Genomic DNA, 115,343 nt, shown 5'->3' with positions numbered 1-115,343 from the left:
AGGGTGAAGCGGGCGAGTTTCTGCACACCGTGCGCGGCCGAGGCGTGCGGCCACCGGGTGACGGACCGCGGCTACGCACCGGCCCGCCCACAGGACCGCCCGTGACCGCCCGTGGCCTCCGCCCCTCGACTCGCCCCCCGACCCGCTCCTTGAGCCGTCCCTTCCCCCTCGCCCTGGCCGCCGCCACCGCCCTCCTCCTCACCTCCTGCGCCGCCCACCCGGCCCCGCGGCCCACCCCGCCGTCGGACGCGCCGGCGGCGAGGGCGACGGCGCCCTCGGCCCCCCGGCCGTCCGGCGACGAGCAGGCCGGCGTCCGCTCGGGGGGGCCGGGTTCCGATGGGAGCCGGGGCGGTTCCAGGGTGCCGGGCGCTGGTCCGGGCGAAGCCTCCGGCCCCGGCGCCCCCGCCGCCCGGCCGCCCGGCCGGACCACCCAAGGGCCCCGTCGCCACGCCCGGCCACCCGCGTACCGTCGCTGGGGGCTCGCCGCCCCGCTCGCCCGTGCCCCCGAGAACCCCGACCGGCCACCCGCGCCCCGAGCCGTACGCCCCGGCCTTCCTCCCGTCGTCGACCGTGTCGCGACCCGCGACAAGGTGGTGTTCCTGACGTACGACGACGGGGCGGAGAAAGACCCGCGGTTCGTGCGGATGGTGCGGGAGCTGCGGTTGCCGGTCAGCATGTTCCTCACGGACAGCGTCGTCGGCCCGGGCTACGGCCACTTCGCCCGGCTCCGCGCGGTCGGCGCCACCGTGCAGAACCACACCCTCGACCACATCGCCCTGCGCGGCCTGCCGTACGCCGGGCAGCGGGCCGAGATCTGCGGTCAGCAGGACAAGCTGAAGCAGCGCTTCGGAATCCGCCCCACCCTGTTCCGCCCGCCGTACGGCGTCTACGACACCACCACACTCCGCGCCGCCGCCGACTGCGGCATCGCGGCCGTCGTCCTGTGGCGCGTGTCCGCGCAGCACACCGGTCTCCGCCACGCCGCCGGCGAGCGCCTCCGCCCCGGCGACATCGTCCACGCCCACTTCACGGGCCCGGACCCGCGCAACGGCACCACCCTCACCGGGATGACCACGGGGCTCCTGCGCCGTATCCAGGAACAAGGCCTGACGGTGGGTCGTTTGGAGGATTACCTGCCAGGGGCGGAACCTCGCGGCAACCCGGGGTCCCGCACCACGCCACGCGGTCGCAATTAGCAGTCCGCTTGACCGAGTGCTAACCGCGGTCATAGTCTCAGGTCTGGCACTCCCCCCTGGAGAGTGCCAACTACGCGACGGGCAGGTCCGGCACCCGCGACGACGGATCCACCTGGTCGCCACCTCAGACAGTTAACCCCGTGAGATCTCCGAAGGGGGAGGTCGGATCGTGACGACCACCAGCTCCAAGGTTGCCATCAAGCCGCTCGAGGACCGCATCGTGGTCCAGCCGCTCGACGCCGAGCAGACCACCGCCTCTGGCCTGGTCATCCCGGACACCGCCAAGGAGAAGCCCCAGGAGGGCGTCGTCCTGGCCGTCGGCCCGGGCCGCTTCGAGAACGGCGAGCGCCTGCCGCTCGACGTCAAGACCGGCGACATCGTGCTGTACAGCAAGTACGGCGGCACCGAGGTGAAGTACAACGGCGAGGAGTACCTCGTCCTCTCGGCTCGCGACGTGCTCGCGATCATCGAGAAGTAGTTCACCTCTCGCGAGGCAGCCCCGCCGCCCACAGCGGCGCGTCACTTCGCGAACACATTGCTTTGAGCTGCGCCCCTGGCCCCCGCGACCACTAAAAAGCCGGGCGCCCGGGGCGCAGCCTGCATTCACCCGAGATTTCCGAGAGGGCTCCCGCTGCCATGGCGAAGATCCTGAAGTTCGACGAGGACGCCCGTCGCGCCCTCGAGCGCGGCGTCAACAAGCTTGCCGACACGGTCAAGGTGACGATCGGCCCCAAGGGCCGCAACGTCGTCATCGACAAGAAGTTCGGCGCCCCCACCATCACCAACGACGGTGTGACCATCGCCCGCGAGGTCGAGATCGAGGACCCGTACGAGAACCTCGGCGCGCAGCTCGTGAAGGAGGTGGCGACCAAGACCAACGACATCGCTGGTGACGGCACCACCACCGCCACCGTGCTCGCCCAGGCGCTGGTGCGCGAGGGCCTGAAGAACGTCGCCGCGGGTGCCTCCCCGGCCGCCCTGAAGAAGGGCATCGACGCCGCCGTCGCCGCGGTCTCCGAGGACCTGCTCGCGTCGGCCCGCCCGATCGACGAGAAGTCCGACATCGCCGCCGTCGCCGCGCTGTCCGCCCAGGACCAGCAGGTCGGCGAGCTGATCGCCGAGGCGATGGACAAGGTCGGCAAGGACGGTGTCATCACCGTCGAGGAGTCCAACACCTTCGGTCTGGAGCTGGACTTCACCGAGGGCATGGCCTTCGACAAGGGCTACCTGTCGCCGTACTTCGTCACGGACCAGGAGCGCATGGAGGCCGTCCTCGACGAGCCGTACATCCTCATCCACCAGGGCAAGATCGGCGCCATCGCCGACCTGCTGCCGCTGCTGGAGAAGATCATCCAGACCAACGCCTCGAAGCCGCTGCTGATCATCGCCGAGGACGTCGAGGGCGAGGCCCTCTCCACCCTCGTCGTCAACAAGATCCGCGGCACGTTCAACGCCGTGGCCGTCAAGGCCCCCGGCTTCGGCGACCGCCGCAAGGCGATGCTGCAGGACATGGCCGTCCTCACCGGCGCCACCGTCATCTCCGAGGAGGTCGGCCTCAAGCTCGACCAGGTCGGCATCGACGTGCTCGGCACCGCCCGCCGCGTCACCGTCACCAAGGACGACACCACGATCGTCGACGGCGCCGGCAACTCCGAGGACGTCCAGGGCCGCGTCGCCCAGATCAAGTCCGAGATCGAGAACACCGACTCCGACTGGGACCGCGAGAAGCTCCAGGAGCGCCTCGCGAAGCTGGCCGGCGGCGTGTGCGTGATCAAGGTCGGCGCCGCCACCGAGGTGGAGCTGAAGGAGAAGAAGCACCGTCTGGAGGACGCCATCTCCGCGACCCGCGCCGCGGTCGAGGAGGGCATCGTCTCCGGTGGTGGCTCCGCGCTCGTCCACGCCGTGAAGGTCCTCGAGGGCAACCTCGGCAAGGAGGGCGACGAGGCCACCGGTGTCTCCGTCGTCCGCAAGGCCGCCGTCGAGCCGCTGCGCTGGATCGCCGAGAACGCCGGCCTGGAGGGCTACGTCATCGTCTCCAAGGTCGCCGAGCTGGAGAAGGGCAGCGGTTACAACGCCGCCACCGGCGAGTACGGCGACCTGGTCAAGGCCGGCGTCATCGACCCGGTCAAGGTCACCCGCTCCGCCCTGGAGAACGCCGCCTCCATCGCCTCCCTCCTCCTGACGACCGAGACCCTGGTCGTCGAGAAGAAGGAAGAGGAGCCGGCCGACGCGGGCCACGGCCACGGTCACGGCCACTCCCACTGAGGCAGCGCCGCCCCTCGGGGCGGACACCGCCCACCGAGGCGGACGCCTGAGAGAAGCCCCCGTTCCGCCCGCCGGAACGGGGGCTTCTCCCGTGCACGGTGCACATGTGCCCTATCGGTCTCCCCCGACGCTCCCGGCAGCCGCCCGGTCTACCGCTCCAGTCCCTCCAGAGCCCCCAGCTGCGCCATCAGCGCGAGCCGGTCGTACTGCCACCACCCCTCGGCGAGCTTCCCGTCCGGCGAGCAGCGATGGATGGTCGTCCCGGTCATGGAGACCTTCCTCCCGGTGGGCGCGATACCGAGGAACTCGCCCTTGTGCGTGGCGTTCCACGTCCACCGCGTGCACACCCGGTCACCCTGGGCCATCTGGTCCTCGATGGTGAACGAGAAGTCGAAGCCCGCCCGCCACATCTCGAACTCACGCCGGGCCGCGTCCATGCCGATCACGTCCTGCGGGTTGGCCGGGTCGTGGTCGTGATAGTCCTCCACCAGCAGATCGTTCATCGCCGGCAGCTCCCCCCGCGTGCCCAGCGTCCCGAAGAACCTCCGCGCGGTGTCCGCGTTCAGCTGCTCGTCCCGCACCACGTCCAGATCCGTGAAGGTCGGCATCTCGTCGCAGAGCGCCACCATCTCGTTGAAGATCCGGTCCGTCTCCGGCAGCTGGGAGTTCCGCATGGCCTCCTCGTACGACGGGAACTCCACGATCTCGACGAAGTGCCCCTCGTCGGACCGGTCCTTCCCGATCATGCTGTGCGTCGCCGTCCGCTTTCCCCTGGTCTGCTCGACCCACCTGTCCATCAGCCGGTCCATCTCCTCGAACCGGCTCGTCCTGCAGTCGATGAGCTGCACAAACGTCACAAGACCACCTCCGGCCCCCCTGGCTCCGGTCGGACGCCTCCATTCTCCTCCCGCACCGCCTGCCTCTCACCCGCTGCACGGGAGCCGCCCCGGACGCCCCGTTCCGCGAGGACGCCGCAGGGCGTGAGCCCGGCCCCGTTACCGCGGTCCGTACTTCCGCCCCGTCTTCGAGCTGACCCCGCCCAGCAGTCCCCGCGGCAGTACCTTCACCACGCCCATCAGGGTCTTGTAGCGAGGGTCGGGGATCGAGACCGTCCTGCCGCGGGACAGGTCGGCCAGGGCCGCCGAGACCAGCTTGTCGGCGTCGAGCCACATCCAGCCCGGAATGCTGTCCGTGCCCATGCCCGCCCGCTCGTGGAACTCGGTGCGGACGAAGCCCGGGCACAGCGCCATCAGACGGACGCCGCTGCCGGCCAGGTCCCGCGCCGCGCCCTGGGTGAACTGCACCACCCACGCCTTGGACGCGCCGTAGGTGCCCCGCGGTACGAAGGCCGCGACCGACGCCACGTTGACGACGCCGCCCCGGCCGCGCTCCCGCATGGCCTCGGCCGCCGCGGAGGTCAGCCGGAGGACCGCCTCGCAGTGCACCTTGAGCATCTTCAGCTCGTCGGCCATCGCGACATCGAGATAGCTGCCCTTGTTGCCGAAGCCGGCGTTGTTGACCAGCAGATCGACCGGGTTCTTGCGGTCGGACAACCGCTTCGCCACCGCCTCGATGCCGTCGTCCGTCGCCAGGTCCGCCGTGAGGACCTCCGCCTCGATGCCATGACGGTCGTGCAACTCCGTGGCCTGCTCCCGCAGCCGTTTCGTGTCACGCGCCACCAGCACGAGGTTGTGCCCGTCCGCCGCCAGCCGCCGCGCGAAGGCCGCTCCGATGCCCGCGGTCGATCCCGTAATCAAAGCCGTTGTCATGGCGCAAGGGTAGTGACCCGGACTGCGCTGCTCCGCTTGCCCACTGCGCCGGAACCGCCCCGGTCGCCGCCGGCCCCCGCCCCGGCCGTCCGCGCCGGTGGCGGGACCCCGGCCCGCACCCGTACCACCACCCCGGCCCGCTCACCCGGCGCCGACCGCCCCCGCTCCGCGGACGCCGGGCGCTCCGGCAGAAACCCGCCTCCCCCTGGATTCAGCCCCGGACCGTGTCCGCGAAGTCCGCCCGCCCCGCGACCCGGGCGCCGCGCGCCGACCGGCCCCACCGGTCACGACGTGTCAGGTGCCGTGTCCCGGGGGACGTGGTGCGGAGGCGGTGCTCCCGCCCTGCTGGGCCGCGTACTTCCGGGCCCACTCCAGGATCTCCGGATGGAGCGCCTCGCCCGCGGCCAGCAGCCGGGGCAGCAGCTCGTGCTCGTTCATCGTGGCGCGGAAGGCGAGGGCGACGGTGACGTCGTGGTCCGGGCGGTGGACGATCTCGATCGGGTCGCCCGCCCGGATCTCGCCCGGCCGCACCACCCGCAGATACACCCCCGGCTCACCCTTCCCCGCGAAGCGCTTGACCCAGCCGCGCTCACCGAGGTGCCGCTGGAAGTTGAGGCAGGGGACGCGGCCGGAGGTGATCTCCAGGACGACCTCCGCGCCGATCCGCCAGCGCTCCCCGATGAGCGCGCCGGAGATGTCGAGGCCCTCGGTCGTCAGGTTCTCCCCGAACGACCCGTTGGGCAGGGTCCGGCCGAGCTCGCGCTCCCACGCGTCGAGGTCCTCGCGGGCGAACGCGTAGACCGCCTGGTCGTTTCCCCCGTGGTGCTGCCTGTTGCACACCGCGTCCCCGGCCAGCCCGCTGCCGCCCGCCCCCTTCGGCCCGGGCGCGGCCACCCGCACCGGCCCGGTCGCCGGCCGCTTGTCGATCCCCGTCACGCTCTTCGACTCCTCGGGGACATCGACCGCCGCGGGACGCCCCAGGTTGAGTGACAAAAGCTTCATACGGGCACGCTAGGCGAGCATCGGTCAAAGCGTCGACGCAATATTCGCGGGTCCTCCCAAGCCGCCCTTATGCTCGACCCGTGATCGAGGCCCGTCATCTCCGCGTCCTGCGCGCCGTCGCCGCCACCGGCTCCTTCTCGGCGGCAGGCCGCGAACTCGGCTGCACCCAGCCGGCCGTGAGCCAGCAGATGAAGGCGCTCGAATCGTCCGTCGGCACGCCCCTGCTCGTCCGCAGCGGTCGTGCGATGCGGCTGACCCAGGCGGGCGAGGCACTCGTCCGGCACGCGGCCGGCATCCTCGCCGGTCTCACGGCGGCGGAGGAGGAGGTCGCCGCCATCGCCGGTCTGCGCGCCGGACGGGTCCGGCTGGTCTCCTTCCCCAGCGGCAGTTCCACTCTCGTCCCCACCGCCCTCGCCGCCCTCCGCGCCGCCCACCCCGGCACCCGGGTCTCCCTGGAGGAGGCCGAACCGCCCCGTTCCGTCGAACTGCTCCGCGAGGGCGACTGCGACCTCGCGCTCGCCTTCCGCTACGAGGGCGCGGCGGACGCCGAGGAGTGGGCGGACCTGGTCGTACGCCCGCTGCTCACCGACCGCCTCGTCGGACTCGTCCCCGAGGGGCACCGGCTGGCCCGTACGCGGTCCATCGGTATCGGGGAACTCGCCGGGGAGCCCTGGATCGCCGGCTGTCCCCGCTGCCGGGGTCAGCTGGTGCGGGTCTGCGAGAGCGCGGGCTTCACGCCCCGTATCGACTTCGCCACCGACGACTACCCGGCGGTGGTCGGCCTGGTGGGCGCGGGTCTCGGGGTCGCGGTCCTGCCGGAGCTGGCCATCGAGTCCGTACGGCCCAAGGGCGTGCGGATGATCACCGTGGAGCCGGTGGTGCACCGCGAGATCGTGGCGCTCACCCTGCCGGACCTGGCCCAGGTGCCCACGGTCGCCGCGACGCTGGACCAGCTGGCGAAGGCCGCCGCGCGGTAGAGCCGGGCCGTCTGCCGGAGGAGGGGCCGAGCCGGGCCGTCTGCTGGAGGAGGGGCCGAGCCGGGCCGTCTGCCGGAGGAGGTGCCGCCGACGGGCCGGGGCCGCCTGGCGCGCCCGAGGCCGCGCGTCGGCCGGGGCGGGGCCGAATCGGGGCCCTGCGCGTGTGCCGGTGAGGTGATCGGGCGGCGGGTTCGGGCGGCGGGTGGAGGTGCGAGTGCTTCGTGGCTTGTTGCGCATGCCCCGCGCCCCTTCAGTGAGCCGGGGCCTCCGCGGACGTCGGGCCGTGGAGCGGTCGTACGCGCTGTCGAGGCGTCCGCGCAGGGCGCTTGGTGAAACGTTCCTTCAGTTGTTCGAACCGGTGTTGCCTGCCGGCGCGGACGCCGACACCAGCCGGTGCCGGGCGCGCCCCATGAGCTCCTCGCGCTCGTCCTCGGTCAGCCCGCCCCACACGCCGTACGGCTCACGGACCGCGAGGGCGTGGGCCGCGCACTGGGCGCGTACGGGGCAGCGCATGCAGACTTCCTTGGCCGAGTTCTCACGAGCGCTCCGCGCCGCACCGCGTTCTCCCTCGGGGTGGAAGAACAGCGAGCTGTCCACCCCTCGGCAGGCCGCGAGGAGCTGCCAGTCCCACAGATCAGCGTTCGGTCCGGGAAGGCGGGAGAAATCTGCCATTACGTGTCCCCTTGTTGCCGTTCTGAGAGGAGATGGTGCCCATGACCGTACATGGACTATCTAAGGAGATGAAAATATGACTCATTGCGAATCTAGCCCTAGACGCCAGCAAATAGGAACAAAAACGGCTGAATGGGGCATAGGTTGTGGCGAAACGTTGAGGGTCTGTCGAGCATGTCTGCACCGTGTCCGTGCCCTCACGTAGAGTGCCGAAGGAGGTCAGCCATCCCGTAACTCTTTCGAGTGACCGTCGTTGAGAGGTCGGAGGCGGTTGAAGGAACAAGCGCTCGGGCAGGCGTTCGTGTCCGCTCGTGAGTGTCGACCGCACAGGTGACGATTTCGTACCAGCCTGGAGGCTCAAGGTGACGCGCATCAGCTGCGGAGGACGGCCATGACATCCGTCCTCGTCTGCGACGACTCCCCGCTTGCCCGAGAGGCGCTGCGCCGCGCGGTGGCGACCGTGCCCGGCGTCGAGCGCGTGACCACGGCGGCCAACGGCGAGGAAGTCCTCCGCCGCTGGGGGGCCGACCGCTCGGACCTGATTCTGATGGACGTACGCATGCCCGGTCTGGGCGGCGTCGAGACCGTCCGGCGGCTGCTGTCCGCCGACCCCGGTGCGCGCATCATCATGCTCACCGTCGCCGAGGACCTGGACGGTGTGGCGCTCGCCGTCGCCGCCGGTGCCCGCGGCTATCTGCACAAGGACGCCTCCCGCGCGGAGCTGCGCGCCACGGTGACGCAGGCCCTCGCCGACCCCACCTGGCGGCTCGCCCCGCGCCGGCTGCGGTCCGCCGAGATGGGTGCCGCGCCGACGCTCACCGCACGGGAGATCCAGGTGCTGGAGGGCATGAGCCACGGCCGTTCGAACGCGGAGATCGGGCGCGAGCTGTTCCTCTCCGAGGACACCGTGAAGACCCACGCGCGACGGCTGTTCAAGAAGCTCGGCGCCTCGGACCGCGCGCACGCCGTGGCGCTCGGCTTCCGCTGGGGTCTGGTCCGCTGAGTTGAGCCGTGACGGGGGCAGGAGAATCCCCGCTCACCACGAGGTGGGCGGGGGTGGCCGAGCGGTCCACCGGATGCCCGCTGCTCGTTTCGCCGCGGATGCCGCATCCTTGAGGTGTGGAGTTCCTCGGGGAGCAGTCGAACGAGCGGGAGGGGAGGGCGCAGGAGATGAGTTCCGGCGCGCCTACTCATAACGCTTCGGTGCACAACCATGGACGTGGCGCCACGGACCGGACGGCCGCAAGGCACCATGGACCGATGCGCGACGACGAGACGACGGTGATCGGTGCGCTCGTGCATCGCGCGGTCGACGGGGACGAGCAGGCCACCCATGATCTGCTCGCCCATGTCCACCCCCTGGCCCTGCGCTACTGCCGCACCCGTCTGTCCCGGCTGCCGGGCGACGCACGGCACTTCGTGGAGGACCTGGCGCAGGAGGTCTGCGTCGCCGTCCTCCTCGCGCTGCCGCGCTACAAGGACACCGGGCGGCCGTTCGAAGCCTTTGTCTTCGCCATCGCCGGCCACAAGGTCGCCGACCTCCAGCGCGCCGCCATGCGCCACCCCGGTTCGACGGCCGTCCCATCGGACGAGATGCCCGAGCGCCCCGACGACTCCCTCGGCCCCGAGGAGCGCGCGCTGCTCAGCAGCGACGCCGAATGGGCCAAGAAACTCCTGGCCAACCTGCCCGAGAACCAGCGGGAGCTGTTGCTGCTGCGGATCGCCGTGGGGCTCACGGCCGAGGAGACGGGGCAGATGCTCGGCATGTCGCCCGGCGCGGTCCGGGTGGCACAGCACCGGGCGCTGAGCAGGCTCAGGGCACTGGCCGAGCAGTAGGACCGGCGTTCGACCGCCGCTCGGAGGGCACCCGAAGGCACCCCGTGTGAACAGGCGGGGTGCCTCTTCCGTACGAACATACGAAGCCCGGGATGACTTCGTACCGTGGAATGTGTGCTCCGCGCTTCCCGTTAGCATGGACATCCGCACCGATCAAGGCCATTTGGGGAAGGTGTCATGACTGCCAACGTCGACGGAGTGCCCGACAAATTCGCGACGCTCGGGCTGACCTACGACGACGTGCTGCTGCTGCCGGGCCCGTCGGACATGGCTCCCGACGAGATCGACACCGCCTCGTACGTCTCCAAGAACGTGCGGGTGAACATCCCGCTGCTCTCGGCCGCGATGGACAAGGTCACCGAGTCCCGCATGGCCATCGCCATGGCCCGCCAGGGCGGCGTGGGTGTCCTGCACCGCAACCTGTCCATCGAGGACCAGGCCAACCAGGTCGACCTGGTCAAGCGCTCCGAGTCCGGCATGGTCGCCGACCCGATCACCGTGCACCCGGACGCCACGCTCGCCGAGGCCGACGCGCTGTGCGCCAAGTTCCGTATCAGCGGTGTCCCGGTGACCGACGGCAACAAGAAGCTGCTCGGCATCGTCACCAACCGCGACATGGCCTTCGAGACGGACCGCTCGCGCCAGGTCCGCGAGGTCATGACGCCGATGCCGCTGGTCACCGGCAAGGTCGGCATCTCCGGCGTGGAAGCCATGGAGCTGCTGCGCAAGCACAAGATCGAGAAGCTGCCGCTGGTCGACGACTCGGGCATCCTCAAGGGCCTCATCACGGTCAAGGACTTCGTGAAGGCCGAGAAGTACCCGAACGCCGCGAAGGACGGCGAGGGCCGCCTCCTCGTCGGCGCCGCGGTCGGTGTCGCCGGTGACGCCTTCGAGCGCGCCCAGGCCCTCATCGAGGCGGGCGTCGACTTCATCGTCGTCGACACCGCGCACGGCCACTCCCGCCTGGTCGGCGACATGGTCGCCAAGATCAAGTCGAACTCGGCCGGGGTCGACGTCATCGGCGGCAACATCGCCACCAGGGACGGCGCCCAGGCCCTCATCGACTCCGGCGTGGACGGCATCAAGGTCGGTGTCGGCCCCGGCTCCATCTGCACGACCCGCGTCGTCGCCGGTATCGGCGTCCCGCAGGTCACCGCGATCTACGAGGCGGCCCTCGCCGCCAAGGAGGCCGGCATCCCGGTCATCGGCGACGGCGGCCTGCAGTACTCCGGGGACATCGCCAAGGCCCTGGTCGCGGGCGCCGACACGGTGATGCTCGGCTCGCTGCTCGCGGGCTGCGAGGAGTCGCCGGGCGAGCTGATGTTCATCAACGGCAAGCAGTTCAAGTCGTACCGCGGGATGGGGTCGCTCGGCGCCATGCAGTCCCGCGGCGACCGCAAGTCGTTCTCCAAGGACCGCTACTTCCAGGAGGGCGTCGCCTCCGACGAGCAGCTCGTCCCCGAGGGCATCGAGGGCCAGGTGCCCTACCGCGGCCCGCTCTCCTCGGTCGTCCACCAGCTGGTCGGCGGTCTGCGCCAGTCGATGTTCTACGTCGGCGGCAGGACGGTCCCGGAGCTCCAGGCGAACGGCCGCTTCGTACGGATCACCTCCGCCGGTCTGAAGGAGAGCCACCCGCACGACATCCAGATGACCGTCGAGGCGCCGAACTACAGCCGCAAGTGACACTTCCGGTGACACAGGCGGTCTCCACGCGCGCGTGAGGCACGTCCGAGGGCGGCCCGGGGTTCCGGGACCGCCCTCGACGGCCGTCCGGGGCGGCCGCTCCGGGGCCCGTCGGTGATACTGGAAGGCGCAGAAGCGAAGAGGAAAGGCCACACACGTGACTGAGATCGAGATCGGGCGCGGCAAGCGCGGCCGCCGGGCGTACGCCTTCGACGACATCGCCGTCGTCCCCAGCCGTCGTACGCGCGACCCGAAGGAGGTCTCGATCGCCTGGCAGATCGACGCCTACCGCTTCGAGCTGCCCTTCCTGGCCGCCCCCATGGACTCGGTCGTCTCCCCGGCCACCGCGATCCGCATCGGCGAGATGGGCGGCCTCGGCGTACTGAACCTCGAGGGCCTGTGGACGCGGTACGAGGACCCGCAGCCGCTGCTCGACGAGATCACCGGCCTGCCCGACGAGGCCGCGACCCGCCGCCTCCAGGAGATCTACTCGGCTCCCATCAAGGAGGAGCTGATCGGGCAGCGCCTCAAGGAGGTGCGCGACTCCGGTGTGGTCACCGCGGCGGCGCTCTCCCCGCAGCGCACGGCCCAGTTCTCCAAGGCCGTCGTGGACGCGGGCGTCGACATCTTCGTCATCCGCGGTACGACCGTGTCGGCGGAGCACGTCTCCGGCTCGCACGAGCCGCTGAACCTGAAGCAGTTCATCTACGAGCTGGACGTCCCGGTGATCGTCGGCGGTTGCGCCACCTACACGGCCGCCCTACACCTGATGCGCACGGGCGCGGCCGGTGTCCTCGTCGGCTTCGGCGGCGGCGCCGCCCACACCACGCGGAACGTACTGGGCATCCAGGTCCCGATGGCGACGGCGGTGGCCGACGTGGCCGCGGCCCGCCGCGACTACATGGACGAGTCCGGCGGCCGGTACGTGCACGTCATCGCCGACGGTGGTGTCGGCTGGTCCGGCGACCTCCCCAAGGCGATCGCCTGCGGCGCCGACGCGGTCATGATGGGCTCCCCGCTGGCCCGCGCCACGGACGCCCCCGGCAGGGGTCACCACTGGGGCATGGAGGCGGTGAACGAGGAGCTGCCGCGCGGCAAGAAGGTCGACCTCGGCACGGTCGGCACGCTCGAGGAGGTCCTGACGGGACCGTCGCACACGCCCGACGGTTCCATGAACCTCTTCGGCGCGCTGCGGAGGGCGATGGCCACCACCGGGTACAGCGAGCTGAAGGAGTTCCAGCGCGTCGAGGTGACGGTCGCGGACTCGCAGCACAGGCGGTGAGCTGACACCGCGCTCGATCCGAGCAAGGAAAGGGGTCCGGTTGCCCACGGGGCGACCGGGCCCCTTTGCGTTGTGCGCAGAGGGGCTGGTGGGGGCGTGGGTTGCGGTGGGGGCGCGCGGTTGCGTTCGGGGCGAATGTGGGCCGAATGGGCGAAGCCGGCCGATAGCGTTCGTGATCGGCGCCCCAGTTCTTCCGGGGCCCCCTTCCAAGGACACGGTCCGGACCCCGCCCTCGGGGCCCGGCCCGATTCCGACGGACCGTCCACCGGGCTAATGGGCGGTGTCGTGGAAGGGGGCGCCCGTGGGACGTCACCGCAAGCCCACCCGCTGGGACCGACTCCGTCTTCGGATGGTGCAGTGCCGGAGGAGGTGGATCTTGCGGCTTTTCGGATGGTGAGCGGCCGCCCCCACAAGAACTAGGGGCGGACACTCCGTGAACCATCCAGGAGCCTGCCGCAGCAGCCACTGCGGTGGGCTCCACCTTCTTGCTGAGACGGTGAGCGGCCGCCCCCAAGAGAACTAGGGGCGGACACTCCGTGAACCATCCAGGAGCCTGCCGCAGTGCCCTCTGCGGTGGGCTCCACCTGTTTCTGTACGGTACCGGCGCGGGACCCCGTCTGGCCACCGGCCCCGGAGTCCCGGGCGGCGTCGTGCGCCCCTCTCACAACCTGTGCGCCGCCCCGGTCGGGGTGGCCCCGCGGGTGTCCAGCAGGAGCTGGGCCTTCACCGACAGGGCTTGGAGGTCGTAGGTGCGGTGGTGCTGGAGGAGGATCGTCAGGTCGGCTTCGGCGGTGGCCTCGTAGAGGCAGTCGGCTCGGGGGACCGGGCGGTCGAGGACGCTCCACGCGGGAATGTGCGGGTCGTGGTAGCTCACGTGCGCGCCGAGTTGGAGGAGGCGGCGGGCGATCTCGTCCGCGGGGGTGCCCTGCTGGTCGGGGACGTCGGGCTTGTAGGTGATGCCGAGCAGGAGGACGCGGGCCTCCCGGGCCGACTTGCCGTGCTCGTTGAGGAGGGTGGCGGCCCGCTGGACCACGTACTGCGGCATACGGTTGTTGACCCACTGGGCCAGTTCGACCAGGCGCAGCGATCGGGGGGCCCGGCCCGACAGGTCCTGGGCGAGGGCGTGCCCGCCCACGCCGGGGCCGGGGCGGAACGCCTGGAAGCCGAACGGTTTGGTCTCGGCGCAGCGGATGACGTCCCACAGGTCGACGCCGAGGTCGTGGCAGAGGACGGCCATCTCGTTGACGAGGGCGATGTTGACGTGCCGGTAGTTGGTCTCCAGGAGCTGCACCGTCTCGGCCTCGCGTGGTCCCCGCGCGCGGACCACCTTGTCCGTGAGCCGGCCGTAGAAGGCGGCGGCCGACTCGGTGCAGGCGGGGGTGAGGCCGCCGATCACCTTGGGGGTGTTCGCGGGATCGAAGTCACGGTTGCCCGGATCGACGCGGGCGGGGGAGTAGGCGAGATGGAAGTCGCGGCCCGCGCGCAGGCCCGAGCCCTCTTCGAGGAGCGGGCGCAGGAACTCCTCCGTCGTGCCCGGATGGACCGGCGACTCCAGGACGACCGTGGTGTGCGGGCGCAGGTGGGCGGCCAGGACGCGGGCGGACTCCTCCAGTTGGGTGAGGTCCGGTGCGCCGTCGGCGCCCATGGGTACGGGGGCGCAGATGGCCGCCGTTCGGACCCGGCCCACTTCGGCGGGACTGGTGCTGGGCTTGAAGCCGCGGGCGAGCATGCGGCGCAGCTCGGCGGGGGTGAGGGAGACCCGTTCGGGGCCGGTGCGGTAACCGAGCGTGGGGATGCCGGCGGCGACGGCGGCCCGGGCCAGCGGCAGGCCGAGCTGACCGAGTCCGATGACGGCGAGATCTGCGGGCATGGCGTGAGCCGTCCTTCCCAATAGCCGAAGCGGGACAGACGCGCAAGCCCTGTGGACTGGACGAGCGAGCGCAATGTCAGACTAGGAGTAAATATGACCGATGTGCTGGATTAGGCGGGGTATGTCGCTGTGCGTCCCCGAGAGTTGTCCACAGGCTGGGGGCGGGTGGTGGCCGATGTCGGGCAACACGGTCAGAATTCTGGGCAGGGGGATGTGAGCAGGGCCTTGCTTGACGGGCATCGACGGGTACGGCCGGCGCGACGGACAGCGGGAGGCAGCGGTGAGGACAGCGGCACTGGGACCGGCACAGCGCGCCGAGTCACTGGCGGGTATGGCCGAGCGCGAGCTTGATGTGCTGGTCGTGGGTGGTGGCGTGGTCGGTGCGGGTACGGCCCTGGACGCCGTGACGCGCGGCCTGTCCACGGGCATCGTCGAGGCACGTGACTGGGCGTCGGGTACGTCGAGCAGGTCGAGCAAGCTCATCCACGGCGGGCTGCGCTATCTGGAGATGCTCGACTTCGCCCTCGTAAGGGAGGCGCTGAAGGAGCGCGGGCTGCTGCTGGAGCGCCTCGCACCCCATCTGGTGAAACCCGTGCCGTTCCTCTATCCCTTGCAGCACAAGGGGTGGGAGCGGTTCTACGCGGGATCGGGCGTCGCACTGTACGACGGCATGTCGATGGCCCGGAGCCACGGCAGGGGCCTGCCCCTGCACCGTCATCTGAGCCGCCGCCGCGCCCTGCGCGTCGCGCCCTGCCTCAAGAAGGACGCGCTGGTCGGAGCCCTGCAGTACTACGACGCCCAGATGGACGACGCCCGCTATGTGGCCACCCTGGTGCGCACGGCCGCCTCGTACGGGGCGAAGGCCGCCAACCGCGCGCGGGTGACGGGGTTCCTGCGCGAGGGCGAGCGGGTCGTCGGCGCCAGGGTGCAGGACGTCGAAGGGGGCGGGGAGTACGAGGTCCGCGCCAGGCAGATCGTGAACGCCACCGGGGTGTGGACCGACGACACCCAGGCGATGGTCGGGGAGCGCGGGCAGTTCCACGTGCGGGCGTCCAAGGGCATCCATCTGGTCGTACCGAAGGACCGGATCCACTCCACGACCGGGCTGATCCTGCGGACCGAGAAGTCCGTGCTGTTCGTCATCCCCTGGGGACGCCACTGGATCGTGGGCACCACCGACACCGACTGGGACCTGGACAAGGCGCATCCGGCGGCGTCCAGCGCGGACATCGACTACCTGCTGGAGCATGTGAACTCCGTCCTCGCGGTGCCGCTCACCCGTGACGACGTGCAGGGCGTCTACGCCGGGCTCCGGCCGCTGCTCGCGGGCGAGTCGGAAGCCACCAGCAAGCTCTCCCGCGAACACATCGTCGCCCACCCCGTACCGGGGCTGGTGGTCGTGGCCGGCGGCAAGTACACGACCTACCGGGTCATGGCCAAGGACGCGGTGGACGCCGCCGTGCACGGACTCGACCAGCGGGTCGCCGAATGCGTCACCGAGGACGTGCCGCTGCTCGGCGCCGAGGGCTACCGGGCGCTGTGGAACGCGCGGGCGCGGATCGCGGCGAGCACCGGGCTCCATGTGGTGCGCGTGGAGCACCTGTTGAACCGTTACGGGTCCGCGACCGAGGAGGTGCTCGACCTCATTGCAGGCGACGCCTCCCTGGCCGAACCGCTGCAGGGCGCCGACGACTATCTGCGGGCCGAGGCCGTGTACGCCGCCTCGCACGAGGGCGCGCGCCACCTCGACGACGTACTCACCCGCCGCACCCGCATCTCCATCGAGACCTTCGACCGGGGGACGCGCTGTGCGCGCGAGACGGCGGAGCTGATGGCGCCGGTGCTCGGCTGGGACAAGGACCAGATCGAGCGGGAGGTCCAGCACTACCAGAAGCGGGTGGAGGCCGAGCGGGAGTCGCAGCGCCAGCCGGACGATCTGACGGCCGACGCGGCGCGGCTCGGCGCGCCGGACATCGTGCCGTTGTAGTCGCTACCCGGTGCCGGGGCAGAACTCGGCCGCGAGCAGCGCCGGTTCCGGATCGGGGTTCGGCGGAGCGTCCGTGTTCACGCGGTAGGTGAGGACGTGGCGGCCGCCGACGGTGGCCGCGGTGCGCACATAGCTGCCCCGGATCCGGCCGTTGTGCCCCCACACCGTGGTGCCGCACGGCAGCTTCACGGGGTAGAGGCCCATGCCGTACGAGCCGTGCGCGGTGCCGGTGTCGAGCATCTCGCGGAGCAGGCGCGGAGGCAGGAGGTCGCCGCCGAGCAGGGCCGCGTAGAAGCGGTTCAAGTCGGCCAGTGTGGTGACGAGTTCGCCCGCCGCTCCGGCCACGCGCGGATCGAGGTCGGTGACGTCGGAGCCGTCGGCCGAGTAGGCGCGGCCGTGCGGATCCGGCAGTGAGGAGCGGGCGCCCGGGAAGGACGTGCCCGTCAGACGGAGGGGAGCGATGATGCGGCGCTCTGCCTCGGTGGCGTACGAGTTCCCGGTGACGTGCTGGATGACCAGACCCAGCAGCACGTAGTTGGTGTTCGAGTAGAAGAAGCGGCCGGGGGCGGCCGGGGGGAGGGAGAGAGCGAGGCGGACCGCCTGACGCGGGGTCACGGCGACGGTTCCCCGGGTGGCGGCGGTGAAGTCGGCGAGGCCGCTGGTGTGGGTGAGCAACGCGCGCAGTGTGATGCGGCGGCCGTCGTGGTCCTCGCCGCGGACCAGCCCCGGCAGATGGTCCTCCACGGACTCCGACAGCGACAGCCGGCCCTCGGCGGCCAACTGGAGCACGACGGCTGCGATGAACGTCTTGGTGACGCTGCCGGCGCGGAAGTGGTCGGCGCGGTGGAGGGGCTCGGACAGGTGCCCGAGTTGCTCGGCGTGGGCGTAGCGGGTGCCGGACGCGTCGTCGGCGAGCAGGGCGGCGGCGGGGGCGTGGCCCCGGGTGACCAGGAGGGGGAGGGCGGCGTCCGTGGTCGCGGCGACCTGGGCCCGCGAGGCAGTCGGGGCCAGGGCCAGGAGGAACAGGGCCACGGGGACGGCCAGGTGTGCCGTGGGCTTCCTGGGTCTCATGGGCGTCCTGGTCGGTGGCATCGGTTCTTCCTGTCGGGGCACATCATGCGGGACGGAGAGGGGCGGCGCCCGGGCGGGGTCCGACTCCGGTGGGTGAGGCGGTGTGCCCGGTCGGGCGGTCGGGGCGGTCGGGTTCCGGTGGAGCGTGTCGAGGGGGCATCTCGCCTCCGCTGGCTGGTTTTCGTCGTCCCTGCCCTGCCGTCCAGGCCTCTCTTCCCGGGGTCTGCCCCGGGCCCGCGTCCGTCGCCCAGGAAGCCCTTCCCCGCACGCCGGAAGGGGTGTGGGGCCCGGGCCGTCGGGGCGACCAGGCCCGACCCGGCTCTGAAGTGCGGGCGGGCGGAGTGAGGGTCCGGGGAGATGCGGTGGCTGGTTGAGGGCACCCTGGGCGTGGGGCGCTTGGCGGGTGGGTGACAATGGAGGCTCTGTCAGGGCGGGTTGCATGAGGGGACGCATGTCGGAGGCGGAGCGGGCTGGGGAATCCCGTCAGGACAAGGACGCACGTCTCCTCGCCGGGCGGTACCGGCTGGGAGGGGTGCTCGGTCGAGGCGGCATGGGCACGGTGTGGCGTGCCAAGGACGAGACGCTGGGCCGTACGGTCGCCATCAAGGAGCTGCGGTTCCCGTCGAGCATCGACGAGGACGAGAAGCGGCGGCTGATCACGCGCACACTGCGCGAGGCCAAGGCGATCGCGCGGATCCGCAACAACGGCGCGGTGACGGTGTTCGACGTCGTCCACGAGGACGACCGGCCCTGGATCGTGATGGAACTCGTCGAGGGCAAGTCGCTCGCCGAGGTCATCCGCGAGGACGGGGTGCTCGAACCGAGGCGCGCCGCCGAGGTGGGACTCGCGATCCTCGACGTGCTGCGCGCCGCGCACCGCGAGGGCATCCTGCACCGGGACGTGAAGCCGTCGAACGTGCTGATCGAGAAGCAGGACGGCCGGGTCGTCCTCACCGACTTCGGTATCGCGCAGGTCGAGGGCGACCCGTCCATCACCTCGACCGGCATGCTGGTGGGCGCCCCCTCGTACATCTCGCCGGAGCGGGCACGCGGGCACAAGCCCGGCCCCGCGGCGGACCTGTGGTCGCTCGGCGGTCTGCTGTACGCGGCGGTGGAGGGCGTACCGCCGTACGACAAGGGGTCGGCCATAGCGACGCTGACCGCGGTGATGACCGAGCCGGTCCCGGAGCCCAAGCGTGCCGGGCCGCTGAAGGACGTCATCTTCGGGCTGCTCACCAAGGACCCCGAGAGGCGGCTCGACGACGCGGGTGCGCGGGCGATGCTCAACACCGTGATCCACGCGCCCGACCCGAAGGACGCCGCGCCGCTGGACGCGACGCAACTCGTGCCGCTGCCCGTCGTGCCGGAGGAGCGGCCCAGGAAGGGCGGCTTCGGCGGGCTCGGGGCCAAGCGGGGCGACGAGGCCGGGGAGCGGCCTCGCGCGCCACGTTGGTCCATGCGCAAGGGCGCGTCCGAGGCGGGGCCGGCCGCTGCCGCCACCGCCGCGCCGAGCACGTCCGGCAGTACGGCCGGCGGAGCCTCCCGGGGCACCGCCGGCGGGGAGACGCGGGGGGCGGGCGCCACCGCTCCGACCAAGCCCGTCACGGCTGTCACCGCGAAGTCCGCGTCGGTAGGGCTCGCGTCCGGGGCGGCAACCGGGAGCGCGGCCGGCGCCGCGAAGACCGGGGGCACCTCGGGCCCGACCGCGGCCAAGCCGGTCTCCGGAGCGGTCGGGGCGCGCGGAGGTGACACCGGCCCGGGCGGTTCGACACCCGCGGGCCGGACCTCGGGGTGGCCGCAGGTGCCGCCACCGGACCTGCCGCCGCGCCCCGTGCCGAGGGCGCCGATCACCGATGTGGTGTCGCGGCGGACGCTGGCGGTCATCGCCGTGGCCGTGGCGCTCGCGGTCCTCGGAACGGTGCTGGCGTTCGCCTTCAGCGGCGACGACAGCAGCGCCGACAACAGCAAGGGCCCCGACACCAAGGCCGCCGTGTCCGGCGGGGCTTCCTCGGACAGCGGCGCCAAGAGCGAGGACAAGGACGCGGACGAGGACAAGGGGTCGGTCCCCAGCCCGGACGGCGAGACCTCCGAGGAGGCCGCGGGGTCGGGCGGGTCCGCGAACAATTCGCCGGACACCGACTCCGACACATCGAGCGGTTCGGGCGACGACGGCGGCTCAGGGGACTCGAAGGACATCTCCACCGAGACCTACAAGAGCGGTCAGGGCTTCTCCATCGGACTGCCCGACGGGTGGAAGTACCAGTCCACCGGTGCGGCGGGTGCCCGCTTCGCCGGACCCGAAGGGCAGAAACTGCTCGTGGGGTGGACGACCACGCCGAAGGACGACCCGGTCGCCGACTGGAAGAACCAAGAGCAGTACATGACCCGCTCCCAGTACAAGCGCATCCGCATAGAAGCGGTGAACTACCGGGGTTGGAACACGGCCGACTGGGAGTTCACCTATGTGGAGAGCGGCACCAAGTACCGGTCGGTCGACCGCGGCTTCGTGGTCGACGACCGGCAGGGGTACGCCCTGATGTACACGGCCAAGGCGTCCGACTGGAGCGGCGCGCTGCGCAAGGACACCTGGCGGACCTTCACCAAAACGTTCCGCCCGAAGTCGTGAGGCTCCGCTCGCGCGCCTGAGTGCCACGGGTCCCGCGCCGGAGGCCGGCTGCCGCCGGGGTGCTCCCGTCGGCGCGCGGGAGGCGCTTCGAGGCACACGGCACCCGGTCGGCGGGGTGCGCGTGACGACGTGAGTCCGCGGCGCGCCGGGCGGTTCGGGTCACGGCCGGCGGGCGGATGCCCGCGGGGGCTCCGGTGCGGGGCCGCGGTTGTTGTGCGCCGGTGCTCATCTCGTTATGGAGCCGTGAGGATGCCGCTCCGGCCGGACGCGCCGTACGGGGGCGTGCGGGGGCACGGGGTGGTGTGAGCTCGTCCGATGCGGGACCGGCTGGGGGAGTTGTGCCCGCCGGGTGAGTTCGGGGACGGGTGTTCCGGGGAAGATCGAGGGCGTTCGAGCGCATTCGAGACGGGTGAGATATCGCATCCCCTCAATGCGGGTTGCCTCAGGCACGTATCGTGAATGGCTGCGGACCGTACGCATCCAGACGGAACGGGACGCCGGGCGAACGGATTTGACCAACCAGGCGGTCGGGGGAGGGCATCGTGGACGACTACGCGGGACGAGTACTCGCGGACCGTTACCGCCTGCCGCTGCCGCCGTCCGACGACTACGAGTTCGCCGAGAGCCGGGCCTTCGACACCTACAGCGGACAGGAGGTCCTGGTACGGCAGGTGCCCCTGCCCGAGGTCGTCGAGGCCGAGGTGCTCGACGCGGACGGACTGCCCGAGGGGTACGTCGCCCGGGAGCGCGGGGCGCGCCGGGGTGCGGCGCGCGCCACGCGAGGGGCCACGGACCCGGCCGTACGGCGGGCGATCGAGGCCGCGCAGGCCGCCGCCCAGATCCCCGACCATCCACGGCTCGACCAGGTCTTCGACGTGTTCGCCGAGGGCGGTTCGCTGTGGATAGTGAGCGAACTGGTACCCGCGCGGCCGCTCGCCTCGCTGCTCGCGGAGCAGCCGCTGACCCCGTACCGGGCGGCCGAGGTCGCCTCCGACGTGCTCACCGCGCTGCGCGCGCTGCACGCCCACGGCTGGGTGCACCGCAACATCACCGAACGGACGGTGCTGGTCTGCGACGACGGCCGGGTCATGCTCACGGGGCTGGCGGTCGGGGCCGCGGAGGAGGCCCTGTGCGGGTACGACCCGGTGCCGGCAAGGGACTTCGAGGACACTCCGGGCACGCCGGTCGGTGGGCCGGTTGCCCCGGGTGGCCGTCATCCGGGAGCGTCCGGGGCCGGATACGGAGGAGCCGCGGGGGCCGCGGGGCCCGGGGGCGTCGGTGGTGCGCGTCCGGTACCGGGGGCGCACCGGGCCGGCGGTGCCGGGGCGCGCGGAGTGCCCGCGCCGGGCGGCGCTCTGACGGGCGGTTCGTACGGCGGTCCCGCTCTGGGCGGCGGAGCAGGTGCCGCCGCCGGGGATCCCGAGGCGGCGCGGCGGGCCGCGATAGAGGCGAGGGCGGTCAGCGACCCCTCGGAGGGGCAGCGTGCCCTGGAGGCCGGAGGTGACGCCCGGGCGGCGCGGGCGGGTGCCATCGCGGCGTACCGGGCGGGGGCCCGCGCCGCGGCCCGCGTCCAGGACGACCGACGCGGCGGCCCCGGCACCGGGCTTCCCGTGCAGCGGCCTGCGCCCGGCGCGGCCCGGGACGGCACGGTGCCGCCCACCGGCCGTGGCGACGGTCTCCCTCCCGGACTGGCGACGAGCCCCGTACCTCCCGGTCAGATCGCCGACCCGTACGGCGTCCGCGCCCACGGCGGCGCGGCGACGACCGCCTGGCACGGCGCGCAGCCCCGAGGAGGCACGCCCGCGCCCGGCGCCGACGGTCTGACCGACCCGGCTCCGCGGGACGCGCGCCCCGGTGACGCCATGGACGACCGCGCTCCGGCGGGCGCCGCGCCGGGGCCCGCCGGAACGGTGGACGCCACGCCGTGGGACCGGGCCGCCGCGGTGGCGTCCGGTCGGGGGCCCGCGACGGCGCTCGCCGCCGAGCGGGCGCGGCAGGCGCGGATGGCGGTGGTGGGGCCGGTCACCGAGCGGTGGTCGCCGGAACAGGCCGGTCCGGTGCACGAGAACTGGCAGCTGGCGGCGCCGATCGGACCCGCGACGGACCTCTGGGCGTTGGGGGCGCTGCTGTTCCGGGCGGTGCAGGGGCACGCCCCGTACCCCGAGGAGAACACCGCCGAGCTCGTCGAGATGGTCTGCTCGGAACCACCCGCGTTCGCCGAGGAGTGCGGGCCGCTGCGCCCGGTCGTGGAGTCGCTGCTGCGTCAGGACCCCACCGAGCGACTGGACTTCGAGGAGCTGCGCGGCTGGCTGCGCTCCCTCGTGCGGTCGGCGCCGGAGCCCGAGGCCGGGACCCATGTGGTGGCCGCGCCGCCCGTGAACGCGAGCCGGCTGCCGATCGTTCGGCGACGCGGCGAACTCGTCCGCAGGCGCCGTGCCCGGGTGCCCGCGACCAGCGCCCACGCCCGGCACCGACGCTCCCGCCAGGAGGGGCCCCCGCAGCCCCGCAAGCTCGGCCGGAACCTGCTCCTGCTGATCCTGCTCGCCCTCGCGGCGGCGGTCGCGTACGCCGTGGTCTTCATGCCGAAGGCCGAGCCGAGCAGCGAGGGCGTGGGCGGCGGCGGCCGCACCGACGCGGCCGGGCAGCCGAGTGCCGCGCCCGGCGCCAGCAGCCACTCCCGGCCCGACCAGAACTCCAGCTCACCCGACGGGGGTGAGCAGGGGGAGGGGCAGGCGAGTCCTTCGGAGTCGTCCGGTTCCAAGGAGACACAGACCGGCGGCCCCGAGGTCGCCCGGGGCTTCACCCTGCGCAAGGACACCGAGGGCTTCCAGATCGCGGTCGCCAACGGGTGGGACCGCAGTCCCAGGAACGGGCGCGGCCAGATCGTGTACTCCCGGGGGAACTTCGAGCTGATCGTCGTACCCGGCCGGGACAGCACGGCCACGTACGGCAGCGATCCGCTGAAGTACCAGCGGGAGGGCGAGCGCGAGCTCCAGCCGTTCCGTGACTCCACATGGGCCACGTCCGCGGGCATGCGGTTGGTCGAGGTGGGCGGGGTCACCATGGCGGAGGGGCAGTTCACCTGGCAGGACGCCGAGGGGCGCGGTGTCTTCGTACGTAACCTCGCGATACTCCTCGACGGGAAGTACCACGTGGTGCAGGTTCGCGGGCCGGAGGCCGAGCGGGACGAGGTGACACGGCTGTACGAACAGGCCGCGGACACCTACCGGGTGGCCGACTGACGCGGTGCCGCGAGGGAGTTGAGCGCCCGAACCGCCAGAGCGGCGGAAGGTTGCGCTCCACTCGCGGAAGCGATAACCGTCACAGTGCTGTCTCTGTGCGGTCGTGCCGGTTTCCCGGGGCGAGTCCCGCTCCTTAACCTGACCCTGTCAAGAGCATTGCGGGGCAACGTGAATCAGATGCAGGGCCGGCTCATCGCCGAGCGCTACCGGCTCGTCGACGTCATCGGCAGCGGCGGCATGGGCAGGGTGTGGCGTGCCCGGGACGAGGTGCTGCACCGGGCCGTCGCGGTCAAGGAGTTGACGGCCGCGCTGTACGTCTCGGAGAACGAGCAGGCCGTCCTGCTGGCGCGGACCAGGGCGGAGGCGCGCGCGGCGGCGCGGATCAACCACTCGGCCGTCGTCACCGTGCACGACGTGCTGGAGCACGACAACCGGCCCTGGATCGTCATGGAGTTGGTCGAGGGAGTCTCGCTCGCCGACGCGGTCCGGGAACACGGGCGCGTGGAGGCGCGGGAGGCGGCCCGGATCGGGATGTGGGTGCTGCGCGCGCTGCGGGCCGCCCACCAGGCCGGTGTCCTGCACCGTGACGTCAAGCCGGGCAACGTCCTGCTGGCCGAGGACGGCCGGGTCATGCTGACCGACTTCGGCATCGCCCAGGTCGAGGGCGACACGACGATCACACGCACCGGGGAGATCGTCGGTTCGGTCGACTACATCGCGCCCGAGCGGGTGCGCGGACACGAGCCCGGACCCGCGTCGGACCTCTGGTCGCTGGGCGCCACGCTGTACACGGCCGTGGAGGGCAAGTCGCCGTTCCGGCGCACGACCCCGCTCACCACCATGCAGGCCGTGGTGAGCGAGGAGGCTCCCGAACCGGTGGCGGCGGGCCCCCTCGGACCCGTCATCGCCGCGCTGCTGGCCAAGGACCCCGCCGTACGGCCCGGTGCGCAGGACGCCGAGCAGATGCTCGCCGAGGCCGCGGAGGGCCGACGGCCGCGCATCGCCCAGGCGTACGTCCCCACGCGGCAGCAGGCGACGGGGGCGGTCGCCACGGAACCGGCCCCCGGCCCGCGCGGCCGGGACGACGTGAGCGACGCGGGCGGCGGATCCGGGAAGAGCCCTCGCGGTGCGCACGGCGGGTCCGGGACCGGCTCTGGCGGTGCGCACGGAGGGTCGGGACAAGGCGCCGACGGTGCGCACGGAGGGTCGCCCGGGGGCGTGCAGGGGGCGGGGCGTCCCGCCGCGGCGTCCGCGGCCTTCGCCGGTCCCTCCACACCCGCGACGGGCTTCGCTCCCGGCGTCCCGATGGCCGGCCACACCGCCGCCCAGGGCGGCGCCGGGCGACGCGGACGAGCCCGTACCGTCACCCTCGTCGTCCTGCTGGCCGCGCTCATCGGGGGCGGCGGTGCCGCCGCGATGTACTACGCGGACGAGTGGCGGGCGGCGAACACCTCGGCCACGGCCGGTACGACGGGCGGCACGGGGAACACGACGACGGGCCAGGGCCGGCCGGCGACGGACGGCGTCCCCGAGGGGTGGGCCCGCGTCGAGGACCCGGAGGGTTTCAGCCTTGCCCTGCCCGAGGGATGGAAGCGCCGGGTGGAGGGCGCGCAGATCGACTACACGCCGGACGGCGGCGAGCACTTCCTCCGCGTGGCCGTCGACGACTCCCCGGACTTCGACAGTCCCTACCACCACCAGCTCGACCTGGAGGAGCAGGTGAAGGAGCGGCTCCCCGAGTACCGGCGGGCGAGCATGGCCGAGAACCTCTACCGCGACCGTCCGGGCGCGCTGTGGGACTTCACCTGGACCGCGGCCCAGGACACCGACTTCCCCGGCCCGCGCCGGGCGATCGAGCAGACGTATCTCGCCCGCGACGGCGTCGAGTACACGATCTACATGTCCTCGCCCGCCGCCGACTGGGACACCGCCCGCGAACAGTTCGACACCGTGCTGCGCAGCTGGCGGGAGGCCCGGAAGTGACCCGCGGAGCGCCCACGTAAGACACCCCCGTCGGCCCCGTCCCCGGAGATTCATCAGAGGGGCCCCAGGGCCGAGGGCTCGCGCACGGCGCGTGCGCGGCGCTCGTGAGACGCGCATACGTCGCTTGTCGGCCAGCCCTGTCACGCGGCACCGGAGGGTTTCGGTCCGGTGCGGCATGATGGGGCGCATGGGGACCGAGGGGGAGAGCGTCCGTGTGATAGCGGGCCGGTACCGGCTGGAGGCCAGGGTCGGCCGCGGCGGTATGGGCATCGTGTGGCGCGCCACCGACGATCTCCTCGGACGGCGGGTCGCGGTCAAGGAGGTGGCCCTCGACCCCTCGCTCCCGGAGGAGACCTCCCGGCAGCTGCGCGAACGCACCCTGCGGGAGGCCCGGGCGGTGGCCCGGCTCGGCCACCCGCACATCATCGTCGTCCACGACGTCGTCGAGCAGGACGATCGCCCCTACATCGTCATGGAGTTCATCGACGGCGGCTCGCTCGCGGAGCGCGTCGCGGCCGACGGACCCGTCGACGCCCGGGAGGCGGCCCGGATCGGGCTCGCCCTGCTGGCCGCGCTGCGGCGGGCGCACGACGCGGGGGTCCTGCACCGCGACCTCAAGCCCGCGAACGTCCTGCTGGAGAAGGGCACCGACCGGGTCGTCCTCACCGACTTCGGCATCGCCCAGGTCGCGGGCGCCACCACGCTCACCGAGAACGGGTCCTTCGTCGGTTCGCCCGAGTACACCGCGCCGGAGCGGATGTCCGGGGTCCGTACCGGACCCGAGTCCGACCTGTGGTCGCTGGGCGCGCTGCTGTGCACCGTGCTCAGCGGCGAGTCGCCGTTCCGGCGCGACTCGCTGGGCGGCATCCTGCACGCCGTCGTCTTCGACGAGATCCGCCCGCCCGCCCAGGCCGCCCCACTGCTCCCCGTCATCCGCGGGCTGCTGGAGCGCGACCCGGACCGGCGGCTCGACGCGGCGGAGGCGGAGCGGCTGCTGCGCACGTTCCGGGAGACCGGCCGTACGCCGAGGCCGCCCAAGGGAGCGCGCATCTCCACCGGTTACACACCGACCCGGCGCGACGTGCCGCGCACGCCCCCGCCGCCCGCCCCGCGCGACGCGACGGAAGCCGGGCACCGGGACCACTCCGACCTGCCGGGACAGCCCGGCGGCCCCGCGCACGACCGGGCGACGGCCCTGCGGGAGCAGCCCGCGCAGCCACGGTGGCCGCAGTCCGCCCGGAGCATCGTGGTCGCCGCCGCGCTGGTCGCGGCGATGGCCGGGGCGGGTGTGTCGGCGGCCGCGCTGCTGATGGGGGACCGCGGTGTCGGGGGCGGCACACCGACGACACCGGCGTCCCGTACGCCCGGCGCGTCGAACACGCCGTCCGGCACGGCGGGCGAGTCGAACGGGCAGGGCACACCCAGTTCCTCCGGTACGACGTCGGGCACGTCCTCGGGGACGTCCGCCGCGCCCACCGTGACGCGCTCCCGGGCGGCAACCGCGCCGACCGTGCCCTCCGGGTACCGGCTCGCCGGGGACGAGCGGGGCTTCAGCCTCGCCGTACCGGAGGACTTCACCCGGGAGCCGCAGGGGGAGCGGGTCTTCTACATGTCGCCGGGGCAGTCGATCCGGATCGGCGTCAGGGTCGACGACCCTGGGGAGGGCGGACCGGCCGCGTTGATGCGGCGCGCCCACGAGAAGGGCCCCTCCACGAACCCCGGTTACCGGGACGGGCGGGTCACCGGGACCACGCACCAGGGGCGGCCCGCGGCGCTGTGGGAGTTCACCTGGGACGGCTTCAGCTCGGCGGAGGGGCCCCGGCACACCTACGACCTGTGCTGGGAACAGGACGGAAAGCTGTACGACGTGTGGGTGTCGGCGCCGGTCGGGAGGGTGACCGAGGCGAAGGAGTACTTCGACGTCGCGGTGGACACCTTCTCGGGTTCGTGAGGGGGCGCCACCGTACGCGAGTAAAAGGGAAATAAGGGGCTTCTCGCGTCACGGGTCTGTGACTGGAAAGCGACCGGGCTGGAAGCCCGAGGGCTTGCCGCGATACAGATGGACGTATGAGCAGCAACGGGGGAGCCCCTTACGGAGCCGGTGAGCCGACGAGTTTCGGACTGCAACCGCCGCAGCCCGCGGTGCCGTACCCGGGGAACCCGTACGCGCAGCCGACGCAGGCGGCGCCCTCGGCGGCCCCTCATGCGCAGCCGACGCCGCCGGCCCGGCAGTCGGCGCCGCAGTCGGCCTCCCCCTCCCACCCCGCCCCGCACACCCCGTCGGCGCACCCGGCGCAGGACCCGGGCGCCGGACGGCTGATCGCGGGCCGCTACCGGCTGCTCGCCAAGCTCGGGCACGGCGGGATGGGCACCGTATGGCGGGCGAAGGACGAGACGGTGGACCGGGAGGTCGCCGTCAAGGAGCCCCGCGTCCCGGACCACCTTCCCGAGCGTGAACGGGCCAACGCCTATGAGCGGATGCGCCGCGAGGCGCGGGCCGCGGCCAGACTCGATCACCCGGCGGTCGTGAACGTGCACGATGTGGCGGTCGTGGACGACCGGCCGTGGATCGTGATGGAACTGGTGCAGGGGCGTTCCCTGGGCGACGCCCTCCAGGAGGGCACCCTCGGGGTGCGTGACGCGGCGAGAATCGGCCTGGAGGTGCTCGGCGCGCTGGAGGCCGCGCACGCGGCGGGCATCCTGCACCGCGACGTCAAGCCCGACAACGTCCTGCTCGGCCGCCACGACCGGGTCGTCCTCACCGACTTCGGCATCGCCCAGATCGAGGGAGAGACCAATCTGACGGACACCGGCGGTTTCGTCGGCTCCCCGGAGTACATCGCCCCCGAGCGGGTGCTGGGCCAGCGCCCCGGCCCGGCCTCCGACCTCTGGTCGCTGGGCGTCGTCCTCTACGCCGCCACCGAGGGGGTCTCGCCCTTCCGGCGCAGCAACACCCCCGCGACCCTGCAGTCCGTCCTCAACGCCGCGCCCGCCGCGCCCGCTTCGGCCACGGGCCCGCTCGCCGAGGCCATCAACGGCCTGCTGCAGAAGGACCCGGCGCGGCGCCCGCCCGCCGCCCGCGTCCGCGAACTCCTGGAAGCCGCCGCCCATCCGCCGGCCCCGGCGCCCACCCAGGTGGTCCAGCAGATCGCCGCCCCGGCGGGCAAGGGCCTGCGCCTCGGCCCCAGGACCCTCGCCGGCCTCGCCGCGGCGGTGGTCGCCGCCGCCGTCACGGCGTACCTGGTCGTCGCCGACCCCTTCGCCGGCCCGCTGCCGGACGGCTGGAAGCAGCGGGAACTCGGCGGCAGAGTCGACGCGAGCGTCGGTGTGCCCGGCGACTTCACGAAGGACACGTACGAGCCGGACGAGGCCGACGACACCTACGCGTCGTACAGCGACCCGAGCGGGCTGATCCAGATCGCCGTGGACCGCGACATCAAGGCGGACGACAAGGAGAACGAGATCCCGGCCACCGCGCTGGACAAGGCCTACGCCGACTGGGAGATGTTCAAGGACGGCGAGTACTCCTGGGACATCGCCGACGACCCCGCGCCCAAGGGCAGGCCGAAGGAGGCCAGGTTCCAGGAGCATGAGGCCGCCGAGAACACCATCGTCTACACGACCACCGACAGCGAGGACCCGCGGTTGCGCGAGGCGCGGGTCCTCTACTACAAGGCGGGCAACGGCGACACGTACCGGTTGTGGATCGACTATCCGGGCAAGGGGCACTTCACCGAGCAGGGCCGCGAGATCGCCCGTACGGCCATCGAGACCCTGAAGATCGACAAGCTCTAGACGCCCCCGAGCGGGCTCAGTCCGGCCGGGTGAGGCTCACGGCCAGGTCGTTGGTGACGGTGAAGAAGAAGCGGGCCCGCAGGGACGCGCCGGACGGCGTGGGCACGGTGACCGCCGGGTACTTGTCGGTGTCCTTGCGGTCCACGATGTCGCCGAACAGCCGTCCGAGGCGAACGGGTTGGGCGCCGGTGGCGGGACGCAGGAACAGGTCCCAGATCACCTTGCCGCCGGGGGCGGTCGGCTCCGGCAGGGACGGCAACCGTCCATGGAACAGGCGTCCGTGGAGCGGGCGCCCGCCGACGGACACCACCGGCGCCTCGAAGTCCTCCGCCTCCGCGCCCCGGGCGACGCCCACCAGCACCGCGCCCGCGCCCAGTTCGGCCCCGTGCAGCACGCCCTCCACGGCCGACGACCCCGCACCGACCGGTAGCGCGGTGACCTCGGCGTGGGCGGTGCGGTGGAAGGTGCGCAGGGCGAGGTAGCCGTCCGCGGTGGTGTACGGGATCCACCACGAGACCGGGCCCGCACCGGTGAACTCCGAGGTCAACAGGCCCCGCTGCTCCACGAGCCCGGCCCGCAACCGGCGACGTACACCGTCCCCCGCCCGCTCGGCGTACAGATCCCAGCGGCCCTCGGCGAGGGGCGGACGGGCTCGGCTCAGCGTGGCGGTCCACGAGCTCCCGGAGGCGCCCGGCTGCTCCAGGTCCGCCGGGCGGCCGTCCGCAGGCGCCCCATTCAACGACGCCGGGTTCAACGACGCCGGGGCCGTGTCGTCCGGAGCGACCCGGCTCAGCGGCAGCCTGATCTCGCCCTCGCCGCGCCGGTGGCGCAGGACGAGTACCAGGTCCTGCCCCGACACGCCGGCCCAGCCGACCGTCACCCGTACGTCCCGCTGCGCGTCGACCCGGCAGTCACCCCGTGGACGTGACGGCCGGGGAACGGTCTGCCGCGTGGGCGCCGCCCCAGGGACCCGGCCGGTGCGGTCTCCCGTAGGAGAGCCCGCGGGCCTGCCCGGGGCGGCGCTGTGCGGCACCACCACGCCCGCCCGCCGCACCCGTCGCCGCGCCCCCGCCCGCAGCGCCCGCCACATCGGCGCCGCACGGCCCACCCACCGGCCCATCCCCGCGACCGGTCCCCGCCGGCGGGCGGCCAGCAGCTCGGTGATGAGCCGCTCGTACCGGTCCGCGATCGTGGCCGGCTCGTACCGCCGGACCGTGGTGCGGCCGGCGGTGCCGAGGGTGTGGCGGAGACCGGGGTCGTTGATGAGGCGGAGCAGCCCCGTGGCGAGGGCGTCCGGGTCGTCCGGGGCCACGAGGAGGCCGTCGGAACCGTCGGTGATGATCTCGCCGGGGCCGTGGGGGCAGTCGGTGGCGACCACGGGGACCCCTGCGTGCATGGCCTCCAGGATGGTCATCCCGAAGGACTCCCAGGCGGAACTGACCACGGCTACGGAGGCCTTGGCCCACTCGGTCTCCATGGTGGTGTGCGGGCCCATCAGGAAGACGTGGTCGTTGAGGCCGTGGGCCGCGACGGCGGCGCGCAGGTTCGCGCGCTCCGGTCCCTGGCCGTGGATCCGCAGTCGCCACTCGGGGCGTTCGGCGACGACCTTGGCGAAGGCCTCGACGAGCAGGCCGTAGCGCTTCACCGGTACCAGCCGGCCGGCGGCGACCACGAGCGGGGCCCGCAGGTCGGAGGGTTCGGCCCTCGGGCGGGGCGCGGCGTTGGCGATGTCCGTGATCCGGGTGCGCAGGCCGGGCAGATGGCGGCGGTGGTCGGCGGCGTCCCGTGCGGAGACGGTGACGAACGCGTCGAGGCGGCCGATCGCCTCGTTCTGCGCCGCGCGCACGTCGGGCGCATGGTTGTCGTACGACAGGTGCTCCTGGCCGATGCGGACCGCGTGGCGCGGTCCGTGCTCGGCGAGGGCGACGACCAGAGCGGGACGGGTCGCGACGACCACGTCCGCGTCGGTGGTGCCGAGGAAGGCACGCAGGCGCGCGTCGGTCAGAGCGCTGTAGCGGCGGGCGAGGACCTCGGTGGGCGGGACCAGCGCGGAGGGCCGCGCCATCAGCTCGTGGCCGCCGTCGTACGACGCGGAGTCGGGGCGCTCGTCGACCAGCGGGATGAGGCGGACGGCACCGCTCACGCCGAGCAGCGGCTCGGCCGCCGTCCGGAAGACCGACACGATCTCGACCTCGTGCCGGGCGGCGAGGGCGCCGGCGAGGGTCAGGGTCGAGCGGACCGTGCCGCCGATCGCATAGGCGTTGTGCAGCAGAAAGGTGATCTTCATGGGTGCTCGGACTCCGCGTTCGTCGGCCACGCCGACTCGTCCAACGCCCCGCCTTGCCCCGAGGAACCGGCCAGGACCCCGACCATGACCCCAAAGGGGTATGCGGGGCGCGGCGTCGGAGGGCGTTGCCGCCGATGAGCGGAAGGCCGTCGCCCTGACCCGCCCGCTGGCCCTAACATGCCGTGTCAAGTGCATGATCGGCGCGGAGGGCGGACGGGCGTGGGCATCGAACACCTGGATGTGCGGGCTCATGCGCGACAGCGATGGGCGGCACGGGCCGCTCTCGGCTGCGCGGCACTGGCCGTCCTGCTGCCGATCGGCTACGCGCGGGAGGCGAGCCTGCTGCTCGTCGCGGGCCTGCTGCTGAGCGCCGGGGTCACGGTGGCCGCGCTGTGGTGGGTACTGACCCATCGGGGCGCCGTCCGGGTGGCGGCGGCCACGCTGGCCCTGGCCTCGCCGGTGGGTGTCATCTGGTGGTTCGCGGCCGTCAACCTGCTGTGGGTCGTGGTCGTGTCGGCCGCGCTGTGGGGAGTGGCCGTCTGGTCCGGGAAGTTCGCGCTCAGCAGCACCAAGTCGCACCGGGTGGACGTGCCCGAGCACCGCACACCCGCGCCGACCCGGCCCTTCCTCATCATGAACCCCAAGTCGGGAGGCGGGAAGGTCGAGCGTTTCCGGCTGAAGGAGAGGGCCGAACGGCTCGGCGCCCGGGTCCATCTGCTCGATCCCGACCACCCCGAGGACGTCGCCGTACTGGCCCGCGACGCGGTCCGGGAGGGCGCCGACCTGCTGGGCGTCGCCGGTGGGGACGGCACCCAGGCCCAGGTGGCGGCGATCGCGGCGGCGTACGACGTGCCCCTCCTCGTCGTCTCCGCCGGCACCCGCAACCACTTCGCCATGGACCTCGGCCTCGACCGCGACAACCCCGCCGCCTGCCTCGACGCCCTCACCGACAAGGGCGTCGAACTCCACGTCGACCTCGGCTACGCCAGCGGCCATCCCTTCGTGAACAACGCCTCCTTCGGCGCGTACGCGGCCGTCGTGCAGAGCCCGGCGTACCGCGACGACAAGGTCCGCACCACGCTGGAACTGCTGCCCGAACTGCTCACCCACCAGCGCGGTCCGCGGCTCACCGCCCGGATCGGCGACGCCGTGATCGACGCGCCCCAGGCCGTGCTGGTCAGCAACAACGTCTACCGCAGCGACGACCTGGTCGGCCTCGGCCGCCGTGAGCGGCTGGACGCCGGGGTGCTGGGCGTGGTCGGCGTACGGGTCGAGAACGCAGCCGACGCCGCGAGCCTGGTCCTCGGGCCGAACGCGCCCGGCCTCAGCCTCCTCATCGCCGAGGAGATCGTCGTCGAGGCGGACCGGCCGGAGATCGAGGTCGGCGTCGACGGCGAGGCCCTCGTCCTGCCCACACCGGTCCACTGCCGGATCTCGCCCAAGGCGCTGCGCGTACGGGTGCCGCGCGACCGGCCCGGCGTCCCCGAGCCCAAACCGCCCCTGGACTGGCGCCGGTTGCGCAAGCTCGCCGCGGCCGTCGGCCGCACGGCCCTGCCCAAGCACCGCGAACGGTACGGCTGGGCCGAGGACCTGTGGAACCGCCGGCGGCGCTAGGAGCTCCGAACAAGAGTGGAGCCCGGCTCGCGGCGTCTGGCACGCACGCTCGCCGCGTTGCCGAAAGCCCCTGGTAGCCCCGCTACAAGGAGCTTCCGGCGCCTTGCGATCGCACGCACCAGACGCCGCGAGCTGATCGGACTCCACTTTTGTTCGGAGCTCTAAGGGTTGACCCGGCACGCCCTGCGTCCCGGCCGTCCGTCGACAAGTCGCGCTTGCGCGCGGTACTCATGTCGCATGAGCGATGACGGCGAACATCCGTACTACGCGACCCCGTTGGGCGGTCGGGCCGCCCGGTGCGACGATCGTCTGGTCGGCGGTCGTTACCGCCTCACCGAGCGCATCGGTTCGGGCGGCATGGGCACCGTGTGGAAGGCCGTCGATGAACTGGTGGGCCGTGAGGTCGCCGTCAAGCAGCCCAGGCTGCCGGGCGACCCCGACGACCCGGACGACGAGGGCCGCCGCCGGGCCGCCCACCGCCTCCACCGCGAGGCCCGCGCCGCCGCCCGCGTCGACCACCCCTGCGCCGTCACCATCCACGACGTCGTGATCGACGACGGCCACCCCTGGATCGTCATGGAGTGGGTCCGCGGCGAGTCCCTCCAGGAACGGCTCCGGCGCGGTGCCCTCACCCCCGCCGAGTCCGCCCGGATCGGCCTCGCCGTCGTCGGCGCGCTGCACGCCGCGCACGGCGTCGGCATCGTGCACCGCGACGTCAAACCGGCCAACGTCCTGCTCGGACCGCGCGGCCGGATCGTCCTCACCGACTTCGGCATCGCCCATGTCCAGGGCGAGGAATCGCTCACCGTGACAGGGGAGTTCGTGGGCTCGCTGGAGTTCGTCGCCCCCGAGCGCATGTCCGGCCACGGCGCCGCGGGCCCGCCCTCCGACCTGTGGTCGCTCGGTGTCCTCCTGTACGCCGCCGTCGAGGGCTCGTCCCCCTTCCGCCGTACGTCCCCCGAGTCCACGCTCGCCGCGATCCTCTCCGCCGAGCCTCCCGAACCCGCGGGGGCGGGCCCCCTCGGACCCCTGGTCGTACGACTGCTGGCCAAGGATCCGGCGGACCGCCCGGCCGCCGGGGAGGTCGCGAGGATCCTGGCGGACGTGGCGGAGGGACGGACGCCGGGCTCCGGGCTGCCGTCGGACCCGCGGCAGTCGGGCGAGGACGAGGGCACGTTGCGGCTCGCGGGCGAACGGCGGGGGATGGCCCTGGGCGGGGAGGGCGCACCCGCCGCCGTCATGTCCGACGACCGGCACAGGCGCGCGGCCGAGCCCGAGAACTCCCCCGAGGCCCCCCTGGCGGTCCTTCCCGAGCCCGCCTCCGAAGCCCCGCCGGTGACCCCGACGGCCACCGTCGGCTTACGACGACCCGCGCCCACCCGGCGGCCTCCCCGGCGGCTGGTCGCCGTCGGGGCCCTCGCCGCAGGCCTGTTGGCCGGCGGGGGAGTCTGGGCCGGGACGACGGTCGGCACCGGGAACGAACGCCTTGAGGTCCCCGAGCCCCACATCGGGTCGTTCACGGGCAGGCCCGAGTCCGGCGGCGCATCCGACGCCGGTGCCGGCACCCGCTGGGTCGCCCACCGCGAGAAGGAGATGAACGCCGTCCTGTCCCTGCCGGGCGCGTACGAGCGGACCCGGGCGGAGCGCGGCGCGGACGGCCGGTCCCGCACGGTCACCTACGACGGCGGGAAGGGCATCCGGATACGCCTCACCCAGTGGGACAAGGCGCCCACGTCGCCGATGAAGCAGGCCAAGGACTCCTCGGACATCGTGGGGAGCGACGTCAAGTCCACCGCGCAGTACACGAGTACCCGCTTCGACGAGCAGGAGGCGGTGCTCGCCGACACCGCCCACTACGCGGACGGCACGCCCACCCGCGTCCTGGAACTGATCGTCCGCACCGACGACCGCCGCATGTACGAACTGCGGGTGGACATGCCGAAGGGCACCCCGGACGAGAAGAAGGGCACCGCCGTCTTCAAGGGGGCGAGGGAGCGGCTGAAGATCCTCGCGGGGTGACGCCGGCACTCCCGCCGAGGTGAGGCCGGGGTTCCGCGCGAGTGTGACCAAGTCGCCATCGTGGGCATCCAACGCGCTGATCAGCGTCTTCATGCCACTGATCACTGGCACGGTGTGTGCGGCCGGTGAAAGCCTGTTACCGCCGGGTACCCAAAGTCGTCCGCTCCGGAATACCCTGCGCGTCATGACGGACTCGCAGGCCCCCGAAAAGACCGGCACGACCGCCACGGGCACGACCGGCACGGCACGGACGACCGGCACCAACCCCCTCGCACCCGCTCCGGCGGGCGCCCGCACCGCCGCCGACGTGGTCACCCCCGAACTGGTCGCCCAGCTCACCAAGGGCGTGGTCGGCTCCGGACGGACCGCCAACCACACGCCGTTCACCGGCGAGAAGCTCGCCGACCTGCCCGAGTCCACCCCCGAGGACGTGGAGAAGGCATACGTACGGGCCCGCGCCGCGCAGGCCGTCTGGGCGCAGGTGCCCGTACGCGAACGCGCCGCCGTCCTGCTCCGGTTCCACGACCTGGTGCTGGAGCGTCAGGCCGAGGTCCTCGACCTCATCCAGCTGGAGACCGGCAAGGCCCGTCTGCACGCCCACGAGGAGGTCCAGGCCGTCGCGGTCGCGGCCCGCCACTACGGCCGCAAGGCCCCCGCGTACCTGAAGCCGAAGCGGCACGCCGGCGCCGTACCGACCCTCACCAAGGTCGTCGAACTCCGCCATCCGCGCGGTGTGGTGGGCCAGATCGCCCCCTGGAACTACCCGCTCGAACTGTCCGTCGGCGACGCGATCCCCGCCTTCGCCGCGGGCAACGCGGTCGTGATGAAGCCGGACACGGAGACCTGCCTGACCGCCCTGTGGGCGCGTGACCTCCTCGTCGAGGCCGGTCTGCCCGCCGAGGTCTTCCAGGTCGTCCTCGGCGAGGGCCCGGTCATCGGCCCCGAGGTCGTCAAGCACGCCGACTACGTCTCCTTCACCGGCTCCACCCGCACCGGCCGCGAGGTCGCCCAGGGCGCCGCCGCCCGCCTCGTCGGGGTCTCCCTCGAACTCGGCGGCAAGAACGCCATGCTGGTCCTGGAGGACGCCGACATCGAGAAGGCGGCCGCCGGAGCGGTCCGCGCCTGCTTCTCCTCCGCGGGCCAACTCTGCATCTCCATCGAGCGCCTGTACGTCCACGAGTCCATAGCCGACGCCTTCCTGGAGCGCTTCGCCGCCCGCACCAAGGCGATGCGCCTCGGCACCTCCCTCGCCTACGGCGCCGACATGGGCTCCCTCGTCGGCGACCGCCAGCTGGAGACCGTCACCCGGCACGTGGACGAGGCCGTCGCCAAGGGCGCCAAGGTCGTCGCGGGCGGCGTCGCCCGCCCCGACATCGGCCCCTACTTCTACGAGCCGACCATCCTCGACGGTGTCGCGGAGCCCATGGCCGTCTGCAACGAGGAGACGTTCGGCCCCGTCGTCTCCGTCTACCGGTTCAAGGACGAGGAGGCGGCCATCGACGAGGCCAACGCCACCGCGTACGGCCTCAACGCCTCCGTCTGGACCAGGGACGGCCGCCGCGGCCGCGCCGTCGCCGCCCGCCTCCGCGCCGGCACGGTCAACGTCAACGAGGGCTACGCCTCCGCGTACGGCAGCGTCCAGTCCCCCATGGGCGGCATGAAGGACTCGGGCCTCGGCCGCCGCCACGGCTCCGAGGGCATCCTCAAGTACACCGAGGCCCAGACGGTCGCCCAGCAGCGCATCCTCCCGATGGCCCCGTCCTTCGGCATGGACGACGAGCAGTACGCGCAGTTCATGAGCACCAGCCTCAAGGTCATGAAGGCGCTTCGGCTGCGCTGATCCGTGACCAGCCGTGTCCGCGCCCCTCCGGGGGCGCGGTACGCAGGCGTCCTCGCGGTCCGCACCGTTCTCGATGAGGAGAGCACGTGTCATACGACTACGACGTCATCGTCGTCGGCTCCGGCTTCGGCGGCAGCGTCACCGCCCTGCGCCTGACCGAGAAGGGCTACCGGGTCGGCGTCCTCGAAGCGGGCCGCCGCTTCACCCGCGCCACCCTCCCCAAGAACTCCTGGGACCTGAAGAACTACCTGTGGGCACCCGGACTCGGGCTCTACGGCATCCAGCGCATCCACCTGCTCGGCAACGTCATGGTGCTCGCCGGGGCCGGTGTGGGCGGCGGTTCCCTCAACTACGCCAACACCCTGTACGTACCGCCGAAGCCCTTCTTCGAGGACCCCCAGTGGAAGGACATCACGGACTGGCAGGAGGAGCTGAAGCCGTACTACGACCAGGCCCGCCGCATGCTCGGCGTACGGCTCAACCCCACGATGACCCCGTCCGACGTGCATCTGAAGGCCGCGGCCGAGCGGATGGGCGTCGGCGACAGCTTCCACATGGCCCCGGTCGGCGTCTTCTTCGGTGACGGCGAGGACGCCGACGGCAAGGCCAAGGCCGCGCCCGGCGAACAGGTCCCGGACCCGTACTTCGGCGGCGCGGGTCCGGCCCGCAACGCCTGCACCGAGTGCGGCGAGTGCATGACCGGCTGCCGTCACGGCGCGAAGAACACCCTCAACGAGAACTACCTCCACCTCGCCGAGAAGGCGGGCGCGGTCGTCCACCCCATGACGACGGTCGTCGCCCTCACCGAGGACTCGCAGGGCGGCTACGCCGTGACGACCCTGCCGACCGACGCACGCCGCAAGGCCGGCAGGGGCAAGGGCAGGGCCGAGGGCCGTGTCTTCAAGGCCCGCCGGGTCGTCCTCGCGGCCGGCACCTACGGCACCCAGACCCTGCTGCACCGTATGAAGGCGAACGGCCGGCTGCCCCATGTCTCCGACCGTCTGGGCATGCTGACCCGCACCAACTCCGAGGCCCTGGTCGGCGCCCAGACCGACAACCGCCGCTACCGCAGGGCCCACGGGGCACCCGAGGTCGACTTCACCCGGGGCGTGGCCATCACCTCGTCCATCCACCCCGACGAGAACACCCACATCGAGCCGGTCCGCTACGGCAAGGGCTCCAACGCGATGGGTGGTCTGTCGATCCTCCAGGTCCCGTACGCGGGCGGCACGGCCTCGGGCACGGCGCGCGTACTCGGCTGGCTGGCCCACGCGGCCAAGCACCCGCTGCTGGTGGCCCGTTCGCTGTCCAACCGCCGGTGGTCGGAGCGGACCATCATCGGCCTGGTGATGCAGTCCCTGGACAACTCGCTCACCACGCACCTGAAGGCGAAGGGTCCGGGCAAGGGCCTGCTGACCGCCCGGCAGGGCCACGGCGCCCCCAACCCCAAGCAGATCGAGGCCGCCTCGGCCGCCGCGTCCACGATCGCCGCCGAGATCAACGGGTTCGCCGGGAGCAACGTGGGTGAGCTGATGGGCACCCCGCTCACCGCGCACTTCCTCGGCGGCTGCGCCATCGGCGCCACCCCCGAGGAGGGCGTCATCGACCCGTACCACCGGCTGTACGGCCACCCCGGTATCTCGGTCGTCGACGGCGCCGCGGTCTCCGCCAACCTGGGGGTCAACCCGTCCCTGACGATCACGGCCCAGGCCGAGCGGGCGATGTCGTACTGGCCGAACAAGGGCGAGCCCGACCGCCGTCCCGCCCCCGGAGCGGCGTACGAACGTCTCAGCCCGGTGGAGCCCGTGAACCCGGTGGTCCCGGCGGACGCCTTCGGCGCGCTGCGGCTGCCGCTGATGCCGGTGCCGGCGGTGCCGCCGAAGAAGCAGGTGGCCGAAGAAGCGGCAAAGGCCGCTGACTGAACAGGAAAGGCCGCTGACTGAAGCGGAGAAGGACCCGCACCCCCCTCCGAGCGCGGGTCCTTCTCTCGTGTGCCAGGTGTGACAAGCGAGGCGGGCGAAGGGTTGCCCTCCCCATCACGGTTTTCGGAGTGATGTGAGTCACATGTGAATGTGGCCGGAGTGACGCAACGAATCCACGGGGCCGGGTGTCACATACATGTCCGATGGGCCCGATGGGGCTCTCGTGAGACATGTGAAGCGCAAGGCGTAAAGGGTGGGGGACATGAAGTCGAAGATGTCGCGGGCAACGGTGGCCGTCTCGGTCGTGGCCACGCTGGGTCTCACCGCGGCGTGCGGTGGCGGCGGCGAGGACAAGGACGCGGAGAAGAAGCCGTCGGCGGGCTCCTCCGCACCGGCCGGCAAGCCGAAGGACGCGGCGGGGCAGGGTGCCCTGACCGAGGCCCAGCTGCAGAAGGCCGCCCTGACGAAGGGCGACGTCAAGGGCTACACGATCGCCGACATGCCCGCGGAGGACATGCCTTCCGAGACCGTCCCCGCGAAGCCGGCCGCCTGCCAGCCCATCGCGAACATGTTCTTCTTCACCTCGGACCCGCAGGCCAAGGCCCGCGCCGGACGTACGGTCACCCCGAAGGACCAGCTCTCCGGCAGCGTCATCTCCCTCGCCCTCGCCGCGCACGAGCAGAGCGACGCCGAGAAGGTGATGGCCGACCTGCGCAAGGCGACCGAGAGCTGCACGAAGTACGAGCACGTCGGCAACAAGTACTCCGGCATCGAGGTCCTCCCCGCTCCCGAGCAGGGCGACGAGGCCGTCGCGTACAAGATGAAGGGCGACATCGAGGGCGCCAAGATCCCGATGTCCTTCACGGTGGTCCGCAGCGGGTCCACGCTCATCGGGTTCTACTCGATGAACATGCTCGACGCGGACAAGGCGAAGGTCCCGGCGGAGGTGCTGGAGGCCCAGGTCGCCAAGCTGGAGAAGGCGGCCGGCTGAGACTGGTGAAGGCGGCCGGCCGAGACTGGTGAAGGCGGCCGGCCGAGACTGGTGAAGGCGGCCGGCTGAGACGAGCCCGGCAGACCGAAGCCGATCCTTCCGGCGTGGCAACCCGTCTGCCGGTGGCAGGGCGAAGGGCCCCGCGGGTTTCCGTCCCGCGGGGCCCTTCGGCGTCAGCGCCGACGTCAGGCCCGCGCCGGTGCCTCGAAGCGGCGCCGGGGGGTCGCGTCGCTGGCGGGGAGGGATGTCGGACGCGCGCACGGGGTGCGGTACCCGGTGTCGGCATCTGGGGTGCGGGCTGGTCCTGCATCGTGCCGGGCGGCTGAAGGCCTCCGTAACCGTCTCGCCGCCCTCGGACCATCCCGCCGGTCGGCCCCGGGCGTCCCCGGAGCCGACCGTTCTCTTGAGTGACCGGGCTGCTGTCCCCTGCGGTCCGGTCACCACCCTGGAGCGAGGTCCCACGGCGCACGGCACGATCCGTACGCCTCACCGCTCCAGCGGAGCCACGCGTGGTTCTTTCGGACCCGGACCTGGCTGGCACGGGCATCGGGACCAACGAAGCGTGTCGTACGGCGGTCACGCGCCGTACGGGTGAGAGGGCAGGCGTACGTACGTGCCCCCGGGGCGCTTCGAGAGGGGCCGTCTGCCGACAGGTCAGATGCGGCCCCGGCACAGCTCCAGGAGGGTCATGGCGAGTGCGGTGCCGGGCTTGCCCAGGGCGTCGCTGTAGTGGGCGAGGATCTCCATCTCCCGCGAGAGGTTCACGCGCCGTCCGCCCGACTCGATCCGGGCGTTCTGGATCACGGCCGACACCGCCATCCGTTCCTGCACCAGCCCGATGATCCGGTCGTCCAACGCGTCGATCCGCTCCCGCGCGCCGCTGATCACGCCTGCGGCCTCCTCGGTACGAGCGCCGGTCCTCTCGGCGACCGTGGACTTCGGGGTGATCGCGGTCTTCTCGGTGGTGGTCTTCTCCGCGGCGGTGGTGGTCATCTTCGGAACTCCTCGTGTCCGGTCCCGCACCCCGCCCCGACAGTCCCCGGAAAACGCCAGGCGCCCCGGACCTTGTCGGCCCGGGGCGCCTGGGGAAGTCGCTTGTCAGTAGCTCAAGCAGCACGACCATGGCAGCCGGTGGGCCGGTTGCCATAGGTAAAGACGAAGGTCGAGTGCGCGAACATGGGCGCCAGTATGCCACGGGTTCCGACAGGGCCTGTTCCGCCGGTTCCGGGGGTCCGGGGGTGAACCCCGGTGGCCCGCACCCCGGGAGCGCACCCCGGTAGACTCGGCCACACAGACCCCCGCCCGACCGCCGGAAGGCACCCCGTGTCATCAGCGACCTCCGCTGCCGCCGCCCCCGACACCGTCCTGGTCGTCGACTTCGGCGCGCAGTACGCCCAGCTCATCGCCCGCCGTGTCCGCGAGGCCCGGGTCTACAGCGAGATCGTGCCCAGCACCATGCCGGTCGCGGAGATGCTCGCCAGGAACCCGGCGGCGATCATCCTCTCCGGCGGCCCCTCCTCGGTCTACGCCGAGGGCGCCCCCCGCCTCGACCGCGAGCTCTTCGAGTCCGGTGTCCCCGTCTTCGGCATGTGCTACGGCTTCCAGCTGATGGCCACGACCCTGGGCGGCACCGTCGACAACACGGGCGCCCGCGAGTACGGTCGCACGCCCCTCCATGTCACCAAGAGCGGCTCCACCCTCTTCGAGGGCACCCCCGACGAGCAGTCGGTGTGGATGTCGCACGGCGACGCGTGCTCCGCCGCACCCGAGGGCTTCACCGTCACCGCCTCCACCGACGTCGTACCGGTCGCCGCCTTCGAGAACGACGAGAAGAAGCTGTACGGCGTCCAGTACCACCCGGAGGTCATGCACTCCACGCACGGCCAGCAGGTGCTGGAGCACTTCCTGTACCGGGGCGCCGGGCTGACCCCGTCCTGGACCACCGGGAACGTGATCGAGGAGCAGGTCGCCGCCATCCGCGAGCAGGTCGGCGACAAGCGCGCCATCTGCGGCCTCTCCGGAGGCGTCGACTCCGCGGTCGCCGCGGCCCTCGTGCAGAAGGCCATCGGCTCCCAGCTGACCTGCGTGTACGTCGACCACGGTCTGATGCGCAAGGGCGAGACCGAGCAGGTCGAGAAGGACTTCGTCGCGGCCACCGGCGTCCAGCTGAAGGTCGTCGACGCGGAGGAGCGGTTCCTCAAGGCGCTCGCCGGGGTCTCCGACCCCGAGGAGAAGCGGAAGATCATCGGCCGCGAGTTCATCCGCGTCTTCGAGCAGGCGCAGGCCGAGATCATCGCGGACGAGGGGCCCGCGGTGGAGTTCCTCGTCCAGGGCACCCTGTACCCGGACGTCGTCGAGTCCGGCGGCGGCACCGGCACCGCCAACATCAAGTCCCACCACAACGTGGGCGGCCTCCCCGAGGACCTGGAGTTCCAGCTCATCGAGCCGCTCCGCAAGCTCTTCAAGGACGAGGTCCGCATGGTCGGCCAGGAGCTCGGCCTGCCGGAGGAGATCGTCCAGCGGCAGCCGTTCCCCGGCCCCGGCCTCGGCATCCGGATCGTCGGCGAGGTCACCAAGGACCGCCTCGACCTGCTCCGCGAGGCCGACGCCATCGCCCGCGAGGAGCTGACCGCGGCCGGCCTCGACCGCGACATCTGGCAGTGCCCGGTGGTCCTCCTCGCGGACGTCCGCAGCGTCGGCGTCCAGGGCGACGGCCGCACCTACGGCCACCCCATCGTGCTGCGCCCGGTCTCCTCCGAGGACGCCATGACGGCCGACTGGTCGCGACTGCCCTACGACGTGCTGGCGAAGATCTCGACGCGCATCACCAACGAGGTGCGGGACGTGAACCGTGTGGTCCTGGACGTGACGTCCAAGCCGCCGGGCACCATCGAGTGGGAGTGACCCCCTCGCCGGGTCACGGGACTCAGGTCCGCTTGAGAGTGCGCACCGGCTCTCCGGGCTTCCAGACCTGGACGACCAGATACGTGTCGTCCTCGACATAGGTCCGTACGACCTCCGCCAGCTCGGTGCGGAAGAGGTGGAACCGCTCCGGCGGTTCCGCCTCTTCGCCGTACGCGGCCTTGACGGCCGGATCGTCGACCTCGGCCGCCCGCCCGCTGATCCGCACGTCACCGCCGCCCATCCCGGTGCCCGGGCCCGGGTTGGCCTGCAACGCGAACCGGGGATCGCGGCGCAGATCGAGTGCCTTCAGGGAGTCCGGCATCATCCCCAGCCACAGCTCCCCGTTGGCGAACCTGACCTCCAGACCGGTCGTGCGGGGCGAGCCGTCCCGGCGCAGGGTGGCGAGGACGTGGTGCGTGAAGGCGCCGAAGCGCGCCTCCACCGTCCGCGCGAGATCGGGTTCGGCGGCGGCGAAGGCCGCCCAGCTCGTGGAGTTCTGCGGCACCAGAGGTGGTGTAGGACGTGGCATGGGACGAGTCTCGCGCGGATACCCGACATCCACTGTCCGGTTACCCCGAGCGACTGACGGCTCATACCTGGGTGACGGGACGCTGGTGCGCTTCTGTGACTTGCGTAACGGTTGCGCACTTTCTTCAGGGAACGGACCTGTTCCGTAGGGACGACCGACGGTAGCTTCCGCTTCGTAAAGGAAGTCAGTCTGGAGGACACATGCACGGGCCCACACCGCCCCTGCCCCTACCCACCGACCAGCTGCGGTTCGCCATGCCGCCGATGCACGAGTCGGTGGAGGACGAGCGGCGCCACCGCAAGGAGCGGCTGGCCGGGGCCCTGCGGATCTTCGGACGGCTGGGGTTCGAGGACGGCGTCTCGGGGCACATCACCGCCCGCGATCCGGAGTTCAGCGACTGCTTCTGGGTCAATCCGTTCGGGATGTCGTTCAAGCACGTCACCGTGAGTGACCTGGTCCTCGCCAACCAGGACGGTCAGGTCATCGAGGGCCGCTACCACGTCAACCAGGCCGCCTTCACCGTCCACGCCCAGGTCCACGCCGCACGCCCGGACGTCGTCGCCGTCGCCCACTGCCATTCGGTGCACGGCCGTGCCCTGGCCGCGCTCGGCGAGCTGATCGAGCCGATCACCCAGGAGTCCTGCGCGTTCTACGAGGACCACGCCCTCTACGACAACTACACGGGCGTCGCCGTGGACGCGGACGAGGGGCGGCGGATCGCCGCGGTGCTCGGGAGCCGCAAGGCCCTGGTCCTGCGCAACCACGGCCTGCTGACCGTCGGCGACTCGGTCGACGCGGCGGCGTGGTGGTTCCTGTCGATGGAACGCTCCGCCCAGGTCCAGCTCACCGCGAAGGCCGCGGGTCGCCCTCTACTGGTCGACCACCGGCTGGCCGTCGCGACGCGGGAACAGGCGGGCGGGGACCTGGTGGCCTGGATCAACTACCAGCCGCTGTGGCAGGACATCAGCCGAAGCGAGCCGGACCTGCTGAGCTGAGCCGCCGGAACGGCGGTGGCCCGGGACCGGGCGCGGTGTGCGGGTGGCAGCGCCATGGAACGGTGCAGCCCCGGTGTGGTCCGGATCGCGCCCCCCTCAACGGCCCCGGTCCCGTCCCGCTGGATGATCTCGGTCCGGGGAGACTCTCACAGCCGGGTCAACAAGACGCCCCGAACTTCACCCCGCGCTCTCCTTGTGCTCAGTGCCCCTGCCGGGCGCGGGCCGCATTCCGTACGGCACAATTCGCTGTCATCGCGGGGCGGGTGTCCGGCCTTACGGCTGTGGTGGTGAGCGGATGTACGGACGTCGCCCCGTGACAGTGGTGACGCCGTCGATGACGGTGACGGCGAATGCCGAGGACAGCGGACGCAGAGGCGTGCGCGGCGCGGGAAGGCGGGCTCGGGCGTGGCGGTGCAGGAAGCCAGAGGGGGCATGGGCTCGGCTGCCCATGAGGGCGGATGCACGTGCGGGGACTGCCCGCACGGCGCGCGCACAGGACACCGGCGCGCGGTCGCCGAGTTCCTGCTGAAACGCGAGGAGTTCGCCTCGGGGCAGGGCCTGCCCGCCGCTGTCGCCCACTCGGCGTCGGCCTCCCGCCAATGGGTCTCCGACGAACTCACCCAGTCCGCCGCCGTCGTCGCCGAACGTGGCCGCGTCGAGGGCGAGGCCTGGCTCGGCCGGCTCTGGCTGCGCACGGCGATCGTGGTCTGGGCCGCGGCCGTCGCCCTGCTTCTCGTCCAGGCGCTCACCGCGATCGGCGTGGGCTGGACGGCCGCGCGCTCGGCCGGTCTCGTCGCCGCTCTGCTCGTGGCCACGACGCTCACCGGCGCCGGCTATCTGCACCGCGCGCGCGGCGGCGCCCTGGCCCCGGTCATCGGCGAGGACAACCGTCTCTCCACCTCCCGCGCGATCGCCGCGAGCTGGGTCCTCTTCGTCGTCTTCTGCGTTCTCGTCCTGGTCGGTCGTCTGGCCGCCGCCTCCGACCACGGCGAACGCGACGCCCTCATCGCCGGCTTCGAACTCGGCCGCGGCGCCGGCATCGTGACCGTCCTCGCCGTGGTCTGCGCCATCGCCGTCCTGGTACGACGCGTCGTCGGCCTCCGTGTCCTCGGCCAGCGCATCCAGAAGGTCCGCGCGCACCGCCCCCGCGCCGCCGACCTCCTCACCGACGACTCCGGCCGAGGCAGCTTCACCGACATCCAGTACGTGACCATCTGCGCCGTCGCCCTGATCTTCGCCGCGGTACGCCTGGCCCGCCGCCCCGACCAGCTCCCCGACCTTCCCTGGAGCCTCGCCCTCCTCGTCCTCGTCTCTGCGGTCACCTATGTCGCCGGCAAGTACGCCGAGGGCGGCCGGCCCGTCATCCTCTCCGTCGTCCGCGCCCGTGAGGCCGGCGACCTCGACGCCCCCATCCGCAACGGCGACGACATCGAGATCCGCGGCGCCGGCTTCGTCCCGCCCGGTGCCCAGACGGCCGACCACCTCTCCCGCATGGTCGTCCGCATCGGCCCCGTCCACGTCCACGTCCCCCTCGTCCCCGTCGCCGGCGGCTTCAGCAACCCCACCGACGCGGTGCTCACCGTGCCGGTCCCCGCCGACGTCGAACCGGGCAAGGTGGACGTCCAGGTCGTCACCGCAGCCGGCGTCGAAACGAACCGCTACGCCATCGAGGTCTCAGCCGACTGACCGGCGTCGCATCGCATTCGCCCGGTCGGGCCAGGGCGCTGCGGCCAGTGCGGGTCGAGGTGGGGAGTGGGAGCGGGGCTGCGGGACGGTGTCGGGACGAGAACGCCCAAGTCGGAAAAAGAGTGACGCGTTATTGAGCGTCCCCGCCCCTGCGAACGTATCGTCTGTTGAGGGGTCAACGGCACGGCGGACAAGAGGCGGCGCAGACTGATGACTCACGGTACTCGCACGGACTCCCACACCCCCTATCTCGACAGTCGCCACGACTGGCGGGACACAGCCACCCGCTATGCGCTGCTGCCCCTACGGGTCTTCCTCGGCGTCACCTTCATCTACGCCGGCCTGGACAAGCTCACCGACAGCGCGTTCATGGCCGAGTCCGGCTCCGGATCGATCGGCGACATGATGAGCGCCGCCCGCGACGCCTCGGCCATCCCCGCGATGATCGACATGGCCCTCAAGAACCCCGTCGGCTTCGGCTACGCCATCGCCATCGGGGAACTGGCCGTTGGCATCGGCACCCTGCTCGGTCTCCTCGCCCGCCTGGCCGCCCTCGGCGGCGCCCTCATCTCCCTCAGCCTATGGTTGACGGTCAGTTGGTCCTCCAGCCCGTACTACTACGGCAACGATCTCCCGTACATGTTTTGCTGGGTGCCATTGGTGCTGGCCGGAGCGCCGTACTGGTCACTGGACGCCCTGATCAGGGGCCGACGACATTAACGGCCAGCGTCCGCCTGGTAGTCCGACAGATGTCTGTACAGCGTCGCCCTGGACACTCCAAGATCCTTGGCGATGGCGCTGATGCTCTCGCCCTTGCTCTTCCTCGCCCTGGCGACGGTCAGTAGATCATCGGTGATGACCGTGGGGCGTCCTCCGGTGCGCCCCTGCGCCTTGGCTGCCTCTAGTCCGGCCTTGGTCCTGTTCTTGATCAGAGAACGTTCGAACTCTGCCATGGCGGCGATGATTTGGAAGAAGAGCCGACCGTCCGCAGAGGTGGTGTCTACGGCGCTGAGGGCCCCCGTGAGTACTTTGAAGCCGATCCCGCGCTCCCTCAGGCCGTCCACGATGCCCACAAGGTCGATGAGGGACCTCCCGAGCCTGTCCAGCTTCCAGGCGACAAGGACATCCCCCTCTCTGAGGTAGTCGAGTGCTGCGCTCAGCTCGGGGCGGTCGAGGTTCTTGCCGGATGCCTTGTCCTCGAAGATCCGAGAACATCCCGCTGCGGTGAGGGCGTCCCGCTGGAGCTGTGCCTCCTGGTCGTCCGTTGAGACTCGGGCGTAGCCGATGAGGTGGGTGGTGGGTGTCGTCACGCCGCCAACGTCTCACAACTCGTCTCAAAATATCAAGAGCTCGGTGAGGGCTCTGAGACGAGTTTTGAACGTGCTGGACGGGTCCTGCGCGCTCCTCTGCCTGCCGTCTCGTAAACCAAGGTTTCTGAGACGCTCTTCGGTGAGCCTTGAGACGGGGAGCGGGGGTAACGGAGGGTGGCATTCGCCGCAGGGGCCGCAGGGGCAGGTTCCTGTGACGCTGTACGAGTTTCAGGGCTTGCCGCGCTTCGTGCACCTCGTGCACTGGCAGGGAGGCCAGGCGAGCGTGACAAGGGGCTGAAGGTCATCCGTCGTGGATACGACTTGTTCCTGCTCCCATGTCTTCCCCGAGTCGCGAGAGACGCGCAGGGTCATCAAAGGGCGGTCATCCTTCACGTACTCGGAGAACGGTACGGAGTGAGGCAGGGCTATGCGCTTCCATTCCAGATAGGGGGAGATTTCTCCCGTGAACAGTTCACGGTTGATCTGCGTCCCGTCTGGCCGGAAGTTGAGGTGTACCACTTGCGTCTCGTCGAACAACCACCAGTCGGTTCCCGAGAGCGGCAGACCGTAGTCATCGTGCGTGACGTCCAGGACGCGGATATCCTCCCCAGCTTGGATGTTGCCGGGGATACCCCAAGCGAACTGGTATCGCTGATAGTCCGTCAATGGCTGCCGTACGACCCGCACTCGCCCTATGCACCGGCCCGAGGCCAAGTAGCCGTGAACGCGCTCATGCCAGCGTGAGTTGTGCTCGGCGGGCTTGGGCTCACCCCGAAGGAACCGAGCAACATTCTCGGTCTCCTTGGGCATGGTGTACGTGGGCTGAGCCTCGAACCGCCAGGCTTCGCGCTGGAAGGCGTCGAACGTCCTGCGCCATTCATCACCATCCAAGAGCACGTACGGCCTCCCTGAGCACTGCTTCGGGGATCTCCACCAGAGCCTCGCCCTCCGGCGGTTGGAAGGCCGTGGAGACGTCTCCCTGGACCACGATGGAGCCGCTGGCCGTGCGGTAGAGGTTCGGGCAGTCGTCGTCATCGCAGTTGGGCCCGTCGAACTTGCCGGTGAGACGGGTCAGTTCCTCACGTGCCATGGTGTCCCCTTGTCTACGGCCCTTGTTGGAACCTTCGCTGATCGACGCTACGCAGGCCGTTGTCCCTCGTCCATGCCGACTCTGAACTATTCCGGTTGCGGAATAAAGGATCTTGAGAGGCTTCCTGAGGAAGCTCTCGGGACTCTGTCGGTCACCGTGTGACCTCGCTCTCACTCTTGTGAACTCTGTCCCGGACTTCAGTAAAGGACACGTACATATTTAATGTGGGGGGTTGTGTATGCCCCCGCGAAGCGAGTCTCTAGAAACCACAGGTGCTAGTGGGCATCCCCTTCGAAGGGGATGCCCGCAGAGTCAGTGAATAGTGAATGGTTGACTTCTGTTCCCTAGGTCCACCTCTCCACCGAAGTCAGTGGTGTTGGAGACTCCCTTGGTGAGTGGGTATAGCCGGATGGTGATCCCTGCCTTCAGCAGGTGACGTGTCCTTTCGGCTTCATTTCCCTTGTTCCTCTCCCACATGTGGCGGAAGGTCTCCCCGGTGTCCCGGTACTCGTACCTGTCCGGCTTGTCTCCCTCGACCGCCAGGGAATCGTGTTCCTCGTAGAGGGCTGCAATCTCTTCTTCCGTGGCTCTCTTCGCGAATCCCGATGAGTTCTTGCCGCCGGGGCGGATGGATCTCTGGAGTTCCGTTACGTACTCTTCGATCTCCTGAAGCCTCTGCGAATTGTTCGACCCTTTGACGTAATGGCGCTCATGCATGGGCAAGTCCCCGATGGTTCCGAGGATCATCGTCTCGACAAGCTCTTCCACCTTCTCGGCCCGGAAGGCGTACCCCTTACCGCAGGATTCCCGATTTGCTGACTTGTTGCACCGGTACACCGGCTTGCCTTGCTGTCTTTCCGGGTTGAAGAGGTACAGGTTCCTTCCGCAGCCGCCGCAGAGGACAACTCCGCGATAGGCGGTCGTGTTCTTTGTGGAACGGCGGGCGGCGCCGGGGCGCCCGTTCATCTCCTGCTGGAGCTTCACCCATTCTTCGTCCGTAACAATGGGGTCTGCCATCCGAATCTTCCCTTCGGATGTGAGGATGGCCTGCGATACCCCGTACTTCTTTCCGGGGACCTTCACCTCCTCGCACTTCCAGCCAAGGATGGTTTCCGACCTCAGAATGTTGGTGATGGTGCGACTCCGCCATACGGGCATGGATGTGCCGTTCTTCTTTCGGCGCTCCGACATCCTCTCGCCCGCAGGAGAAGGAACCCCTCTCGCGTTGAAGTCATCACAGATGGTCGAGTAAGGCTCTCCGTCCTCGACTACTCGCTTGTACATCTCTCGAATGACTTGCTTTTGATTCTCCCGGACCCGAAGCCTCATCGCGCCGTCGGTGTCACGGAATGACTCGTAGCCGTAGGGCGGGTTTCCCTTGGCCCATACGTTTTTCGACTTGGCGTAGCTCTGGAACGACTTGACGCGCATGGAGATGTTCTGCGCTTCGGTCTCGGCGATAGCCGCGAACAGGTCGATGATGACGTGCCGGAAAGGGCCCACCATGTCGAGCACGGGTTCCTTGACCGAAACCAAGGCCTTGCCGCCATGTGCGGACGCCCACTTGATCATGTCCTGCATGTCGACGACCTTGCGGACGAACCGGTCCATCTTCCAGAACAGCAACAGGTCGAACTCTGGGGCTCGGTTGTTCAGCCACTCTCCGAGTTCCGGTCTCTCGAAGGGGTGTGACTTGGTGGCGGAGATGTGAGCGTCTCTGGCCACGCCTACCACCTGCCAGCCGAGGTGCTGCCTCTCGTTCACGTAGGCCGTGCAGTCCTGGAGCTGCCGCTCCAACGACGTAGATGCATCGGTCTCGTTGCTGATCCTGAGGGCGATCAGTACCCGCACAGGCTTCACGGATCACAACCTATAACAGCGATACGCAAGTGACCTCCCCTATCTCATGGCCTGCCTCCCGCTGATCCTCGCCGGAGCCCCCGTCCTCTCCGTGGACGCCGCCTTCCGCTCCCGGCGCAACGGACGCAGAGCCGACAGCTACCGCTGACGCTCCCCCGACCAGCCCCAGCCCCCCGACGGAGCCACCGTGTCACCCCGCGCCGGGCGCTGCCCCGGGCCCCGGGCTTGGCGGGGCTCCCGGACTGTGGCGCCGAAGCCGAGCCGACGGCGAGCCTGCCGAGGTGAGTTCGGGCGGGGTGAGTTCGGGCGGGGCGAGTTGAGGCGGGGTGGCCTCCGCGCTGCGCGGCAGGCAGGCGCCGGGATGGACGGAGCAAGGGCGGTGCAGGCGGTGCGATCGCCCTTTCCCGGCCGATCGTTCCCACCCCGTCACACCCCGCCCGAGCCACCCCCGCCATCCCCACCGGCGGCCCGTCCGTCTCCCGGTATTCGTCCAGCCGGCCCAGCCCCAGCCCCAGCGGCCCCCGCAGCCCGTGTACCGCCCGGCGGGTCCGTCCGCTCAGCCGCTTCCGCCGGGCCTCCCCCTCCTGTCCGCCCGGACGCCCGGTTGCCCCGCAGCGCGTGGTGGACGAAAGCCACGGCGCCCGCGAGGCACAGGCCGCCGAAGGTGAGGGGGAGGACGACGAACCAGGGAGTCTCCCAGGCACCGCCCGCGTCACCGAGGTAGATGACCCCGGCGGCGGTCAGGAAGAAGCCGCCGACGAGTTTGCCGGGCTGGAACTCATGCCGCAGCACGGGCCACCTCCGCCTGTCCCAGACCGACCTCCAGGTCGAGGGTGATCGTGCCGCCGCCCGACGAGCCCCCCACCGGGGGCAGCGTCAGACGATCGCTCTTGTCCGGTGCCACGTCCACGTCCTCCTTGCCCTCACCCGGCAGCTGAATGTCACCGAAGCCCACCTGCACATCGACCCGCACCGTGACGTCCGGCGGGACCACGACCTTCACCTTGCCCGCGCCCACTTCCACACTGGTGGACAACGTCTGGCCCTTCGCCAGGTCCATCCGCGTCAGATCCAACGTGCCCACACCTGTCCCCAGCTCGTACCTTGCCGCCACGTCCGCGGCCTTCTTGGGCGTCCACTCCGTGCGGGCCCAGTCGGTCGTGATGGTCGACGGGAGTGCCGCCGCGCACGCGAGGAGGCCCGCGGTGACCAGGGCCAGGAAGATCGACCCGGCTCCAGTACGGCCGAGGAAAGCGCTCACCGCTATGCCCAGTCCGAACACCACCAGCGCGCAGGCAAGCCCCGTCTCCACGGCGGCGGTCGGGGTGCGGTCCTCCCATGTCGCGGTGGTGCCGAGGCCGCCGGCGACCAGGGCGAGCAGGAAGACCCAGCCGCCGATCCAGCGCGACCCGCGTTGCTTCGGGCCGCGGACGGTGCGTATGTCCTGGTGGGAGGGAGTGCCCCGGGCGATGTTGACCGCCGCGGCGATGTCCCGCCCCTGGGTCTCCCAGGGGCCCCACAGGTAACCCGTGTTGCCCACGTGGGTGCCGTCCTTGACTATCGGGTCCCGCCACCAAGAGGGGTAGGAGACGGCCACGGGAGGCGCCTGGGCCTCCGGCGGTGCGTCCGCGACGGCCTGGGCCGCCAACGGGTCGGGGTCGGGGGTGCCTCTCTGCCGTGACCAGTAGCCCGCGCCGGCCAGGAGGAGGGAGACGATCACGGAGAACGTCAGGACGGTGCCGTTGCCCAGCATGGTGAGGAACACGCCACAGCCGACCAGCGCGAAGAGGATGGCTGCCAGGGCCTGACCGTCGACGCGGCCGGTGAGCAGTTTCCGTACCTCGTTCTCCTCCTCGTCGTCGTACGGCACGAACAGCCAGGCGAAGCCGTAGAAGACGAGGCCGAGACCGCCGGTCGCGGAGAGCACCGCGAGCACGATCCGGAAGATCACCGGGTCCATGTCGCACTGTCGCCCCAGGCCGGCGCAGACGCCGCCCAACATCTTGTACCGCCGGTCTCGCCGGAACCCCTGGGGAGCGACCGGGGCGCCGACGGGATCGCCGGCAGCTCCTAGTCCCGCCGGAGCGGCAGGGCCGCCGGGAGCGGCTCGGTCCGTCGGACCACCTTCGCCCGGGCCGGCCGCACCAGCGCTGTGGGCGGCTTCAGCCGCGGGCGTGCCCGCGCCTGCGGGCGTGCCCGTGCTCGCGCCGGTGTGCGGCTCCTTCGCCGCGCCCCGGCCATCCCGTGCGCGCGGCTCCTGGGCGGTGCCCGGTGAGGACACGGCGTCCTGCGGCTGGGTGTCCGGCCGCTGGGAGCCGGGTCCCGAGCCGGGTCCCGACTCCGATGCCGCGTGCTGGTGATCCGTCATGCGTCCATCGTGACCGCCGTGCCGGTTCGATGGCAGTCGGGATGACCCTGGTCGAACCCTGATATCCGCCCCGGGATGTGTTCGATCACGGGGCCGGGCGAAGATCAGGGGCGTCTCGGGGATCGACCCTGATGCCCCGATCGGCCGTGCGTGTGAACATCGATGGCATGCCGGAAGCCGCAGCACTGCCCATCGACACTCCGCGGCCTCCGCGCAAGCTCTACCGCAGCAGCGACGGTCGCTGGCTCGGTGGAGTGGCGCGAGGGCTCGCAGGGCATCTCGGGCTGCCCGTGACCTGGGTGCGGCTCGTGTTCGTCGGCCTGTTCACGGCAGACGGCCTGGGCGCGCTGGTGTACGCGGCGTTCTGGTTCTTCGTGCCGCTCGGCGTCGGCGGGGTCGACAATCAGCGGCCGTCGGCCATCACCACCGAGACGTCACCCGACGGCCGCCGCAGACTGGTGGCCCGCAGGCCGGACCGGGGCCAGATCGTCGCCCTTCTCCTCATGGTCGTGGTGGCCATGGTCTTCGTCGGCAATGTGAATCTGGGCGACGGTGCGAGAGCGTATCTCTGGCCGACGGTGCTGGTCGCCGCAGGTGTGGCCCTGGTCTGGCGCCAGGCCGACAATGCGCGGCGTGCCCGCTGGGCCGAGGTCGGCCGCCGTCGGCGCACCCTCACCCTGCTCCGCTCCGTGGCCGGAGTCCTGCTCGTCACCGCCGGAGTCTCCGGGATATTCGTCCTCCAGGGCTCCGCCGCCCACCTCGGCTCGGTGCTGCAGGCCGCCCTCGCGGTCCTGGTGGGGATAGCGCTGCTGGCGGGCCCCTACCTCGTCAGGATGACCCAGGACCTCTCCGAGGAGCGCCTGATGCGCATCCGCGCCCAGGAACGGGCGGAGGTCGCGGCCCATGTCCACGACTCGGTGCTGCACACCCTGACGCTGATACAGCGCAACGCGGACAACCCGAACGAGGTCCGCCGCCTGGCCCGTGCCCAGGAGCGCGACCTGCGCAACTGGCTGTACAAGCCCGAGGGCACCGGCAAGGACGAGGCCGACGAACCCGACACCCTCGCCGAGGCCGTGCGGCGCAACGCGGCGGAGGTCGAGGACAAGCACGGTGTGCCGATAGAGGTGGTCGTCGTCGGCGACTGCCCCCTCGACGAGGGACTGACCGCGCAGATGCAGGCCGCGCGCGAGGCGATGGTGAACGCCGCCAAGTACGGTGGCGAGGGCGGCGCCGTACAGGTCTTCGCCGAGGTCGAGGGAAGGACGGTCTTCGTGTCCGTCCGTGACAGAGGCCCCGGCTTCGATCTCGACGCGATACCCGCCGACCGCATGGGCGTCAGAGAATCGATCATCGGCCGCATGGAGCGCAACGGGGGTACGGCACGGCTGCGCGCCGTACCGGGTGGCGGCACGGAGGTCGAGTTGGAGATGGAGAGGGCGGAGACGACGTCATGAGTGACGCGAACGGGCCGAACGACCTTGCCGCGACGAGCGGTTCGGGTACCGAGCCTACTGCGGGCCGGGGAGGCGACCGGGCTGTGCAGGGACCTGGCCCCGCCGGTGGCGAATCCGACGGCGCCGCGGCGCAGGGGGCGTTCGGCGACGCCGGAGTCTCCGACGCCTCCGACGCCTCCACTTCCGGCAGTTCCGCCGGCGCCGCGCCCGGGGCCGAGCCGGAGGCCGAGGTGTCCGGGCCCGGGCGCCACGTTCGGGTCGTGCTCGTCGACGATCACCGTATGTTCCGTACGGGAGTGCGGGCCGAGATCGGGCAGACGGAGCGTACGGGGGTCGAGGTCGTCGGGGAGGCGCCCGACGTCGACCAGGCGGTCTCGGTGATCACGAGTACCCGTCCCGAGGTGGTGCTCCTCGACGTGCATCTCCCCGGCGGCGGTGGGGTGGAAGTTCTGCGTCGCTGCTCGGCGTTGATGGCGGACACCGAAGAGCCGGTTCGTTTTCTCGCACTGTCGGTCTCGGACGCGGCCGAGGATGTCATCGGGGTGATCCGGGGCGGCGCGCGGGGCTATGTCACCAAGACGATCACCGGCACCGACCTCGTCGACTCCATCTTCCGGGTCCAGGACGGGGACGCGGTGTTCTCCCCGCGGCTGGCCGGCTTCGTCCTCGACGCCTTCGCCTCCACCGACGCCCCGCCCGTCGACGAGGACCTCGACCGCCTCACCCAGCGTGAGCGCGAGGTGCTGCGTCTCATCGCCCGCGGCTATGCGTACAAGGAGATCGCCAAGCAGCTCTATATCTCGGTGAAGACCGTGGAGTCGCATGTCTCCGCGGTGCTCCGCAAGTTGCAGCTCTCCAACCGGCATGAGCTGACGAGATGGGCGACGGCACGACGGCTGGTGTGAGGGCCGAGCAACCACGGACGGCGCCGCAGCCCCGGCCGGTCCCGACGAGCCCTCCCGCCTCCCGGCACCAGACGGCCCCCGGTACCGCCAGGCCTTCCGGCACCGGCCCGCCTACGACGGTCCCGGTGGCACAGCTGAGCGGCGTTGCCTCCTGTGGACCAGCGCCGGCCGGGGCACGACCCGAGCCACCGGTTGTCAGCCCTCGCTCACGCCACCCGCGTGGCGCCGACGAACGGCATCTCGTCGAGGGGGGCCACGCGTACCGGGGCCGAGGGGTTCGGGGCGTGGATCATCTGCCCGTTCCCCACATAGATGCCCACATGGCTGATCCCGGAGTAGAAGAAGACCAGGTCGCCGGGGAGCAGCTCCGAGCGGGAGACGCGGCGGCCGGCGCCGATCTGGGTGTACGTGGTGCGAGGGAGGGAGACACCGGCGGAGCGGTAGGCGGCCTGGGTGAGGCCGGAGCAGTCGAAGGCGTTGGGGCCGGTGGCGCCCCAGACGTACGGGCTGCCGAGCTTGGAGTAGGCGTAGGAGACGGCGGATGCGGCGCGGTGATTGGGGGCTTTGGAAGCCGAGGACGCCGGTGAGACCGGGCCCGTGACGGTGCGCGGGGACGAGAGGGAGGAGCGCGACACGCGGCCCGGGCCGGAGCCGGGGGTGCTCAGACGGGTGCGGTCCTCGGGCGTGAGGCGGTCGAGGAGCCTCCGTGCCTCTGTCAGCTTCGAGGCGACCGTCTTCTTGTGCTGCTTGACCTCGCGCTGCTTGGTCCTGAGGGTGCCGAGTTCCACCCGGGCGGCCCCGCGGAGGCGTTCGATCTCCAGCAGCTGCTGCCGTACGCCGGCCACATCCGTCGCCTGCCGGTTGCCGACGCGTTCGGCGAGGGCGGCGTTGTCGAGATACCGGTCCGGATCACCGGAGAGCGCCAGCTGCCACGAGGGGTCGAAGCCGCCGCTCCGGTACTGCGCGGTGGCCAGTGAACCCAGCTTTTCACGGGCGGAGTTGAGCCGGTCGGTGCGGCGGGCCGCTTGGTCGCGCAGTTCCTCCAGGTTCTCCTGCGCCTGGTCGGCCTTCTCCTTGGCGCCGTTGTACTTGTCGGTGACGACCTCCGCCTCCTGGTACAGCTTGTCCACCTTCGCCTTGATCTGCTCGGGCGTGAGGTGGGGTTCGGCGTGTCCGGTGCCGTCGAAACCGGTCGCGGTCGCCGCGCCCGCGAGGGCGAGGGTTGCGGCGGTGCGGACCGTCGGGCCGCCGAGCGAGCGCTGTCTGGGCTTGCGGTGCGCTGCCACGTGGACTCCATGTCCTCTCGTACGACCGCCGTCCGTACGTCGGTGCGCACAGACCGCCTGGGGGAGCGGTTTCGCGTCCGGCGACGGCCCGCACAGGGGGGAGCGGGACGCCGCCGGACCTTCTCGGCGGTGGTGTCCGACTGCCGCCCCTGGCCCGGGCGGCGGTGGGGAGCCGGTCACCTGAGGGAGGACGTTAAACCTGGCTGTGCCGGCCCTGTGACGCGTTGTACGGAAGTGGCGCGCACAGGCCGCGAGGTGACCGTATGTGACCGTGATCTTGCCGCGGCGCCGCCATGATCACGCTGTGTAATGATCGATGCGAGGATTCCGCGCCGGGGCGGAGTGAGGGGGTGCTATGGAGCGCATATATGCAAGATCGTCCGTGCGGCGCGAGCCGTCTCCGGGCGCGGGGCGATGGTCCGAACCCCCGTCCGAGGTACCCGCCCCCGGTGCCCGGCCGGTCATCGCTCCCTCATTAGGCTCCGCCCATGGACGTACTCATCCACCTCTTCGTCGCGCTCCACATCATCGGGATCGCCGCCCTCCTGGGCGGCTTTCTCACCCAGATGAAAGCCATGGGCCAGGGCACCGCCCGCTTCGTCCCCGCCATGCTGCACGGCGCGCTCACCATGCTGATCACCGGAGCGGTCCTCGTCGGCCTCAACCAGGCCGACGACCAGCCGGTCAACAACATCAAGATCGGCATCAAGATGGCCCTGCTGGTCGTGATCATGGGACTGGTGTACGTGAAGCGCGACGACGAGGCCGTGGACAAGGCGCTGTTCGGGCTGGTGGGTGCGCTCACCATGGCGAACGTCTTCATCGCGGTGCTCTGGACCTGAGCCGGCCCGCCTCCCCGGCGGACCGGCCGCCTCCCCGGCCGTCCGGCCGCTACGCCGGCCGCACCACGCTGTGGATGGAGGACTCGCCGTCGTAGAAGACCGACTCCTCGCGGACGTAGGTTCCCGGCTTCGGGGCGTGGATCATCATGCCGTTGCCGATGTAGAGGCCGACGTGGCCGACGTTGTCGTAGAAGAAGATCAGGTCGCCGGGGCGGGCTGAGGCGAGCGGGACGGTCGTGCCGGCGTTGACCTGGTCGTAGGTGGTGCGGGGGAGGTCGACGCCGGCCGCCTTCCAGGCGGCCTGGGTGAGACCGGAGCAGTCGTAGGACCCGGGGCCGGTGGCGCCCCAGACGTACGGCTTGCCGATCTGCGCGCGTGCGAAGGTGAGGGCCTTGGCGGCCTTCGCGGCGTAGGTGGAGTCCTCGACCGTTGTCGTGGTCCCGGTGCCCGATGAGGTGTCCTGAGGGGTCTCCTGGGGCTCCTGGGCCTGCTGGGTCTCCTGCGGCTGGGCCGAATCGGCCCGTGACGGGGCCGCCGCCTGCTGCCGCGCCAGTTCCTCCGCCTTGCGGTCGGCCTCCTCCTGCTCCCGCCGCTCGATCGCCGCGAGCCGGGCCTTCTCCTCCGCGGTGAGCTGGGAGAGCAGTTCGCGGGCCGCGGCGAGCTTCGCCTGGACCTTGGCCTTGCCGGCCTTGAGGGCGTTCTGCGACTCGGTGAGCCGGTCGAGACCGGCGGACGCCTCCTGGCGCCGCTTCGAGGTCTCCGCCTGCTGGGTGACGTACTCGTCGACGGCCTCCTGCCGGCGGTCCGTCAGTCGGTCCATCAACTGGTTCCGGGCGAAGTACTCCTGCGGGTCGTCCGCCAGGAGCAGGGCCGCCGTGTCGGGGGCGGCGGCGCCCGTGCGGTACTGGGCGGCCGCGTACGAACCCAGTTCCTCGCGTGCTTCGTTGAGCTTTTCCGTCCGCTTCGCGACGTCGTCGAGGAGGCTGTCGACCTGTTTCTTCTGCTTGGCCGTCTTCTCCTTGACCGAGTTGTAGCTCTCGGTCGCCGTCTCGGCTTGGCGGTAGAGGTCGCCTACCTTCTTCTCCACCTCCTCCAGGCTCGGCTTGTCGTCGGCCGAGGGTGCGGCGGTGGCCGTCTGCGAGAGCAGGGCCACGGAGGTGAGGGCGGCCGTGGCGAGAGCGGGGGTGCGTATACCCGCGCGCGTTCGGCCGGCCGGACGCGGCTTGCGGTGCGGCGCCATGGTTCGGCGACTCCTTCCGTAGTCCGCCTACCGAGTTAGCTGTCGGGTTCGGGCGGAAGCTTCGGAAGGTTTGCCCTACGGCCCTCGCCGCGTACGGCGGTCGGGTCGATTCACCCCAGAGGTCGGTGGGTCCCCGGCTCCGGCTGCCGTGAGGGGCGTACCGGACTCGGCGGAGGCCGTGCGGCCCGGCGACGTTCGCCGGTTGGGTCGTACGGCCTGACCCAAGACGCTAGCCAACTGTTGTGGCCCGTGTGAAGGTTGATGTTCGATATGCCCGATACGTTTTCGTGACCTTGACCTCGCGGGCGCGATAGGTGGTACGTTCGATCACTCACCGCGATGAGGTCGGTGCGACCGGTGGCCGGTGGCTCCGCGGGGAGCGGACCGGAGCGCGCCCCGTACGGACTTCCCGGGGCGGCCCCTCGCTGTCAGTGGGGGCGCCTAGACTCGGAGAGCGATGAGCAGCCTCTTTGACGACAGCTTCCTGGCGGATCTCCGGGCCCCCCGCGGCCGTGACGAGGAGCCCCCGCCGCCGCCCGAGGACGATCATGTGCCGGAGCCGATTCCGGACGATCTGTTCGGCGGGAAGTTCGACGTGCCGCCGGACCGGGACGCCTACTACCGCGACGGTGCCCCGCGCCCCGCGATCGACGCGGCGGCGCTCCTGGACGGGCTGAACGAGAACCAGCGCGCGGCCGTCGTGCACGCCGGCTCCCCCCTGCTCATCGTGGCCGGGGCCGGCTCCGGCAAGACCCGTGTGCTCACCCACCGCATCGCCCACCTCCTCGGCGAGCGGAACGTCCACCCGGGCCAGATCCTCGCGATCACCTTCACCAACAAGGCCGCGGGCGAGATGAAGGAGCGCGTCGAACAACTCGTCGGACCCCGGGCGAACGCGATGTGGGTCATGACCTTCCACAGCGCCTGCGTCCGCATCCTGCGCCGCGAGAGCAAGAAGCTGGGCTTCACCTCCTCCTTCTCGATCTACGACGCCGCCGACAGCAAGCGCCTGATGGCCCTGGTCTGCCGGGACCTGGACCTCGACCCCAAGCGCTTCCCGCCCAAGTCCTTCAGCGCCAAGATCAGCAACCTGAAGAACGAGCTGATCGACGAGGAGGACTTCGCCGCCCAGGCCTCCGACGGCTTCGAGAAGACCCTCGCCCAGGCCTACGCGCTCTACCAGTCCCGCCTCCGCGAGGCGAACGCGCTCGACTTCGACGACCTGATCATGACGACGGTCAATCTGCTCCGCGCCTTCCCGGACGTCGCCGAGCACTACCGCCGACGCTTCCGTCATGTCCTCGTCGATGAGTACCAGGACACCAACCACGCCCAGTACGCCCTGGTCAGGGAGCTGGTCGGCACCTCCGAGCACCCCGTCGACGTACCCCCCGGCGAGTACGACATCCCGCCCGCCGAGCTGTGCGTCGTCGGTGACGCCGACCAGTCGATCTACGCCTTCCGCGGTGCGACGATCCGCAACATCCTCCAGTTCGAGGAGGACTACCCGAACGCGACCACGATCCTGCTCGAGCAGAACTACCGCTCGACGCAGACGATCCTCTCCGCCGCCAACGCCGTCATCGAGCGCAACGAGTCCCGCCGCCCCAAGAACCTGTGGACCAACGCGGGCGCCGGCGCGCAGATCACCGGTTACGTCGCCGACACCGAGCACGACGAGGCCCAGTTCGTAGCCGACGAGATAGACCGCCTGACGGACGCGGGGCACGCCAAGGCCGGGGACGTCGCCGTCTTCTACCGGACCAACGCCCAGTCCCGTGTCTTCGAAGAGGTCTTCATCCGCGTCGGCCTGCCCTACAAGGTCGTCGGCGGTGTCCGCTTCTACGAGCGCAAGGAGGTCCGGGACGTCCTGGCCTACCTGCGTGTCCTCGCCAACCCGGAGGACTCGGTCCCGCTGCGCCGCATCCTCAACGTCCCCAAGCGCGGCATCGGCGACCGCGCCGAGGCGATGATCGACGCCCTCTCCCAGCGCGAGAAGATCAGCTTCCCGCAGGCGCTGAAGCGCGTCGACGAGGCGTACGGCATGGCCGCCCGGTCGACCAACGCGGTCAAGCGGTTCAACACCTTGCTGGAGGACCTGCGGACCGTCGTCGAGTCGGGTGCCGGTCCGGCGACCGTTCTGGAGGCGGTCCTCGAACGGACCGGCTATCTGGCCGAGTTGCAGGCGTCCACCGACCCGCAGGACGAGACCCGCATCGAGAACCTCCAGGAGCTGGCGGCCGTGGCCCTGGAGTTCGAGCAGGAGGCAGGTGCAGGTGAGGGCGGGGGCGCGACGTCCGCCGGTCTCGCCGAGTTCCTCGAGCGGGTCGCGCTGGTCGCCGACTCCGACCAGATCCCCGACGAGGACGAGGACGGCTCGGGTGTCATCACTCTCATGACCCTCCACACCGCCAAGGGCCTGGAGTTCCCCGTCGTCTTCCTGACCGGCATGGAGGACGGCGTCTTCCCGCACATGAGGGCCCTCGGCCAGACCAAGGAGCTGGAGGAGGAGCGCCGGCTCGCGTACGTCGGCATCACCCGCGCGCGGGAACGGCTCTACCTCACCCGGTCCTCGATGCGCAGCGCCTGGGGCCAGCCGTCGTACAATCCGCCCTCCCGCTTCCTGGAGGAGATCCCGGCCACCTATCTGGAGTGGAAGCGCACCGGAGCCTCCGCGCCGATGTCCTCGGGTCCGGCCTCGGGGATCGCGTCGTCGCTGTCGTCGTCGCGCTCCCGTTCCTCCGCCTCGGGCGCGTCCGGCTTCGCCACCCGTCGCACCAACGAGAAGCCTGTGGTCTCCCTCGCCGTCGGCGACCGTGTCACCCACGACCAGTTCGGCCTCGGCACCGTCGTCGCCGTCAAGGGCACGGGAGGCAACGCGGAGGCGACGATCGACTTCGGCGACGCCAAGCCGAAGCGGCTACTGCTGCGGTACGCGCCGGTGGAGAAACTGTAGCGAGGGTCATCGGAGGCTCGGCGGCGAGCTCCCGGCGACATGACTCGGGCCCCTGCTCAGCAGGGGCCCGCTTCCTTGCCTGGTCCTGTTCGACTCTGCCCGGTCCGGTTCGGTGCGCGGGTTACGTCGGGTCCAGTCCGTGGCTGCGCAGCCAGGCCAGGGGGTCTATGGCCGAGCCGCCGGCCGGATGGACCTCGAAGTGCAGGTGCGGTCCGGTCGAGTTGCCCGAGTTGCCCGAGTAGGCGATGACGTCGCCGGCCTTGACGGTCGCGCCGGAGGCGACCTTGTACGTGGAGAGGTGGCAGTACCAGGTCTCGGTGCCGTCCTTGGCCGTCACGACGACCATGTTGCCGTAGGCCGGGTTCCACTGGGTGCGGACGGTGCCGTCGGTCGCGGCCATCACCGGCGTGCCGTACGAGACGGGGAAGTCGATACCCGTGTGCTGCGACATCCAGTTGACACCGGACTGCCCGTAGAACGCGCTGAGCCCGTGCTTGGCGACCGGCAGGGCGAACTTCGGCCGCAGCCGCTCCTTGCGGGCCGCCTCGGCTGCCGCCTTCTTCTGCTCCAGCTCCTGCTGGGCTTTGAGGTCGATGCGCTCCTGTGTGCGGCTCGCGCGGTCGGCGAAGTCGTCCGCCTCCGCGGAGAGGCTCTCCAGCTGGGTGTCGAGCTGGTTGTTGGCGGTGGACGGCTTCACGGCGGTGGCGTCCGACTTGGTCGCCGCCGTCGTCTCCGTGTCGCCCCCGCCGACGCCCACGGAGGCCGCCGCGATGCCCGCGACACCCATGACGCACGCCGACGGAACGGCCACGGTCAGCAGGGCGGAACGTTTGGCCGGAGCGCGGCGACGTGATCGCGAGGCCGCGCGAGTGGCCGCGCGGCCCGGGCTCGCGCTCCTGGGGGCCGGGGTGACCTCCTCCTGGTCGTCGAGGAGCGCGGCGTGTTCCACGTCGCCGGCCTCGAACTCGCCGTCCTGGAGGAGGGGTTGGTCCTGGTCGTGTGGGGTGACCTGCTCGAAGGTGGCGGTTGCCTGCTGGGCGAACTCCACCGCTTCGGGTGAGGGGTGCTCGTGGGCCTCGGACGGCTCGGAGGCGCTGTCACCGTACGACTCGGAGTCGCCGCCGTCGTGCTCGTCGGAGGCCGACGCGCCGTCCGTGTTCCACTGCGTGGCGTCGAACACGCCGGTCGCGAAGTGCTGCACCCCGACCCACTGCTGAGTCTGGCCTGCGTCCAACTGGTCCGTCTGTGCCAGTTGTTCGGCCTGGAGCCAGCCGCTCGCGTCCCACTGGCCGCTGGCGTCCGGACCCGCCGACTGGGCCGGGACCTGGGCGAGGTGCTCGTAACCGGCGGACCAGGACGTGGTGTCGTAGTTGCCCGTGTCGTACGCGGCCTGGTGCTGCGCCGCGTACGGGTCGTAGTTCAGCGTCTGGTGGCTGCCCGTGGACCACTGGGAGGCGTCGTAGGAGCCGGTGCCCGGGTCGTTGCCCGGAAGGTCACCGAAAAGAGGGTCGGTCTCGAAGGTTCCGGTGGCGCCCTCCGGGGCACTCGTGCCGGAGTCAAAACCAGTGGCGGCGTAATCGCCGTACGTGGTGAAGTCGCCGTAACCGGCTTCCTGGTGGCCGTACGACGCGTACTGCGCCGGGTCGGCATCGGAGGCCGGGGCCGGGGATGTTGCGGTCCCCGACGGGTGACGATCGTTCACCAACTTCTCTTTCGCCTCGACGACAGGGGCTGGCAGAGCAGTGCGGGTGACTGTACCCGGCGGTACGCGGGCGCGACAATCTTCAACGGGTTTCACGGCCGTAGGAAACGGGCATTCGAGCGTCTTTCGGCGGTCTGTGGGGACGAGTTTGGCCTTGCGTTCGAAGCCTGTTCGATAATCGGCGGCCGTGTGGGGCTTGTGAGGCGGCCGGGTTCCCGGTTTGCGCGGGCTCCTCGATGCGCGGGCGAGCCGCCCAGGGGGCGCGTGGATGCCTTCCGGAAGGGTGTCGCGATTCCGGCGCATGGTGGGGGCGTGTGGAGGTGCGCCGCGTTTACGGCGGTATGTCCCGCGATCGGGTCGTGGCTGCGCTTCGGGGGAGGCGGTGGTGCGGCACGGCGATCGTGTCGCGGCCGGTGTCACGCCACGGTCAGGCCGCCCGGGTGCGCGGCGGGGCGGGTCGCGGTGGGGGTCGCGTCCAGTGCCTGGCGGATCTCGGTGGCGACGGTGGGGTGCACGGGCAGTGCGAGATGACCGATGCCGGTGACCTGGATGTTCCGCGCCATGAGGTCCGGGTGGTCGATACAGGCGGTCTCCGCCGGAACCATCACATGGTCGAAATCGCTCCAGAACGCCACGAAATGCGTACGGCAGCCCGGTGCCGGCTCGCGCAGCTCCTCCAGCAGCTCCGAACCGGGCCGCATCTGCCGGACGATCGGGTGCGCGTTCGCGAGCGGCGCGACCTGGGTGCCCCCGTGCGGGGTGCCGAGCGTGACGACCGTGCGGACGCGGTGGTCGCCGCCGAGCCGCTGCACGTAGTACCGCGCGATCAGTCCGCCCAGGCTGTGCCCGACGATGTCCACCTGCTCCCGGCCCGTCCGCTCGCAGATGTCCTCGATGTGCCGGCCGAGCAGTTCGGCGGCGGTTCGGATGTCGTAGGTCAGCGGCGAGTAGTTGAGGGACTCCAGGTGCCGGCCGCCGTCCTGGGCCAGGGCGCGGCGCAGCAGGACGAACACGGAGCGGTTGTCGATGAAGCCGTGCAGGAGCACCACCGGAGGCTTGTCCTGCGTCGGAAGCCGGGGCGCGTCAGTCGAGGGGGGCAGCGGAGTGATCCGGCGCTCCTGGATGATCCCGGAGGGGTAGAGCAGCAGATGTCCGGCGAGGATCGCCAGTTCCAGGGCGGTCGCCTTGAGCAGGGCCATCGAGAGACCGGCCAGCCTGATGGGCAGGAGCCGCTCGCAGAGCGGAAGAAGGGGCGCTGCCGCCCTGGTGACCTTCATGCCCGACCCTCCCGTCGGCAGACGGCCGGACGGCCGGCGTCCCCCGTATGCCCTAGTGGAGAGCCCGCGGGTGCGGTCGGCGGGCGGCGTGGACGCGAAGGCCGATCATCTGCGACGCCTGGTGCGTCCGCGTACATCCGGGGCGTCCGGATGCCTCCGATCGGTGCAACGCGTGGTGCGTACGCGACGCGTGGGGCGCCGGTGACGCTACGGGAGCCGTCGATCCTCCTTCCGGCCCCCGCTGTCCTGCCGTCCACCGTCCGCCGACGTCGCCCCACCGCCGTGGCTCCCGTGAACGGCGAGGGTGGTGCGGCGCCTGCTGACGGCCCTCCTTTCGCGCCCGCTCCCGTTCGTGGCGCGCGCGGCACGGGGGCTGAGGTGTCTCGGCGTGGCCGCCGGGGCACCTCGGTTCCCGCGACGCGTGAGCCGCGAGAACCGGGAACAGTGCGCGGCGAACGTGTCCCACCGTGTGATTTCCCCCTCGGTCCCCACCGCGAAACTGCCGGTTGCGGGATGCTGGGGATAACGTTCGTTCACTTCCCCGGTGTGTGGTGCGGGTGGCTGTTCTGTGGAACTGATGACATGCGGACATGCCCGGTGCGGCGGGTAGTGATATGTGCGGTTTTCGCGGTGCGCGCGGTATTGGCGGCCGTGCTCTGTTACGGATGGGTGTAGTCGTTTCATGGAGGCAGTGATGGGTGTGGCAGCCGGTCCGATCCGCGTGGTGGTGGCCAAGCCGGGACTCGACGGCCACGATCGCGGGGCCAAGGTGATCGCGCGGGCGCTGCGCGACGCCGGTATGGAGGTCATCTACACCGGCCTCCACCAGACGCCGGAACAGATCGTCGACACCGCGATCCAGGAGGACGCCGACGCGATCGGGCTCTCCATTCTCTCGGGCGCCCACAACACGCTCTTCGTGGCCGTGATCGATCTCCTCAAGGAGCGCGACGCCGAGGACATCCTCGTCTTCGGCGGCGGCATCATTCCCGAGGCCGACATCGCGCCCCTCAAGGAGAAGGGTGTCGCCGAGATCTTCACGCCCGGGGCGACGACGGCGTCGATCGTGGACTGGGTGCGGGCGAACGTGCGGCAGCCGGCCGGCGCGTAGCCGGTTCCCTCCGGGGGCGAGGCGGGGGCGGGGCTTCGGCCGCGTGTGTCTGTGCGGGTGCGTGGGGACTGGTCGCGCCCACGCGGCGGAACCGCATGGTGTCGGCGCCCCGCGCCCCTGAAAAGCGACCGGGGCTGCGCCCCGTGCTTTTCCTGTGAAGGGCGGGCCGCAGGCCCGACCCCTGAAGGGGCGCGGGGAACTGCGCGAGAAACCACGAACCACCCGCACCCGCCAACGAACCCGCACCCCCGAGCTACTGGGCGCCCCCCGGATTACCGTCCGGCGCCAACTCCGCCGTCATCGTCGCGCGCAACCGCAACGTCGTCGCCAGGCGCTGGAACGCCTCGGCCCAGTAGCCCCCGGCGCCCGGCGCCGCTCCCTCCGGTTCCTCCGTGGCCGCCGTGAGCGGTTCGAGTCGGGCCGCCTCGCCGGGGTCCAGGCACCGCTCCGCCAGGCCCATCACCCCGCTGAAGCTCCAGGGGTAACTGCCCGCGTCCCGCGCGATGTCGAGGGCGTCCACCACGGCCCGGCCCAGCGGCGGAGCCCACGGGACGTCGCACACTCCGAGCAGTTGGAACGCTTCCGACAGGCCGTGCGTCCCGATGAACCCGGCGACCCACGCGGCCCGCTCGTCGGCGTCCAGCGTCGCCAGCAGCTTCGCCCGCTCGGCGAGCGACACGGCCCCCGGCCCACCCGCCTCCGGGGTGACGGGCGCCCCCAGCAGAGCCCGCGACCAGCGGGGATCACGCTGGCGTACCGCCGCACGGCACCAGGCGCCGTGCAGCTCCGCCTGCCAGTCGTCCGCGACCGGCAGGGCCACCACCTCCTCCGGCGTACGGCCGCCGAGCCGTGCCGACCAGGCGTCGAGCGGTGCCGCCTCCACCAACTGGCCCAGCCACCAGGACCGTTCACCCCGGCCGGTGGGCGCCTTGGGCTGGACGCCGTCGCGCTCCATGCCCGGGTCGCACTCGTGCGGCGCCTCGACCACGATCGTGGGCGTGTCACCCGTATGGTCCACGGCCACGCACGCGGTCGCCCGCCGCGCCATCCGGCCGGCGAGCGCCGAAGTGGGCAGCGCGGACAGCAACTCGGCCGCGGTGGACCGCACATTGCGACTGCGGTCGGCCAACGCCCCCTCCAGGAAAGGTTCGTCCGCCGCTTCGAGCCCCGTCCGGAGCGAGTCGAGGAACATTAGCCGGTCCTCGGCCCGTTCCGTCGACCAGGTGGTGGCCAGCAACTCCCGTGCGACGGCGGCGTCCTGCGCCCGCAGGGTGGTGAGCAGCGCCACGCGTTCGGCGAACAGGCCCTCCAGCCAAAGGCGTTGTATGCGCTCCGGTTCGTCCGGGCCGGGCAGCGCCGAACTGCCGCCCGGCGCGGCCCGCAGCGCGAAACGCCAGTCCGTGTTCAGCCGGGCCAGCCACAACGCGCGCGTACCCGCGAAGGTCAGGGCGGCGGTGCGCAGATCCGTACGGCCGCGCGCCGCGTCGAGCAGCGCGGGCAGCATCTCCGGTGGCGCCGCGTACCCGTGCGCGTTGGCCAGAGCCAGCCACTGGGGCAGCAGCTCCATCAGGTCCGGCGCCGTCCCCCGGCGACCGCCACCCGTACCGGGCCGGTCCGTCAGGAGCGTCGCGAGGCGGCGGGCAGCAGCCGGCGGCAGTGTGGGCCGTCCGTCCGGTGGGGCGGGCTGCGGTCGTGCCGCCGCCCGCACGGGGCGAAGCCCCGCCCGGCGCCGTACGGTCTCCACCGCCGCCGCGTCCAGCAGGGCCACCGGTGCCTCACGTCCGGACACCGGCACCGGAGGCGTACGGCGGTCCGTCCCGAGCAGCGCCGAGGTGACTAGCTCCTCCCAGGCGGACCCCGCCGGGGCTGCTGACGTTCTGGTCATGAGAATTCCTTCCGTGCGGGGCCGGTCGGGTGGGAGTGGCCGGTCCGTCGGCCGGGGCGAGTGCGCCCGGTGCCGCCGTCGCTCAGCACAGGGCGACCGCCTGTCCCGACGACTCCTCCGCCCACGCCGTCAGCGGAGTGAAGCCCCGGTGGCCGCATTCGCCGAAGACCGTGACGGGGGCGCCGCCGGACAGGGCGACGAGGCGCCACAGACCGGGGCGTGACCGGGCGGACGGAGTGAGGGGCAGGGCCAAGCCGGCGTCCGGGTCCGTCAGCTGCCAGGAGTCGCCGTCCGGGGTGGGTATGACGCGCGCGAGGGTGACCGGGTACGAGTCGAGCCACGGGTCGTCCCGCAGAGCCTCGCCGTAGCGTGCCGCCGCCTCGGCCGGAGTCACCCCGGGCGGCCGTACGTCCGCCGGTGCGGGCGCCGTGAACCGCCGGCCCAGGGTCGCTCGGAGCCGGCCGCCGCCCGGGTACGCGGACACCTCCGCCTCGAACGCCAGGCCCACCGGCAGCGACAGTTCCGGCGCGCGGCCGGCCGCCCCGTAGGACAGGAGCAGGGCCGTTCGGCCCGACTCGGCGCCGTGGAGCCAGATACGGCGGGTGGTGAGACGGGCGTCCGATGTGTCGTACTGGGCGAGGGCCAGCCAGCGGTCGCGGACCGGGGGCCCGTCTGCGGGGCCCGACAGACCGACGCGGGAGCGGACCGTCGCCGCGAGTTCCTCCGGGAGGCTTTCCCGGCGCAGCCAGCCCTGGTCGAGAAGGTGGAGGAGGGCGCACTCCTCCAGGAGCCGGACCGGCCAGCCCGCTCCCGATCCCGGTATGGCGCCCAACTCCCGGACCCGCGCCGCGAGTCCGGGAGCCTGCGCGTCGATCATCCGGGCGGCCGTCTCCTCCCACAGGCCGTATCCCGCCTGCTCCGCGGCGGCCAGTCCGCCGCGGAGCAGGTCGGTCAGGCGCTGTTCGAGCTCGGTCGCGCCCGCGGTGATGCGCTCGGCGCGCCGCTCGGCCCGGCGACGCGCCGCCTCGGGGTCAGCGGACGTGGCCCCAGATGCCGCGCCCGTCCTCGTCGTCCTCTCCGCTGCGCGCCTGCGGCGGCCTTCCAGCCACTGCTCCGCCCAGTCCGGCGCCTGCCCAGGCGGCACCGCACCGGCGTCGCCCGCCCAGAGCAGCAGCAGTCCCAGCGCGTGTTTGCACGGGAACTTGCGGCTCGGACAACTGCACTTGTACGCGGGCCCGGATGAGTCCGCGACGTCGACCACAGTCTGATACGGCTTGCTTCCACTGCCTTTGCACAGTCCCCACACCGTCCCCTCGTCCGAAGTGCCCGCCTGCGACCACGGTCCGGCCGCGGCGAGTTTGCTTCCGGCTTTGCGCGAGGCTGCGTCAGGTGCCAGTGCCAGCACCTGCTCAGCCGTCCAGCGCACCCCCTGCTGAGTCATGTTCCGAAGGTAGATCCCACCACTGACAATTGGCTTGCGCCAAGGGATTTCCGCAGGTCAGACTGGATTGTCAGTGGTGTGGTGCAGTGTGGTCAGCAGATCCGAACCGGCCGAGCTGGAGGGGGACTCAGCCATGCCTGCGTCCGTAGAAGCGACCACTGTCGACCCGAGCCGCAACCAGTCCGCGCCCGCGAACACGGGTGCGCGCGGAGAGCGTGAGCACACCGGAGGCGAGGAGCTGCGCCCGCACGCCGAACACGCGTTCGCTGGCGAACTCGCCGCGCTCGCGGCCCAGGACGACCGGCCGCGCCCGGTCCGCTGGAAGCTCTCCCCGTGGGCGGTCGCCACGTATCTGCTCGGCGGGACGCTCCCGGACGGCACGGTGATCACACCGAAGTACGTCGGCCCGCGCCGCATCGTCGAGGTCGCCGTCACCACCCTCGCCACCGACCGCGCCCTGCTCCTGCTCGGAGTGCCCGGCACCGCCAAGACCTGGGTCTCCGAACACCTCGCGGCGGCCGTCAGCGGCGACTCGACCCTGCTCGTGCAGGGCACGGCCGGCACCCCGGAGGAGGCGATCCGCTACGGCTGGAACTACGCGCAGCTGCTCGCCCACGGCCCGAGCCGGGACGCCCTCGTGCCCAGCCCGGTCATGCGCGCCATGGCCGAGGGCATGACCGCCCGGGTAGAGGAACTGACCCGCATCCCGGCCGACGTCCAGGACACCCTGATCACGATCCTGTCCGAGAAGACCCTGCCCATCCCGGAGCTGGGGCAGGAGGTGCAGGCCGTCCGCGGCTTCAACCTCATCGCCACGGCCAATGACCGCGACCGCGGGGTCAACGACCTGTCCAGCGCCCTGCGCCGCCGCTTCAACACCGTCGTGCTGCCGCTGCCCGAGAGCGCCGACGCCGAGGTCGAGATCGTCTCGCGCCGCGTCGACCAGATCGGCCGCTCCCTCGACCTGCCGACCGCGCCCGACGGCATCGACGAGATCCGCCGTGTCGTCACCGTCTTCCGCGAACTGCGCGACGGCGTCACCACGGACGGCCGTACGAAGCTGAAGTCGCCCAGCGGCACGCTCTCCACCGCCGAGGCGATCTCCGTCGTCACCAACGGGCTAGCCCTCGCCGCCCACTTCGGCGACGGCGTCCTGCGCCCCTCCGACGTGGCCGCGGGCATCCTCGGCGCCGTCGTCCGCGACCCGGCCGCCGACCGCGTCATCTGGCGGGAGTACCTGGAGGCGGTCGTACGCGAGCGCGACGGCTGGACCGACTTCTACCGCGCCTGCCGCGAGGTGAGCGCGTGACGGCCCGGGAGGAGCGCCAGAAGAGCGCGCGGCCGTCCGGCGCCGGACCACTGCTCCTCGGTGTACGGCACCACGGCCCCGGCTCGGCGCGGGCGGTACGGGCGGCGCTGGACGCGGCCCGGCCCCGGGTCGTGCTGATCGAGGGCCCGCCGGAGGCGGACGCCCTGATCCCGCTCGCCGCCGACGAGGACATGCGGCCCCCGGTCGCCCTCCTGGCCCACGCGGTCGACGAGCCCGGCCGGTCCGCCTTCTGGCCCCTCGCCGAGTTCTCGCCCGAGTGGGTGGCCATCCGCTGGGCCCTGGAGCACGCGGTCCCCGCCCGCTTCATCGACCTCCCGGCCACGCACACGCTGGCCTGGGGGAGGGAGGACGCCGCGGCAGCGCAGCCGGAAGGACCGACGTCGGGGGCGGAGGGGCCCACTCAGGGAGCGCAGGGGGAGGCCGCCCCCGAAGCGGCCGAGGCCGAGGCCGACGAGCGGACCGGGGCAGGTGGTGCCGAACCGGTCGAAGGGAACGCCGACGACGGTTCGGGGTCCGTGGGATCCACGGTTCGCGTCGATCCGCTGGCCGCGCTCGCGGAAGCCGCCGGTTACGACGACCCGGAGCGCTGGTGGGAGGACGTGGTCGAGCACCGGGGGACGGACGGGGACGCGTTCGCGCCGTTCGCCGCGCTGGCGGAGGCCATGGGCGCGCTGCGGGAGGTATACGGGATCGGGGGCCACGACCGCGACCCGGTGCGCGAGGCGTACATGCGCCTGCAGACACGGGCCGCACAGAAGGAGTTCGGGGACGACGAGGTGGCCGTCGTGTGCGGAGCCTGGCATGTGCCGGCACTGCGGGAGAAGCGGACGATGGCCGCCGACCGGGCCCTGCTCAAGGGGCTGCCCAAGGTCAAGGCCGACATGACATGGGTGCCGTGGACACACCGGAGGCTCGCCCGGGCCAGCGGCTATGGCGCGGGGATCGACTCACCCGGCTGGTACGGACACCTGTTCGGGGCTCCCGACCGTCCGGTCGAGCGCTGGCTGACCAAGGTGGCCGGCCTGCTGCGCGAGGAGGACCGCATCGTGTCCTCCGCCCATGTCATCGAGGCGGTACGGCTGGCCGAGACGCTGGCCGCGATGCGCGGTCGCCCCCTGCCGGGCCTCACCGAGACCACCGACGCCGTACGGGCCGTGATGTGCGAGGGCTCGGACATGCCGCTGTCGCTGGTGCACGACCGGCTGGTGGTCGGGGATGTGCTGGGGGAGGTCCCCGCGGCGGCGCCGGCCGTGCCGTTGCAGCGGGACCTGGCGCGGCTCCAGCGGCGGCTGCGCCTCAAGCCGGAGGCCCTGGAGCGGGAGCTGGAGCTCGACCTGCGCAAGGAGAACGACGCGGAGCGCAGCCGTCTCCTGCACCGGCTGCGGCTGCTCGGCGTCGAGTGGGGCGAGCCCGCGGTGTCGCGGAACAGCACGGGGACGTTCCGGGAGACCTGGCGGCTGCGCTGGGAGCCGGAGCTGGCGGTGCGGGTCGCCGAGGCCGGGGTGTGGGGGACGACGGTGCTCGCGGCGGCGACCGCGAAGGCCGAGTCGGACGCCCTCTCCGCCCAGTCGCTCGCCGACATCACCGCACTCGCCGAGCGCTGTCTGCTGGCCGAACTGACCGACGCGCTGCCCGTGGTGATGCGGGTCCTCGCCGACCGCGCCGCACTCGACGCCGACGTCGCCCACCTCGCCCAGGCCCTCCCGGCCCTGGTCCGGTCCCTCCGCTACGGCGACGTCCGCGCCACCGACACCCGGGCACTCTCCGAGGTCGCCGCCGGGCTCGCCGAGCGGATCTTCGTCGGACTGCCGCCGGCCTGCGCCGCGCTCGACGCGGAGGCGGCACAGGAGATGCGCCGCCATGCGGACGCGGTGCACGCGGCGGTCGGGCTGCTGGGCGACACCGCCGACGCGGGACACGGTGACCTACGGGACCGCTGGCACGCGGTGCTGCGGGTGCTCTCCGGTCGGGACACCGTGCCGGGCGTCATCCGGGGCCGGGCTGTACGACTCCTGCTCGACGGGGGTCAGTTGGGGCAGGACGAGGCGGCCCGGCTCATGGGGCTCGTGCTGTCGCCGGGCACGGCGCCGGCCGACGCGGCGGCATGGATCGAGGGGTTCGTCGGCGGCGGCTCGGGCGGCGGAATGCTGCTGGTCCACGACGAACGGCTCCTCGGGCTGGTCGACGCCTGGCTGACCGGCGTGCCGGGGGACGCGTTCACGGACGTACTGCCGTTGCTGCGGCGGACGTTCTCGGCGTACGAGCCGGGGGTGCGCAGGACGCTCGGCGAGCTGGTGCGGCGCGGACCGGGGCGGGAGAGCGCGGCGGCGGCGGGCGGGTCCGGCGCGCCCGGCTTCGCGGACGAGCTCGACGGCGAGCGCGCGGACGCGGTGCTGCCGGTGGTGCGGCTGCTGCTGGGCCTGGACGACGACCGGGCGCACATCGATGACAACGACCTTGTGGGGGTGGCGGGATGACGATGACGCCGGACGGACTGAGGGAGACGGGGCGAGCCGCCGGCGGGGTGGCCGCCGGGGACGGGCACGGCCACGCGCCGGGGCCCCGGTCGGGCGACCGGTCCACGACGACCGTGCGGGTGATGCCGCTGTGGGCCCGCCCCCGCACGGGGGTGGGCGGATGACGACGAGGAGGTCGGCGGAGGGAGCCATGGGGACGGTGGGGGGCGTGCGTGGGGACGCGGCCGACGAGCGGTTGCGGCGCTGGCGGCTGGTGCTCGGCGGTGACTCCGCCGACGGCACCGGATGCGCGCTCGGCGGACGGGACGCGGCGATGGACCAGGCGCTGACCGCGCTGTACGGCAAGGGGGACAAGCCGCAGACGGGGCGGGACCGTTCGGCGGGGCTCGGGGCGTCGGCGCCGTCGGTGGCGCGGTGGCTCGGGGACATCCGGACGTACTTCCCCTCCTCCGTCGTCCAGGTCATGCAGCGCGACGCGATCGACCGGCTCGGGCTGTCCACGCTGCTGCTGGAGCCGGAGATGCTGGAGGCGGTGGAAGCCGACGTCCACCTCGTCGGCACCCTCCTCTCCCTCAACAAGGCCATGCCGGAGACGACGAAGGAGACGGCGCGGGCCGTCGTGCGCAAGGTCGTCGAGGACCTGGAGAAGCGGCTCGCCACCCGCACCCGGGCCACCCTCACCGGTGCCCTCGACCGCAGTGCCCGTGTCAGCCGTCCGCGCCACCACGACATCGACTGGAACCGCACGATCGCGGCCAACCTGAAGAACTACCTGCCGGAATACCGCACGGTCGTGCCGGAGCGGCTCATCGGGTACGGGCGGGCCTCGCAGTCGGTGAAGAAAGAGGTCATCCTCTGCATCGACCAGTCGGGGTCGATGGCGGCGTCGGTCGTCTACGCGTCCGTGTTCGGGGCGGTGCTCGCGTCGATGCGGTCCATCAGCACCCGGCTCGTCGTCTTCGACACGGCGGTCGTCGACCTCACCGACCAGCTCGACGACCCCGTCGACGTCCTCTTCGGCACCCAGCTCGGCGGAGGCACGGACATCAACAGGGCGCTGGCGTACTGCCAGTCGCAGATCACCCGGCCCGCGGAGACGGTGGTCGTGCTGATCAGCGACCTCTACGAGGGCGGCATACGCAACGAGATGCTGAAGCGGGTGGCGGCGATGAAGGCGTCCGGGGTGCAGTTCGTGACGCTGCTCGCCCTCTCCGACGAAGGGGCACCGGCGTACGACCGTGAGCACGCGGCGGCCCTCTCCGCCCTCGGCGCACCGGCGTTCGCCTGTACGCCCGACCTCTTCCCCGAGGTGATGGCGGCGGCGATCGAGAAGCGGCCGCTGCCGATACCGGACAGCGCCTGAGGGAGCCTGACCCGTGGGACGCGGTGACAAGGGCGAGGTACCGGACAGGGGTGGTTGAAAGCGGACATGACAGTGCATCGGCGACGTGGGGCTTGCGCGACGGCGGTCGGTCCGTGCGAGGATCGGCAACGCTTCACAGCCTTCATACGGGTGTTCGCATCTCCGCCCCGTACCCCGAAGTACCGCCGCACGGGAGGAACCTCCCCGCTTTGACCCCGACAGCCGCGCTTCCAGGTGCCGGCGCCGCCCTGCGCGGGTTGCGCGGGGCCGCCGGGCGCCGTGTGGTGCGGGTCCTGCTGGTGGTGGGAGGGTTGTTCGTCCTCGGGATTCTCTGCGGGGGACGGGCGAACGCAGCGGAAGACGCGCCCACTTCGACTGCTGTCGGCGCGAGCGCCGTGGATACGCGGCCGGGTGGTAGCGGGCCTGTTGGTGTGGTGGGCGCTCTCACCGACTCGGTCGCCGAAGTCACCGGCGCGGTCGATGACATGGTGCCGCCTGTCCGTGAACACACCGCCGAGCCGGTGCCGCGGGATGCGGAGCGGCCCGTCACGCGGGATGTCGAGCGGCCCGTGACCGAGCACGTCGAGCGGCCGGGCGCCCGGGACGTCGTACAGCCGGTCACCTCCCAAGCGCCTCGGCCGGTCATCGACGAAGCCTCGCGGCCGGTCATCGATGGGATTGCGCGGCCGGTCACGGAGGGCGTGCTGAGGCCGGTCGCCGGGGGCGTCCTGAGCCCCGTCAGCGGGGGCGTCCTGAGCCCCGTCGCCGAGGACGTTCTGCGGCCGGTCGCCGAGGGTGTGGTGCGGCCGGTCGGGGATGTCGCGGAGTCGGTGACCGACGGGTCGGGGGATACGCCGTCCTTCCCACCGGGGGCTCAGATGCCCTCGTGGCCGGGCGGTCCCGGTCTTCCGGGGCTTCCGGAGTTGCCGGAACCGCCTCGGCTGCCCGGGGTACCTGCGTGGCCCGCGTTGCCGGGGGACACGTCACCCGTCGACGTGACGCCTCAGGAGCCGGGCGGGGAGCGGTCCGCGGAGGCCGACCAGGGCGTGGACGGCACCCGTGAGCGGGGAGTCGGTCCCGCTCCCGTCGTGCACGGACCGTTCGCCGGCGATGGTGACCTGGCCGTGGCGGCGCCCCACCGTGACGCCGGGGCAGGGGACGCGCGTGTCGGGCGGACGCCCGGGCCGCAGGGTCCCGACGGTGTGCCCACGGGTGCCCTCGGCGGTCACTCCGCGGGCGACAACGGCGGGCCGCGGCACACCGAGCCCCATGCCGTCACTTCTCTTCACCGGGCGCTGCTGGGCCTCGCGCCCGGCGCCACCGCGGCCGACGCCGCGGACGGGACCCGGGACCGGCACCGGGACATCCCCGAGTTCCCCGGGTAGGGCAGACCGCCCCCGCCGCGCTTGTCGAGCGGGGGCGCGACAGATCCGCCCTCGGTCCGGAACGTCCCTCCCCTTCCCGGAGGCCCGGACGAAGCCCCTCGGAACCGGTACCGCGACCCGTCGCAGCGACGGAGGCGACCACGCCGGGTGCACAGCCGCAGGTCCCCGCAAGGGGACCGCAACGGAAGCGGCGGCACCGGTCACGGTTCCCCACCCGGTTCCCACGACTCGGATTCCCGAAGGAACTGACGTACACATGAACAAGAACATCCGCCGCTCCATCGTCATAGCCGCCGGTGTCACCGGGGCGTGGGCGCTCGGGTCCACCGTCGCCGGCGCGGACGAGCTGTCCGCGTCGGCGGTCACCGTGCCCGACGTGAGCGCCGACACCGCCGACACGGACGCCGCGGGCCCGGTCGCCGACACCCTGCGTACGGCCACCGGCACCGTGGACGGCGCCCTCTCCGAGATCACCGGCAGCGCCTCGGACGTCACCTCGTCCGGCGAGGCCGGCGGCCCGGCCGGGACAGGCGGCGGCGGTCCCACGGCCGGGCCGGCGTCCGACAAGCCGGGCGACATGGTGAGGGCCGTCACCGGCTACCTCTCCCACGTTTCCGATGTCTCCGACGTCTCCGCCAAGGCCGGCAAGACCGCCACCACGCCCGTCGAGGCCGCCGATCAGGCTCGCCGCTATGTCGACGGCACGGTTTCGCACGCCGCCGACAAGGTCACCGGCACGGAGGCCGCGACCACGGAGGCCGCGACCACGGCGTCCGCGGCCACGGCGTCCGCGGCCGGTACGGCCCGGGCGGCGGCCGCCGACCGGCAGAGCCCCGGCGACGAGATCGACTACCTCTTCGGTCCGCTGGCCGCTTTCGCCCCCGAACTGGAGGAGGCGCTCGCCGCCGCCCAGACCAGGCTCCACGGCACCGGCAACGCGGCCCGTGGCATGGCACGACAGAGGACGCACGCCCTGACCACCGGCGCGGAGCGCACGGCAACCGCCGCCCGCTCCACGGCCCACGGCATCGCCGGCGGCGCCCGGACCCGTTTCACGGCGGCGACCGGCGAGGCCCGGTCGCAGGTCACCGGCGCCACGACCGCCGGCCGGTCCGCGGTCGCCGCGGTTCCGGCCCACATCACGGGCCGGGCCGGGGAGGTCCGTACGACTGCCGTCGATGGGGTCGGTACCGCCCGCACCCAGGTGACCTGCGCGGTGGCGGACGCCCATGGCACCGCCATCGGCACGGTCGAGGGACTTCCCCCGGCGGCCACCCGCACGGTCACCCCGGTCGTCGACGAGACCGTCACCGCCGTCGTGCCCCCGGTCGTCGGCGCCGCCGTCGACGGTGCCACCCCCGTGGCGGGCCGTGCCGCCGGTGACATCACGACCCTCACCGGCACGACCACCACCCACACCACCGCAGTGGCGCACGGCGCGGTCGCCGACACCACGTACGTGGCGCACGGCGCGGTCGCCCGAACCGCCGCCATGGCGCGGAGCGTCCTCGCCGAGACCACCGCTCTCGCCGCGCATGCGGTGGCCGCGGGTCACACGCTCGGCCGAGGGGCCGCGGGGGACGCGTCCGAGCTCGCCGGACACATCGTGGCCGACGTGCCGCCGTATGCCTCCGGTGTCGCCGCCCAAGCCGTCGACGGCACGACCGACGCGGTGCTTCCGCCGGTCGTGGGCACCGCCGTGGACGCGATGCTGCCCGTCGCCGGGCAGACGGTCGGGGACGCGGGCGGGGTGGCGTACGGCGTCGCCGGCGACGTGGCGCCGTTCGCGCACGGCGTTGTCGGCGGGGCCGCTCCGTCGGCGACGGAACTGATCGGGAACCAGGTCGCACCGTTCACGCACCGGCTGGTCGCGGACGACGTGGCCGCCTTCGCGACGGAGCAGGTCGCCGAGGGTGCGGCGGGCTTCGCCGGGCAGCTGGTCACCGAGGACGCGGCGCCGTTCGCGGGGCACCTGGTCACAGAGGACGCGCGGCCGTTCGCGGACGGCACGGTGGACGCCGTGCGGCCCTTCGCGGACGGCACCGTCGGTGCCGTACAGCCGGTCGCGGACGCAGCCGTCGGCTACGTCAGCCCCGTGGTCGAAGGTGCCGGCGGGAGCGCGACCCGCCTCGCCGGCGGTGTGGCGGGGGGCACGGCGCCCTTCGCCTACGGCGTGGCGGAGGGCGTGGCGCCCTTCGCGCACGGCGTCGCGGGTGACGTCACGCCCTATGCGCACGGCGTGGCGGGGGACGTGGCGCCCTTCGCCCACGGCGTCGCGGACGACGTCACCCCCTTCGCGCACGGCGTCGCGGGAGAGGCCGGCCCGTTCGCCGGTCAGGCCGCCCGGTTCGCGCAGGACCTCACCGGGACCGTCCGCGCGACCGGTGCCCCGCTGGCCGGCAACGCCGTCACCGGCGCCGATGCCCTCGCCGACGCGGTCGCGCCGCGCTACGTCCCGCGCGGCGTCTGACGGTGCCCGCTGCCACGCGGCGCCCGACGGGGCCTCGCCCCACGCGGAGCCCGGCGGGGTCATGTCCCGCGCGGCCGCCGATCAGGGCGGCCGGGTGAGGACAGCCGGTCCGTAGTTCTCCTCTCCGTAGTTCTCCTCTCCGCCGGTGGAAACCCGGACGGCCGGAAGCCGTCGGTCGGTTCGGGTGGAGACCGGCGGAGGGACGGCGGGTGGTCCTCATCGGGGAGACGATCACCCGCCCCGGGTCCTTCCGAGTCAGGGGGAAGGCCTGGAAAAGGGGCCTCACCGGGCGCACCCCAGTCCGGTGAGGCCCCGCAATCCGGCGCACATGCGGCTCACATCCGGCACGCCGTGCCAGTGAGCGCGGCATCATGTGACAGGTATCACCGCTCAGGTGTGACGCGCGATTTAGGGGGCTCCCGGAACCAGCGATAACCTGCGAGACGGACATGCCGCGCGCTCGGACACCGTGTGCGCCTCCCTTGTGACTCTCGGCGGACGTCACGTTGCCCTTCGCGGCACGCCCACGCATCCAACGAACCGCGATCACTGATAGGGACGGAAGCGCGTGGACCTGTTCGAGTACCAGGCGAGGGACCTCTTCGCCAAGCACGGTGTACCGGTGCTGGCCGGTGAAGTCATCGACACGCCTGAGGCGGCGCGCGAGATCACCGAGCGGCTGGGCGGCAAGTCTGTCGTCAAGGCTCAGGTGAAGGTCGGTGGTCGAGGCAAGGCCGGTGGCGTGAAGCTCGCCGCCACCCCGGACGAGGCCGTCGCCCGTTCGACGGACATCCTCGGCATGGACATCAAGGGCCACACGGTCCACAAGGTCATGATCGCCGAGACCGCTCCGGAGATCGTCGAGGAGTACTACGTCTCCTTCCTCCTCGACCGCACCAACCGCACCTTCCTCTCCATCGCCTCCGTCGAGGGCGGCATGGAGATCGAGGAGGTGGCGGCCACCCGACCCGAGGCCGTCGCCAAGACCCCGATCGACGCCAACGAGGGCGTGACCCCCGAGGTCGCCCGCCGGATCGTCGCGGACGCCAAGTTCCCGGCCGAGGTCGCCGACAAGGTGGCCGACATCCTCGTCACCCTGTGGAAGACCTTCGTCGCCGAGGACGCGCTCCTCGTCGAGGTCAACCCGCTGGCCAAGGTCGCCTCCGGCGAGGTCATCGCCCTCGACGGCAAGGTGTCCCTGGACGAGAACGCCGAGTTCCGTCAGCCCGGGCACGAGGAGCTCCAGGACAAGGCGGCGGCCAACCCGCTGGAGGCCGCGGCCAAGGAGAAGGGCCTCAACTACGTCAAGCTCGACGGCGAGGTCGGCATCATCGGCAACGGCGCGGGTCTCGTCATGAGCACCCTGGACGTCGTCGCGTACGCCGGTGAGGCGCACGGTGGCGTCAAGCCCGCCAACTTCCTCGACATCGGCGGTGGCGCCTCCGCCGCCGTCATGGCCAACGGCCTGGAGATCATCCTCGGCGACCCGGACGTCAAGTCCGTCTTCGTCAACGTCTTCGGCGGCATCACCGCGTGCGACGAGGTCGCCAACGGCATCGTGCAGGCGCTCCAGCTGCTCAAGGACCGGGGCGAGGAAGTCACCAAGCCGCTCGTCGTCCGCCTCGACGGCAACAACGCCGAGCTGGGTCGCAAGATCCTCTCCGACGCCAACCACCCGCTGGTCCAGCGCGTGGACACCATGGACGGCGCGGCCGACAAGGCCGCCGAGCTCGCGGCTGCGAAGTAAGGGACGAGGACACACAGCCATGGCTATCTTCCTCAACAAGGACAGCAAGGTCATCGTCCAGGGCATGACCGGTGCCACGGGCATGAAGCACACCAAGCTCATGCTGGCCGACGGCACGAACATCGTCGGTGGTGTGAACCCGCGCAAGGCGGGCACGACCGTCGACGTCGACGGCACCGAGATCCCGGTCTTCGGCACCGTCGCCGAGGCGATCGAGAAGACGGGCGCGAACGTATCCGTCCTCTTCGTACCGCCGGCCTTCGCCAAGGCCGCCGTCGTCGAGGCCATCGACGCGGAGATCCCCCTCGCGGTCGTCATCACCGAGGGCATCGCGGTGCACGACTCCGCCGCGTTCTACGCGTACGCGGTCGAGAAGGGCAACAAGACCCGCATCATCGGTCCGAACTGCCCCGGCCTGATCACCCCCGGTCAGTCGAACGCCGGCATCATCCCCGGTGACATCACCAAGCCGGGCCGCATCGGTCTCGTGTCGAAGTCCGGCACGCTGACGTACCAGATGATGTACGAGCTCCGTGACATCGGCTTCTCGTCGGCCGTCGGCATCGGTGGCGACCCGGTCATCGGCACCACCCACATCGACGCGCTCGCCGCGTTCGAGGCCGACCCCGACACCGACCTCATCGTGATGATCGGTGAGATCGGCGGCGACGCCGAGGAGCGTGCCGCCGACTTCATCAAGGCGAACGTGAAGAAGCCGGTCGTCGGCTACGTCGCGGGCTTCACCGCGCCCGAGGGCAAGACCATGGGCCACGCCGGCGCCATCGTCTCCGGTTCCTCCGGCACGGCCGCCGCGAAGAAGGAGGCCCTCGAGGCCGCCGGCGTCAAGGTCGGCAAGACCCCGACCGAGACGGCGAAGCTGGCGCGGGAGATCCTGGGCGGCTGAGCCGACGGACATACGGCGCCGGCATCGGCTTCGGCGACATGGCGCTGACCGTCGGCTTCCGTCGATCGGCACCGGCCTTCGCCTCGGCTGAACGTCGGACGGGCCCGCACCCCTGCCGGGGGTGCGGGCCCGTCGTGTTTCCCGTGACCGGCCCAGGGGCGGTCACGGTACGTGGCCATGGCGCCGGGCGGCTCGTCCGCCGGCTCATCCGGCTTCCGGGTGCAGTCGCTCGGGCCCTGCGGCCTGCGCTGCCCTGAGCTTGGCCCGAAGCTTGAGCTGCGCGTCGGAGAGGGCGCCCGGGACCGCTTTCGGGGGGACTCCGCGGACGGGGGCACCCGGCGGGACCGGGGGTTCGTAGCGGTCGGGGGCCGTGCGGAGGGTCAGGGCGATGGCGGTGAGGAGCACGCTGGTGAAGACGACGGCCGCGTGGATCCAGCGCCGGGCGCGCAGATCGGCCCTGGTGCGCAGCGCGATCGGCGTGGTGGAGCGGGGCCGGACGTCTGCCGACGACTCGCTCAGCAGCCGGTGCAGCTCCTCGGGCGCCACCTCTTCCGGGAGGCCCGCCAGGACGGCCGTGCGCGCGTACTGCACACGCCCCGCCGTCGCCGGGGTGCTCGCCTCCGTCTCGGCTGCCGTCTCCGGCAGGTTCAGCCCCAGCCCGTCGTAGAGGACCAGGGTGCGGCGGTACGGGGAAGGCAGCTTCTGCAGTTCGGCCAGCAGGGCGCGGCCGCTCGGTTCCGACGGTTCCGACGCTTCCGGCTCGGGGCCGCGGAACCGGCCGGTGAGACGCGGGAGCAGCCGGTGCCAGGGCGAGAGGGCGCATTCGTGGGCCATCGCGCGCACCCACCCGGCCGGGTCCGGGTCGACGGCCACCTCCGGCCATTGCTGCCAGGCCAGCTGGAAGGCGCGCTCGACCGCGTCGCGGGCCTGCCGACAGCTCCCGGTGAGCAGATACGTCTGCTGCACGAGGGTGGGAGCACAGGACGTGTAGAGGGCGTCGAAGGCCTGCGCGGGCGTCAGAGGCGGGGGAGCGAGCGCCGGATCAGCGGAGGCCTCCGCGTCCGTGCGGTGGGGTTGCTCATACCACTCGGCGTCGGCCGGGCCGAGTGCCGCCCCGGCCGCCGTCCCGGCCGCCGCCCGGGCCTCGATCGGCGCCCCGGTATCACCCGGTGCCTCCGCCTCGCCCTGCGCTTCGGCGACAGCTTCGGCGACGTCCGGTGCCTCCGCACCGGACCCGGCATCACCCGCATCAGCCGCGGACCCGTCCTCGGTCTCGTGAGTGCGATCGGCGGTCCGGATCCGGGACGCGGGCGGGGACCCCGCTTCGGCCGGGGCCTTGGCCCTGGTCATCGGTGGCCCTCGCGCGCGGAACCCCGATGAGAACGCTGTAGGGCGGTTCTCCGGTGCCGCTGCGGAGCCATTCTGCGTACAAAAAAGCACATAAGCATATATTGGGCGACACGTGCGCAAAGCACCTGTTACGTGAGCACATCGTGTGTCGTTGGGAGCATGGCGGACGTGACGCATGCGACCGACCCGACCGACCCGTCCGCCGTACCGGGCCGCCCCACCTGGCGCGGCCGGTCCGCGCCGCCCCCGTTCTCCCCGGCCGGCACGCCGCCGCGGTCCGCGCTGTCGCCGCTGCCCGGCCCGACCCGCTTCCGGCCGCCCAGACTGGTCGCCGGGACGCTGGGCGGCATCCTGGCGGCGGTGCTCGGCCTCGGGGCGTTCGCCATGCTGGTGACATTGCTGTGGATCAGCTCGCCGTACCCGGACAGCGGGCCGGGCGGGGCGATGCGCGTGGCGGCGGCACTGTGGCTGCTGTCCCACGGGGTGGAACTGATCCGGACGGACACGCTCTCGGGCGCCCCCGCCCCCGTCGGCCTCGTCCCGCTGCTGCTGCTCGTCCTGCCGCTGCTCCTGTTGTACCGCTCGGGTCGCGACCAGGCGGGGGACGGCCTCGGCGCGAGCGCCCGTGCGACATGGGCGGGGCTCGTCGCGGGCTACACGGCCGTCGGCGGGGCGGTCACGCTGTACGCCACGGGTGGTGCGCTGCGGCCCTCATGGGTGTGGGCGGCGGTGTGCGTACCGACGCTCGCGGCGCTCGCGGCGGGCACGGGGGTGTGGACGGCGTACGGGCGCCCCCGGCTGCCGCTGCCCGCGACCCTCGGGGGCACGCTGGAGACGGAAGGGCGGCGTCAGCTGCTGACCGCCGCGGGACGGGCCGCCGGAGCGGGCGCGCTGGTGCTGGTCGGTGGCGGGGCGCTGCTGGTGGCGGTGGCCCTGGTGGCGCACGGTGACGCGGTCCGTGCCTCGTTCCCGCAGCTCACCGAGGGGTGGTCGGGTCGTTTCGCCGTACTGATGCTCTGCGTGGCCCTGGTGCCGAACGCGGCGGTGTGGGCGGCGGCCTATGCGCTGGGCCCGGGCTTCGTCCTGGGTGCCGGGCACGGCGTGGGGCCTCTGACGGCGCCGCCTCCGGAGACTCTGCTGCCTCCGTTCCCGTTGCTCGCGGCGGTGCCGACGGGGAGCGGTACGCCGTTGATCTGGGCGGTGGGGGTGGTGCCCCTGGCCGCCGGGGTGACCGTGGGCCGGTTCACGGGGGCGCGGGCCGCTGCGGACCGCGCCGCCCCGTGGTCCGTGGGCCGCACCGCCGCCGCGACCCTTGTCGCCGCCGGACTGTGCGCCGCGGCCGTCGCCCTGCTCACCCTCCTCGCCGGCGGCCCCCTCGGAGTCGCCGCGCTCACCCACGTCGGCCCCCTCTGGTGGCAGACCGGTGGAGCGACCGGCGCCTGGGTGGCCACCGTCGCCCTGCCCATCGCCCTGGCCTCGCGCTGGTGGCGCACCCGAGGACGCGAGACCGACACGGACACGGACACGGGCACGGACGAGTACACGTCCGCGTACGTGTACTCCTACGCGGACACCGTGCCCCGGTCCACCGGGGAGCGGACCGGCGGGGGAGGCGGCCCGTTCCGACGCGAGGGGGCGGTCGTGGAGGCGGAGGGGGGCGGGAGGAGTCAGCCGGGCGTGGCCCGGAAACGGGGGAGGGGCCCGGCGGAGGCGCTTCGTGGGTGGTGGGCGACGAGGCGGGGATTGCTTTCGCGAAAGCCGAAGCCGGTCGTCCCCGTCCCGGATCCGGATGCCCCGGGCGCGTCGACGAAGACGCCGGGCGGCCTTGCCCGTGAACCGGGGGCGGCTCTCGACCGTGAACCGGCGGCCGCGGTGCCCGGCGCGTCTCCGCGCGGATGGGAGGAGGCGCCGGATGCCGCGGCCCCGGGCGAGCGCTTCGCGGAGCCGGCCTCGGCCGCACTGGCGTCCACGGCCGAGGTCGGTGCGGACTTCTCCCTGCCCGAAGGACCTGCCACGGGCGGCGGCCCGGCCCCGGTTCACCCCGACCGGTATCCCACGGACGCGCCCTCCGCCGCCCCACCGCAAGCGCAGCCGAACCCCTCCACCAGCCGACGGCGAGGGTGGTTCCGAGCGGGGGCCGTCCCGCTGACCTCGTGGTTCTCCCGCTCGCGGTTCGCCAGGCCGACCCGGCCCCCGGTCCCCGAGCCGTCGCCGTCCCCTCTCGACCAGGGCGACGACTCGGCGAGCCCGAAGGCACCGGGCCAAGCCCTCTGACGCCCGGAGCCTTCGGCGCGCCGCTGCGCACCACGCCGCCGCGCATCGCGGGCCCGAAACGGACCCGCCGCGTTCGCGTCGGCGTTCGCCCCCGTGTCTACTGCGCGCTGCCCAGCATGTCCCGGACCGGGCCCTCCGGGAGCAGTTCCTTGCAGGACTTCTCGGAGGCCGTGGTGAGGGCGTCGTTGACGCAGGTGTAGTAGTCCCGGTAGACGAACTGGGTCGTGAACGTGGCGAGGACGACGGTGAGAGCCAGGGAGGCTGTCACGAGGCCGCTGATGGCCGCCGTCCGCTGAGGGCGGCCGTTCACCTCGGGGCGGGCCGGCGCACTCGGATCCGGTGTCCGCGGCTTGGTGCGCAGCGCGCTGATCGCCCAGTACAGGGCGAGCGAGCCGAGCAGCAGCGCCACATACGGCCAGGCGAAGAGCGCGAAGAAGAAGGCCCACATGCCGGAGAGCAACGCGTACCGCGCGCGACGCTGGGCGGGGTCGGCCGGGTCCCAGCGCATTCCGGCGCCCGGGCCGCCGTCGGGGCCCTGCCCCGGACCGCCGGGGCCACCCGGGCCCTGCGCACCTGGACGCTCGCCGAAAGGGCCACCGCTGGAGCGGCCGGGCTGCCGGTCGCTCCACTGACTGCCCCACGGCGAACTGCCACCCCCGCCGTGACCGCCTCCATGGTCACCGTCGGAGCCCTGGCCGCCCGCGGGCCGCCGTGGCTGCCACGGCCGATCGGGCGCACCCTCCGGCGGCGGGGCGAACGGATTGTCCTCGGCGGGTTTCGAGGAACCGCCGGCACCCGCGGACCCCGGGGAACCGGCGGACCCCGACGACCCCGGCTGCCCGGGCCGCTCGGCGGCGTCCTCGCTCTCGCGCGGAGGCGTGGGAGAGGAGCTCCGCTCGCGCAGCAGGAGCGAAGGAAGGCGGAGGCTGCGGTCCGGCATCTGGAGTGCGTCTTCCCCTTGGTGGATACGGCGGTTGATACGACGGTGGACACGGTCGTGGACAGGGCGGCGGCGACGGCGTCGGCGGCGTCGGCTGAACACGGTGCTGAGCGTGCTGGGTCCGGCGGTGGATCCGGCTGGTACGGCATGAGCTGTCACTTCGTGAACGCCCCGCACACCGACCGCGTTCCCGACCGCTTTCCCGGGCCCGCTCCTCGCAGACGCTACCTTCCGGCCACGCCCCCGTCCCACGGGGGCCGCCGGGTGTGCCGGTATCGTTGCTGACGGTCGGCCGGTTCGTAGACTTCCCCGTATCGCGGGACGTGAAGCATTCGTATGAATGCACAAGTACGGGTCCGGCGGACCGGATCGCTCCGCACGACCGTGGAGCGACCCCAGGAACCCGTGCGCACCCGCACGGAACCAGAACCGCAGAAAGGGTCCCACCGTGGCCGCCAAGCCCGTGGCCAAGCGCCTCGTCGTGCTGGTATCCGGATCCGGCACCAACCTCCAGGCGCTGCTCGACGCCATCGCGGCGACCGGCGTCGAGGCCTACGGCGCCGAGATCGTGGCCGTCGGGGCCGACCGCGGCGGCATCGAGGGGCTCGCCCGGGCCGAGCGCGCCGGGCTGCCGACGTTCGTCTGCCGCGTCAAGGACAACGGCACCCGCGAGGAGTGGGACGCGGCGCTCGCCGAGGCCGTCGCCGCGTACGAGCCCGACCTGGTCGTCTCCGCCGGGTTCATGAAGATCGTGGGCAAGGAGTTCCTCGCCCGGTTCGGCGGGCGGTTCGTCAACACCCACCCCGCCCTCCTGCCCAGTTTTCCCGGAGCCCACGGTGTGCGTGACGCGCTCGCGTACGGCGCCAAGGTCACCGGCTGCACCGTCCACTTCGTCGACGACGGCGTCGACACCGGGCCGATCATCGCGCAGGGCGTGGTGGAGGTCCGGGACGAGGACGACGAGAGCGCTCTGCACGAGCGCATCAAGGAAGTCGAGCGAAGGCTGCTCGTCGATGTCGTGGGGCGGCTCGCCCGCAACGGCTATCGCATTGAGGGACGAAAGGTAGTTATCCAGTGACCGCCGACAGCACTGTCACGGCCGAGAGCGCCAAGCGGGCCATCCGTCGCGCGCTCGTCAGCGTCTACGACAAGACCGGGCTCGAGGAGCTCGCCCGTGGCCTGCACGAGGCGGGCGTGGAGCTCGTCTCCACCGGGTCGACCGCCGGGCGCATCGCCGCCGCGGGCGTCCCCGTCACCAAGGTCGAGGAGCTGACCGGCTTCCCCGAGTGCCTGGACGGCCGGGTCAAGACGCTGCACCCCAAGGTGCACGCGGGAATCCTCGCCGACCTCCGTCTGGAGGACCACCGGCGGCAGCTCGCCGAACTGGGCGTGGAGCCGTTCGACCTGGTCGTCGTGAACCTGTACCCGTTCCGCGAGACCGTCGCCTCCGGCGCCACCCCCGACGAGTGCGTGGAGCAGATCGACATCGGCGGCCCGTCGATGGTGCGCGCGGCGGCCAAGAACCACCCCTCGGTCGCGGTGGTCACCAGCCCGGCCCGGTACGCGGACGTCCTGACGGCCGTCAAGGACGGCGGGTTCGACCTCGCCGCCCGCAAGCGGCTCGCCGCCGAGGCCTTCCGGCACACCGCCGAGTACGACATCGCCGTCTCCTCCTGGTTCGCCTCGGCCTACGCGCCGGCCGACGACTCGCCGTTCCCCGAGTTCATGGCCGCCGCCCTGGAGCGCAAGAGCACCCTGCGCTACGGCGAGAACCCGCACCAGCCCGCGGCCCTCTACGTCGACGGCACGGGCACCGGTCTCGCCGAGGCAGAGCAGCTGCACGGCAAGGAGATGTCGTACAACAACTACACGGACACGGACGCCGCCCGCCGTGCCGCGTACGACCACGACGAGCCCTGCGTCGCGATCATCAAGCACGCCAACCCCTGTGGCATCGCGATCGGCGCGGACGTCGCCGAGGCGCACCGCAAGGCGCACGCCTGCGACCCGCTGTCCGCGTTCGGCGGGGTCATCGCCGTCAACCGGCCGGTCAGCAAGGAGATGGCGGAGCAGGTCGCCGAGATCTTCACCGAGGTCATCGTCGCGCCCGACTACGAGGAGGGCGCCCTCGACGCCCTCGCCAAGAAGAAGAACATCCGCGTGCTGAAGGCGCCGGCCGCGCCCTCCCACCCCGCCGAGGTCAAGCCGATCGACGGCGGTGCCCTCCTCCAGGTGACGGACCGGCTCCAGGCCGACGGCGACGACCCGGCCAACTGGACGCTCGCGACCGGCGAGGCCCTCTCCGCCGAGGAACTGGCGGAGCTGGCCTTCGCCTGGCGGGCCTGCCGCGCCGTCAAGTCCAACGCGATCCTCCTCGCCAAGGACGGTGCCTCGGTCGGCGTCGGCATGGGCCAGGTCAACCGTGTGGACTCCGCGAAGCTCGCCGTCGAGCGGGCCGGCGCCGAGCGCGCGCGGGGCTCGTACGCCGCCTCCGACGCCTTCTTCCCGTTCCCGGACGGGCTGGAGATCCTCACCGAGGCCGGCGTCAAGGCGGTCGTCCAGCCCGGCGGCTCGGTCCGCGACGAGCAGGTCGTCGAGGCCGCCCGGAAGGCGGGCGTCACCATGTACTTCACGGGGACGCGGCACTTCTTCCACTGAGCCGGGCCCGTCGGCCCCGCCAGGTCCGCCGGCGGGGTCCTCGACCCGGTAGCGCACGCGGGGCGCCGCTCTAAGCGGCGCCCCGCGTCGCGTCCGCTCGTGGTCGGCGACCACCATGAACGCGTTCGCTCGGGCGCCGTTCGTGCCCGCGGGCGAAGCCTGCGGAATGGCCGATACCCCGGTGCAGAGGCGTTCGTTCCGCTGCGAGGCTCGGGGGGCCAACCCAGTCGCTCGGGTCACAGGGGGTCAGTCATGCGCAAGAGATCGAGGCCGGCACGGCGGATCGCGATCGTCGGCGCGGTGTTCGCCGTCGCGCTCGGTACGGGGGTGAGCGGCGCCGCGAGTGCCACCGCCGCCGTGGACGGGGCGGCGCTCGCCTGTCCGGTCGGGTACCTGTGCCTCCAGCCGCAGTCCGGCTCCCGGCCGGTGCTGGTGAGAGAGGGCGACCGTGCCTCGTTCAGTCCCGCGCTGCGGGTCGCCGAGGTCACCAACAGCACGAGAGTCACCTACTGCGTAAGCGGGGACTTCAGCTATGCGCTCGGTGCGGGCCGGACACAGAGCCGGGACAGCTCGGTGATCTCCGTGGCGCCCATGCCGCCCGGTGGGGCCTGCCTGGCGTGAACGCGCCGAAGGGCCGTACCCCGAGGTCGCGGGGGTACGGCCCTTCCGGTCATCCACGGCTCAGTGACGCGGACGGTTGAACCACTGCCCGCCGTCCTGCTTGCTGCAGAAGACGATGATCAGCACGGCGAGGACGAGGCTGATCAGACCGAAGATGTTGCCACCCAGGATGCTGATCACGCTGAACAGCGTCACGAACGAGGCGTAGACGATCGCGGAGATCCGGATGCCGCCGCGACCGGTGGAGAACTTCGACGCCGTCAGGATGGCCCAGACGGCGAACCCCAGCGTGAGCACGCCGAAGAAGATGAACATCCCGGCGCCGAGGTTCGCGATGGTGTCCGCGTCCTCCGAGGACAGCGAGCCGTCGGCGTTGGCGTTGTCCGAGATGTAGTCGGCGAACCAGGCACTGGCCACCATCAGCGCCACACCGCCGACGACCTGGAAGCCGCCGAGCACGTACAGCATGATGCGCGCGGCCTTCACACCGCCGGGGATCACGGAGGGCCCGTCCGGGTAGCCGCCGTAGCCCTGCGAGACCGGCGGGGCGGCCGGGTAGCCGTAGCCGGGCTGCTGGGGCTGGTTCTGGGGGTAGCCGTAGCCCTGCGGCTGCTGCTGGGGCTGGCCGTAGGGGTTGTTCGGGTCGCCGAAGCTCATGGCGGGTCTCCTCCGTTGCCTGGTGCGGGGACGCGCGGCACGGGTCGGAGGAATGCCCTGATCCTGTTGTGGTCACGCCCCCCGGCAGTGCCCGCGGCACTGTGTCCCAATCGTTTTATATGCCCGTCCGGATGTCCAGCCGCATTCCCAGGGTGTTGTGCAAGTGCAACACATCCGATCTTGTCGGCCCGGCCGGGGCCGAGGCGGCCGGGTATGGGTCGCCCCCGCCCTCGCGGGACTTCGGCGGGCGCCTCCGCCGGCCGGTCGGCCATCGCCGGCGGGACCTCCGGCGGTGTCCGATGGGCGGCCGGATTGGAACCGGGAGCCCGTCATCCGCGAAGATTGGGCCCATGACCGCCCAGATTCTCGATGGCAAGGCCACCGCAGCCGCGATCAAGTCCGATCTGACCGCCCGCGTGGCGGCGCTGAAGGAGAAGGGCGTCACGCCCGGCCTCGGCACGATCCTCGTCGGGGAGGACCCCGGCAGCCAGAAGTACGTCGCCGGCAAGCACCGCGACTGTGCGCAGGTCGGCATCGCCTCCATCCAGCGCGAACTGCCCGCGACCGCCACCCAGGAAGAGATCGAGGCGGTGGTGCGGGAGCTCAACGAGGACCCCGCCTGCACCGGCTACATCGTCCAGCTGCCCCTTCCCCGGGGCATCGACGAGAACCGCATCCTCGAACTGATGGACCCCGACAAGGACGCCGACGGCCTCCACCCGATGAACCTCGGGCGCCTCGTCCTGAACGAGCCCGCCCCCCTGCCCTGCACCCCGAACGGCATCCTCACCCTCCTGCGCCACTACGGCGTGGAGATCAAGGGCGCCGAGGTCGTGGTCGTCGGCCGCGGTGTCACCATCGGCCGCCCGATGCCGCTGCTGCTGACCCGGCGCAGCGAGAACGCGACGGTGACCCAGTGCCACACCGGCACCCGTGATCTGGCCGCCCACCTCAAGCGCGCCGACATCATCGTCGCCGCGGCCGGCTCCGCCCACCTCGTCCGCCCCGAGGACGTGAAGCCGGGCGCCGCCGTCCTCGACGTCGGTGTCTCCCGCTCCGCCGAGGGCAAGATCGTCGGCGATGTGCACCCCGGCGTCGCCGAGGTCGCCGGCTGGATCTCCCCGAACCCCGGCGGCGTCGGCCCCATGACCCGGGCCCAGCTGCTCGTCAACGTGGTCGAGGCGGCGGAGCGCAGTGCCGGCTGACGACAGGGCGCCGGGGAAGGCCGAGGGCCCGGGAACACCCCGGGCGTCGGCGGAGCCGAGCATGTCGCGGACACCGACCGGCTCAGGGGCGCCGGGTAGGCCGGGTACGCCGGAGGAACCGGTCGCATCGGCGGCTCCGGGAACGTCGAAGGCGCCGGCCGGGGGGTCGGCCGAGCCGGGTGCTCCGGCGAAGTCGGTCAGGTCCGAGAGGCCGGGCGCGTCGGAGAGGACGGAGATGTCGGGACGCTCGCGGGAGACGGAGAAGGAGAAGGAGACGAGGTCGGAGAAGAGGTCGGAGAAGAGCGGGACGACGGTGACGTCCGGCGCGCCGGACGAGATCGAGGTGCGGGATCCCATCAGCGCGCCCGACGCCGACGGCAGGCCCGTCCGCACCACCCGCCGCTTCCCGATGTTCACCAGGGACACCGCCCGGCCCGAGGGCGGCGGCCGGGCCGCACCCCGGGACGCGCCCGCGCCCGCCCGTCAGTGGCCGATCCTCGCCGTGCTCTGCACCGTTGGCCTCGGACTGCTGCTCACCGCGTTCGACGCGTTCCGGGCCGGCACGATCCTGATCGGCTCGGCGCTGCTCGTCGGGGCGCTGCTGCGCTGGCTGGTAACGGACGTCGGCATGCTCGCGGTCCGCTCCCGCTTCACCGACATTGCCACGTACATCACGCTGGGCTCCGCCATCGTGCTCCTCGCGCTGATGGCGCAGCCCGAGCCGAAGCTGGAGCTCCCCTTCCTCAAGGACGTCCTGCACTTCACGGTCGGCGACGAGACCGGCTGACCGGACGCGAGACGGCGGCCCGTCCCCTCCCCCGAGTCGGGACGGACCGCCGTCGTGATCCACCCTCGTGCACGGCCGGCTTCCTGTTCAACAGCTGTCAGTCCGCTGTGGCACGGAAGTGACAATTCCGCGGAGGTGTTCCGGCCCGGCCACGACGACGGCACCCGCAGGCCACCTCCGGGTGCCCGCCGCCCCCGGGCCCCGCGGCGAACCCGCCGGCCGGCCACCACCAGCCCGCCGTGCGGCAGCCTTGTACTGAGTCGCATGTCATCCCCCTGGTCCCCGTATGACCGTTCGACCGTCACCGGTGCACAGGGGGCGGACGCCCCCTCGTGTCCCCGCTCGACGCGGGTGACCGTGCCCGGGTGGTCGTGGTGTCTATGTGCTGACGAGTTCGAGGATTCGGCACCGATCCGGTCGGCACCAGCGCTAGCGTCGGTATTTGAGACGGTCCGGGACGTCCCGCGCGGGGATCTGTCAATCCGCCCGGAAAGCCGGGATGTCGGTGGGACACTGGACCCCGGACCGGCAGGGGGCGCGCAAGGATGTGCGCCCAGCCCGAAATGCTCCCGCGCGCCCCTTTTCCGGGAACTGGCGTCCCGGCCGGGCGCATCCCAGTGGGTAGTCCGGAACGGGGCCTGAAAGAGGGCCTCGGGCTCGGTCATGGACCAGGATTCTGCGAGGGCATCATGCACGGCACAGGGATAGTCGGCGCGGGGGGCATGTACAGAGACGCTCGGGGGGAAGAGGGGGGAATCAATGCCTCGTTGGAGGGCATTGCCGGATGAACTCGATCCACAGGTGAAGGAGTTCGCGAGCCAGCTGCGCCGGCTCGTCGACCGCGGTGGGCTGAGCATCGCCGCGGTGGCCGACCGTACGGGCTACAGCAAGACGTCATGGGAGAGGTATCTCAACGGCAGACTGCTCGCGCCGAAGGGCGCGATCGTCGCGCTGGCCGAGGTGACCGGCACCAATCCGGTCCATCTGACGACCATGTGGGAGCTGGCCGAGCGCGCCTGGAGCCGCTCGGAGATGCGCCACGACATGACCATGGAGGCCATCCGCATATCCCAGGCGCGCGCCGCGCTGGGGGAGACCGGGAGCCAGGCGGCCGTCAGGGGCGGCAAGAACGCCAGGGCGGGCCGGAGCACGACGGTGACTCCGGGCGTGGCGGGCCCGGCGGGGGTCTCGCCGTCCGTTCCGGCGCAGCCCCAGGGGCCGGAGCAGGAGCGCACGGGCCGTTCCTCATACGGGAGTTCGACCCCGTCGGCGCCGTCCTCCGCCGCGTCCTCGTCGTCGCGCTTCGGTGGCGGGCCGGGTGCGGCAGCCGGTGCTCCCCGGGTCAGCTGGGGCGCCACCCCGCCCCCGTCCCCTTCCGGCGCGTCCCGAACGCCGTCCACTCCGTCGCCCTCGGTCTCCTCGGCGTCGTCCGCCCGCCCCGGCGATGGGGCGGACGCCCCGTCCGGCGCCTTCGGCCCGCCGCCCGCCGGCAGCGGTCGCACCGGCGACTCGGCGCCCGGGCGGCGGGTGGCGATGTTCCTCGCGGGAGCCGTCGGCGCCCTCGTGGTGATCGCGGCGGCCTTCTTCCTCACCCAGGGTGACGGAGGGGGCCAGGCCGAGGACAGGTCGCCGGCGAACACCGCGACCGGGACCGGTGCCGACCCCGACCTTCCGGCCGGCGTCAAGTGCGCCGGAGCCGGCTGCACGGGCAAGGACCCCGAGACCATGGGGTGCACGACGGGTGGCGTGAAGACCGCCGACGAGGCCACCGTCGGCACGGCCCGGGTCGAGGTCCGCTACAGCGAGAAGTGCCGTGCCGCCTGGGCCCGGGTCACCCTGGCGGCTCAGGGCGACGAGGTGCGGGTGACGGCCGGCAAGCTCAGGCAGAAGGCGGCGGTCGAGGCGACCGGCGACAACATCGCGTACACCCGGATGGTCGCGGTCAAGGACGCGGGCGACGCCAAGGCATGCGTGAAGCTGACGACGGGCGAGGAGGGCTGCACGGGCTGACGCACCGCACGGCGGACGGCCCGCACGGCGGACGGCCCGGACGGCGGATGGCCCGGACGGCGGATGGCCCGCACGGCGGACCGTCGGGACGGCGGATGGCCCGGACGGCTGACCGGGGTGAGTCGCGCGGACCGTCCGGCCGCGGCGCGGACTCCGCAGCCTCGGCTGCCACACCCTCGGCCTGGTCGGCCGGCCGCGGCACATTGCGTCGGCCGACCGGCCGCGGCCCCGGACCGCCTCGGCTGACCGGTCGAGTCAGGGATCGGGGTGCGTCGGCTGACCGGTCGAGTCAGGGATCGGGTCGCGTCGGCTGACCGGCCAAGTCAGGGCAACGGGCCGCGTCGCCGTCCGCCCCTGCCCGCACCCGTACGACGACACCGGCCGGACTGCCGCCGAGCCGGACCATCCGGCCGATGCCCGGACCTGCCGCTTCCGCCCCACCCGTGGCCGTGGCCGCGGGCGTGACCATGAGTGATTCCGACCGTCCGCAAAGTAATCGGAAATTGACGGGAATGCCTTCCGCTCGCCTGGGCATGCGGAAGGTACCCCCACGGGAGTCCGGCCGCCCGGGAGAGTGACAACCCTCCTGGCCCGGCACCCCCACCCGGCGGCCGCCCATGGTCCATCCCCCCGGACCGGCGGCCGCCTTTTATACGCCCGGCGCGCCACGAGACGGCCGTGTGTGGTGGGCCACACGAACCCGGCCGTCCGGGATCCTGGATGCGCGATAGCCTGACCACCGATCTCTCTTGACGCCAAGAGATCGATCAAACGTCCGGGGCAGGGACGCCCCACCGCCAGCTGTCATACGGAGAACGCCATGACCCGCACTCCCGTGAACGTCACCGTCACCGGCGCGGCCGGCCAGATCGGTTACGCCCTGCTCTTCCGCATCGCCTCCGGCCAGCTGCTCGGCGCGGACGTGCCGGTCAAGCTCCGCCTGCTGGAGATCACGCCGGCGCTGAAGGCCGCCGAGGGCACCGCCATGGAGCTCGACGACTGCGCCTTCCCGCTCCTCGCGGGCATCGACATCACGGACGACCCGAACGTCGCCTTCGACGGCGCCAACGTGGGCCTGCTCGTCGGCGCCCGCCCCCGCACCAAGGGCATGGAGCGCGGCGACCTGCTGGAGGCCAACGGCGGCATCTTCAAGCCGCAGGGCAAGGCCATCAACGACCACGCCGCGGACGACATCCGCGTCCTCGTCGTCGGCAACCCGGCCAACACCAACGCCCTCATCGCCCAGGCCGCGGCGCCGGACGTCCCGGCCGAGCGCTTCACCGCCATGACCCGCCTGGACCACAACCGCGCGCTGACCCAGCTGTCGAAGAAGACGGGCGTCCCGGTCTCCGAGATCAAGAAGCTGACGATCTGGGGCAACCACTCCGCCACCCAGTACCCGGACATCTTCCACGCCACGGTCGCAGGCAAGAACGCCGCGGAGGTCGTCAACGACGAGAAGTGGCTCGCCGAGGACTTCATCCCGACCGTCGCCAAGCGCGGCGCCGCCATCATCGAGGCCCGTGGCGCCTCCTCGGCCGCCTCCGCCGCCAACGCCGCCATCGACCACATCTACACCTGGGTCAACGGCACCGCCGAGGGCGACTGGGCTTCCATGGGCATCCCGTCCGACGGTTCGTACGGTGTGGCCGAGGGGCTCATCTCCTCGTTCCCCGTCACGGTCAAGGACGGCAAGTACGAGATCGTCCAGGGCCTGGAGATCAACGAGTTCTCCCGCGCCCGTATCGACGCCTCCGTCAAGGAGCTGGAGGAGGAGCGCGAGGCGGTCCGCGCGCTCGGCCTCATCTGAGCGGTCACCCCGTCGGCCTCCCCGTCGGCCTCTCCGAAGGTCATCTGAGCGGTTCCACGGCGCCGTTGCCCCGAGGGCCCGGCGTCACGGTCCCCTGGCGGGTCCGCGCAGGCTCTGTCCCGGTTTCGCCCGGGACGGGGCCTGTCTGCGTATACGCCGCTACCGTCGTCACACACGTTCATGTGCACACGTGCCGGCGCACGTCCTGCACGCCGCGACGGCAAGGGCCGTGGTGATCGCCCTCGCGACCCTGGTCGGCGGCGGCGCCGGCCTTGGTGTCCGGACCCTGGCCGGACGGTCCGGCGAGCACGAACCGTACGACCGCCGCGGGCACCTCCGCGCCGACGCCTCCGCCCGGCGGCGAACCCGGCTGCGTACGCTCCGAGGATCCGGCCGGTTTCACGGTGGATGCGAACTGAACCTTGTCACGCGGCCGTCCCCGTCAGATCTTCTCGAGTTCGCCCGGCAGTTCCGACACGTCGACCGAGTCGTCCGCCGACGGGGTGTCGGAGGGCACCGGCTCGTCGTAGTCGGTGAAGTCCATGGTGACGTCGGTGCCTTCGCCCTTCTCCGTGGCCCGGACGAGGCGGTGGTCGGAGTCGGTGGTGATGAACAGGGTGTTGGTCGTGCCGCCCTCCACGGCGGAGACGGGGACGACCTTCTGCCGGTCGACGGTCGTCTCGCGGCCCTTCTTCAGCGGGCCGGTGTCTCCGGAGTCGCCGATGAGCTGGTCCTGGAGGTCCTTGAGGTCGCAGGTGTCGGCCATGCCCTTGAGCAGGGCGTCGGACGTGGAGCCGTGGATGTAGCGGTCCTCGAAGAGCTCGGCGGCCGCCTCGCCCTGGGGCCCGGGGACCTGGGCCTTCCAGAACGCGGCATCCGGCTTCATCCAGACCTCGTCGCCCTGCTTGACGATCTCGACGCTGCCGCCGTCGGCCCCCATCTCCAGGGAGCCCGCGCAGTTGCCGTCCTGGTCCAGGGCCAGATCCATGGAGGTCGGCCGCGTGCCGGCGGCCCGGGTGCCCTCGCTCCTGTCGGTGAGTTCGAGATGCACCGACTCGGCCTCGCGCAGAGCCTCCTCGGCCTTGTCGGTCAGCTCCCGCGCGCTCGGATCCTCCTCGTGGTCCGCGTACGAGGGGGCGGGGGACAGGAAGAGGGCCGTCGCCGCGGCGCAGACGGCCACCGCCGCGACGCCGCCCCGGCTGTGACCGGCCATGCGTCACCTCCGTGGTGCTCGTGTCCCTCAGCGTAAGGTCGCCCCTCCCCCTCCGCACGTTCACCCGCTCGGCGGTACGTCCGGCCGTCCGTCCACCTCCCGGAAGAAGGCCCGCACATCGGCGACCAGCGCCTCCGGGACCTCCATCGCGAGGAAATGACCGCCCCGGTCCAGCTCTGTCCACCGCACGACGTGGTGGTCCCGCTCCGCCCAGCGGCGGATCGTGACGTCCCGGGCGGAGACGAGCACGGCGGTGGGGACACGGCGGCCGGCGGCCTCCTCCGCCGGTTCGTTCCCCTCGCTCCAGGGGTCCGCACCGCTCCAGGAGTTCTCGTCGCCCCAGCCATTCGCGGAGATCTCCTCGTAGTAGACCTGGGCGGCCGAGGCTGCCGTGCCGGTGAACCAGTACAGCGAGACGTTCGCCAGCATCCGGTCCCGGTCGACGCCGTCCTCGGGCAGCCCGTCCTCCGGGTCCGTGAGTTCCTTGAACTTCTCGACGATCCAGGTCAGCTGGCCGACGGGCGAGTCGGTGAGGGCGTACGCCACCGTCTGCGGGCGCTTGGAGTTGCACTGCAGATAGCCGTCGTTGAAGTTCTGCATCGCTTGCCGGCGCCGCTGCTCCACCTCGGTCAGGCCGTCAGTCTCGCCCTCCTCGCCCACGGGGAAGGTGATCATGGCGTTCACGTGGACGCCGATCACCCGGTCCGGCGCCTGCCTGCCGATCTCGGGCGCCACCCAGGAGCCGGTGTCGTAGCCCTGCACCCCGTAACGCCCGTACCCCAGACGGGACATCAGCCCCGCGAGGACGCGGGCCATCCGGGCCGCGTTCATACCGGGGCCCGACAGCGGAGTGGAGAAACCGAACCCCGGGAGCGACGGGACGACCAGGTGGAACGCGTCCGCGGGATCTCCGCCGTACGCCCGTGGATCGGACAACGGCCCGATGACATCGAGGAAGTCCACGACCGAGCCGGGCCAGCCGTGCAGCAACAGCAGCGGCGTGGCGTCGGGCTCCGGTGAACGCACATGGAGGAAGTGCACGTTCTGCCCGTCCACGGTCGTCGTGTACTGCTCGTACGAGTTCAGCAGCGCCTCCTGCGCCCGCCAGTCGAAGCCGGTACGCCAGTACTCCGCGAGCCCCTTCGCATAGCCCGCCGGCACGCCCCGGCTCCATCCGACGCCGGGCAGCTCGTCCGGCCACCGGGCGCCGGCGAGCCGCGCCCGGAGATCGTCCAGCCGGTCTTGGGGGATCTCGACGCGGAAGGGGGTCAGCGCCTGATCGGTGCGGTCGATGTCGTCGACGGGTTCCGTGGGTCCCACGGGTTCGGTGCGTTCGGTGGGCGTGGTGTGGGCGTCCTGTACGGCGCGGACACCGGGGGTCGGGTTCGTCATGGCAGTGACGCTAGGGACCGGTTAGGTCACCTACGGGCCTAAGAGCTCCGAACAAAAGTGGAGTCCGATCGGCTCGCGGCGTCTGGTGCGTGCGGTCGCAAGGCGCCGGAAGCTCCTTGTAGCGGGGCTACCAGGGGCTTTCGGCAACGCGGCGAGCGGGCGTGCCAGGCGTCGCGAGCCGGGCTCCACTCTTGTTCGGAGCTCCAAGGACGCGGCAGTCTCGTGACCATGCCGGAGACCTCCGGGCGGCTGCTGAGACTGCTCGCCCTGCTGCAGACCCACCGTGAGCGCGACCGTTCCGGAGCGGAACTCGCCGAGCACCTCGGAGTCAGCCGCCGCACCCTGCGCCGGGACATCGAGCGACTGCGGGACCTCGGCTACCCCGTGCACGCCGCTCGGGGCACCGCGGGCTACCGGCTCGGCGCCGGTGCGAGCCTGCCTCCGCTGCTGCTGGACGACGAGGAGGCGGTCGCGGTGGTCGTCGGGCTGCGCACGGCCGCCGACGGCACGGTGGCGGGCATCGAGGAGGCCTCGCTGCGTGCTCTCACCAAGCTGGAGCAGGTTCTGCCCTCCCGGCTGCGGCATCGGGTCACCACCCTCCACACCGCCACGGTGCGTGCGGGCGCGGCCCCGGCCCCGAAGGTCTCGGCGGACACCCTCATGACCATCGCCGAAGCCTGCCGCCGCCGTGAACGCCTCCGCTTCGTCTACACGAGCCCGCGGGCGACCGGGGCCGACGCCGGACGTGCGGACACGGCGGCGGCCGAAGCGGGACGACGGGAGCGCGACAGCCGATCCGCCACCGGATCCGCGGCTGTCGGCAGGGCCGATGCCGGTGGGCCGGTGAGCGGTGATGTGGGCGGGGCCGATGCCGGTGGGCGGGTGGATGTCGGCGTGGTGGTTGGCGGGCCGGTGGGCGATGCCGGCGGGCCGGTGGGTGACGGCTCGGTCGGTGGGGGGCCCGATGCCCGCGGGTCCCGCCGCGGAGTGCCTCACGCGAAGCGGTCCGGTGCTCGTGGGGAGCCCCGGACCGGCTCCCCCGACGCGCACCCCGTCCGCTCGGTCGAGCCGTACAGTCTGGTCAGTTTTGACCGGCACTGGTATCTGGTCGCCTGGGACCTCGCCCGGGCCGACTGGCGGACCTTCCGGGTCGACAGGCTCGTCCCGCGCGGCCCGACGGGGCCCCGCTTCACGCCCCGGCCGATCCCCGAGGGGGACGCGGCCACGTATCTGGCCTACCGCCTCTCCTCGCGGACCTGGCCCTTCCGTGCCACCGTCACCCTCCACGAACCCGCCTCCGCCGTCGCCGGCCGGGTCTGGCCCGGCATGGGGGTGCTCGAACCACTGGACGACCACGGCTGCCTGCTGCACCTGGGCGCCGACACCCCACGGGACCTCGCCTGGATGATCACCTCCGTGGACGCCGACTTCAGCCTCCCGGCCGACGCGCCCCCGGAACTCGCCGAGGCGCTCCGCGTCCAGGGGGCCCGTTGCCTGAAGGCGACCCGCCCCGCACCGCGGAACCCGAGGGACACCCGGTGAGCTGCCCGGCGGCGCGGGAGCACGACCGAACGGCTCCTGTCCGCCTGGCCGACCTCATCACCCTCGGCCGCCCCTCCTGGACCGCCCCACGCCTCCCTGGACCGCCCCACCCCTCCCGCGACCACCCGGCTCGCCCGCCCTCACGCCGCCCCCCGGGGAACCGCGGGGAGCCGGTTGGCCGTGTCCTGCATCGATCACTAGTCTGAGCGCCGACATGGCCCGGACAAGCCGGGCGCCGGGCGTCGACGCCGCGGGGGCCCGGTCCCCGCGCACCGGTCCCGCTCGGCAGCGCACACCAGCCCGTCGGGGGAGCACATGGGAGAACAGCGCAGGCGACTGCGGTCCAGCACGGTCGTACTCGGTGGCATGGGCGTCGTCGCCGCGGCCCTCACCTCCTGCGGATCGGACCCGGACCGCCGGTGCGTCGACCGCGACAGCTACGACTTCGCCAACGGCTACAAGATCATCGCCGACAGGAACTGCAACTCCGGCTCCTCGTCGTCGTACGGCAAGAACCGCAAGAGCAACAGCAGCGGCAACCGCAGCCAGCCCGGCACCGTCGACGCCGCCTGGTACTACGACGCCGACGTCACCGGCAACCGCGCCGCCGACGGCACCTTCAGCCGCAGCGAGGCCGTCGACCGGGACGGCTTCGGCTGCTCCGGCTCCAGCGGCGGCTGACCCGCCCGGGAGACAGAGCCATGGAACGCCGCACCATCGAACCCCGGCCCGGCTGGCAGCAGACCGTCGAGGAACAGGGCCTCATCTACCCGCTCACCCGCTACCCGGACGGCTCCCTGCGCCCCTACTGGGACGAGAGCGCCTACTACGTCTTCTCGCTGCCCGAGGTGGAGGCGCTGGAGGAGGTCGTCGAGGAACTGCACGCCATGTGCCTGGCCGCCGCCGCGCACATCGTGGAGCACGACCGCTTCGCCGACCTCGGCATCACCGACCCGCGCCTCGTCGGCCTCGTCACCGAGGCATGGCGCCGGCGCGCCGAACTGCCCTCCGTCTACGGCCGCTTCGACCTGCGCTACGACGGCACCGGCCCCGCCAGGCTGCTGGAGTACAACGCCGACACCCCGACCTCGCTCGTCGAGGCGGCCAGCCCCCAGTGGTTCTGGATGGAGGAACGCTTCCCGGGCGCCGACCAGTGGAACTCCCTCCACGAACGCCTCGTCGGCGCCTGGAAGAAGCAGGCACCCCTCCTCCCGCCGGGCAGCCCCCTGTACTTCGCGCACTCCGCGGGCGACGAACTCGGCGAGGACCTGATGACCGTCGCCTATCTGAAGGAGACCGCCGAACAGGCCGGACTCGACACCGACTGGATCTCCATGGAGGACATCGGCTGGGACCGCCTCTCCGAGCGCTTCGTCGACAAGAAACTCCGCTTCATCCGCAGCGTCTTCAAGCTGTACCCCTGGGAGTGGCTCACCACCGACCGCTTCGCCCCGCACGTCCTCGCCACCCTCGACAACGGCGGCGGCACCGGCACCACCCTCTGGATCGAACCCGCCTGGAAGATGCTCCTCAGCAACAAGGCGCTCCTCGCCGTCCTCTGGGAGCTCTACCCCGGCCACCCGAACCTCCTCCCCGCCTACCTCGACGGCCCCCGCGAGCTTGCCGCCGGCCACGGCTACGTCTCCAAGCCCCTCCTCGGCCGCGAGGGCGCCGGCGTCACCGTCCACGAACCCGGCGGGGATCCGGTCATCCGCGAGGAACCCTGCTGCTACCAGGAGTTGGCCCCCCTTCCGGCCTTCGACGGCAACCATGTCGTCCTCGGCGCCTGGGTCGTCGAGAACGAGTCCGCCGGCCTCGGCATCCGCGAGTCCTCCGGCCTGGTGACGGACGAGTACGCCCGCTTCCTGCCGCACGTCATCCTGTGAGGCACGCTCTCCCTCCCGGCGGGTCTCCGCGTCGTTCGAATGGTGGACGCCCGGCCCTGCCGCTCAGGGCCGCCCGATAAGGTGATCGGTGGGCCGTGACTGGCGCGCTGGGATGGGACGGACCATCGGGGAGCGGCCCGGGAAGATGAGTGCCGTGCGCCTGGGCCGTACCGTGAACGCTGAACGCAACGTCCGGAGGTCCCCATGTCAGCCGAGCCCCTCTCCACCGAGTCCACCGCCTTCCGCTCCGCCCTCGACGTGATCCGCGCCGTCGAGCCGCGCGTGGCCGACGCCATCGGCCAGGAGGTCGCCGACCAGCGCGAGATGCTCAAGCTGATCGCCTCCGAGAACTACGCCTCCCCGGCCACCCTCCTGGCGATGGGCAACTGGTTCAGCGACAAGTACGCCGAGGGCACCGTCGGCCGCCGCTTCTACGCCGGCTGCCGCAACGTCGACACCGTCGAGTCCCTCGCCGCCGAGCACGCCCGGGAACTGTTCGGCGCCCGCCACGCCTACGTCCAGCCGCACTCCGGCATCGACGCCAACCTCGTGGCGTTCTGGGCCGTCCTCGCCGACCGGGTCGAGGCCCCCTTCCTGGAGAAGGCCGGCGCCCGCCAGGTCAACGACCTCTCCGAGGCCGAGTGGGCCGAGCTCCGCCAGGCCTTCGGCAACCAGCGCATGCTCGGCATGTCCCTGGACGCCGGCGGCCACCTCACCCACGGCTTCCGCCCGAACATCTCCGGCAAGATGTTCGACCAGCGTTCCTACGGCACCGACCCCGCCACCGGCCTCATCGACTACGAGGCCCTGCGCGCCTCCGCCCGCGAGTTCAAGCCGATGATCATCGTCGCCGGCTACTCCGCCTACCCCCGCCTCGTGAACTTCCGGATCATGCGCGAGATCGCCGACGAGGTCGGCGCCACGCTCATGGTGGACATGGCGCACTTCGCGGGACTCGTCGCCGGCAAGGTCCTCACCGGCGACTTCGACCCGGTGCCGCACGCCCAGATCGTCACCACCACCACCCACAAGTCGCTGCGCGGCCCCCGCGGCGGCATGGTCCTGTGCGACGACTCCCTCAAGGACCAGGTCGACCGCGGTTGCCCGATGGTCCTCGGCGGCCCGCTCCCGCACGTCATGGCCGCCAAGGCCGTCGCCCTCGCCGAGGCCCGCCGGCCCGCCTTCCAGGACTACGCCCAGCGCATCGTCGACAACTCCCGCGCCCTCGCCGAGGGCCTGATGCGCCGCGGCGCCACCCTGGTCACCGGCGGCACCGACAACCACCTCAACCTGATCGACGTCGCCACCTCCTACGGCCTCACCGGCCGCCAGGCCGAGGCCGCGCTGCTCGACTCCGGCATCGTCACCAACCGCAACGCCATCCCGGCCGACCCGAACGGCGCCTGGTACACCTCCGGCATCCGCATCGGCACCCCCGCCCTGACCACCCGCGGTCTGGGTACCGCCGAGATGGACGAGGTCGCCGGGCTCATCGACCGTGTCCTGACCACCGCGACGCCCGGCACCACCAAGTCGGGCGCCCCCTCCAAGGCCCAGCACGTCCTCGACGCGAAGGTCGCCGACGAGATCTCCCGCCGCGCCACCGACCTCGTGGCCGGCTTCCCGCTGTACCCGGAGATCGACCTCGGCTGACGCCGCCGGACGCCGCCCGTCGCGACCGCGCCGGGCGGCCACCTCCGTGGGCCAGGCGTCCGGCGGCTCCCACCGCGCCCCCGCGTGGCACGGAGGACACCCGCCCGGCGTCCGGACTGTGTTCCTCGTCTCACCGGCCCCGATCGACCGGAGCCGGGCGCCGGGCCGCCCGGAACGCGCCGCCCGTGCGGGCGCGCACCACGTCTCCGCACACGCCTCAGGCGCTCCGGCACGTCCGCGTGCGATCACCGCGGCGCTCCGGCACGTCCGCGTGCGATCACCGCGGCCTCGGCGACGATGCGGCCCCCTCCCGCGTTCTGACCACAGGGGTACACCGTCCGGGCATGATCGGTCCGGCCTGTGTCCCATCTGTTTCCGGTAGGTTCCGGACCGGGCCCTGATACCTGAGAGAATGGTGCGCATGGCCTCTGACCGACCCCGTGTGCTCTCCGGAATCCAGCCCACCGCAGGCTCGTTCCACCTCGGCAACTACCTCGGCGCCGTACGCCAGTGGGTGGCTCTGCAGGAGTCCCACGACGCGTTCTACATGGTCGTGGACCTGCACGCGATCACCGTCCCGCAGGACCCCGCGGACCTGCGGTCGAACACCCGGCTCGCCGCGGCGCAGCTGCTCGCGGCCGGTCTCGATCCCGAGCGGTGCACCCTCTTCGTCCAGAGCCATGTCCCCGAGCACGCCCAGCTCGGCTGGGTCATGAACTGCCTCACCGGCTTCGGCGAGGCCTCCCGCATGACCCAGTTCAAGGACAAGTCCGCCAAGCAGGGCGCCGAGCGCGCGAGCGTCGGCCTCTTCACGTACCCGATCCTCCAGGTCGCCGACATCCTGCTCTACCAGGCGAACGAGGTCCCGGTCGGCGAGGACCAGCGCCAGCACATCGAACTCACCCGTGACCTCGCCGAGCGCTTCAACGGCCGCTTCGGCCGGACCTTCGAGATCCCGAAGCCGTACATCCTCAAGGAGACGGCGAAGATCTACGACCTCCAGGACCCGGCGATCAAGATGAGCAAGTCTGCGTCGACCCCCAAGGGGTTGATCAACCTGCTCGACGACCCCAAGGCCACCGCCAAGAAGGTCAAGAGCGCGGTCACCGACACCGACACCGTGATCCGCTACGACGCCGAGAACAAGCCGGGCGTCAGCAACCTGCTCACGATCTATTCGACCCTGACCGGCACGCCGGTCGCCGAGCTGGAGCGGGACTACGAGGGCAAGATGTACGGCGCGCTCAAGACGGACCTCGCCGAGGTCATGGTCGAGTTCGTGACGCCCTTCCGGGAGCGCACCCAGCAGTACCTGGACGACCCGGAGACGCTCGACTCGATCCTGGCCAAGGGCGCGGAGAAGGCGCGCGCCGTCGCCGCGGAAACCCTCGCCCAGGCGTACGACAGGGTGGGCTTCCTGCCCGCCAAGCACTGAGCCGCACGACCTGCGTCGGCCGAGCGCCGACCCGCGCCCCCGGCAGCGCCGTACGAGCGCTGCACATCACTACGTTCGCGCCTGCCCGGAACACCGCCGTGGCCGTACAGTCGATAGCCGGTGGCGCGTCACGACAGACGAAGACACAGACGCATGACACGACGACAGGAGACGACGTGGGGACCGTAACGATCGGTGTGTCGATCGCGGTCCCGGAGCCCCACGGCAGCCAGCTCCAGGAGCGGCGCGCGGGCTTCGGCGACGCCGCGGCTCACGGCATCCCCACCCATGTCACGCTGTTGCCGCCGACGGAGGTCGAGGAGTCCGAGCTGCCGGCGATCGAGGCGCACCTCATCGAGGTCGCGGCCGCCGGCCGGGCCTTCCCGATGCGTCTGTCCGGCACGGGTACGTTCCGGCCGCTCTCACCCGTGGTGTTCGTCCAGGTCGTCGAGGGCGCCGAGGCGTGCGCCTGGCTGCAGAAGCAGGTCCGGGACGCCTCGGGGCCGGTGGCGCGCGAGCTGAACTTCCCGTACCACCCGCACGTCACCGTGGCGCACGGCATCCCCGAGGAGGCGATGGACCGGGCGTTCGAGGAGCTGGCCGACTACGAGGCCGAGTGGCCCTGCACCGGCTTCGCGCTCTACGAGCAGGGCGCCGACGGGGTCTGGCGCAAGCTCCGCGAGTTCGCCTTCGGCGGCTCGGTCGTGCCCCCGCAGGCGGGCGCCCCGGTGGGCGACACCACGCTTCCCACCCACTGAGGGCCGACGCGCCCCGGCCCCTACAGCGGCAGCCGGCGGAACAGCGGCCTCGGCAGATGGCGCAGTGCCGCCATCACCAGCCGCAGTGACCCCGGCACCCACACCGTCTCCGAGCGGCGCCGCAGACCGAGCTCGATGGCCGTCGCCACCGCCTCCGCAGTGGTGGCGAGGGGTGTCGCCGGACGGCCCGCGGTCATGCTGGTACGGACGAAGCCGGGCCGTACGACCATCACGTGGACGCCGGTGCCGTGGAGGGCGTCGCCGAGGCCCTGGGTGAAGACGTCGAGGCCGGCCTTGGCGGACCCGTAGATGAAGTTGGAGCGGCGGGCCCGTTCGGCGGCCACGGAGGACAGCACGACGAGGGAGCCGTGGCCCTGGGCCTGGAGGGCACGCGCGCAGACCAGGCCGGCCGACACGGCCCCCGTGTAGTTGGTCTGCGCGACGCGCACGGCGGCCGCCGGGTCGCGTTCGTCGTGCGCCTGGTCGCCGAGCACACCGAAGGCCAGCAGCACCATGTCGACGTCGCCCTCGGCGAAGACCTTGCCGAGGATCGTCTCGTGGGAGTCGGGGGCGAGGGCGTCGAAGGTGACGGTGTGGGTCTCGGCGCCGAGGCCGCGCAGATGCGCGGCGGCCTTCTCCAGGTCCGGCGAGGGGCGTCCGGCAAGCCACACCGTGCGGGTGCGGCGGGCGATCAGCCGGCGGGCGGTGGCGAGCGCGATCTCCGACGTACCGCCGAGGATCAGCAGGGACTGGGGGGTGCCGAAGGCGTCCTTCATGACAGCTCCTGAGCGACTGGGGAACGGGGGGGCAGGGCGCGGTAAGGGCGCCGGGGGGTGCCGTGCGGGACCTTCGGAACACCCCCTACAGGCCCAGGCGGCGGGCCAGGTCCGACACGAACACGCCGTCGGGGTCCAGCTCCCGGCGCAGCGCGCGGAACTCGGACAGGCGGGGGTACATCGCGGTCAGCAGTTCGGGCCGCAGCCGGGCGTCCTTGGCCAGGTACACGCGTCCGTCGGCCGCCGCGACCTCCTCGTCCAGCCGGTCGAGGAAGGCGCCGAGACCGGGCAGGCCCGCCGGGATGTCGAGGGCGAGCGTCCAGCCGGGCATCGGGAAGGACAGCCAGCCCGGGTCGCCCTCCCCGAACCGCTTCAGCACGGCGAGGAAGGAGGGGCAGCGGCGCGCGGAGATCCGGGCCACGATCCGCCGCAGGGCCTCCTCGCGGCCGTGCCCGACGACGAACTGGTACTGCACGAACCCCGAGCGCCCGTAGAGCCGGTTCCAGTGCGGGACCCCGTCCAGGGGATGGAAGAACGTGGAGATCCGCTGGAGCTGGCCGGCGCGGGCCCGGGGCGCCTTGCGGTACCACAGCTCGTTGAACAGGCCCACGGTCGTACGGCCGAGCAGGCCCTCGGGGACGAAGGCGGGGGCGGCCGGGAGACGTGAGGTCCGGAACTCCAGCGGACTGCGGCGGACGTCCCGGCGCGGGAAGAGAGCGCCGCGCGCGCGTGCGGACGACTCCAGCGCCTCCAGGGGTGCGTGCTCGCCGCGGGTCAGGACCGCGCGGCCGGTCGCCGAGCCGCGGGCGAGGAGGTCGATCCAGGCGACGGAGTAGCGGTAGTAGCGGTCGGTGGCCGTGAGCCGGGCCAGCAGGTCGTCCAGGTCGGCGGCGCGTTCGGTGTCGACCGACATCCAGGACGTCTCGACGGGCAGCAGCCGTACGGTCGCGGTGAGGATCACCCCGGTCAGGCCCATGCCGCCGGCCGTGGCCTCGAAGAGCGGTGTGCCGGGCGTCACCGTGCGGATGCCGCCGTCGGCGGTGAGCAGTTCCAGTGACAGCACATGGCGGGCGAACGACCCGGAGACATGGTGGTTCTTGCCGTGGATGTCCGCCGCGACGGCACCGCCCACGGTCACCTGGCGGGTCCCCGGGGTCACCGGCACGAACCAGCCCAGCGGCAGCAGCACCTCCATCAGCCGGTGCAGCGAGACACCCGCGTCGCACAGGACGGTGCCGCCGTCCGCGTCGATGGCATGGACGCGGTCCAGGCCCGTCATGTCGAGCACGGCGCCGCCCGCGTTCTGCGCCGCGTCCCCGTACGCCCGCCCCAGCCCCCGGGCGATCCCGCCGCGCGCCCCGCACGCCCGCACGGCGGCCGCCGCCTCCTCGTACGTGCGGGGGCGGATCAGCCGGGCGGCGGTCGGGGCGGTGCGGCCCCAGCCGGTGACGGGGGTGGTACGGCCGGAGAGGGGGACGGCGTTGGCTGGCATGCCCGCGACCGTATCGTCGCGAATGCTGATGAATCCGGCGTATCGCCCTGCCTGTCCGGGTGCCTCACCGAAATGGGTGATTAATGGGATGTCGTTCAAGATTGCCGGAGTTCTCGGGTTGCCGCCTAGAAGAGTGGCATCGCATGGACGAAGTTGACGCTGTCGACGGTGTGCGCGCCCTGGACCGGCGGCTGCTCTCCGTGTGCCGGGCGCGGGGCACGGACCCACGCGTCGCGGCCGTCGCATGCGGACTGTCCCGGGCCGGGGAGCACGGCGCGCTCTGGCTCGCCGGCGGGCTCACGGGCGCCGTCGTCGACCGGGAGCGGCGTGCCGCCTGGCTGCGCGGCACAGCGGTGACGGCCGGGGCGCATCTGGTCAGCATGGGCGTCAAACGGCTCGTACGACGCGCCCGCCCCACCCACGTCGAACCACTGGTGCGCACCGCCGGACGGCACTCCTTCCCCAGCTCGCACGCCACGTCGTCGGCGGCGGCCGTCGTGGCGTACGGGACGCTCGGCGTCGTCCCGCTCGTGGCGCCGCTCGCCGCCGCGATGTGCCTGTCGCGTCTCGTGGTCGGCGTGCACTACCCGTCGGACGTGGCGGCCGGAGTGGCGCTGGGCGCCGCCACGGCCTCACTGGGCGCCCGTTGGACGACCCGCCGGGCGGTGGGCCATGGCTGAGCCCACGACGACCGTCCTGGAGCGGCGGACGACGCCCGGAGAAGCGCCGCCGAAGGCCGGGCTCGCGCTCGGCCTCCTGCGGACCGCCCGCCCCCGCCAGTGGATCAAGAACATCCTCGTCATCGCCGCCCCCGCGGCCGCGGGGGAGCTCTTCACGTCCCGCGCGCTGACCCGGCTCCCGCTCGTGTTCGTGCTCTTCACGGCCTGCGCCGCCGCCGTGTACCTCATCAACGACGCCCGTGACGCCGAGGCCGACCGCGCCCACCCGGTCAAACGCCACCGCCCGGTCGCCGCCGGCCAGGTCCCCGAGCCCGTCGCGTACGCCGTCGGCGGGGCCCTCATCGTCCTCGCGCCATCGGCCGCGGCATGGCTCTGCTCCCCGTCCACCGCCGCGCTGCTGACCGCGTACCTCGGACTCCAACTCGCCTACTGCGTCAGCCTCAAGCACGTCCTGGTCGTCGATCTCGCGGTCGTCACCACCGGGTTCCTGATGCGGGCGATGATCGGCGGGCTCGCGCTCGGCATCCCGCTGTCGCGCTGGTTCCTCATCACCACCGGGTTCGGCGCGCTGTTCATGGTCGCCGCCAAGCGGTACTCCGAGGCCGTGCAGCTCGCCGACCGGGCCGGGGCGACCCGGGTGCTGCTCACCGAGTACACCGCCGGATACCTGCGCTTCGTCTGGCAGTTGGCCGCCGGGCTCGCCGTCCTCGGCTACTGCCTGTGGGCCCTTGAGGAGGGCGGTGTCCCGAGCACCGGTGTGCTGCCGTGGCGTCAGCTCTCCATGGTGGCCTTCGTCCTGGCCGTCCTGCGCTACGCCGTCTTCGCCGACCGGGGCACCGCCGGTGAACCCGAGGACGTGGTCCTGCGCGACCGGCCCCTCGCCTGCATCGCGCTGGTGTGGCTGGCGATGTACGGGCTGGCCGTGGCCGACTGGTGATCAGCGCTCGCGTGGGTACTCCGGCATCGGGTGACCACGACGAGGGCAGGGTCGGATCATGGACTGGCTGAAAAAGCTCCCCGGGATCGGCCCCCTGGCCGAGCGCCTGATGACCACGCACGCGTGGCGCTCGTACGAACGGCTGGAGCGGGTGACCTGGACGCGGCTGGCCGCGGCCATGACGTTCCTCAGCTTCCTCGCGCTCTTCCCGCTGCTGACCATGGGCGCGGCCATCGCCGCGGCGACGCTCGGCGAGGACCGGCGGCGCCGGCTGGACGACCGGCTCGCCGAACAGGTGCCCGGCATCTCCGACCAGCTCGACATCGCAGGGCTCGTCGAGAACGCCGGCACGGTCGGGATCATCGCCGGCGCACTGCTGCTCTTCACCGGCATCAGCTGGGTCGGGGAGATGCGGGGGTGTCTGCGCGCGGTGTGGGAGAAGCCCGAGCCGGACGAGAACCCCGTCCTCGCCAAGGCCAAGGACGCGGGCGTCCTCGTCGGACTCGGCGGCGCGGTGCTCGTCTCCCTGGCGGCCTCCATGGTGGCGTCGGCGACGGTCGGCTGGACGGCGGACCGGCTCGGCGTCGACCGGGACGGGTGGGGCGGTGTCCTCCTCCAGGTCGCCGCGTTCGGTGTGGCCGTGCTGGCCGACTTCCTGCTCCTCCTGTACGTCCTGACACTGCTGCCGGGCGTCCATCCGCCGCGGCGGCGGCTCGTGGTGGCCGCGCTCATGGGCGCGGTCGGCTTCGAACTGCTGAAGCTGCTGCTCAGCGGATACATGCAGGGCGTCGCGTCGAAGAGCATGTACGGGGCGTTCGGTGTCCCGATCGCGCTGATGCTGTGGATCAACCTCACGGCGAAGCTGCTGCTGTACTGCGCGGCCTGGACGGCCGAGGGGAAAGGGGAGGAGACCGAGGGCGCGTCATAGCCCGGCGGCGCCGCCCAGTGGCTCGGGGGTGCGCGTCTCGTAGGCGGGTGCGGGTGGTGTGTTCTTCTCGCGCGGTTCCCCGCGCCCCTGAAGGGTCGGGCCTGCGGCCCGCCCTTCATCGGACAGCACGGGGCGCAGCCCCGGTCGCTTCTCAGAGGCGCGGGGAACCGCGCGAGAATCCACGAGATGCTGCAGCCCGCGATGCACGGCAACCCCGCGGACGCGACCCGGACCGGCTCCTACTTCCGTCGCAGGGGCCACTTCCGGTTCACCAGGAACACCCCGCCCGCCACGAGGCCGAGCACCCCGCCCGTCACTCCCAGGGCGATCCCGATCCCGCTGGACCCGCCGGCCGCCGCGGAGGCCACCGCCTTGCCGCCCGCGCCCCCGGAGGCCGGCGCGGGGGAGGAGGCCGGTGCCGTACCCCCCGGCTGCGCACTGGGCTCGGCGCTGCCGCCGGAGGTCTCCGCTCCCTTCGGCGGGACCAGTTCACCCACCGGCTGCACCTTGCCCGCCGCCGCGAACCCCCAGTCGAAGAGCTTCGCGGTCTCCTTGTAGACCTGGTTGTGCTCCTCCTTCTCGGGGTGCATGACCGTGACGAGGAGCACCCGGCCGTCCCGCTCGGCGACCCCCGTGAACGTCGCGCCCGCGTTCGTCGTGTTGCCGTTCTTCACACCTGCGATGCCCTGGTAGGAGTCCAGACCGCTGTCGCCCGTGAGTAGCCGGTTGGTGTTCTGGATCTCGAAGGACGACCGGCTCTTCTTGCCGTTCTTGCCCTTCCTGGTCTCGCCCGGGAACTTCGCGCGCACGGTGGAGCAGTACTCCCGGAAGTCCTTCTTCTGCAGCCCCGAACGGGCGACCAGCGTCAGGTCGTACGCCGACGACACCTGCCCCTTGGCGTCGTAGCCGTCCGGGCTGACCGCGTGGGTGTCGAGGGCCTGGAGCTCCTCGGCGTGGGCGTTCATATCGGCGACGGTCTGCTTGACGCCGCCGTTCATCGCGGACAGCACGTGCACCGCGTCGTTGCCGGAGCGAAGGAAGACACCGAGCCACAGATCGTGGACGGTGTACGTCTCGTTCTCCTTTATGCCGACCATGCTGGAGCCCGCGCCGACCCCCGCGAGGTCGGTGGGGGCGACCTTGTGCTTGTCGTCCTTGTTGAACTTCGGCAGCAGCGTGTCCGCGAACAGCATCTTCAGGGTGCTCGCCGGGGCCAGCCGCCAGTGCGCGTTGTGCGCGGCCAGCACCTCGCCGGACTCGGCGTCCGCCACGATCCACGAGCGGGCACTGATGCCCTTGGGCACCACCGGCGCGTCACCGCCCAGGTTGGCCTGCGTCCCCGGCCTGCCCAGCTGTTCACCGCCGACGGTCGACATCGCCGCCGGGGGAGTCGCCGACGGGGAGGCGCTCCCGCTCGGGGTCGGGTCGGCGGCGTACGCGACCGGGGCGACCGTCGTCGAGATCAGCGACGTCAGCGAGAGGGACACGGTGATGGCGGAGGTGACCAGCAGGGAGCGCCTGGCGGTCTTCTTCGAGGCGGGCACGATCGAGAAAGTACATGGCGCGGCCCCGTGAATCCCACCGCCGTTCTCGGCCATCGAGCGGCCCGGGCCCCCGCCCTCGCTCGCACCCCGGCGCGAGCCCCCGGCGGGCGGCGGTGATACTGAACGCATGAAGCTCAGCCGCCCCCTCTCCTGGTTCCTGCTCGCCTTCGGGGTGTGGAGCTGGGTCATCTGGGTCACTTTCATCCGGAATCTCTGGAAGGACGGCAGCGGCCTCGCCTTCGACGACGCGGGCGATCCGACCGCGTACTTCTGGGTGCATCTGACGCTCGCCGTCGTCTCCTTTGTCCTTGGGACGGTCATCGGCGTCATCGGGTTGCGCGGACTGCGCGCACTTCGCCGGACCACGTGACGGGGAGTACGACGTGATGGTGATCGTCTTCGTCCTCGTGGCCCTGCTGGTGCTGGCCGCCTTCGGGGCCCTGCACCGGTACGCCTGGCGCCGGTTGGTGCGCGACACGACACGGGGGCCGGGCCTGGCCAGACGCGTGGGCACCGGGGTGTTCATCGCCGGGCCGGTGCTGCTGTTCGCGGCCTTCGGCGCCGAGCGCGGCGGCGCCCCCTTCTGGTTGCAGCAGACGCTGGGCTGGCCGGGCTTCCTGTGGCTCGCCCTCGCGCTGTACCTGCTGCTGGCTCTGCTGGCGGGGGAAGTGGTACGCCCCCTGCTGAGCCGTCTGGTGGCACGTCGCTCCCCGGCCCCGGCCGAGCGGCCCGAGCCCGCGGTACGCGAACCGGAGCCGGTCCCGGCGGGCGCGCGGCTCACGGCCCCGGCCGAGGCGACCGCGACCGCCGACCCGGTCGACACGACCATGACCGCCGACCCGGCCGGGCCGGCCGCCGCGGACGGCACCGAGACCGAAGGTGCCGCTCCCGCCGGCTCCGAAGCCGGCGGTGCCTCACCCGCCGAGCCGGCCGGGTCCTCCCCCGCCGGAGTCTCCCGCCGCCTCTTCGTCTCCCGTGTGGTCGGCGGTGCCGCCGCCGCCACCGCCCTGGGGACGGTGGGCTACGGCACGTACGGCGTCGTACGCGGTCCCGGGGTCAAACGGGTCACCGTGCCGCTGGCGAGGCTCCCGCGCGCGGCGCACGGTTTCCGGATCGCGGTGGTCAGCGACATCCACCTCGGTCCGATGCTCGGCCGGGGCTTCGCGCAGAAGGTCGTCGACACCATCAACGCGACCCAGCCCGATCTGATCGCCGTGGTCGGCGACCTGGTCGACGGCAGTGTGAAGGACCTGGGCCCGGCCGCGGCACCCCTCGCGGGACTTCAGGCACGGCACGGCAGCTACTTCGTCACCGGCAACCACGAGTACTTCTCCGGCGCCGAGCAGTGGGTGGAGGAGGTGCGGCGCCTGGGGATGACCCCACTGGAGAACGACCGCCGGGAACTGCCGTACCTCGACCTCGCCGGGGTGAACGACATCGCCGGGGAGGACGAGGGCCAGGGCCCCGACTTCGCCAAGGCGCTCGGCGACCGGGACACCTCGCGGGCCGTCGTGCTCCTCGCCCACCAGCCCGTCCAGATCCATGACGCCGTCGACCACGGCGTGGACCTCCAGCTCTCCGGGCACACCCACGGCGGCCAGCTGTGGCCGATGAACTACGTCGCCGAGGCCGCCAACCCCACCCTCGCGGGCCTGGAGCGCTACGGCGACACCCAGCTGTACGTCAGCCGGGGCGCGGGCGCCTGGGGGCCTCCGGTACGCGTGGGGGCACCGTCGGACATCACCGTCGTGGAGCTGGCGTCGAAGCAGGCGTGACGATCCGTCAGGGCCGTTCACGGAAGCTGTGGTTGACGCCTCGCCCGGTCCCCTCCCGACTCGACGGGACCCCTCTTCCACGCGTGCGAACGGGTGTGGTTAGGTGATCGCCGCCACCGCGGAAGCACGGAGCGTCGTGGGCCGGGTGGAGTCATGGGGAGGGGCGCCGATGCGGTCGGTTCGCATGCGGGTTCTCGCGTCGCTGCTGGTGCTGGTGATCGCGGCCGTCGGCGGCTGGCAGATACTGCCCGCCCAGCGGGACGCGGACAGCACGATCACCGTCGGTACGATCGACCCGGTGACGTCCCTCGACCCGGCCGGCGCGTACGACGCGGGGTCCTGGGCCCTGTTCAACAACGTCTTCCAGTCACTGCTGACCTTCGAGCCCGGCGGCGCCGGCCCCGTCCCCGACGCGGCGCGCGGCTGCGAGTTCGCCGGCAACGCACTCACCGTCTACCGCTGCACCCTCCGCCAGGGGCTGAGGTTCCCCGGCGGGCGCGAGGTGACCGGGGCGGATGTGAAGTACTCCTTCGACCGGGTCAAGCGGATCAACGCGGACACCGGCCCCGCCTCGCTCCTCGGCACCCTCCGGTCGGTCAGCGTGAGCGGGCCGACCGTCAGCTTCCGCCTCACCGGGCCGGACGCCACCTTCCCGTACAAGATCGCCACCGGCGCCGGATCGATCGTCGACCGCACGAAGTACCCGGCGAACAGGCTGCGCACCGACGGCGGCGCCGACGGCACCGGGCCGTACGTCCTGACGTCCTACACCAAGGACCGGCAGGCCCGCCTCAGCCCCAACGAGAGCTATCGGGGCGCCGTCCAGCACACCGGCGAACGCGTCCTCATGCGCTACTACAAGACCTCGGCGGCACTGGCGAAAGCGTGGAAGGAACGGCGGATCGACGTCGCCGCGCGCACGCTGCCGCCCGCCGTGCTGGCCGGGCTGTCGCCGACCGACCCCGACCAGCGGGTCATGGAGTCCGACAGCACCGAGACCCGCAACCTGGTCCTCAACATGCGGGAGGGCTCACCCCTCCACGACCGCCGGGTGCGGCAGGCGCTGGCCGCGCTCGTCAACCGGGAGAAGCTGGTGGCCGAGGTCTACCAGGGCACCGCCGACCCGCTGTACTCGCTGATCCCGGCCGGGATCACGGGCCACACCACCTCGTTCTTCGACATGTACCCCAAGCCGGACCCGCAGCGGGCCCGCAAGCTGCTCGACGCCGCCGGTGTGAGCATGCCGGTGCGCTTCACCTACGGATACGCCGAGGGCCGGGAGTCCGCCGTCGCCGAGGCCGCCGAACTGAAACGGCAGCTGGAGGCGACCGGACTGTTCTACGTGACGACGAAGGCCTACCCCCGGGCCGAGTTCCAGCGGCGCTGCGCCGACGGCAAGCTCGACGCGTACGGTGTCGGCTGGGTGGCCGGCTTTCCCGACCCCGACACCTTCAGCGGCCCCCTCGTGGGCACCGACGGGCCCATGAAGAACGGGTACGACGGCAGGGAGGCCGACCGGCTCATCCGGAACGCCCGGCGCTACGCGGACCGCAGCCGGGCGGTGAACGACTTCAGGAGCCTCCAGGACGTCGTCGCGCAGGACGTCCCGCTGATCCCGCTGTGGCAGCGCAAGGAGTACGTGCTCAGCACGGAGGACGTCGGCGGGGCGCAGTACCTGTCCGACGCGACGGGGGTGTTCCGGTTGTGGCGGCTGGACCGGATCTGACGGCGACCGGCAGTCGGTGGCGTCTCAGGGCGCCGGCAGGGACACCGCCACCGTCAGGCCGTCACCCGGGGACGTCGTCACCGTGACCCCGCCCCCGTGGGCCTCCGCCACGCCCTGCACGATGGCCATGCCCAGGCCGCTGCCGACTCCTCCGCCCGCCCGGAAGAAGCGGTCGAAGATCCTCGCCGCGTCCTCCTCGGACAGCCCCGGACCCTCGTCCGCGACGGACAGTCGTACGGTGCCGTTCTCGCGCTCCACACAGAGGCGGACCGGCACGTCCGCGGGGGTGTGGGTGCGGACGTTGCTCACCAGGTTGCCCAGGATCTGCCGCAGCCCCGACTCGTCGGCGTGGACGAGGAGGGCACCCTCCGCGGCGACCGTGACGGGGCGTTCGGGCTGCTGGGCACGCAGATCGGCGGCGGCGTCACGGACCAGGCAGGCCAGGTCCACGTTCCGCAGCCTCAGTTCGGGGTGCTGGTCGAGCCGGGCGAGGGTGAGGAGTTCGTCGACGAGGCGGCCCATGCGGTCGACCTCGCCGTTCATGCGGTCCCAGGCGCGACGGCGCTGCGCGGGGTCGGTGAGCATGCCCTTCTCGTGGAGCTGGAGGTAGCCGCGGATCGCGGACAGGGGGGTGCGCAGCTCGTGCGAGGCGTCGCCGACGAAGCGGCGCAGCTGGGCGGCGCTGCGTTCACGGGTGCGGTAGGCCGACTCGACCTGCTGGAGCATCGAGTTGAGGGCGAGGCGCAGCTGCTCGACCTCCAGCGTCGCCTCGGAGCTGGAGGGGATGCGGCGGGTCAGATCGCCCTCGGCGATCGCGGACGACGTCTCGACCATGTCCTCCAGCG

Annotated in this window: 84 protein-coding genes, 1 pseudogene and 2 riboswitches (1 of these 87 running past the window's edge); of the genes and pseudogenes, 56 read left to right on the top strand and 29 right to left on the bottom strand. The window is 72.0% G+C overall.

Annotated features, from left to right (window positions below; genetic code table 11):
* Positions 1–149: 149 nt before the first annotated feature.
* From AC067N_RS21860 to groL, 3 genes are all read left to right on the top strand, one after another.
* Positions 150–1,196, top strand: coding sequence for a polysaccharide deacetylase family protein (locus AC067N_RS21860; RefSeq protein ID WP_478680545.1), 1,047 nt, complete (start codon positions 150–152; stop codon positions 1,194–1,196).
* A 169-nt stretch (positions 1,197–1,365) separates the two neighbouring features.
* Positions 1,366–1,674, top strand: coding sequence for a co-chaperone GroES (groES, locus tag AC067N_RS21855; protein WP_003998759.1), 309 nt, complete (start codon positions 1,366–1,368; stop codon positions 1,672–1,674).
* 158 nt (positions 1,675–1,832) lie between these two features.
* Complete coding sequence (gene groL / locus AC067N_RS21850) at positions 1,833–3,461, top strand: chaperonin GroEL (protein WP_478680544.1); 1,629 nt, start codon at positions 1,833–1,835, stop codon at positions 3,459–3,461.
* 149 nt (positions 3,462–3,610) lie between these two features.
* On the opposite strand, the gene AC067N_RS21845 is transcribed toward groL, so the two are convergent.
* From AC067N_RS21845 to AC067N_RS21835, 3 genes are all read right to left on the bottom strand, one after another.
* Positions 3,611–4,318, bottom strand: coding sequence for an ester cyclase (locus AC067N_RS21845; protein WP_478680543.1), 708 nt, complete (start codon positions 4,316–4,318; stop codon positions 3,611–3,613).
* 138 nt (positions 4,319–4,456) lie between these two features.
* The gene (locus AC067N_RS21840) at positions 4,457–5,230 is read right to left on the bottom strand and encodes an SDR family NAD(P)-dependent oxidoreductase (protein WP_478680542.1); all 774 of its coding nucleotides are present in this window, start codon (positions 5,228–5,230) and stop codon (positions 4,457–4,459) included.
* A 294-nt stretch (positions 5,231–5,524) separates the two neighbouring features.
* Positions 5,525–6,232 (bottom strand): MOSC domain-containing protein, encoded by a 708-nt coding sequence (locus AC067N_RS21835; protein WP_478680541.1) that lies wholly within the window; start codon positions 6,230–6,232, stop codon positions 5,525–5,527.
* A gap of 80 nt (positions 6,233–6,312) precedes the next feature.
* Between AC067N_RS21835 and AC067N_RS21830 the strand changes: the two genes are divergently transcribed.
* Positions 6,313–7,209 carry a LysR family transcriptional regulator gene (locus AC067N_RS21830; protein ID WP_478680540.1) on the top strand — a complete coding sequence of 299 codons (897 nt, stop codon included), beginning with the start codon at positions 6,313–6,315 and terminating at the stop codon, positions 7,207–7,209.
* Positions 7,210–7,551: 342 nt separating this feature from the next.
* Here AC067N_RS21830 and AC067N_RS21825 read toward each other — a convergent pair whose 3' ends face one another.
* Entirely contained in the window at positions 7,552–7,881 is a 330-nt protein-coding gene (locus tag AC067N_RS21825) for a WhiB family transcriptional regulator (RefSeq protein ID WP_478680539.1), read from the bottom strand.
* Between the two features lie 391 nt (positions 7,882–8,272).
* Between AC067N_RS21825 and AC067N_RS21820 the strand changes: the two genes are divergently transcribed.
* The 4 genes from AC067N_RS21820 (at position 8,273) to AC067N_RS21805 (ending at position 12,682) form a co-directional block, all read left to right on the top strand.
* Positions 8,273–8,884, top strand: coding sequence for a response regulator transcription factor (locus AC067N_RS21820; protein ID WP_003948568.1), 612 nt, complete (start codon positions 8,273–8,275; stop codon positions 8,882–8,884).
* 257 nt (positions 8,885–9,141) lie between these two features.
* Complete coding sequence (locus AC067N_RS21815) at positions 9,142–9,717, top strand: sigma-70 family RNA polymerase sigma factor (RefSeq protein ID WP_005481141.1); 576 nt, start codon at positions 9,142–9,144, stop codon at positions 9,715–9,717.
* A gap of 177 nt (positions 9,718–9,894) precedes the next feature.
* Positions 9,895–11,400, top strand: coding sequence for an IMP dehydrogenase (guaB, locus tag AC067N_RS21810; RefSeq protein ID WP_478680538.1), 1,506 nt, complete (start codon positions 9,895–9,897; stop codon positions 11,398–11,400).
* Between the two features lie 157 nt (positions 11,401–11,557).
* On the top strand, positions 11,558–12,682 hold the full coding sequence (locus AC067N_RS21805) for a GuaB3 family IMP dehydrogenase-related protein (protein ID WP_478680537.1): 1,125 nt from the start codon (positions 11,558–11,560) through the stop codon (positions 12,680–12,682).
* Positions 12,683–13,343: 661 nt separating this feature from the next.
* On the opposite strand, the gene AC067N_RS21800 is transcribed toward AC067N_RS21805, so the two are convergent.
* A complete protein-coding gene (locus AC067N_RS21800) occupies positions 13,344–14,552 on the bottom strand; it encodes a nucleotide sugar dehydrogenase (RefSeq protein ID WP_478680536.1) in 1,209 nt (402 codons plus the stop codon).
* A 280-nt stretch (positions 14,553–14,832) separates the two neighbouring features.
* Between AC067N_RS21800 and AC067N_RS21795 the strand changes: the two genes are divergently transcribed.
* A complete protein-coding gene (locus tag AC067N_RS21795; RefSeq protein WP_478680535.1) occupies positions 14,833–16,539 on the top strand; it encodes a glycerol-3-phosphate dehydrogenase/oxidase in 1,707 nt (568 codons plus the stop codon).
* Between the two features lie 3 nt (positions 16,540–16,542).
* On the opposite strand, the gene AC067N_RS21790 is transcribed toward AC067N_RS21795, so the two are convergent.
* Complete coding sequence (locus AC067N_RS21790) at positions 16,543–17,631, bottom strand: serine hydrolase domain-containing protein (protein ID WP_478680534.1); 1,089 nt, start codon at positions 17,629–17,631, stop codon at positions 16,543–16,545.
* Positions 17,632–18,061: 430 nt separating this feature from the next.
* On the opposite strand from AC067N_RS21790, the gene AC067N_RS21785 reads away from it, so the two are divergent.
* The 5 genes from AC067N_RS21785 to AC067N_RS21765 all read left to right on the top strand — a co-directional run bounded on the left by AC067N_RS21785 (position 18,062) and on the right by AC067N_RS21765 (position 29,256).
* The gene (locus tag AC067N_RS21785; protein WP_478680632.1) at positions 18,062–20,236 is read left to right on the top strand and encodes a serine/threonine-protein kinase; all 2,175 of its coding nucleotides are present in this window, start codon (positions 18,062–18,064) and stop codon (positions 20,234–20,236) included.
* 542 nt (positions 20,237–20,778) lie between these two features.
* A complete protein-coding gene (locus AC067N_RS21780) occupies positions 20,779–23,478 on the top strand; it encodes a protein kinase (protein ID WP_478680533.1) in 2,700 nt (899 codons plus the stop codon).
* Between the two features lie 177 nt (positions 23,479–23,655).
* Entirely contained in the window at positions 23,656–25,461 is a 1,806-nt protein-coding gene (locus tag AC067N_RS21775) for a serine/threonine-protein kinase (protein WP_478680532.1), read from the top strand.
* Positions 25,462–25,648: 187 nt separating this feature from the next.
* Positions 25,649–27,412, top strand: a complete 1,764-nt coding sequence (locus tag AC067N_RS21770) for a serine/threonine-protein kinase (RefSeq protein ID WP_478680531.1) — start codon at positions 25,649–25,651, stop codon at positions 27,410–27,412.
* A gap of 116 nt (positions 27,413–27,528) precedes the next feature.
* Complete coding sequence (locus AC067N_RS21765) at positions 27,529–29,256, top strand: serine/threonine-protein kinase (RefSeq protein ID WP_478680530.1); 1,728 nt, start codon at positions 27,529–27,531, stop codon at positions 29,254–29,256.
* 16 nt (positions 29,257–29,272) lie between these two features.
* Here AC067N_RS21765 and AC067N_RS21760 read toward each other — a convergent pair whose 3' ends face one another.
* Entirely contained in the window at positions 29,273–31,543 is a 2,271-nt protein-coding gene (locus tag AC067N_RS21760; protein WP_478680529.1) for a glycosyltransferase family 4 protein, read from the bottom strand.
* Between the two features lie 219 nt (positions 31,544–31,762).
* Between AC067N_RS21760 and AC067N_RS21755 the strand changes: the two genes are divergently transcribed.
* The 5 genes from AC067N_RS21755 (at position 31,763) to AC067N_RS21735 (ending at position 39,929) form a co-directional block, all read left to right on the top strand.
* Positions 31,763–33,157: a diacylglycerol/lipid kinase family protein gene (locus AC067N_RS21755; protein WP_478680528.1), complete on the top strand. Its 1,395-nt coding sequence runs from the start codon at positions 31,763–31,765 to the stop codon at positions 33,155–33,157.
* A 237-nt stretch (positions 33,158–33,394) separates the two neighbouring features.
* On the top strand, positions 33,395–35,176 hold the full coding sequence (locus AC067N_RS21750; RefSeq protein ID WP_478680527.1) for a serine/threonine-protein kinase: 1,782 nt from the start codon (positions 33,395–33,397) through the stop codon (positions 35,174–35,176).
* A gap of 184 nt (positions 35,177–35,360) precedes the next feature.
* Complete coding sequence (locus AC067N_RS21745; RefSeq protein WP_478680526.1) at positions 35,361–37,016, top strand: succinic semialdehyde dehydrogenase; 1,656 nt, start codon at positions 35,361–35,363, stop codon at positions 37,014–37,016.
* A gap of 86 nt (positions 37,017–37,102) precedes the next feature.
* A complete protein-coding gene (locus AC067N_RS21740) occupies positions 37,103–38,938 on the top strand; it encodes a GMC oxidoreductase (protein WP_478680525.1) in 1,836 nt (611 codons plus the stop codon).
* Positions 38,939–39,200: 262 nt separating this feature from the next.
* Positions 39,201–39,929: a hypothetical protein gene (locus tag AC067N_RS21735; protein WP_478680524.1), complete on the top strand. Its 729-nt coding sequence runs from the start codon at positions 39,201–39,203 to the stop codon at positions 39,927–39,929.
* A 654-nt stretch (positions 39,930–40,583) separates the two neighbouring features.
* Here AC067N_RS21735 and AC067N_RS21730 read toward each other — a convergent pair.
* Positions 40,584–40,922, bottom strand: a complete 339-nt coding sequence (locus tag AC067N_RS21730) for a chorismate mutase (RefSeq protein ID WP_478680523.1) — start codon at positions 40,920–40,922, stop codon at positions 40,584–40,586.
* Between the two features lie 330 nt (positions 40,923–41,252).
* Here AC067N_RS21730 and guaA point away from each other — a divergent pair, with 330 nt between their 5' ends.
* Complete coding sequence (gene guaA / locus AC067N_RS21725; protein WP_478680522.1) at positions 41,253–42,833, top strand: glutamine-hydrolyzing GMP synthase; 1,581 nt, start codon at positions 41,253–41,255, stop codon at positions 42,831–42,833.
* 22 nt (positions 42,834–42,855) lie between these two features.
* Here guaA and AC067N_RS21720 read toward each other — a convergent pair whose 3' ends face one another.
* Positions 42,856–43,338 carry a pyridoxamine 5'-phosphate oxidase family protein gene (locus AC067N_RS21720; RefSeq protein WP_478680521.1) on the bottom strand — a complete coding sequence of 161 codons (483 nt, stop codon included), beginning with the start codon at positions 43,336–43,338 and terminating at the stop codon, positions 42,856–42,858.
* Between the two features lie 224 nt (positions 43,339–43,562).
* On the opposite strand from AC067N_RS21720, the gene AC067N_RS21715 reads away from it, so the two are divergent.
* The 3 genes from AC067N_RS21715 (at position 43,563) to AC067N_RS21705 (ending at position 46,763) form a co-directional block, all read left to right on the top strand.
* The gene (locus tag AC067N_RS21715) at positions 43,563–44,357 is read left to right on the top strand and encodes a class II aldolase/adducin family protein (protein ID WP_055519575.1); all 795 of its coding nucleotides are present in this window, start codon (positions 43,563–43,565) and stop codon (positions 44,355–44,357) included.
* 405 nt (positions 44,358–44,762) lie between these two features.
* Positions 44,763–46,043 carry a hypothetical protein gene (locus AC067N_RS21710; RefSeq protein WP_478680520.1) on the top strand — a complete coding sequence of 427 codons (1,281 nt, stop codon included), beginning with the start codon at positions 44,763–44,765 and terminating at the stop codon, positions 46,041–46,043.
* Positions 46,044–46,253: 210 nt separating this feature from the next.
* The gene (locus tag AC067N_RS21705; protein ID WP_478680519.1) at positions 46,254–46,763 is read left to right on the top strand and encodes a DoxX family membrane protein; all 510 of its coding nucleotides are present in this window, start codon (positions 46,254–46,256) and stop codon (positions 46,761–46,763) included.
* Here AC067N_RS21705 and AC067N_RS21700 read toward each other — a convergent pair.
* From AC067N_RS21700 to AC067N_RS21680, 5 genes and pseudogenes are all read right to left on the bottom strand, one after another.
* Positions 46,760–47,353: a recombinase family protein gene (locus AC067N_RS21700; RefSeq protein WP_478680518.1), complete on the bottom strand. Its 594-nt coding sequence runs from the start codon at positions 47,351–47,353 to the stop codon at positions 46,760–46,762. The two genes, AC067N_RS21705 and AC067N_RS21700, sit on opposite strands and share 4 nt — an antisense overlap.
* Before the next feature lie 387 nt (positions 47,354–47,740).
* A pseudogene (locus tag AC067N_RS21695) lies at positions 47,741–48,250 on the bottom strand (DUF6879 family protein); the annotation flags it as partial.
* The gene (locus tag AC067N_RS21690) at positions 48,234–48,443 is read right to left on the bottom strand and encodes a hypothetical protein (RefSeq protein WP_478680517.1); all 210 of its coding nucleotides are present in this window, start codon (positions 48,441–48,443) and stop codon (positions 48,234–48,236) included. The gene AC067N_RS21690 and the pseudogene AC067N_RS21695, both read right to left, overlap by 17 nt.
* 312 nt (positions 48,444–48,755) lie before the next feature.
* On the bottom strand, positions 48,756–50,303 hold the full coding sequence (locus AC067N_RS21685) for a recombinase family protein (RefSeq protein WP_478680516.1): 1,548 nt from the start codon (positions 50,301–50,303) through the stop codon (positions 48,756–48,758).
* Positions 50,304–51,081: 778 nt separating this feature from the next.
* The gene (locus tag AC067N_RS21680; protein WP_478680515.1) at positions 51,082–52,671 is read right to left on the bottom strand and encodes a PspC domain-containing protein; all 1,590 of its coding nucleotides are present in this window, start codon (positions 52,669–52,671) and stop codon (positions 51,082–51,084) included.
* Between the two features lie 131 nt (positions 52,672–52,802).
* On the opposite strand from AC067N_RS21680, the gene AC067N_RS21675 reads away from it, so the two are divergent.
* Together AC067N_RS21675 and AC067N_RS21670 are read left to right on the top strand one after the other, a co-directional pair.
* Entirely contained in the window at positions 52,803–54,128 is a 1,326-nt protein-coding gene (locus AC067N_RS21675; protein WP_478680514.1) for a PspC domain-containing protein, read from the top strand.
* Positions 54,125–55,033: a LuxR C-terminal-related transcriptional regulator gene (locus AC067N_RS21670; protein WP_478680513.1), complete on the top strand. Its 909-nt coding sequence runs from the start codon at positions 54,125–54,127 to the stop codon at positions 55,031–55,033. The genes AC067N_RS21675 and AC067N_RS21670 overlap by 4 nt, the downstream gene beginning before the upstream one ends.
* A 206-nt stretch (positions 55,034–55,239) precedes the next feature.
* Here the strand turns inward: AC067N_RS21670 and AC067N_RS21665 are convergent, their stop codons facing one another.
* Positions 55,240–56,319: a C40 family peptidase gene (locus tag AC067N_RS21665; RefSeq protein ID WP_478680512.1), complete on the bottom strand. Its 1,080-nt coding sequence runs from the start codon at positions 56,317–56,319 to the stop codon at positions 55,240–55,242.
* 488 nt (positions 56,320–56,807) lie between these two features.
* On the opposite strand from AC067N_RS21665, the gene AC067N_RS21660 reads away from it, so the two are divergent.
* Positions 56,808–57,161: a hypothetical protein gene (locus tag AC067N_RS21660; RefSeq protein ID WP_478680511.1), complete on the top strand. Its 354-nt coding sequence runs from the start codon at positions 56,808–56,810 to the stop codon at positions 57,159–57,161.
* Positions 57,162–57,210: 49 nt separating this feature from the next.
* Here the strand turns inward: AC067N_RS21660 and AC067N_RS21655 are convergent, their stop codons facing one another.
* Complete coding sequence (locus tag AC067N_RS21655; RefSeq protein WP_478680510.1) at positions 57,211–58,401, bottom strand: C40 family peptidase; 1,191 nt, start codon at positions 58,399–58,401, stop codon at positions 57,211–57,213.
* Positions 58,402–58,410: 9 nt separating this feature from the next.
* Positions 58,411–58,583, bottom strand: a riboswitch (cyclic di-AMP (ydaO/yuaA leader).
* 275 nt (positions 58,584–58,858) lie between these two features.
* Here AC067N_RS21655 and pcrA point away from each other — a divergent pair.
* The gene (pcrA, locus tag AC067N_RS21650) at positions 58,859–61,357 is read left to right on the top strand and encodes a DNA helicase PcrA (RefSeq protein WP_478680509.1); all 2,499 of its coding nucleotides are present in this window, start codon (positions 58,859–58,861) and stop codon (positions 61,355–61,357) included.
* Between the two features lie 121 nt (positions 61,358–61,478).
* On the opposite strand, the gene AC067N_RS21645 is transcribed toward pcrA, so the two are convergent.
* Both AC067N_RS21645 and AC067N_RS21640 read right to left on the bottom strand, forming a co-directional pair.
* Positions 61,479–63,059 (bottom strand): M23 family metallopeptidase, encoded by a 1,581-nt coding sequence (locus tag AC067N_RS21645; RefSeq protein WP_478680508.1) that lies wholly within the window; start codon positions 63,057–63,059, stop codon positions 61,479–61,481.
* Between the two features lie 416 nt (positions 63,060–63,475).
* Positions 63,476–64,336 carry a lipase family alpha/beta hydrolase gene (locus AC067N_RS21640; RefSeq protein ID WP_478680507.1) on the bottom strand — a complete coding sequence of 287 codons (861 nt, stop codon included), beginning with the start codon at positions 64,334–64,336 and terminating at the stop codon, positions 63,476–63,478.
* Positions 64,337–65,030: 694 nt separating this feature from the next.
* Between AC067N_RS21640 and AC067N_RS21635 the strand changes: the two genes are divergently transcribed.
* Positions 65,031–65,447, top strand: coding sequence for a cobalamin B12-binding domain-containing protein (locus AC067N_RS21635; protein ID WP_478680506.1), 417 nt, complete (start codon positions 65,031–65,033; stop codon positions 65,445–65,447).
* Positions 65,448–65,700: 253 nt separating this feature from the next.
* Here the strand turns inward: AC067N_RS21635 and AC067N_RS21630 are convergent, their stop codons facing one another.
* Together AC067N_RS21630 and AC067N_RS21625 are read right to left on the bottom strand one after the other, a co-directional pair.
* On the bottom strand, positions 65,701–67,332 hold the full coding sequence (locus AC067N_RS21630) for a DUF5691 domain-containing protein (protein ID WP_478680505.1): 1,632 nt from the start codon (positions 67,330–67,332) through the stop codon (positions 65,701–65,703).
* An 82-nt stretch (positions 67,333–67,414) separates the two neighbouring features.
* Entirely contained in the window at positions 67,415–68,773 is a 1,359-nt protein-coding gene (locus AC067N_RS21625) for an SWIM zinc finger family protein (RefSeq protein ID WP_478680504.1), read from the bottom strand.
* Between the two features lie 133 nt (positions 68,774–68,906).
* Here AC067N_RS21625 and AC067N_RS21620 point away from each other — a divergent pair, with 133 nt between their 5' ends.
* From AC067N_RS21620 to sucD, 8 genes are all read left to right on the top strand, one after another.
* Positions 68,907–70,082, top strand: coding sequence for an ATP-binding protein (locus AC067N_RS21620; protein ID WP_478680503.1), 1,176 nt, complete (start codon positions 68,907–68,909; stop codon positions 70,080–70,082).
* Positions 70,079–72,580: a DUF5682 family protein gene (locus AC067N_RS21615; RefSeq protein ID WP_478680502.1), complete on the top strand. Its 2,502-nt coding sequence runs from the start codon at positions 70,079–70,081 to the stop codon at positions 72,578–72,580. Before AC067N_RS21620 ends, AC067N_RS21615 begins: the two co-directional genes overlap by 4 nt.
* A complete protein-coding gene (locus tag AC067N_RS21610) occupies positions 72,577–72,744 on the top strand; it encodes a hypothetical protein (protein ID WP_478680501.1) in 168 nt (55 codons plus the stop codon). Before AC067N_RS21615 ends, AC067N_RS21610 begins: the two co-directional genes overlap by 4 nt.
* Positions 72,745–72,788: 44 nt before the next feature.
* Entirely contained in the window at positions 72,789–73,943 is a 1,155-nt protein-coding gene (locus AC067N_RS21605; RefSeq protein WP_478680500.1) for a vWA domain-containing protein, read from the top strand.
* Between the two features lie 995 nt (positions 73,944–74,938).
* Positions 74,939–75,328 (top strand): hypothetical protein, encoded by a 390-nt coding sequence (locus AC067N_RS21600; protein ID WP_478680499.1) that lies wholly within the window; start codon positions 74,939–74,941, stop codon positions 75,326–75,328.
* A gap of 256 nt (positions 75,329–75,584) precedes the next feature.
* A complete protein-coding gene (locus AC067N_RS21595; protein WP_478680498.1) occupies positions 75,585–77,798 on the top strand; it encodes a hypothetical protein in 2,214 nt (737 codons plus the stop codon).
* Positions 77,799–78,366: 568 nt separating this feature from the next.
* On the top strand, positions 78,367–79,545 hold the full coding sequence (gene sucC / locus AC067N_RS21590) for an ADP-forming succinate--CoA ligase subunit beta (RefSeq protein WP_478680497.1): 1,179 nt from the start codon (positions 78,367–78,369) through the stop codon (positions 79,543–79,545).
* 19 nt (positions 79,546–79,564) lie between these two features.
* Positions 79,565–80,449 (top strand): succinate--CoA ligase subunit alpha, encoded by an 885-nt coding sequence (gene sucD, locus AC067N_RS21585; protein WP_055523184.1) that lies wholly within the window; start codon positions 79,565–79,567, stop codon positions 80,447–80,449.
* A gap of 204 nt (positions 80,450–80,653) precedes the next feature.
* Here sucD and AC067N_RS21580 read toward each other — a convergent pair whose 3' ends face one another.
* A complete protein-coding gene (locus tag AC067N_RS21580; protein WP_478680496.1) occupies positions 80,654–81,799 on the bottom strand; it encodes an RNA polymerase sigma factor in 1,146 nt (381 codons plus the stop codon).
* 282 nt (positions 81,800–82,081) lie between these two features.
* On the opposite strand from AC067N_RS21580, the gene AC067N_RS21575 reads away from it, so the two are divergent.
* The gene (locus AC067N_RS21575) at positions 82,082–84,073 is read left to right on the top strand and encodes a cell division protein PerM (protein WP_478680631.1); all 1,992 of its coding nucleotides are present in this window, start codon (positions 82,082–82,084) and stop codon (positions 84,071–84,073) included.
* A gap of 97 nt (positions 84,074–84,170) precedes the next feature.
* Here the strand turns inward: AC067N_RS21575 and AC067N_RS21570 are convergent, their stop codons facing one another.
* A complete protein-coding gene (locus tag AC067N_RS21570) occupies positions 84,171–85,013 on the bottom strand; it encodes a hypothetical protein (RefSeq protein ID WP_478680495.1) in 843 nt (280 codons plus the stop codon).
* A 448-nt stretch (positions 85,014–85,461) separates the two neighbouring features.
* On the opposite strand from AC067N_RS21570, the gene purN reads away from it, so the two are divergent.
* The 3 genes from purN (at position 85,462) to AC067N_RS21555 (ending at position 88,292) form a co-directional block, all read left to right on the top strand.
* Positions 85,462–86,091 (top strand): phosphoribosylglycinamide formyltransferase, encoded by a 630-nt coding sequence (gene purN, locus AC067N_RS21565; protein ID WP_478680494.1) that lies wholly within the window; start codon positions 85,462–85,464, stop codon positions 86,089–86,091.
* Positions 86,088–87,671, top strand: a complete 1,584-nt coding sequence (gene purH, locus AC067N_RS21560; protein ID WP_478680493.1) for a bifunctional phosphoribosylaminoimidazolecarboxamide formyltransferase/IMP cyclohydrolase — start codon at positions 86,088–86,090, stop codon at positions 87,669–87,671. Before purN ends, purH begins: the two co-directional genes overlap by 4 nt.
* A 252-nt stretch (positions 87,672–87,923) precedes the next feature.
* The gene (locus tag AC067N_RS21555) at positions 87,924–88,292 is read left to right on the top strand and encodes a hypothetical protein (RefSeq protein WP_478680492.1); all 369 of its coding nucleotides are present in this window, start codon (positions 87,924–87,926) and stop codon (positions 88,290–88,292) included.
* A 60-nt stretch (positions 88,293–88,352) separates the two neighbouring features.
* On the opposite strand, the gene AC067N_RS21550 is transcribed toward AC067N_RS21555, so the two are convergent.
* Positions 88,353–88,949: a hypothetical protein gene (locus AC067N_RS21550; protein ID WP_478680491.1), complete on the bottom strand. Its 597-nt coding sequence runs from the start codon at positions 88,947–88,949 to the stop codon at positions 88,353–88,355.
* Between the two features lie 350 nt (positions 88,950–89,299).
* Between AC067N_RS21550 and AC067N_RS21545 the strand changes: the two genes are divergently transcribed.
* From AC067N_RS21545 to AC067N_RS21530, 4 genes are all read left to right on the top strand, one after another.
* On the top strand, positions 89,300–90,154 hold the full coding sequence (locus AC067N_RS21545; protein ID WP_055521975.1) for a bifunctional methylenetetrahydrofolate dehydrogenase/methenyltetrahydrofolate cyclohydrolase: 855 nt from the start codon (positions 89,300–89,302) through the stop codon (positions 90,152–90,154).
* Positions 90,155–90,389: 235 nt separating this feature from the next.
* On the top strand, positions 90,390–90,941 hold the full coding sequence (locus AC067N_RS21540; protein ID WP_478680490.1) for a DUF3017 domain-containing protein: 552 nt from the start codon (positions 90,390–90,392) through the stop codon (positions 90,939–90,941).
* 759 nt (positions 90,942–91,700) lie between these two features.
* Positions 91,701–92,951, top strand: a complete 1,251-nt coding sequence (locus AC067N_RS21535; RefSeq protein WP_478680489.1) for a helix-turn-helix domain-containing protein — start codon at positions 91,701–91,703, stop codon at positions 92,949–92,951.
* A gap of 820 nt (positions 92,952–93,771) precedes the next feature.
* Positions 93,772–94,761 carry a malate dehydrogenase gene (locus AC067N_RS21530; protein ID WP_055539569.1) on the top strand — a complete coding sequence of 330 codons (990 nt, stop codon included), beginning with the start codon at positions 93,772–93,774 and terminating at the stop codon, positions 94,759–94,761.
* A gap of 442 nt (positions 94,762–95,203) precedes the next feature.
* Here AC067N_RS21530 and AC067N_RS21525 read toward each other — a convergent pair whose 3' ends face one another.
* Entirely contained in the window at positions 95,204–95,974 is a 771-nt protein-coding gene (locus AC067N_RS21525) for a LolA-like protein (protein WP_478680488.1), read from the bottom strand.
* A 60-nt stretch (positions 95,975–96,034) separates the two neighbouring features.
* A complete protein-coding gene (locus AC067N_RS21520; RefSeq protein ID WP_478680487.1) occupies positions 96,035–97,366 on the bottom strand; it encodes an epoxide hydrolase family protein in 1,332 nt (443 codons plus the stop codon).
* A 222-nt stretch (positions 97,367–97,588) separates the two neighbouring features.
* On the opposite strand from AC067N_RS21520, the gene AC067N_RS21515 reads away from it, so the two are divergent.
* The 6 genes from AC067N_RS21515 to AC067N_RS21490 all read left to right on the top strand — a co-directional run bounded on the left by AC067N_RS21515 (position 97,589) and on the right by AC067N_RS21490 (position 104,640).
* Positions 97,589–98,908 (top strand): helix-turn-helix transcriptional regulator, encoded by a 1,320-nt coding sequence (locus tag AC067N_RS21515; protein WP_478680486.1) that lies wholly within the window; start codon positions 97,589–97,591, stop codon positions 98,906–98,908.
* A gap of 315 nt (positions 98,909–99,223) precedes the next feature.
* A complete protein-coding gene (locus AC067N_RS21510; RefSeq protein WP_478680485.1) occupies positions 99,224–99,589 on the top strand; it encodes a hypothetical protein in 366 nt (121 codons plus the stop codon).
* A gap of 20 nt (positions 99,590–99,609) precedes the next feature.
* On the top strand, positions 99,610–100,794 hold the full coding sequence (locus AC067N_RS21505; RefSeq protein WP_478680484.1) for a glutathionylspermidine synthase family protein: 1,185 nt from the start codon (positions 99,610–99,612) through the stop codon (positions 100,792–100,794).
* Between the two features lie 85 nt (positions 100,795–100,879).
* Positions 100,880–100,967: riboswitch (ZMP/ZTP riboswitch) on the top strand.
* A gap of 31 nt (positions 100,968–100,998) precedes the next feature.
* Complete coding sequence (locus tag AC067N_RS21500; RefSeq protein ID WP_478680483.1) at positions 100,999–102,447, top strand: glycine hydroxymethyltransferase; 1,449 nt, start codon at positions 100,999–101,001, stop codon at positions 102,445–102,447.
* 421 nt (positions 102,448–102,868) lie between these two features.
* The gene (trpS, locus tag AC067N_RS21495; protein ID WP_478680482.1) at positions 102,869–103,882 is read left to right on the top strand and encodes a tryptophan--tRNA ligase; all 1,014 of its coding nucleotides are present in this window, start codon (positions 102,869–102,871) and stop codon (positions 103,880–103,882) included.
* Positions 103,883–104,058: 176 nt separating this feature from the next.
* Positions 104,059–104,640, top strand: a complete 582-nt coding sequence (locus AC067N_RS21490; protein ID WP_478680481.1) for a 2'-5' RNA ligase family protein — start codon at positions 104,059–104,061, stop codon at positions 104,638–104,640.
* 20 nt (positions 104,641–104,660) lie between these two features.
* Here the strand turns inward: AC067N_RS21490 and AC067N_RS21485 are convergent, their stop codons facing one another.
* Both AC067N_RS21485 and AC067N_RS21480 read right to left on the bottom strand, forming a co-directional pair.
* Positions 104,661–105,416, bottom strand: a complete 756-nt coding sequence (locus tag AC067N_RS21485; RefSeq protein ID WP_478680480.1) for a decaprenylphospho-beta-D-erythro-pentofuranosid-2-ulose 2-reductase — start codon at positions 105,414–105,416, stop codon at positions 104,661–104,663.
* Positions 105,417–105,501: 85 nt separating this feature from the next.
* Positions 105,502–106,908 (bottom strand): FAD-binding protein, encoded by a 1,407-nt coding sequence (locus tag AC067N_RS21480; RefSeq protein ID WP_478680479.1) that lies wholly within the window; start codon positions 106,906–106,908, stop codon positions 105,502–105,504.
* 143 nt (positions 106,909–107,051) lie between these two features.
* Between AC067N_RS21480 and AC067N_RS21475 the strand changes: the two genes are divergently transcribed.
* From AC067N_RS21475 to AC067N_RS21465, 3 genes are read left to right on the top strand one after another with little or no spacing between them, the layout of a single operon-like run.
* Positions 107,052–107,588, top strand: coding sequence for a phosphatase PAP2 family protein (locus AC067N_RS21475; RefSeq protein ID WP_478680478.1), 537 nt, complete (start codon positions 107,052–107,054; stop codon positions 107,586–107,588).
* Entirely contained in the window at positions 107,581–108,525 is a 945-nt protein-coding gene (locus AC067N_RS21470; RefSeq protein ID WP_478680477.1) for a decaprenyl-phosphate phosphoribosyltransferase, read from the top strand. Before AC067N_RS21475 ends, AC067N_RS21470 begins: the two co-directional genes overlap by 8 nt.
* A gap of 58 nt (positions 108,526–108,583) precedes the next feature.
* Complete coding sequence (locus AC067N_RS21465) at positions 108,584–109,453, top strand: YihY/virulence factor BrkB family protein (protein WP_478680476.1); 870 nt, start codon at positions 108,584–108,586, stop codon at positions 109,451–109,453.
* A gap of 239 nt (positions 109,454–109,692) precedes the next feature.
* Here AC067N_RS21465 and AC067N_RS21460 read toward each other — a convergent pair whose 3' ends face one another.
* A complete protein-coding gene (locus AC067N_RS21460; protein ID WP_478680475.1) occupies positions 109,693–110,997 on the bottom strand; it encodes a D-alanyl-D-alanine carboxypeptidase family protein in 1,305 nt (434 codons plus the stop codon).
* A 127-nt stretch (positions 110,998–111,124) separates the two neighbouring features.
* On the opposite strand from AC067N_RS21460, the gene AC067N_RS21455 reads away from it, so the two are divergent.
* From AC067N_RS21455 to AC067N_RS21445, 3 genes are all read left to right on the top strand, one after another.
* On the top strand, positions 111,125–111,367 hold the full coding sequence (locus AC067N_RS21455) for an SCO4848 family membrane protein (RefSeq protein WP_272169139.1): 243 nt from the start codon (positions 111,125–111,127) through the stop codon (positions 111,365–111,367).
* A gap of 16 nt (positions 111,368–111,383) precedes the next feature.
* Entirely contained in the window at positions 111,384–112,772 is a 1,389-nt protein-coding gene (locus AC067N_RS21450) for a metallophosphoesterase (protein ID WP_478680630.1), read from the top strand.
* A 169-nt stretch (positions 112,773–112,941) separates the two neighbouring features.
* The gene (locus AC067N_RS21445; RefSeq protein WP_478680474.1) at positions 112,942–114,498 is read left to right on the top strand and encodes an ABC transporter substrate-binding protein; all 1,557 of its coding nucleotides are present in this window, start codon (positions 112,942–112,944) and stop codon (positions 114,496–114,498) included.
* A gap of 24 nt (positions 114,499–114,522) precedes the next feature.
* Here AC067N_RS21445 and AC067N_RS21440 read toward each other — a convergent pair whose 3' ends face one another.
* A protein-coding gene (locus AC067N_RS21440; RefSeq protein WP_478680473.1) for a sensor histidine kinase crosses the window boundary here: on the bottom strand, positions 114,523–115,343 show its 3' portion. The gene runs 643 nt beyond the window's last position; 821 of the gene's 1,464 nt are visible here — the last part of the coding sequence; its start codon lies off the right edge, out of view; the stop codon is at positions 114,523–114,525.

The organism is Streptomyces sp. NPDC042364 (assembly GCF_056437585.1).
The sequence above is the reverse complement of the archived record's forward strand: the minus strand, read 5'-3'. Positions and strand labels throughout refer to the sequence as shown.

Bases quoted from the DNA above. Each gene is read 5' to 3' on its own strand.
- groL (WP_478680544.1), top strand. From the start codon at position 1,833: ATGGCGAAGATCCTGAAGTTCGACGAGGACGCCCGTCGCGCCCTCGAG.
- AC067N_RS21840 (WP_478680542.1), bottom strand. From the start codon at position 5,230: ATGACAACGGCTTTGATTACGGGATCGACCGCGGGCATCGGAGCGGCC.
- AC067N_RS21835 (WP_478680541.1), bottom strand. From the start codon at position 6,232: ATGAAGCTTTTGTCACTCAACCTGGGGCGTCCCGCGGCGGTCGATGTC.
- AC067N_RS21825 (WP_478680539.1), bottom strand. From the start codon at position 7,881: ATGGCAGATTTCTCCCGCCTTCCCGGACCGAACGCTGATCTGTGGGAC.
- AC067N_RS21820 (WP_003948568.1), top strand. From the start codon at position 8,273: ATGACATCCGTCCTCGTCTGCGACGACTCCCCGCTTGCCCGAGAGGCG.
- AC067N_RS21815 (WP_005481141.1), top strand. From the start codon at position 9,142: ATGCGCGACGACGAGACGACGGTGATCGGTGCGCTCGTGCATCGCGCG.
- guaB (WP_478680538.1), top strand. From the start codon at position 9,895: ATGACTGCCAACGTCGACGGAGTGCCCGACAAATTCGCGACGCTCGGG.
- AC067N_RS21800 (WP_478680536.1), bottom strand. From the start codon at position 14,552: ATGCCCGCAGATCTCGCCGTCATCGGACTCGGTCAGCTCGGCCTGCCG.
- AC067N_RS21790 (WP_478680534.1), bottom strand. From the start codon at position 17,631: ATGCCACCGACCAGGACGCCCATGAGACCCAGGAAGCCCACGGCACAC.
- AC067N_RS21785 (WP_478680632.1), top strand. From the start codon at position 18,062: ATGTCGGAGGCGGAGCGGGCTGGGGAATCCCGTCAGGACAAGGACGCA.
- AC067N_RS21775 (WP_478680532.1), top strand. From the start codon at position 23,656: ATGCAGGGCCGGCTCATCGCCGAGCGCTACCGGCTCGTCGACGTCATC.
- AC067N_RS21770 (WP_478680531.1), top strand. From the start codon at position 25,649: ATGGGGACCGAGGGGGAGAGCGTCCGTGTGATAGCGGGCCGGTACCGG.
- AC067N_RS21765 (WP_478680530.1), top strand. From the start codon at position 27,529: ATGAGCAGCAACGGGGGAGCCCCTTACGGAGCCGGTGAGCCGACGAGT.
- AC067N_RS21760 (WP_478680529.1), bottom strand. From the start codon at position 31,543: ATGAAGATCACCTTTCTGCTGCACAACGCCTATGCGATCGGCGGCACG.
- AC067N_RS21750 (WP_478680527.1), top strand. From the start codon at position 33,395: ATGAGCGATGACGGCGAACATCCGTACTACGCGACCCCGTTGGGCGGT.
- AC067N_RS21745 (WP_478680526.1), top strand. From the start codon at position 35,361: ATGACGGACTCGCAGGCCCCCGAAAAGACCGGCACGACCGCCACGGGC.
- AC067N_RS21735 (WP_478680524.1), top strand. From the start codon at position 39,201: ATGAAGTCGAAGATGTCGCGGGCAACGGTGGCCGTCTCGGTCGTGGCC.
- AC067N_RS21730 (WP_478680523.1), bottom strand. From the start codon at position 40,922: ATGACCACCACCGCCGCGGAGAAGACCACCACCGAGAAGACCGCGATC.
- AC067N_RS21715 (WP_055519575.1), top strand. From the start codon at position 43,563: ATGCACGGGCCCACACCGCCCCTGCCCCTACCCACCGACCAGCTGCGG.
- AC067N_RS21705 (WP_478680519.1), top strand. From the start codon at position 46,254: ATGACTCACGGTACTCGCACGGACTCCCACACCCCCTATCTCGACAGT.
- AC067N_RS21690 (WP_478680517.1), bottom strand. From the start codon at position 48,443: ATGGCACGTGAGGAACTGACCCGTCTCACCGGCAAGTTCGACGGGCCC.
- AC067N_RS21680 (WP_478680515.1), bottom strand. From the start codon at position 52,671: ATGACGGATCACCAGCACGCGGCATCGGAGTCGGGACCCGGCTCGGGA.
- AC067N_RS21675 (WP_478680514.1), top strand. From the start codon at position 52,803: ATGCCCCGATCGGCCGTGCGTGTGAACATCGATGGCATGCCGGAAGCC.
- AC067N_RS21670 (WP_478680513.1), top strand. From the start codon at position 54,125: ATGAGTGACGCGAACGGGCCGAACGACCTTGCCGCGACGAGCGGTTCG.
- AC067N_RS21660 (WP_478680511.1), top strand. From the start codon at position 56,808: ATGGACGTACTCATCCACCTCTTCGTCGCGCTCCACATCATCGGGATC.
- AC067N_RS21655 (WP_478680510.1), bottom strand. From the start codon at position 58,401: ATGGCGCCGCACCGCAAGCCGCGTCCGGCCGGCCGAACGCGCGCGGGT.
- pcrA (WP_478680509.1), top strand. From the start codon at position 58,859: ATGAGCAGCCTCTTTGACGACAGCTTCCTGGCGGATCTCCGGGCCCCC.
- AC067N_RS21640 (WP_478680507.1), bottom strand. From the start codon at position 64,336: ATGAAGGTCACCAGGGCGGCAGCGCCCCTTCTTCCGCTCTGCGAGCGG.
- AC067N_RS21635 (WP_478680506.1), top strand. From the start codon at position 65,031: ATGGGTGTGGCAGCCGGTCCGATCCGCGTGGTGGTGGCCAAGCCGGGA.
- AC067N_RS21630 (WP_478680505.1), bottom strand. From the start codon at position 67,332: ATGACCAGAACGTCAGCAGCCCCGGCGGGGTCCGCCTGGGAGGAGCTA.
- AC067N_RS21625 (WP_478680504.1), bottom strand. From the start codon at position 68,773: ATGACTCAGCAGGGGGTGCGCTGGACGGCTGAGCAGGTGCTGGCACTG.
- AC067N_RS21620 (WP_478680503.1), top strand. From the start codon at position 68,907: ATGCCTGCGTCCGTAGAAGCGACCACTGTCGACCCGAGCCGCAACCAG.
- AC067N_RS21610 (WP_478680501.1), top strand. From the start codon at position 72,577: ATGACGATGACGCCGGACGGACTGAGGGAGACGGGGCGAGCCGCCGGC.
- AC067N_RS21595 (WP_478680498.1), top strand. From the start codon at position 75,585: ATGAACAAGAACATCCGCCGCTCCATCGTCATAGCCGCCGGTGTCACC.
- sucD (WP_055523184.1), top strand. From the start codon at position 79,565: ATGGCTATCTTCCTCAACAAGGACAGCAAGGTCATCGTCCAGGGCATG.
- AC067N_RS21580 (WP_478680496.1), bottom strand. From the start codon at position 81,799: ATGACCAGGGCCAAGGCCCCGGCCGAAGCGGGGTCCCCGCCCGCGTCC.
- AC067N_RS21570 (WP_478680495.1), bottom strand. From the start codon at position 85,013: ATGCCGGACCGCAGCCTCCGCCTTCCTTCGCTCCTGCTGCGCGAGCGG.
- AC067N_RS21555 (WP_478680492.1), top strand. From the start codon at position 87,924: ATGCGCAAGAGATCGAGGCCGGCACGGCGGATCGCGATCGTCGGCGCG.
- AC067N_RS21550 (WP_478680491.1), bottom strand. From the start codon at position 88,949: ATGAGCTTCGGCGACCCGAACAACCCCTACGGCCAGCCCCAGCAGCAG.
- AC067N_RS21545 (WP_055521975.1), top strand. From the start codon at position 89,300: ATGACCGCCCAGATTCTCGATGGCAAGGCCACCGCAGCCGCGATCAAG.
- AC067N_RS21540 (WP_478680490.1), top strand. From the start codon at position 90,390: ATGTCGGGACGCTCGCGGGAGACGGAGAAGGAGAAGGAGACGAGGTCG.
- AC067N_RS21535 (WP_478680489.1), top strand. From the start codon at position 91,701: ATGCCTCGTTGGAGGGCATTGCCGGATGAACTCGATCCACAGGTGAAG.
- AC067N_RS21530 (WP_055539569.1), top strand. From the start codon at position 93,772: ATGACCCGCACTCCCGTGAACGTCACCGTCACCGGCGCGGCCGGCCAG.
- AC067N_RS21525 (WP_478680488.1), bottom strand. From the start codon at position 95,974: ATGGCCGGTCACAGCCGGGGCGGCGTCGCGGCGGTGGCCGTCTGCGCC.
- AC067N_RS21520 (WP_478680487.1), bottom strand. From the start codon at position 97,366: ATGACGAACCCGACCCCCGGTGTCCGCGCCGTACAGGACGCCCACACC.
- AC067N_RS21510 (WP_478680485.1), top strand. From the start codon at position 99,224: ATGGGAGAACAGCGCAGGCGACTGCGGTCCAGCACGGTCGTACTCGGT.
- AC067N_RS21505 (WP_478680484.1), top strand. From the start codon at position 99,610: ATGGAACGCCGCACCATCGAACCCCGGCCCGGCTGGCAGCAGACCGTC.
- AC067N_RS21500 (WP_478680483.1), top strand. From the start codon at position 100,999: ATGTCAGCCGAGCCCCTCTCCACCGAGTCCACCGCCTTCCGCTCCGCC.
- trpS (WP_478680482.1), top strand. From the start codon at position 102,869: ATGGCCTCTGACCGACCCCGTGTGCTCTCCGGAATCCAGCCCACCGCA.
- AC067N_RS21485 (WP_478680480.1), bottom strand. From the start codon at position 105,416: ATGAAGGACGCCTTCGGCACCCCCCAGTCCCTGCTGATCCTCGGCGGT.
- AC067N_RS21480 (WP_478680479.1), bottom strand. From the start codon at position 106,908: ATGCCAGCCAACGCCGTCCCCCTCTCCGGCCGTACCACCCCCGTCACC.
- AC067N_RS21475 (WP_478680478.1), top strand. From the start codon at position 107,052: ATGGACGAAGTTGACGCTGTCGACGGTGTGCGCGCCCTGGACCGGCGG.
- AC067N_RS21470 (WP_478680477.1), top strand. From the start codon at position 107,581: ATGGCTGAGCCCACGACGACCGTCCTGGAGCGGCGGACGACGCCCGGA.
- AC067N_RS21465 (WP_478680476.1), top strand. From the start codon at position 108,584: ATGGACTGGCTGAAAAAGCTCCCCGGGATCGGCCCCCTGGCCGAGCGC.
- AC067N_RS21455 (WP_272169139.1), top strand. From the start codon at position 111,125: ATGAAGCTCAGCCGCCCCCTCTCCTGGTTCCTGCTCGCCTTCGGGGTG.
- AC067N_RS21450 (WP_478680630.1), top strand. From the start codon at position 111,384: ATGGTGATCGTCTTCGTCCTCGTGGCCCTGCTGGTGCTGGCCGCCTTC.
- AC067N_RS21445 (WP_478680474.1), top strand. From the start codon at position 112,942: ATGCGGTCGGTTCGCATGCGGGTTCTCGCGTCGCTGCTGGTGCTGGTG.